We start from the raw sequence: 92,824 nt of genomic DNA on the forward strand, positions 1-92,824 counted from the left end.
CCAGATGGCCTCCATCCTGCTGGCCGGGTTCATGCCCGCCCTGGCCGGAGCCATCGTGCTGTGGACCGGCGGCACGGACGTGGTGGTGGCCATCATCATCGCCACCACCGCCATCGCGATGCTCTCGGTCTCCTTCGCCCCGGAGACCAAGGACCTCGACCTCGCCACCATCGGGCAGACCTCCTCGCGCTAGCCGACGAGGGCCCGCTCACGGTTTCCGGGGGCGGAGCAGCAGGGGTGCGGACGGGCACCGGCCAGAAGGCCCGTCCGCCGCCCCGGCGCTCCGCCCCCGGGCCCGTTCCGACCACGCCGCCTCACCGATAGGTTTCCTCCCATGACCCGAGAAGCATCGTCCACGTCGTCCGTCCCGGCCCGGTCCCGCGAGCGCCCGGGGGCGCGGCGATGACGGCCGGCTGCCGCCTCGACGGCCACCGGGCGCTGGTGACCGGCGCGGGCCGCGGCCTCGGCCGGGCCGTCGCCGACGCCCTCGCCGAGCTGGGGGCCGTGGTCCACGGGACCAGCCGGGACCCGGGCACCGCGCGGCAGATCGCCGAGCGCTACGGCACCGCACCGCTGCCGCTGGACCTCGGCGACATCGGCTCCTTCCCCGGGTTCGTCGACGCGCTCCAGGACACGGGCGGGATCGACCTGCTGGTCAACAACGCGGGGATCAACATCCCGCGGCGGGCGGTCGACGTCACGGTCGAGGACTGGGACGCCGTCATGGACGCCAACCTCAAGGGCAGCTTCTTCCTCACCACCGCCGTGGCCCGCCGGTGGCTGGCCGACGGGCGCGGCGGATCGGTCGTCAACGTCGCCTCGCAGGCCGGGATCGTGGCCATCGAGGAGCGCGCCGCCTACGGGACCAGCAAGGCCGGGCTGATCCACCTCACGAAGCTCCTGGCCCTGGAGTGGGCCCGGGACGGCATCCGCGTCAACGCCGTGGCCCCCACGTTCGTGCGGACCGAGCTGACCGAGTCCACCCTGAGCCGCCCGGACTGGGCGGCGGAACTGCTCGGCCGCATCCCGGCGGGGCGCTTCGGCGAGCCCGAGGACGTCGCCGGAGCCGTCGCCTTCCTGCTCAGCGACGCCGCCTCCCTCATCACGGGCCACACCCTCGTCGTCGACGGCGGCTACACCATCCGGTAGGCCGCGCGGGAGGAGGCCGCCCCCGGGTCGGCGCACGGCGCAGCCGCCGCGTAGGCTCGGAGGATGACCAGCGCACAGGACATCGCCGAGTGGATGCTCGAGCGCATCCGCACCGAGGGACGGCTCTCCCAGGACCAGGCCGTGGAGCAGATCCCGGAGACCTTCGGCCCCGAGTGGGTCCGCACCCTGGAGAACGGCCACACCGGGATCAGCAAGGACGTCCTCGCGGCCTTCCGCAAGGCCCACGGCGGCACGGTCCAGTGGGACCGCGACCGCCGCTTCTGGTCCGCCAGGGGCTGAGCCCCCTCAGCCGTCCGCCGAGGCCCGGATCCCGAAGCTCAGCGCGTGGCTCTGCCCCGGCCGCAGCACCAGGAGGTCGGTGCCGGAGTTGAACGCGTCGGGCGGGCACGTCATGGGCTCGACGGCCAGGCCCCGGCGCCCCACCTTGTCACCGCTGTAGACCTGGAGCCAGGGCGCGGCCGCCGTCAGCCGGGTGGACAGCCCGGTGCCGGGATGGTGGAGCACCACCTCCCACGCCTCGTCCGGCAGAGCGCCGAAGGCGTGGTCGATCTGCTGGGGGCCCACCGTCCGGGCCTGCCGGAAGTCGAGGCCGGCCTCCTCCACCGGGACCGTCCCCGTGGGCAGCAGCCGCTCGTCCACGGTCACGACCCGCCCGGCCGGCACCTGCAGGGCGCACTCGTCGACCGGGGCGAGCCCGCAGGTCAGGTAGGGGTGGGAGGACGCGCCGTACGGGGCCGGGGCGTCCCCGACGTTGGTGGAGGTGATCTCCACGGCCAGTCCGCGGTCGGCGGCGAGGCGGTAGCGGACCTCGCTCACGAGGTGGAACGGGTAGCCGTACCGGGGCAGCAGGCTCGTGCGGAACCGGGCCTCGCCGGGGCTCAGCTCCACCGCCTCCCAGTCCACCCAGCAGGCGAGGCCGTGCAGGGCGCTGTGCGTCGCGTGCTCGTTGACGGGCAGCTCGTGGGTCTCGCCGCCGAAGCCGTAGCGGCCGTCGGCGATCCGGTTCGGCCAGGGCACGAGGGTCTTGCCCTCGTAGGCGGCGGGGATCCCCGAGGCGGGCACGGGCAGCACCAGGTCGGTGCCGCGCCAGGTCAGGGCCCCCAGGGCGGCCCCCGAGGAGAAGACCGTCGCCCGGTACTCGCCGGCGGCCAGGGTGTGCGCCGCGCCGTTCGCCGAGCGGTCGGGGACCGCGCGGTGGTGCCCCTCCTCGTGCCCCGGACCGCGCCCGGGGCGGGGCACGACGGTGTTCACAGCCCCTGGGCCAGCCTGTAGTAGGCGTGGTTGAGCCGCAGGTCGCGGGCGAACTGCCGGGTCGTCGTCCCCTCGTCGATGACGGCGAGCTCGACGCCGGCCATGTCGGCGAGGTCCTCGAAGACCTCCAGGCCCACGGCCGTGGTGAGCACGGTGTGGTGCGCGGCGCCGGCCGTGAGCCAGCACTCGGCCGAGGTGGCCAGGCCGGGCCGGGGGCTCCACACGGCCCGGGCGACGGGCAGGTTGGGCAGCTCGGCGTCCGGCGGGACGACGTCGACGACGTTGGCGGTCAGCCGGAAGCGCTCGCGCAGGTCGGACATCGCCACGACGACGCCCTGACCGGGGTCCGTGTCGAAGACCAGCCGGACCGGGTCCTCGCGCCCGCCGATGCCCAGCGGGTGGATCTCCAGCCGCGGCCGCTCCGTGGTGAGGGACGGGCAGACCTCGAGCATGTGGGCGCCGAGGATCTTCTCCCTGCCCGGGGTCAGCTCGTAGGTGTAGTCCTCCATGAGCGAGGCGCCGCCGGGCAGCCCGTGGCCCATGACCTTGGCGGCCCGGACGAGGATCGCGGTCTTCCAGTCGCCCTCGGCGCCGAAGCCGTACCCGTCGGCCATGAGCCGCTGCACGGCCAGGCCCGGGAGCTGGCGCAGCCCGCCGAGGTCCTCGAAGTTGGTGGTGAACGCCCCGAACCCGCCCTCTTCGAGGAACGCGCGCAGGCCGAGCTCGATCCGGGCGCCGTAGCGCAGGGACCCGTGGCGCTCCCCGCCGGGGCACAGCTCCTCGGCGATGTCGTAGAGCTGCTCGTAGTCGGCGACCAGGGCGTCCACGTCGGCATCGGCGGCCGCGTCCACGGCCTCGACGAGGTCGTTGACGCCCCAGGTGTTCACGGAGACCCCGAGGCGGATCTCGGCCTCGGTCTTGTCGCCCTCGGTGACGGCGACGTTGCGCATGTTGTCGCCGAAGCGGGCCAGGCGCAGCTCCTGCATGGCGGCCCAGCCCGCCGCCGCGCGCGCCCACGTGCCGATCTTCGCCTGGACGAGCGCGTGGCCGGCGTGGCCCACCACGGTCTTGCGGGCGATCCCGAGGCGGGTGGCGATGTAGCCGAACTCGCGGTCGCCGTGGGCGGCCTGGTTGAGGTTCATGAAGTCCATGTCGAGGTCCGCCCAGGGCAGCTCGACGTTGGCCTGGGTGTGCAGGTGCAGCATCGGCTTGGTCAGGGCGTCGAGGCCCAGGATCCACATCTTCGCCGGGGAGAAGGTGTGCATCCAGGTGACGACCCCCAGGCACGCGTCGTCGGCGTTGGCCTCCAGGGCCGTGCGCCGGATGGCCTCGCGGTCCTTGAGCACCGGCTTCCACACCACGCGCACGGGCACGTCGGCGGCGTCGTCGAGCGTGGCGGCGATCGTCCGGGACTGCTCGGCCACCTGGCGCAGGGTGTCCTCGCCGTAGAGGTCCTGGGAGCCGGTGAGGAACCAGATCTGCTTGCCGTCGAAGGGGTTCTTCATGCGTGCTGCTCCTCCTGCTGGGTGGCGGGCTGGCCGTAGACGTTCTGGTAGCGGTCGTGCAGGCGGTCGATGTCCGTCTGCGGGATGGGGGTGGGCTCGCCGAGCTGCCGGCAGATGTGGACGGTCCGCGCGACCTCCTCGCACAGCACGGCCGCCTTCACGGCCGACCGGGCGTCCCTGCCGACGGTGAAGGGGCCGTGGTTGGCCATGAGCACCGCCGGGGACCGCGACCCCCGGAGGGTCTCCACGATGCCCCGGCCGATGGAGTCGTCCCCGATCAGGGCGAAGGGCCCCACGGGGATGTCCCCGCCGAACTCGTCGGCCATCATCGTCAGCACGCACGGGACCGGCTCGCCCCGGGCGGCCCAGGCGGTGGCGTAGGTGGAGTGGGTGTGCACCACTCCCCCGACCTCGTCCATGTGCCGGTAGACGTAGGCGTGGGCGGCGGTGTCCGAGGAGGGCTGCAGGCGGGCCGGGGTGCCGTCGTCGATCTTCGTCCCGTCGAGGGTGCAGACGACCATCGTCTCGGCGCTGAGGTCGTCGTAGGAGACGCCGGAGGGCTTGATCACGAACAGCTCCGCGCCCGCCACCCGCTCCGAGACGTTGCCGGCCGTCCACACGACCAGCTCGTTGCGCGGCAGCTCGGCGTGCAGGGCCGCGACCCGGGCCCGTGCCTGCGCGACGGCGGCCTGGACCTCGGCGGGCAGGTCGGCCAGTCGCGGGCTCACGAGACGACCTCCGCGGTGCGCGCCGCGCGCTCGGCCCCGTCGGTCCCCACGGGCACCGGCTCGCCCGGGGCGGGCCGCCCCGGCGCCGCGAGGGCCTCGCGGCGGATCCTCCTGAGCCGGTGCATGACGTCGCTGCCTCCCCGGCCGAAGTGGTCGTGGAGCTGCCGGTACTCGACGTAGAGCGCGTCGTAGCGGCGGGCCGCGTCCTCGTCCGGGGTGTAGGCGGCCGCGATCCGCCGCCCCATGGCCGCGGCACCGGCCCGCACGTCGGGGTGGGCCCCGGCCGCGACGGCGGCGTGGATGGCCGAGCCGAGGGCCGGGCCCTGCTCGGAGGCGATGACCGACAGCGGCAGGCCGGTGACGTCGGCGTAGAGCTGCATCAGGAAGCGGTTCTTCAGCAGCCCGCCGGCCACGACCAGCTCGGTGACCGGCACCCCGGCCCCGGCGAAGGCCTCCACGATGGTGCGGGTGCCGAAGGCGGTCGCCTCCAGCAGGGCCCGGTAGACGTCCTCCGGGCGCGTGGTGAGGGTCAGGCCCAGGACCAGCCCGGACAGCTCGTGGTCCACCAGCACCGAGCGGTTGCCCGAGTGCCAGTCCAGGGCGATCAGGCCGTGCTCGCCGATCTGCTGGGCGGCGGCCTTCTCCGTGAGCAGCTCGTGCACGGACACGCCCCGCCGGCGGGCCTCGTCCGCGTACTCGGCGGGCACCTGGTGGGCCGCGTACCAGCCGAAGATGTCGCCCACCCCGGACTGGCCGGCCTCGTAGCCCCAGGCGCCCTCGACGATCCCGCCGTGCACGACGCCGCACATGCCCGGCACCTCGGCCAGGGTCTCCCCGTTCATGACGTGGCAGGTGGAGGTGCCCATGATCGCCACCATCTGCCCGGGCTCCAGGGCGTCGGCGGCCGGGGCGGTGACGTGGGCGTCGACGTTGCCGACGGCGACCGCGATGCCCTCGGGCAGTCCCGTCCAGGCGGCGGCCCGGGCGCTGAGCGTACCCGCCCGGTGGCCGAGCTGGCCGATCTCGTGCTCCACCTTCTCCCGCACGAACCCGGCGAAGCCGGGGTTCAGGGCGGCGAGGAAGTCCTCGGTGGGGTAGGCCCCGTCCTGGTAGATGCCCTTGTACCCGGCCGTGCACGCGTTGCGCACGTAGCGGCCGGTCAGCTGCCACACGATCCAGTCGGCCGCCTCGACCCAGTGCTCCATCGCGGCGTAGACCTCGGGGTCCTCCTCCAGCACCTGCAGGCCCTTCGCGAACTCCCACTCCGAGGAGATGAACCCGCCGTACCGGGCGATCCACTCCTCGCCGCGGGCGTGGGCCAGGGCGTTGATCCGGTCGGCCTGGCCCTGGGCCGCGTGGTGCTTCCACAGCTTGACGTAGGCGTGCGGGCGCGCGGCGAACTGATCGAGCTCGCACAGCGGCGTCCCGTCGGACGTGGTGGGCACCATGGTGCAGGCCGTGAAGTCGGTGCCGATCCCGATCACGTCGGCCGGGTCCACCCCGGCCGCCGCCACGGCCGCCGGCACGGCCTGCCGGAGCACCTCGACGTAGTCGGCCGGCACCTGCAGCGCCCAGTCCGGGGGCAGCGCCTCCCCGGCGTGGGCGCTCAGCGCACGGTCCATCACCGCGTGACGGTACTCGTGCACCGCGCTGCCGAGCTCCGCGCCGTCCGCGACCCGGACCACCACGGCCCGACCGGAGAGGGTGCCGTAGTCCACCCCGACGACCACGGCTCGTTGAGAACTTGACTGGTCCACTTCGACCCACTTCCTGTGTCCGGCTCGTCTGGCACGAGCAGCGCGTCCGCCACCCGGTCCCGATGTGGTCGACACCACAGATGTTATCGCTAACATGAGGAAGTGCAAGTGCTCTCGTCCGCCTCCCCGCTCCCGGTGGCGCGGCAGACACCACCGGAAGAGGAGGACGCCTGTGCGCGTGGCCCGCCTGCACGGCATCGAGGACGTGCGCCTGTCCGAGGAGGACGTCCCGGTGCCCGGTCCCGGGGAGTCGCTCGTGCGCGTGGAGGCCGTCGGCCTCTGCGGCTCGGACCTGCACTGGTTCGGCCAGGGCGGCATCGGCGACGCCGTCGTCGAGCGCCCCGTCGTGCCCGGCCACGAGCTGGCGGGCACCGCGGTCACCGGTCCCCACGAGGGGCGCCTCGTGGCGGTCGACCCGGCGATCCCGTGCGGCCGCTGTGCCCTGTGCCGGGAGGGCCACCGCAACCTGTGCCCCACGGTGCAGTTCTCGGGGCACGGGACGCTCGACGGGGGGCTGCGGCAGTTCATGGCCTGGCCCACCGACCTCCTGACGCCCCTGCCGGAGGGCATGACCGCGGCGGACGGCGCCGTGCTGGAGCCGCTCGGGGTCGCCCTGCACGCCTGGGACCTCTCGCACGCCCGGGCGGGCGCCACGGTCGCCGTGGTCGGGTGCGGGCCCCTCGGGCTCCTGCTGGTCCAGCTCGCCCTGGCCTGCGGGGCGGCGCGCGTGATCGCGGTGGAGGCACTGGAGCACCGTCGCGCCGCCGCACGGCGCTGCGGGGCCGGGACCGTGCTCGCGCCGGACGAGGCGCGGGACCCGGCGGTCTGGCAGCGGATCGCCGGCGACGGGTGCGACGTGTCGTTCGAGGTGTGCGGCAGCGACGAGACCGTGCGCACGGCCCTGCTCGCCGCCCGGCCCGGGGCGCGCGTGCTGCTGGTCGGCATCCCCGACGACGACCGCAGCTCCTTCCCCGCAGGCCTGGCCCGCCGCAAGGGGCTCACCCTCGTGCTCGTGCGCCGCATGAAGGAGATGCACGCCCGGACGGTGGGGCTCGTGGCGTCCGGGCGCATCGACGTGCGCTCCGTCGTGTCGGCCACCCATTCCCTGGACGACGCTCCCCGGGCCTTCGCGGCGGCCGTCGCCCGGCAGGGCCTGAAGATCGTGATCGACCCCCAGCGGCCGTGAGCCGCGTTCCCGGGCCCGGCCGCGCTCTGGAAGAGCCCGCCGTCACGGGCCGCGAGCGGTGCCGCCGGCCTCAGCGAGGAGCGGCGGTGCTGGCCCTGATGGCGAGCGAGGGCTGGATCCGCACGGTCTCCAGGTCCGGGGACCCGGCGTCCGTGGCGTCGATCATGTCCAGCAGCCGCCGCAGGCAGGCGCGCCCGAGGTCGTCGAAGGGCTGCCGGACGGTCGTCAGGGGCGGCGTGAAGTAGCCCGCGCCGGCGACGTCGTCGAAGCCGGCGACCGAGACCTCGCCGGGAACCTCCACGCCGCGCTCCCAGAAGGCGCGCAGCATGCCCAGGGCCATCTCGTCGTTCGCGGCGAACACGGCGGTCGGCCCGTGGCCGGCCCGGAGCTGGTCGGCCGTCTCCAGGCCGATGGCGTACCCGCTCGACGCCCGCCAGTCGCCGCTCGTCAGACGGGTGCTGTCGAGACCTCGCTCCTGCATCTCGTCGCGCCACCCCTGGACGCGGATCCGGGCGTCGAACCAGTCCTGCGGCCCGGCGACGTGGAGGACGTCCCGGTGCCCGAGGTCCAGCAGGTGGGCCGTGACCGCCCGGGCGCCGCGGTACTGGTCGACGTGGACGCGGGAGAGCGAGGCCGAGCTGGGCCGTCCCCGCCCCTCCTCCCGGGAGGTGATCATCACGATGGGCACAGGAGCCCGGAAGTGGTCGATGACGTGGGCGACGGTGTCGTGCGGGACGATGACGACGATCCCGTCGACGCCGTGGGCCAGGAAGTGCTCCAGCACCCGGTTCATCGACTCGACCCCGTAGTCCCGCAGCGTCGCGACGCTGACGAAGTACTCGTGCTCCCGGGCGGCCTCCTCGATGCTGACCAGCGTGCTCAGGGGGCCGTGCAGGGACGACCCCGTGGCCACCACGCCGATCGTGTCCGTGCGCTTGCGCACCAGCGCGCGGGCCACGGCGTTGCGCCGGTACCCCAGCGCGTCGATCGCCGCGTGGACGCGCTGGCGGGTCGCCGGGCGCACGCTCGGGTGGCCGTTGAGCACTCGGGAGACGGTCTGGTGGGAGACGCCGGCCACCTTCGCCACGTCCATCATGGAGGGGGCGCGCTCGCCGGCGCCGAGGAGGGGCGTGGCGCCGGCCTGGTCGATCTGGGACATGCCCCCATCATCCCCCTCATCGGAGCGCGGCGGGGCGTGCCCGGGACGAACGCCCTGCTCCGCGGCCGGCGCCGGTCCGCTGCGCCCCGGGCGGGGCTGGAGCCGGGAGCGCAGGGGCAGGACACTGGCATCAGGCCCGGGGACCGCCCGGGACACGACCGGAGAGGACCCGTCATGACCGACCTCGACGTCGCGGCCGCCGTCATCGACCAGATCGACCGGCACTGGACCCAGCAGCTGCGGCCCCGCCTCGCGGGACTGAGCGACGAGGAGTACTTCTTCGACCCCACGGGCGGGTCCGCGTGGACCGTCCACCCCCGGACGCAGCGGCGCACGCCCCAGCAGGCGGGCGCCGGGGAGCTCGTGGTGGACTTCGCCCTGCCGGAGCCGGTGCCCGCGCCGTTCACGACCGTCGCGTGGCGGACGGCGCACGTCGTCGTCGGGATCCTCGCGGTGCGCAGCCACGGGCACTTCGGGGGCCCGGAGGCCTCCTACCGGAGCTGGCCGTACGCCGGGACCGCCGACGAGGCGCTGGCCCAGCTCGATCGTGAGTACGCGCGCTGGATGTCGGGGGTGCGCTCCCTGTCGGACGCGGACCTGGCGCGCCCGTGCGGACCGTCGGAGGGCGCGTACGCGGAGCTGCCGATGCTGGCCCTGGTGCTGCACGTCAACCGTGAGCTGATCCACCACGGTGCGGAGATCGCCCTGCTGCGCGACCTCTACGCCCACACCCGCTGAGCCGCCCCGCCCGAAGCGCCGTCCGGGGGCTCAGCGCCCCGGCCGACGAGGGGCAGGCGGTGCGGGAGGACCGGCCGTCAGCAGCTCCGCCGGGACCAGGTGGGCGTCCCGCACGCCGTCGAGCAGGCGGGGGTCGAGGGGCACGCCGCGCTTGAGCACGCTGAGGGTCCCCGAGGCCTCGAGCACCACGCACGCCACCTCGTCGGGACGGCGCACCCCGGCGCCCCGCAGCGCCCCGAACAGCTCGGCCTCCACCACGTGCGCCCGGCGCAGGTTGGCCTCCAGCACCCGCCCGCCCGCCATCAGCAGCAGGGCCCGGTTGTTCATCAGCGCCGCCCCGCGCACCCCGGCGCGCAGCTGCCCGAGGAGCGCCTCCAGGAGGAACAGCGTGGCCAGCCCCAGCACGCCCGCCGCCAGCGTGGGCGTGCTCCCGAGGATCACGCGCCCGGCCACCGCGCCGAGCATCACGGCCACCACCACGTCGAACGTCGACAGCCGGGAGAGCACCCGCTGCCCGAAGACCCGCACGAGCACCAGGAACGCGAGGTAGATCCCGACGGCGGAGGCCACCACGGCGAGCGCACCGGGGGCGTCCACGCCGAGGCGGCCGAGGACGTCGGGGAGCACGGCTCAGGCCTCCTGGTCCGCGAACTGCGTCTCGTAGAGCTCCGCGTAGCGCCCGCCGGCCGCGAGCAGCTCGGGGTGGGAGCCCTGCTCGACGATGCGGCCGCCCTCGACCACGAGGATCCGGTCGGCGGAGCGGACCGTGGACAGCCGGTGGGCGATGACGAGGGCGGTGCGCCCCTCCATCGCCTCGCCGAGGGCCGCCTGCACGTGGGCCTCGTTGGTGGAGTCCAGGGCGGAGGTGGCCTCGTCGAGGATCACCACGCGCGGGGCCGCGAGCAGCAGCCGGGCGATGGTCAGCCGCTGCCGCTCCCCGCCGGAGAGCCGGTAGCCCCGCTCCCCCACCACGGTGTCCAGACCGTCCGGCAGAGCCCGGATCACGTGCTCCATCCGGGCGCGGGTCAGCGCGTCCCACAGCTGCTCGTCGGTGGCGTCGGGCCGCACCAGGGTGAGGTTCTCCCGGATCGACTCGTGGAAGAGGTGGCCGTCCTGGGTGACCATGCCGATGGTCCCGCGCAGCGAGGCGAAGGTCGTCTCCCGCACATCGGTGCCGCCGATCCGCACGGCGCCGGAGGTGACGTCGTAGAGGCGGGCCACGAGCTGGGCGATCGTGGACTTGCCGGCGCCCGAGGAGCCCACGAGGGCCACCGTCTGCCCGGGCAGGACGGTGAAGCTGATCCCGTGCAGCACCTCCTCGCCGCCGCGGGAGTCCAGCACCGCGACGTCCTCGAGGGAGGCGAGGGAGACCTCCTCGGCGGAGGGGTAGGCGAAGTGCACGTCGTCGAACTCCACCGACGCGGAGCCCGGCGGGAGGGGGCGGGCCCCGGGCCGCTCCTGGATCAGCGGCACGAGGTCGAGGATCTCGAAGACCCGCTCGAAGCTGACCACCGCGCTCATGATGTCCATCCGGGCGTTGGCCAGCATGGTCAGCGGCGTGTAGAGGCGGGTGAGGAGCAGGGCGAGGGTCACGACGTCGCCCGCGTTTAGGGTGCCGAGGATCGCCAGCGCCCCGCCGAGGCCGTAGACCAGGGCGAGGGCCAGCGCGGAGACGAGGGTGAGGGCGGTGACGAACGTGGTCTGCAGCATCGCGACCCGCACGCCGATGTCCCGCACGCGGCCGGCGCGGCGGGCGAACTCCGAGGACTCGGCCTCCGGGCGGCCGAAGAGCTTCACCAGGGTCGCGCCGCCGGCGGAGAAGCGCTCGGTCATCTGGGTGGACATCGACGCGTTGTGCTGGGCCGCCTCCCGCTGGAGGGCCGCCAGCCGCCCGCCCATGGCGCGGGCCGGGACCAGGAAGATCGGCAGCAGCAGCAGCGACAGGACGGTGACCTGCCAGGAGATCGTGACCATGACGACGACGGTGAGGAGCAGCGACACCACGTTGCTGACCACGCCGGAAAGCGTGTTGGAGAAGGCCCGCTGCGCGCCGATGACGTCGGTGTTCAGGCGGGAGACCAGCGCACCGGTGCGGGTGCGGGTGAAGAAGGCGATCGGCATCCGCTGGACGTGGTCGTAGACGGCGGTGCGCAGGTCGAGGATGAGGCCCTCGCCGATCCGCGAGGACAGCAGCCGGTTGAGCACCCCCAGCCCGGCGTCCAGGACGGCGACCACGGCGATGGCGGCCGCCAGCCACACCACCGTGGAGACGCTGTCCCCGGCGGTGATGGCGTTGACCACGTCCCCGGCCAGGAGCGGGGTGACCACGCCGAGGACCGCCAGGAGCACGGAGACGACCAGGAAGACGACGAGCCGGGCGCGGTGCGGCGTGGCGAAGGCGGCGATCCGCCGGACGGTGTCCCGGGAGAGCCGGCGGTCCTTGACCCCCTGGCCCTCGACGGTGCGCCACATGACCATGTGCGGCGAGTTCTGCATGCTCATCCGGCCACCCCGATCTGCGGGGATCACCCGCGCTGGAACCGCGGCGGCGCCGTCGTGGTGGGTGCCGCGCCCGGTCGATCTTACGCGCCCCGCCCGACACGCCGGACCCGGACGGGGCGCCCCCGGCAGGACTCAGGCGCGGCGGCGGGCGATCAGCCGGTCCAGCGACCAGCGGCCGGCACCGGCCAGGGCGAAGAGCGCGGAGGCGGCGGCCAGGAGCAGGACGAGCTCGATCCCGCCGTCGGCGGCGAAGAAGCCGCCGGGCAGGTGCACGAGCACCAGCGCGCCGAGCATGTCGAGCGCCAGGAGGGCGGCGACCACGCGGGTGCCCAGGCCCAGGACCAGGAGCAGGCCGCCCAGGAGCTCCAGGACGGCGACGGCCGGGGCCGCGACCTCGGCCAGCGGCACGCCCATCTGGGCGAAGGAGGCCTGGGTGCCGGCGATGGTCCACTCGGTGACCTTCTGCCAGCCGTGCAGGAGGAAGGTGACGCCGAGGACGACGCGCAGCAGGGTCAGGCCCGCGGTCGCGGCGGCGGGCTCGGAGGGAACGGTAGGGGAGGAGGTGCGCTCGGGCACTGGTGTCATGGACATGTCACCATCGTAGGAACAAAAACTTTCTGCCGCAAGCTTTTGTGGGAGCGCGCTCCGCGTCACCCGCAGCCGGACTCGACCCCCAGGGCGGAGGGGCCCGCCGCCTCGTCCACGACCCGCCCGATCAGCGCCAGCTGCCGGACCTGCTCGGAGGTGAGCCGGTCCATCACCGTGCGCCGGACGTGCTCCACGTGCCCGGGGGCGACCTCCTCGACCTTCTCGAGGCCCCGGGGGGTGATCTCGGCGAGCACCACGCGCTTGTCCTTCGCGTCGCCCGCGCGCACCACCAGGTCGTCGCGCTCGAGCCGGGCCACGATGCGGGAGAGCCGCGACTGCGAGGTGTTGGTGACGGCGGCGAGCTCCGACATCCGCCGGCGCCGGTCGGGCGCCTCGGAGAGCATCGCGAGGACGAGGTACTCGGCGAGGCTCAGGTCCGCCTCGGCCTGCAGCTGGGACTCGATGCTGCCGGGAAGGGTGAACATGATGGAGACGAGGGCCAGCCAGGCCTCGCGCTCCTCGGGGGACAGCCATCGGGTCTCGGTCATGGGGAGAATTCTACGAGCCGTTCCTTGACGCCTCAAACAACCGCCGTGCGGAGTGCCCCCGGAGCCCTGGTGGTGGGCCCCACCTGCGGGTCCGCCCATAATGGGGCCATGGACTCCCTCGGCACCTGGCCCCTGCCCCTCACCGCGGACGACCGCGGCTTCGACGCCCAGGTGATGAAACGGCTCCGGACGGGCCCGGCACCCCGGCGCGACGACGACGCCGACCGCCCCGCCCCGGTCGAGCGGCTCGACGCGGCGCTGGTGCTCGCGATCCCGCTCGCGGCGGCGCTCGCCGTGGTGCTGCTGTGGCAGCAGTGGTCCCGCTCGGGCTCGGCGCTGCTGCTGGTGCTCCTCGCCGGGATCCTCGTCGGCGCCGCCCTGTGGTGGGTGTCCCGACTCAGGCGCGCCTTCGCGGGTGCGCAGCGGCGGCTCGGCTCCCGCCTGGCGGACGTGGTCGTGCACGGCGTGGGCGTCGTGCGGGAGCTCTCGCTCGCGCCCGTCCCCGGGGAGGGCGCCGCCGAGGGGGCGGATGCGCAGCACGACGGACGCGTCCGGGCCCGGCTCGAGCTGTCCGTGAGCCCGGTGAGCGGGCCCGGGTTCAGCACCGCGGTGGAGGCGGTCTACGACGCCGGCGCGGCCCGCCGTCTCCAGGCCGGCTCGCACGGGCCCGTGCGCTTCCTGCGCGACGACCCCGCGGGCACCACCGTGATCGAGACCCGGCTGTCCGCGGCGCAGGTCGAGCAGGTCTACCGCGCCGCGGCGCTGAACTGAGCGGCGCTCACGGCCGGAGGGGCGTCCGCCGCTCCTGCGCGGCCCGCTCCGCCTTCGCCCGCAGCTGCTCGCGCAGGTCCTCACCGGCGGCCAGCAGCTCCGGCAGCCGCTCCCGCTGCGTGGTCTGCGCGCGGAAGGCGTCCACGACCCCCACCCCGTGGGCGGCACGGTGCACGAGCTCCACCGGCATCCCCGCGCGCACGGTGCCCGGCTCCAGGACCTTCAGGTAGGCCCCCGAGCGGCCCCGCTCGGTGAACCTGCGCAGCCACCCCCGCACCTGCATGGCCGCGCGGAACGTTCCGCAGGGGATGCGCGCGTCGGTCACCTGCAGCAGCACGTCCCCGATCCGCCAGCGGTCGCCCAGCCGGGCGTCGTCGACGTCGGCGCCCAGAAGGGTGAGGTTCTCCCCGAAGGAGCCGCTGGGGACCTCGCGGCCGAGCTCCCGCGCCCAGTGGTCGAGCTCCTCGCGCGCGAACGCGTACACCGCCTGGTCCGTGCCGCCGTGGTGCCGGCTGTTGCCGATGAAGTCGCCGACCACGCCCGAGCCGAGGCCGCCCCGACGGGGGCCGGGCTCGCGGAGCTCCACGGCCCCGGGGACGGGGCGCTTGCGGATCCCCGTGGGCAGGGCCGACCGTGCGGGGTTCTCCTCGGCGCGGCCCACGTTGACGCTCTCCACCACGCCGATCCGCCGCTTCTCGCTCATGCCGGGAGACTACCGGGGGACCCGGTCCCGGACGAGGCCGGGGGGATCAGCGCCGGGGCTTGAGCGCGCTCGATCCGGCGGACGGCACGACCGGGGTGGCGGCCGTCTCGGCCTCCGGCTCCACGACCTCGCGCCGCTCGGGCCGGCCGGCACCTGATCCCTCGTCCACCGCGGTCCCCGGGCGGGGCGTGCGCACCGGCAGGGAAGGACGGCGGCGCCCGGACGTGCGGGGGGCGTCGTTGATCGCGGTCACGGACACGGCCATCGCGTTGAGCGCGAGACCGAGGAGCACGAACAGCCACGCCGCGACGGGGTACCACGCCAGGCCGAGGACCACTCCGAGCACGACGAGGGCGACGGAGGTCAGGTAGGCGGGCGTCAGGACGCGCTGGACGTTGAACTTCATGACCTCTATTCCATCACGCGGGCGCGTCGATCGACCAACGCGCCCGGCCGTTTCCCGGAGGGCTCCCGGCGGACTCCCCGGAAGCCCTCCCCGCGTATACCGTGGACGGCATGGACGACGTGGTCAGCCTGGATCCCGACCTGCTCGAGCTCGCCCGCACCGCCCGCACGGTGGCCGTCCTCACCGGCGCCGGCATGTCGGCGGAGAGCGGGGTGCCCACCTTCCGCGAGCCCGGGAAGGGGCTGTGGGACCGGTGGTCGCCCGCGCAGCTGGCCACCCCGGAGGCGTGGGAGGCGGACCCGGAGCTCGTGTGGTCCTGGTACCTGTGGCGCGCCCGGCAGGTCCGGCTGCTGCGGCCCAACGACGGCCACCGGGCCCTCGCCCGCTGGGCCCGCACGGCGCGGGTGCGGGTCGTCACCCAGAACGTCGACGACCTGCACGAGCGGGCGGGCTCCGAGGTGCTGGCGCACCTGCACGGCAGCCTCTTCGCGTTCCGCTGCTCGGCGTGCGGCACCCCGTACCCCGGCGACCTCGTGGACGGCCTCGGCCTGGACCGCGCGGAGGGCCTGGACGAACCCGTCCGCGAGCGCCCGCCGGCCTGTCCCGCCTGCGGCGGCCCGGTGCGCCCGGGCGTGGTCTGGTTCGGGGAGCTGCTGCCGGAGGGCGCCATGGAGCGGGCGGCGGAGGCCGTGGCGCAGGCCGATCTCGTGGTCGTCGTGGGGACGTCGGGCCTCGTGCAGCCGGCGGCCTCCCTGCCGCTGATCGCCGCCGGCCGCGGCATCCCCGTCGTCGAGGTCAACCCGGAGGACACCGCGCTCACCCCGCACGCGACGTGGTCCGTGCGGGCGGGCTCCGCGCGGGCCCTGCCCCGGCTCGCGCCCGGCGGCGGCGGGGAGCCCGCGTCCCGCTGAGAGCTGAACCGTTCCCCGGTGCCTTGTCACGGTCCGGGCCGCGGGACGAGACTGGGCGGCGGACACCGGTCCCCCGGAGGCGCTCCCCGGGACCACGCTCACCTCCCACGAAAGGCACGGTCCATGACCCAGTCCCCCACCCTGACCCTCCACGACGGCAACACCATTCCCCAGTTCGGCTACGGCGTGTGGCAGGTCGACTCCGAGATCGCCGAGGACGTGGTCGGCAAGGCCCTCGAGGTCGGCTACCGCCACATCGACACCGCCAAGATCTACGGCAACGAGGAGGGCGTCGGCCGGGCCATCGCCAACAGCGGCATCCCGCGCGACGAGATCTTCGTGACCACCAAGCTGTGGAACGACGACCACGGCTACGACTCCGCGCTGCAGGCCATCGACGCCTCCCTGGAGCGGCTGGGCCTCGACTACGTCGACCTGTACCTCATCCACTGGCCCACGCCGCAGCGCGGCAAGTACCTGGAGACCTGGAAGGCCTTCCAGGAGATCCGCGACAGCGGCAAGGCCCGCTCCATCGGCGTCTCCAACTTCCCGGAGGAGGAGCTGCAGGAGATCATCGACGCGACGGGCGTGGTGCCCGTGGTCAACCAGGTCGAGCTGCACCCCTACTTCAACCAGTCCGCGCTGCGCGAGGTCAACGCCTCCCACGGCGTACTCACGGAGGCGTGGTCCCCGCTGGGCCAGGGCGGCGACCTGCTGCAGGACCCGGTGATCCGCGAGATCGCCGCCAAGCACGGCGCCACGCCCGGGCAGGCCATCATCGCCTGGCACCTGGCCATCGGCAACGTGGTCTTCCCCAAGACCGTCACCCCCGAGCGGATCCAGGAGAACTTCGACGCGCTGGAGGTCCGGCTCGACCCCGAGGACGTCGAGGCGATCAACGGCCTGGACAACGGCGGGCGCATCGGCACGGACCCGAAGGACTTCAACTGATCCCCGGCCGCCGCTGAGCGGACCGACCGCCCGGGAGCGCCCGGGACCGCGGCCTCCCCGCCGATTGGTGCGGAACGGGGCGGCGGGTGGAGCATGGACGCCATGACTTCCGAGACCCCTCGCGCGACGGACGGCGCCACGAGCGCCCTGCGACCGCGCGATCCCTCCGACGACACCCCCGGGACCGACCCCCGCAACCCCTCCGGCAGGACCTTCTTCGGCCAGCCGCGCATGCTGGCGAACCTGTTCAGCGTGGAGACGTGGGAGCGGTTCTCCTTCTACGGCATGCAGGGCATCGTTCTGCTCTACATGTACTTCGCCACGGCCGACGGCGGGCTGGGCATCGACCGGGCCACGGCCGCCGGCATCGTGGGCGCCTACGGCGGCACCGTCTACCTCTTCGCCATCGTGGGCGGGTGGGTCGCCGACCGGATCCTGGGCTCCGAGCGGACCATGTTCCTCAGCGGCGTGCTCATCATGCTCGGGCACGTCTGCCTCGCCCTGATCCCCGCGGTCCCGGGCCTGGCCACCGGCCTGATCCTCATCGCGATCGGCTCCGGCGGGCTCAAGACCACGATCACCAGCCTCGTGGGCTCCCTCTACGACCGCCACGACCCCCGCCGCGACGCCGGCTTCTCGATCTTCTACATGGGCGTCAACATCGGGGGCCTGCTCGGCCCGCTGCTCACCGGCTGGGCCCAGCAGACCTGGGGCTTCCATCTCGGCTTCGGCCTCGCCGCGATCGGCATGGCCCTGGGCCTGACGCAGTACGCGCTCAACCGCAGGAACCTCCCCGGCGAGGTCCACCACGTGCCCAACCCCCTGCCCCGCGACCAGTACGGGAAGTGGGCCGGGATCGCCGCAGCCGCGGTCGCCGTCGTCGTCGTGGCCGTCCTCACGGGCCTGCTCACCGCGGACAACCTCGCGAACGTCGTCGTGGTCGTCACCGTCGTGGCGGCCGTGGCCCTGTTCACCGTCCTGCTCACCAGCAGGAAGGTCGACGACGACGAGCGCTCCCGCGTGCGGTCCTTCATCCCGATGTTCATCGGCTCGGCCGCGTTCTTCGCCCTGTTCCAGCAGCAGTTCACCGTGGTGACGATCTACTCGGACACCCGCCTGGACCGGGCGCTCGGCGACTGGACCATGCCCATCTCGTGGGTGCAGTCCTTCAACCCGTTCTTCATCATCGTCTTCGCCCCCGTGTTCGCGGCCCTGTGGACCCGCCTGGGCGCGCGGCAGCCCTCGACCCCCACCAAGTTCGGTCTCGGCATCATGCTCATGGGCTCGGCGTTCCTCGTCTTTTTGCCCATGGTGGGCGTGGGCGCGGTGCCCGTGCTGTGGATCGCGCTGATCCTCCTCGTCGCCACGCTCGGCGAGCTGCTGGTCTCCCCGGTGGGCCTGTCCCTGTCCACCAAGCTCGCCCCGCGGGCGTACCCCGTGCTGATGGTGGCGCTGAACTACCTGTCGGTGGCCCTGGGCACGGCGCTGTCCGGATCGCTCGCCGTGTTCTACAGCGAGCGGACCGAGGGCGCCTACTTCGGGGTGCTCGGCGCGGTGACCATCGCGATCGGCGCGGTCCTGCTGCTGCTGGCCCGGCCCGTGACCCGCTGGATGCGCGGCGTCCGCTGATCCCCCCCGGCCCCCTCCGCCCCGGCACGCCGCGGAGGGGGCCGGCCTCGTCCCGGGCCGTGCCGGGAACCATCTCCCGCACCACCGCGGCCGCGGGGACCTCCCGCTCGGCCGCGGAGGACGGACCGGCCCACAGGCCGATCGCCTCCGGGTCCAGACCTCCCGCCGCAGTCGCCCGGACGGGCTCCGACCGCTGATCCACCTGGACACATGCCGTGGGCGACATGTTCGTGCAGCGCGCGAGGACCCCCTCGCGCGGGCCCCGCACGAGCCGCCCCGAGAACGTCCGGGTGAGCGCCGTCCCCGGGTGGCGCCCGGAGGCCTGCGCCGGCGGCCACGAACGCCACGGCGAGGGAGGACAGGGCGCAACGGCGCGCCGACGAGGTCACGTCTCCCGGCCGGGGAGGCCGTGGCCGCCCGTCCCCCTGGGTCGGGCCCGAACCTTGGCATAGGCTGAGAGCACCGTCACTGTCCGACCCGGCGCACGTCCACCCGACCTGACCGATGCGAGGTATCCCATGGCCCAGTCCGCGCAACCGACCACCCGGGCGGGTCATCAGCCCGAGCTCAAGCGGGTCATGGGCCCCGGCCTGCTCCTGCTGTTCATCGTGGGCGACATCCTCGGCACCGGCGTGTACGCCCTCACCGGCAACATCGCGGGCGAGATCGGCGGCGCGGCCTGGGCGCCGATCCTCGTGGCGTTCGTGGTCGCGACCATCACCGCGTTCTCCTACCTGGAGCTCGTGACGAAGTACCCCGGGGCGTCCGGGGCCGCCCTGTACACGCACAAGGCCTTCGGGGTCCACTTCGTCACGTTCCTCGTGACTTTCGCCGTGCTCAGCTCAGGCCTGACGTCGGCCTCGACGGCCGCCTCGGCCGTGGCCTCCAACTTCGCCCGCGGCTTCGGGCTCGACGTCGGCACCACGGGCATCACGGTGATCGCGGTGCTCTTCATCGCCGTGCTGGCCGCGATCAACGTCCGGGGCGTGACCGAGGGCCTGGCGTTCAACGTGGTGCTCACCTGCGTGGAGCTGACCGGTCTGCTCATCGTGATCCTCGTGGGCTTCTGGGCGGCGTTCCAGGGCAAGGCCGACTTCAGCCAGACGATGGTCTTCGAGACCTCCGAGGACAAGGGCCTCTTCCTCGCGCTGACGGCGGTCACCTCGCTGGCCTTCTTCTCCTTCGTGGGCTTCGAGGACTCGGTCAACATGGTCGAGGAGACCAAGAACCCCAGCCGGGACTTCCCCCGCGTGATGCTCTTCGGCCTGGGGCTCACGGGCGCCGTCTACATGCTGGTCTCGATCTTCACCGTGGCGGTGGTGCCCATCGGCGTGCTCGGCGAGTCCACCACCCCGCTGCTGGACATGGTCAAGACCGGGGCGCCGAACATCCCGATCGACACCATCTATCCCTTCCTGACGATCTTCGCCGTGGCCAACACCGCGCTGATCAACATGCTCATGGCCTCGCGCCTGCTCTACGGCATGGCCCGGCAGGGCGTGCTCCCCGACTTCCTGGGCTACGTGCTGCCCGTCCGCCGGACCCCGTGGTCGGCGATCATCTTCACCACCGTCCTGGCGATGGGCCTGATCATCGCGATCAACAACATCCTCGGCAAGGGCACCGCGAGCGCCCTCGGCGGCACCACCGCCCTCCTGCTCCTCGGGGTGTTCACCATCGTCAACATCGCGGCGATCATCCTGCGCCGGGACACCACGCCCACCCACGACTACTTCCACGCGCCCCGGGTCCTGCCCTACCTCGGCGCGCTCACGTGCGCCTTCCTGGTGGGCCCCTGGGCCCAGGACGTCATCGAGTACCAGATCGCGGCGGTGCTGCTGGCCATCGGCCTGGGCCTGTGGATCCTCAACTTCATCTACGACCGCCTGTTCCTGGGCCGCAAGGTGCGCTTCGAGAACCCCGAGGACCTCGCCCGCCTGGAGGACGAGCCCGAGGGCCGCGACCCGCACCTCGGCAACCGCTGACCCCCGCCCCCGCCGCACCCGAGGAGATCCCGTGACCGTCGTCGTCGGATACATGCCCACCGCCCCCGGACACGCGGCCCTGGACGCCGCGATCCTCGAGGCCGAGCGCCGCAGCACGGACCTCGTGGTGGTCCAGCCGCGGCCGCGGCGCCACCAGTCGCAGGAGGTCGTCGCGGACATCGACGTCGAGCAGGACAAGCTCGCCCGTTCGGGGGTGCGCTACGTGCTGCGGGAGCCCGACCACGACAGCGACCCGGCGGACGTCATCCTCGACACCGCCCGCGAGCACGACGCCGAGCTCATCGTCCTGGGCATCCGCCGGCGCTCCCCGGTCGGGAAGATCATCACGGCGAGCACGGCCCAGCGCGTGCTGCTGGAGAGTCCCTGCCCCGTGCTGTGCGTCAAGGCGATCTACGACTGAGCCGGGTCCTGTTAGTTCTGTTTTCGAACTATTAGACTGGGGCCGGATCCCGGCAGCCTCGGGACGCGTCGGCCGCTGCGCCGCTCCACCGCCCGGAAAGGCCCCGCCATGCCCTCCACCGCACCCGCCGGCTCCCGGCCCGCCCCGTGGGCGGACGCCCCGGAACCTCCGCGGCCGTCCCGCGGCCGCCGGTGGCTGCGGGTGCTGCTCCCGGCACTGCTGATCGTGGGCTGGCTGGCCGTGGCCGGGATCGGCGGGCCGTACTTCGGGAAGATCTCCGAGGTCTCCACGAACGACCAGTCGAGCTTCCTGCCCGAGTCCACGGAGTCCACCCGCGTCGCGGAGCTGCAGGGCGCGTTCCGGGACTCGGACGCCATCCCCGCCATCGTCCTCCTGGTCCGGGAGGGCGGGCTCACCGCCGAGGACCGGGCCTGGGCCCAGGAGCTCACCGCGGCGGTCCAGGAGGCGGGCCTGGCGGAGGGCGAGACCTCCCCGCCCCTGCCCTCCGAGGACGGCCAGGCCCTCTCGGTCGTCGTGCCCCTGCCGGACGGCGAGGTCGTCGACGACGTCGAGGCCCTGTCCGCCCAGCTCGAGGAGGGCATCCCGGAGGGGCTGGAGAGCTACGTCACCGGACCCGCCGGCTTCACGGCCGACCTCGTCGCCGGCTTCGCCGGCATCGACGGTCTGCTGCTGGGGGTCGCCCTGGCCGTGGTGTTCGTGATCCTGCTCGTCGTCTACCGCTCCCCCGTGCTGCCGGTGCTCGTGCTGCTGACCTCGGTCTTCGCGCTGAGCGCCGCGATCCTGCTGGTGTACTGGCTCGCCGCCAACGACGTCGTGCGGATCAGCGGACAGGTCCAGGGCATCCTCTTCATCCTCGTGGTCGGCGCGGCCACCGACTACTCCCTGCTCTACACCGCCCGCTACCGGGACGCCCTGTTCCGCCACCGGCACCGCGGGGACGCGACGCGGGCGGCGCTGAAGGGCTCGGCGGAGCCGATCATCGCCTCCGGCGCCACGGTGATCGCGGGCCTGCTGTGCCTGCTGCTGTCCGACCTCGCCTCCAACAAGGCGCTGGGCCCCGTGGCCTCGGTCGGCATCGTCATGTCGATCCTCGCGGCGCTGACCTTCCTGCCCGCCGTGCTCCACGCGACCGGGCGCGGCGCCTTCTGGCCCTTCCGCCCCCGGTACGACCCGGGGAAGGCCGAGCGCGTGCGCGTCGTCGACCACGGGGCGGACGGCCGTCCGACGGTCGAGGGCCGGGGCCTGTGGGCCTCCGTGGCCCGGTTCGTGGCGCGGGCCCCGCGCGCCATCTGGGTCGTGACCACGCTGGTGCTGCTGATCCTCGCCGGGTTCAGCACCCAGTTCCAGGCCTCCGGCGTGGAGCAGAGCGAGCTCGTGCTCGGCGAGTCCGAGGCCCGCGACGGCCAGCAGGCCCTCGCGGAGCACTTCCCCGGCGGCTCGGGCAGTCCCGCCGTCGTGATGGTGCCCACCGAGGAGCTGGACGCGGCCGTGGAGGCGGTCGAGGCCACCGGCGGGGTGGCCGACGTCTCCGCCGTCGCCGGCGGTTCCCCGTCCGGCACCGTGCCGCTCGGCGACGCCGCGGTGGGCCCGTTCGCGGGCGTCGAGCCGACCGAGGCGCAGGGCCGGTACCAGCTGCGGGCCACCCTCGAGGACGCCGCGGACTCCCCCGAGGCCGAGGCCACCGTGCGGCAGCTGCGCGAGAACCTGTCCGCGCTGGACCGGGAGATCCTCGTGGGCGGCACGACCGCCACGACCATCGACACCAACGAGACCTCGATCCAGGACCGCACCCTGATCATCCCGGTGATCCTCGTGGTGATCACCCTGATCCTGATGCTGCTGCTGCGCTCGGTGCTGGCCCCGGTCCTGCTGGTCCTCACCACCGTGGTCTCGTTCTTCACGGCGCTCGGGGTCTCGGCGCTCGTCTTCGAGCACCTGCTGGACCTGCCGGGAGCCGACCCGTCGGTGCCGCTGTTCGGGTTCGTGTTCCTCGTGGCGCTGGGGATCGACTACAACATCTTCCTCATGTCGCGCGTGCGCGAGGAGTCGCTCTCCCACGGCACCTGCGCCGGGATCCTGCGGGGCCTGGCCCTCACGGGCGGGGTGATCACCTCGGCGGGGATCGTGCTGGCGGCGACCTTCGCGGCGCTGGCCGTCATCCCCATCATGTTCCTGGTGCAGCTGGCGTTCATCGTGGCGTTCGGCGTGCTGCTCGACGCGCTGATCGTGCGCTCCCTGCTGGTGCCCGCCCTGACCTACGACGTCGGGCGGGCCGTCTGGTGGCCCTTCCACCGGCGGATCGAGCCCTGAGCCGGACCCCGGGAGGACCCGGGGCCGGGCTCAGGCGGCGTGGTGACCGGAGTGCCGGGCGACGACCGGCACGTGCGCCGTGACGGGATGCGCCTCCTCGGCGGGCGCACCGTCCTGCGCGTCGTCGCCGGCGTCGGGCGCCACGAACCCGGCGCCCTCCTGGCGCCAGCCGAAGCCGTAGGCGAGCGCGGGCACGACGGTGTTGGCGAGCCCGCAGCCCACCGCGAGCCCGGCCCACGCGACGGGGAACGAGGCGAGGACATCGAGCGGATAGTGCACGCCCAGGTAGACCCGGGACAGCCCCACGAGCACCGCGGTCACCAGGCCGGCGACGAGCACGACGGGAGCGGCGAGGGATCCCCGCACGGCCAGGCAGAAGGCCGCCCCGATCGCCACCGCCGCCCCCGTGTGCCCCGACGGGAAGGACGTGAGGCCGTCCACCAGGACCAGGGGATCGGCGAACGCGGACGCGTCCGGGCGGGGACGGCCCACGGCGACCTTGACCATCGCAACGGCGGCCCACCCGCTGAGCGCGGTCACGGCGAAGCCGGCGGCGTCCCACGGACGGCGGCGTGCCCGGGCGAGCCACGCGGTGAGCGCCGCGATGATCGCGAGCGCCCCCGGGGTCGAGAACGCGTGGTGGAGGACGAGGGCGAGGGCGTCCAGGACGCCGACGTGCGCCGCCTGGAGCCGTTGCAGGACCTCGGTCTCCTGGGCCGCCGTCCCGGGGGAGTACACGAGCAGGCGGCCCACGGTCGCCGTGACGAGCACGACGATGAACGGGACGACCAGCCACTGGTGCAACTGGGGCAGGGACCAGGTGGAACGGGCCGGCCGGGGGGAAGAGTACTGCGCCGGTAGTGCCATGTGCTCCACCATGACACACGCCACGTTGCCGGAGCGGTCCGGAGGGGCGTTGCCAAGGGGGTTGGGGGAATTTTCGCCGAATCGATACAAAGAATGACAAATCATGAAGCATGTGGGCGGAAGCGGGGACAGCTCGGACCCCTGTGTGACGGGACCCGGCCGAATACGTCGGCGGCGGCCTCGATCAACGGCAAAAGGCTGATTGCTCGCGTCGCTGAGGAGTTTCACGTGGAACAGGTGGCGAAGCCAGCGGCAGATCAACCTCATGATGGGGATTTGACCTCCTTCCGGGCCTCACGCCGGTGCTGGAACCGGCTCCCGGAGCCGGCTCCCCTGTCCCGGGGCCGGGGGACGGGACCTTGCGGGGGAGGGCGCTAGACTGTGCGGCCACCGCACCCGGCCGCACCCCCGGTCGGTGGATCCCGCAAGCAGTGGAGGAGAACCCGTGTTCAAGAAGGACCCGTCCCGCAGGACCCGGCCGTCCGCGTCCCACGCCGATGCCGTGCGGCACGTGGAGCAGGGAGGCGTGGCGATCTACTGGCGCCCCGGCTGCCCGTTCTGCAGCATGCTCGAGCACGGACTGGGCGAGGACGCCGACAGCGCCACCTGGACCAACATCTGGGAGGACCAAGACGCCCTCGCGTTCGTGGAGTCGCTCAACGACGGCAACGCCACCGTGCCCACCGTGGTCGCCGGCACGGAGCACTTCGTCGCAGCCTCCCCGGAGGCGGTCGCCGCGACCAGGGGTCTGATCGACCACGCCCGAAAGGCCCGCTGAGCGCGGGCCCGGCAGGCCGAGGAGCCGGCGGGCCGCGTCAGCCCAGGTCCAGCAACGCCGCCAGCTCCGCGAAGACCGCCGGGACCAGGCTGTAGTGCGCCCACCTGCCCCGCTGCTCACGGGTGACCAGACCGGCGTCCACGAGCTTCTTCATGTGGTGGCTCACCGTGGGCTGGCTGATGCCGAGGTCGTCCACCAGGTGGCACACGCACACGGCCTCGCACCCCTGCGCCGCCACGTGGGAGAGCAGGCGCAGGCGCGTGGGATCGGCAAGCGCCTTGAGCACTCCGGCGAGCCGCCCGGCCTCGTCGGCGGTCAGGGGGCGCTCGGTCAGTGCGCAGCACGGGGAGGACATGCATTCCACCATACATTGACGGTGATCTATGTGACACCTAGGATGACCCAGGATCGACGTCCGTCGATGCACCCGGGACACGGGGTGGCGCACCGCGCGGCGCCGGCGCTCCCGCTCCGCCCCGGACCCCGCAGAGGAACACCCGCATGACGCAGTCCCCCACGGCCTCCCCCGCCCGCACGGCCGCGCCCTCCGGCGCGGTCCGGGACCTGTCCTTCCTCGACCGCTGGCTGCCGGCGTGGATCCTGCTCGCCATGGCCGCAGGCCTCCTGCTCGGCCGCCTCGTGCCCGGACTGGACACCGCCCTGGAGGCCGTGACGGTCGGGGAGGTCTCTCTGCCCATCGCCGTCGGGCTGCTGGTGATGATGTACCCGGTGCTGGCGAAGGTGCGCTACGACGAGACCCACCGGGTGGCCGGGGACAGGCGCCTGATGGGCGCCTCCCTGGCGCTGAACTGGATCGTCGGGCCCGCACTCATGTTCGCCCTGGCCTGGCTCCTCCTGCCCGATCTGCCCGAGTACCGCACCGGGCTGATCATCGTGGGCCTGGCCCGCTGCATCGCCATGGTGCTGATCTGGAACGACCTCGCCTGCGGGGACCGCGAGGCCGCGGCCGTGCTCGTGGCGGTCAACTCCGTCTTCCAGGTGCTCGCCTTCGGCGCGCTGGGCTGGTTCTACCTCCAGGTCCTGCCCGGGTGGCTGGGCCTGCCGGCGACGTCGGCGGAGTTCTCCGCGTGGTCCATCGTCGTCTCCGTGCTCGTCTTCCTGGGCATCCCCCTGGTGGCCGGGTTCCTCACCCGCACGCTCGGGGAGAGGACCAAGGGCCGCACCTGGTACGAGCAGAGGTTCCTCCCCGGACTGGGGCCCTGGGCCCTGTACGGGCTGCTCTTCACGATCGTGCTGCTCTTCGCCCTCCAGGGCGAGGCGATCACCTCCAGCCCCTGGGACGTGGTGCGCATCGCCTGGCCGCTGCTGGCCTACTTCCTCCTCATGTTCGGCATCGGCCTGCTCGCCTCCCGCGCCCTGGGCCTGAACTACGCGAGGTCCACCACCGTGGCCTTCACCGCCGCCGGCAACAACTTCGAGCTCGCCATCGCCGTGGCCATCGGCACCTTCGGGGTCACCTCCGGGCAGGCCCTGGCCGGGGTGGTCGGCCCGCTCATCGAGGTGCCTGTGCTGGTGGCCCTGGTCTATGTGTCCCTGGAGGCCGGGCGCAAGCTGTTCCCCGGTGATGCCACCGTTCCCACCCGCTGACCGGACCCGGTCCCGCACCTCCCCTGTTCCCGCGAACCTCCAGGAGTCCCCGTTGAGCGACACCCAGCCCTCTGTCCTGTTCGTCTGCGCCAAGAACGGCGGCAAGTCCCAGATGGCCGCCGCCCTCATGGACCACTACGCCCACGGGTCCGTGGAGGTCCACTCCGCCGGCACCACGCCGGGCGGCACGATCAATGCGCTGTCCGCCGAGGTGATCGCCGAGGTCGGCGCCGACATGTCCCACGGGCACCCCAAGCCGGTCGACCCCGACCTGCTGCGCCGGGTCGACCGGGTGGTCGTGCTGGGCGACGAGGCGAAGGTCGAGCCCGCCGAGGGGATGGCGGGCACCGTCGAGACCTGGCACACCGACGAGCCCTCCACCCGCGGCATCGGGGGCATCGAGCGGATGCGCCTGGTCCGCGACGACATCGACGCCCGCGTCCGGGCCCTGCTCACCGAGCTCACCACCCGCCCCGCCGACCCGGCCCCGTGAACCCGGCCCGTGAACCCGGCCCCGCGGACGCGATCAGCCCGGCGGTCCGGGAGTGATGCCGCCCACAGCGGACGGGGAGCGGGAAGGGTTCCGCGCCGGACACCGTTATTGAGACGTCAACTTTTTCCGACCGGAGGGAACCCCGCCATGACCACCGTCCTCGCGTTCCTCGGCTCGCCGCGCCAGGCGTCCACCAACAAGATGCTCCTCGAGGCCGTCCGGGCCGTCGCCCCGGAGGACGTCGACGTCGTCGTCTACGAGGGCCTCGCCGACCTGCCCTTCTACAACGAGGACGTGGACGTGGACGGCACCCGCCCGGCTCCGTTCGAGGCGCTGCGGGACGCCGCCGCCGCCGCGGACGCCCTGCTCGTGGTGACCCCGGAGTACAACGGCACCATGCCCGCCACGATCAAGAACATGGTCGACGTCCTTTCCCGCCCGTTCGGCGACAGCGCGATCAAGGGCAAGCCCGCGGCCGTGATCGGCAGCGCCTTCGGCCAGTACGGCGGGGTGTGGGCCCAGGAGGAGGTCCGCAAGGCACTGGGCATCGCCGGCGCCCGGGTGCTCGAGGAGCCCCGGCTCGCCGTGGGCGGGGCCGCCGCCCGCTTCGAGGCCACGCCCCCCGCCGAGGACCCCGAGATCGTCGCCGCCATCCACGCCGTGCTGGCCGCGCTGAGCACCGCCGAGGAGCTCCAGCCGGTCTCCTGAGCGACCCCTCCCTGCTGCTCGCCCCCGCCCCCGCCGCGCCCGCGGCGGGGGCGACGTCGTGGTCCTCTCTCTTGTCTTCGACCTCCGAACGCCACCTACAATTGGTGCAACAACCACGTTCACCGGTGAAAGAGGACGGCGATGTCCGTGCCCCCGGGGCCCCGGCTGAAGCCGGGCTCCCAGACGTCCCTGCGCAACGCGAACCAGCGCCGGGTGCTCGAGACCGTCCGCCGCCACGGCCGGCTGACCCAGGCCCAGATCTCCCGGCGCACCGCCCTGGCCCCGTCCACGGTCTCCAACATCGTCCACGAGCTGATCGGCGCCGGCCTGCTGGCGATGGAGGCGGACAACGCGGGCCGCCGGGGCCAGCTCATCAGCTTCCGGGGCTCGGCCGGGCACGTGGTGGGCATCGACGTGGGCCACCGCCACCTCACGGTCGCCGTGGCCGACCTCAACCAGCGGATCCTCGCCCAGCGCCGCCACGACCTCCCGGCGGGGCACCGCTTCGCCGAGGGCCTCGAGCTGGTGGGCGCCGTCCTGGACGACCTCCTCGAGGACGCCGGCCTCCCCCGCTCCGGGCTCCTGGCCGCCGGACTCACCCTCCCGGCCCCCGTGGACCTCGAGGGGCGGCTGATCAGCGCCGCCGCGATCCTGCCCGCCTGGGGCGGGATCGACGTGCGCGAGGAGTCCGGACGGCTCCTGGGCCTGCCCGTCGTCGTCGAGAACGACGCGAACGCCGGGGCCCTCGGCGAGCTCGCGTGGGGCGCGGGCCGCGGGACCCGCAACATGGTGTACGTCAAGGTCGGCCACGGCGTGGGGTCCGGGCTGATCCTCAACGGCTCCCTCTTCCGCGGCGCCACCGGGTCCGCGGGCGAGATCGGGCACTCGACCCTCGACGAGCGCGGCAGGGTGTGCCGCTGCGGCAACCGCGGCTGCCTCGAGACGTTCGTCTCCTCCGGCGAGGTCGCCCGCCTGCTGGCCGGCACCCACGGGCCGGACCTCACCGTGGAGGGCCTCGTCGACGCCGCCCTGGCGGGCGACGTGGCCTGCGGGCGCGTCGTCGGCGACACCGGCCGGACGCTGGGCCCCACCGTGGCCACGCTGTGCAACACCCTCAATCCCGAGCTCGTGGTGATCGGCGGCGAGATCGCCCGCGCCGGGGAGCTGCTCCTCGGCCCGCTGCGCGAGACCGTCTCCCGCCACGGGGTGCACGGCAACGTCCGCGAGCTTCGGATCGAGGCCGCCCGGCTCGGCCTCCAGGCCCATGTGGCCGGCGCCGTGATCGTGGCGCTGCAGCGCGCCGAGCTGCCGGTGGGGGCCGGACCGGAGAACTTACCGACGGGTCAGTAGCAATGTTCGACTAATGGACATTCCCTCCTCGAAGTTTTACTGTTGAGCGCATCACAAGAACCCCTCGGCGACGGCGGGCCCTCCCGTCCCCCGGGGCGGCGGGCTCCTGGCACGTCCGGTCCCGCGCCGACCTCTCCACCAGCAAGGGAGCTGTGCGATGAGCAACAAGGCCTCGAGCTCGCGGCTCGCCGGTGACGCGAACACCGCGGCAGTCATCCGGATCAGCATCGTCGCCGCCTTCGGCGGCTTTCTCTTCGGCTACGACTCCGCCGTGATCAACGGCGCCGTCGCGTCCCTCCGGACCGAGTTCGGCATCGGTCCCGCCGTGCTCGGCACCACCGTGGCCTCGGCCCTCCTCGGCGCGGCCGTCGGCGCGTTCTTCGGCGGGCGGATCGCCGACCGCCTGGGCCGCGTTCCCGTCATGAAGATCGCCGCGGTGATGTTCCTGCTCAGCGCGCTCGGCTGCGGCCTGGCGTACCACCTGAGCTGGTTCATCGTCTGGCGCGTCGTCGGCGGCATCGCCGTGGGCGTCGCCTCCGTGATCGCCCCGGCGTACATCGCCGAGGTCGCCCCCGCAGCGGTGCGCGGACGGCTCGGCTCGCTGCAGCAGCTGGGCATCGTGCTCGGCATCTTCGTCTCGCTCACGGTCGACGCGCTGCTGGCGGCCTGGGCCGGCGGCGCGGACGAGACGCTCTGGCTCGGGCTGGAGGCCTGGCGCTGGATGTTCCTGGCGATGGCCGTGCCCGCGGTGACCTACGGCATCGGCGCCTTCGCCATCCCGGAGTCCCCCCGGTACCTGGTGCTCGCAGGCCGCCCCGACGACGCCCGCCAGGTGCTGACCGGCCTCCAGGGGATCGTCTCCGCCAACGACCGCGTCCAGGCGATCCAGCAGTCCGTCCACTCCGAGCGCAAGCCGCGGATGTCCGACCTGCGCGGCCGCATGGCAGGTCTGAAGCCCATCGTGTGGGTCGGCATCGGCCTCGCCGCCCTGCAGCAGTTCGTCGGCATCAACGTCATCTTCTACTACTCCAACGTGCTGTGGCAGTCGGTCGGCTTCACCGAGGCGGACTCGTTCACCATCACCGTGATCACCTCGGTGACCAACGTCGTCGTCACCGTCGTGGCGATCGCCCTGGTCGACCGCGTCGGCCGGCGCCCGCTGCTGCTCGTGGGCTCGGCGGGCATGACCCTCTCCCTGGCCACCCTGGCCGTGCTCTTCGCCACGGCGAACGTCGTCGACGGCGCACCGCAGCTCGGCCCCACCGCCGGCCCGATCGCCCTCGTGGCCGCCAACCTCTTCGTGGTGTTCTTCGGCGTCTCCTGGGGCCCCATGATGTGGGTCCTGCTCGGCGAGATGTTCCCGAACCAGATCCGCGGTGCCGCCCTGGCCGTGGCCGGGTTCGTGCAGTGGATCGCCAACTTCGTGGTCACCGTGTCCTTCCCGCCCCTGGCCGCCGCCTCCCTGGGTCTCGCCTACGGGCTGTACGCGTTCTTCGCCCTCATCTCGCTGCTCTTCACGATCAAGATGGTCCGCGAGACCACCGGCGTGGAACTCGAGGACATGACGGACTGAACGGTCCGCGCACGCTCCCCAGACGGCGGGCCCCTCCCCATCCGGGAGGGGCCCGCCGTCGTCCGTGCTCCCGTCCCGGCCCGCCGGCGCCGGTGTCGGCTCACCGCGCTCTCGGGGCCGGGTGAGGGGATGATTACCCGTTCGTGACCGTCACGACACAGAACGCGCGGCGCATCGGGTATTTTCGGAGGACCGCGAACGACCCGGTACCTGAGCCCGGGTTCCGCGCACCCACGTTCCGCGTTCATTTTCAACGGCGAAAAGGACCCCAGGTTGACCCAGATCACAGCGGACCCCGCTTCCCCCGCACAGGCCGCCGACCGCAAGTCGGCGGGCCACGTCATCGTGGACACGCTCGTGGCCCACGGCGTGCAGCGCACCTACGTGGTGCCCGGTGAGTCCTACCTGGACGTCCTCGACGGGCTGCACAACTCCCCGATCGAGACCGTGGTGTGCCGCCACGAGGGCGGGGCGGCCTACATGGCCGAGGCCGACGGGAAGATGAACCCCGTTCCGGGGGTGGCCATGGTCACCCGCGGGCCCGGGGCGGCCAACGCCCACGTCGGGTTGCACACCTCCTGGCAGGACTCCACCCCGATGGTGCTGTTCGTCGGGCTGATCCCCTTCGAGCACCGCGACCGCGAGGCGTTCCAGGAGTTCGACCCGCACGCCTGGTTCGACTCCGGGGCCAAGCGCGTGATGGTCCTCGACCACCCCGAACGCGCCTCCGAGATCGTGGCCGAGGCCTTCTTCGCGGCCACCTCGGGCCGTCCCGGACCCGTGGTGGTGGGCCTGCCCGAGGACATCATCAAGGTTCAGATCGACGCGAAGCTGCACCCGCCGATCCCGGTGGCCACCGGCGGGATGACCGTCAACGACTGGAAGGCCCTGCGCGATGCCCTGGAGGCGGCCGACAAGCCGTTGTTCGTCACCGGCGGCAACGACTGGACGACCGAGGGCGCCGCAGGGCTCACCGCCTGGCTGGAGGAGCACCACCTGCCGGCCGCGGCCGAGTGGCGCACCGAGGGCACCGTGCCCTTCGACTCGGACTCCTACGTGGGACCGATCGGCTACGGCCGCCCCGCCTTCACCCACCAGCTGCTGGAGGAGACCGACCTGCTGGTCTTCGTGGGCACCGTCCCGGGCGACGTCATCACCAACGGCTTCCTGGTCCGCCAGGACTGGCAGAAGAAGAACTTCCTCGTCACCATCGACCCGTCCCTGCGCGGGCGCTCGGGGGCGGTGTCCTACCAGATCGTGGCCAAGCCCGACGTGTTCGTGCGCGACCTCGTGCGCATCGACCTGCCCGCCAAAGACACCTGGAAGGAGTGGACGAACCGGCTGCGGGCGGCCCAGGTGGCCTTCTCCACCCCCGCCCCGCTGGTCACCGCCGACACCCCGGCCGAGGCCCCGGCGCGGATGGACACCCTGATGGCCCACCTCGTGGCCGGGCTGCCCCACGACGCCATGGTGACCTTCGGCGCTGGGGAGCACACCAACTGGGCCCACCGCTACTTCCCCACCCAGGGGTATGCGGCGATGATCTCCGCGCGCAACGGCTCGATGGGCTACTCGGTGCCCTCGGCCGTCGCGGCGTCCCTGCGCTTCCCGGGCCGTCGGGTGGTGACCATCGCCGGTGACGGGGAGTTTTTGATGAACGGCCAGGAGCTGGCCACCGCCGCCCAGTACGGGGCGACGCCTTTGGTGATCGTGATGGACAACCAGGAGTACGGCACGATCCGCACCCATCAGGAGCGCGACTACCCGCACCGGGTCTCGGGCACCCAGCTGATCAACCCGGACTTCGCGCTCATGGCCGCCGCCTTCGGCGGGTTCGGGGTGCGCGTGGAGCACGACGCCGAGATCCCCGCCGCCCTCGAACAGGCCTTGACGGCCATCGACGAGAAGGGCCGCTTCGCGCTGATCCACCTCGTCGTGGAACAGCGCGTCAAGGCCTACTGACCCGGACCGCCCCTCGCCGCGTTCCGGGCGCCGCTCAGCCCGCCAGGGGGTGCGCCAGCTCGTCTTCGCGCATCCGTCCCGCCCACAGGGCGGCGAGGCCCAGCAGCGGGGTCAGGAGGGCCACCGTCCAGAAGATCACCGGCAGGGGGACCACCTGGGCGACCGGCCCGGCGAGCGCCATCGAGACCGGCATCAGGGCGATCGACACGAAGAAGTCGAGGCTCGAGACCCGCCCGAGCATGTGCCGCGGGACGCGGCGCTGCAGCAGGGTGCCCCACAGCACCATGCCGGCCCCGTCCCCGGCGCCCACGGCGGCGAGGCACAGCGCCATGACCCCGAAGGAGTCGGTCGTGGCCACGAGCCCGAAGGGCAGCGTGCCGAGCCCCCACAGCCCGATCATCCAGCTGAGGTAGCGCCTCGGCAGCGGCAGGGACGCGACGGCGAGCGACGCGAGCGCGCTCGCCCCGCCGTAGCAGGCCAGGAGGTAGCCGAAGGTGGAGGCGTCCCCGCCCAGCCGCTCCTGCACGATGAAGGGCACCAGGACCTCCAGCGGGCCGAGCAGCAGGAAGACCGCGAGCACCGCCCACAGGAGCGTCCACAGCAGCCACGGGGTGCGCAGGGTGTAGCGCACGCCCTCCATGAGGTCCTCTCCCACGGACGAGGCCCTCCCCCCGGTCGTCTCCTCCCCTGCTGTCCTCCCGGCCACGGCCTCCGCAGGCCCGTCCCGCGCGGGCTCGTCCGGCATGCGCAGCCGCAGCAGCAGCAGGAACGCCACCGCGTGGCACAGCGCGATGAGCGCCACGGCGCCGGCGGGCGCCGAGATCCCGATGAGCACCCCGGCCACCGCGGGGCCGGCGGCCTGCTGCAGCAGCGGGCGCGCGGTGCCCTCCGTGCCGTTCGCGGCCAGCAGCTGGTGCGCGGGCAGGATCCGGGGCAGGGAGGCCGAGTAGGCGGGGTAGAAGAAGCCCAGGGTCGCGGAGAACACGAACGCCGCCGCGGCCAGGTGCCACAGCCGCAGCACCCCGGTGAGGGACAGCACGGTCACGGCCAGGGCGGTCACCGCGTTGGCGGCCTCGACCACCCGCAGCACGGCCGCGAGCGGGAGCCGGTCCGCGGCGATCCCGCCCACCAGCACGAAGGCCACGATGCCGAGGGCCCCGACGGCCGTCACCCCGGAAAGGTCCACCGCGCTCCCGCCGAGGCGGACGACCTGCTGGACGAGGGCGACCGCCCACATCCCCGTGCCGAAGACGCTCACGAACATGGCGGACGCGAGCACACGGTACTGGCCCAGCCGGAAGGGGGCCAGCGCGCGGGGCAGGGGCATGGCACCAGTCTAGGGAGCAGGCTCCCGCGGCTCCGCGGCCGCGCGGTGGTCGGCGCGGCCCGATCCGTAGCAGACTGGGGAGGTGCAGACCTTCCTCCCGTACCCCGACTTCGCCCGCTCCGCGCGCGTGCTCGACCGCCGACGGCTCGGCAAGCAGCGGGTGGAGACCCTCCAGGTGCTGCGCGCCGCGACCGTGCCCGGCTACGGGTGGTTCCGCCACCCCGCCACCGCGATGTGGTCCCAGCACGTCCCCGCCCTCGTGGCCTACGGACGGGCGATGGTGGACGAGTGGACCGCCCGCGGCGGCGCCGACAGCACCGGGTGGCAGATCCGCGAGTTCGCCCCGCAGGAGTGGGACCGCAGTCCGGACGACGGCGTCTCCGAGCCGCCCCCGTGGCTCGGGGACGAGGCCCTGCACCGCTCGCACCGGTCCAACCTGCTCCGTAAGGACGAGGACTTCTACCGCCCGCTGTTCCCGGAGGACCCTGCCGGGCTCGACTACGTCTGGCCCGTGCCGGCGGAGGGCCGCGCTCACCTCACGGAACCGGGGCACGGCCACCGCGCCTGGGTCCTGGGCCCCGGAGCGCACGAGGAGGCCGGGGCCGCCGTCGTCGTGCCCTTCCGGGTGCCCGAGGGCATCCGGGAGAGCCACTGGGTCCACGCCCTGGAACGGATCGAGCACGACCTGCGGGAGGGCGAGCCGGTGCTGCTGCTCCACGGGGCCCCCGGCCCCGAGCAGGTCGTGGAGCGGGCCGTGCTCGCCGAGAACGTCCACCATGCCGTCGCCGGGTTCTCCCTCGAACTCGAGCGGGTGGACCGGGTGCTGCGCCGCGAGCTCCCGGAACCGGCACGGCTGCAGTCCCCGCGTCCCCTCTTCGCGGTTCCCGCCGGGTCCGTCGGCACCACCGGCGCTCCTGCGACCGCCGGGGAGGACCGGGAGGCGTGAGCGCCGCGAGCGTCCGGAGGTCCGGCGGCCTCGGCGCCTGAGGCTCCGTTGTTACCGAAGGGTTAATTCTCCGTCATGGGGGATCCCTGGCCGTATCCCATGGGTAGCATGTCACCCACCCGGCGCGCTCTCCGCGCCGGCCCCGAGGAGGTGCACATGCGAGGGTTCCACGTCCCCGCGACCGGGACCGTCATGGTCACCGACCGCCCCGGACCGGGTGCCGGCCGGCCGGCCGGCTGCCCCGCCGAGCGGGCTGTCGGCCCATGACCGCCCCCTGGGCCCCCGGCGCAGCCCTGTCCACGGGGCTCCGCACCGGGCAGCACGCCGACACCGGGGCCGCTGCACCGATCCTGCCGTCCGTGACCGCGACGACGGGCAGCTCTCTCGCCGCGCAGGTCATGACGGCCGTGCGCCGGGCCATCACGGCCGGGGAGATGGAGCCGGGCCGGCTCTACTCGGTCCAGCAGCTGGCCTCCGTCATGAACGTCTCCCGCAGCCCGGTCCGCGAGGGCCTCCTGCGCCTGGGGGAGGCCGGGCTGATCCGCTTCCACCGCAACCGCGGGTTCGAGATCGTCGACGTCAGCCCCGACGACGTCGCGCAGATCTTCGCGGTGCGCATCGCGCTCGAGGTCCCCGCCGCGCGCCGCACCGCCCGGTTCGCCCCGGCCGAGGAGCTGGGCCGGCTCCGAGCCCAGTGGGAGACCCTGCACGCGACCGCCCGCACCGGCGACGCGGAGGCCTCCACCGAGGCCGACGAGGGTCTGCACCGGCTCCTGCTGCACCTGGCCGGCAACCGGCAGGCGGCCGAGCTCGTGGCGCGGCTGCGCACCACCACCTCCTTCCTGACGGTCGTTGCGGATGCGACCCTGCGCCCGCCGACCGTCGTGGCCGGGGAGCACGACGCCCTGGTCCACGCCGTCCTGGAGCGCGACGAGGAGGGCGCCGGAGCGGCGATGCGCGAACACCTCCTCCACACGGCCGCCCTGCTGATCGCCCAGGCGCTGCGCGTGCGGGGCACGCCCGAGCAGCAGGTCGCTGCCCTGGCCGAGCAGGTGCGCGACGACGCCGTGGCCGACTACTGACCACCGCGCGACCATCCCGCCCTCCTCAGTCCTCCGGGGACAGGGGGAGGCGCACGACGAAGCGGCAGTGTCCGCCGGGGTCCTCGGCCGCGGCGACCGTGCCCCCGTGGGCGGCGACGATCTCCCGGCTGATCGCCAGGCCCAGCCCGGACCCGCCCGTGTCCCGCGCCCGTGAGCCGTCGAGGCGCACGAACCGCTCGAAGACCCGCTCGCGGTCCGCGGGGGCGATGGTGTCACCGTCGTTGTCCACGGTGACGACGGCGTGCTCCGCCTCCGCGGACAGCGACACCGCGATCCACGACGCCGCGTGCCGCTCCGCGTTGGAGAGCAGGTTGCGCAGGACCTGCTGCAACCGCGCGGCGTCCCCCCGGATGCGCACCGGCTCCACGTGCACGCGCAGCTCGTGCCGCGCCGCCGGCCGCATCCGGGCGACCTCCTCGGCGACGACCTCGTCGAGGTCGGTGTCGGCGACGCGCAGGCTCAGCCCCGCGTCGTCGACCTTCGCGAGGGTCAGCAGGTCCTCCACGAGCCGGCCCATCCGCCGGGCCTGCGACCTCAGGACCGGCGAGAACTCCGTCCACGCGGCGCCCGAGGGGTCCGTCGCGGCGACGTCGATCGTGGTCGTCAGGGTGGCCAGCGGGCTGCGCAGCTCGTGCGAGGCGTCCGCCACGAAGCGCCGCTGCGCGCGGTCGGAGGACTCCAGCCGGTCGAGCATGCCGTTCATCGTGGTCGCGAGCACCGCGATCTCGTCCCGGGTCGGCGGCACGTCGACGCGCTCGTCGAGCCGCGCGGTGCCGATGCCCCGCACCTGATCGGTGATCCGCCGCACCGGGGCCAGGGAGCGGCCCACCAGGAACCACATCAGCCCGGCGCCGAGGAGGACGAGCAGGGGCCCTCCCAGCAGCAGGAAGAGGCCCACGGCGCGCAGCACGTCCTGCTGCAGGGACATGGGCACCGCCACGACCATGACGTACGGCACGTCGTTGACGTACATGCCATATGCGACATACACGAACTCGTCCGTGCCCTCGAGCCCCCCGGAGTCGTCCCGCGCTGAGTCGTAGGACTCGCCGGGCGCCATGCCGGGCACCGGGAGCTCCAGGGCACGCGCGGCGGGAGGGGAGGCCGCGACCACCTCTCCGTCCTCGTCCTGCAGCTGCACGACCACGCCGGGCCTGCCGAGGACCTGGGCCAGCTCGCCGAGGTCGGCCCTCGTGTACACGGCGGGGACGCCCGTGTCGCGGCTGCCGTCGCGCGGCAGGTCGAACTCCCGCAGGATCTCGCCCTGCCGCGAGAGGGCCTGCTCGTGGGCGGCGGTGACGGCGGACCGGCCCAGCACCTCGAGCAGGACTCCTCCGGTCACCGCCAGCACGAGCAGGATGAGCAGGGCGGCGGCCGCCGTGGTCCGCGCCCGCACGCCCCACCGTGCGATGCGGAGCGGCCGGCGGCCGGTCACGGCGCAGGGTCCGGGAGGTCGTCGGGCACCAGGCGGTAGCCCATCCCCCGGACCGTCTGCAGCGTGGAGAGCCCGAACGGGGCGTCGATCTTCTTGCGCAGGTAGCCCACGTAGACCTCCACGATGTTCTCGGAGCCCTCGAAGTTGGCGTCCCACGCGTTGTCCATGATCTCGAGCTTGGAGACGACCTTCTCCTTGTTCTGGATCAGGAACTGGAGGATCACGTACTCCTTGGCGGTCAGCTCGAGCGCCTGGCCCCGCCGGGTCACCGTGCGGCGCACGGGGTCCAGCTGGAGCGACCCGGCGGTGAGGACCACCGGCCGCTCCGGCGCGCCGCGGCGGATCAGCGCCCGCAGCCGTGCCACGAGCACGAGGAAGCTGAAGGGCTTGGTGAGGTAGTCGTCGGCCCCGAGGTCGAACGCGTCGGTCTGGTCGTACTCGCCGTCCTTGGCCGTGAGCATGAGCACGGGCGTCCAGTTCTGGGCGGCGCGCATCTCCTCCAGGATCGTGTACCCGTTCCTGCCCGGGAGCATGAGGTCCAGGACGACGACGTCGTAGGGGTTCTCCCGCGCGAGCCACGCCCCGGTGATCCCGTCGTGCGCGACGTCGACCACGAACCCCTCGTTGCGCAGGCCGCGGCGCAGCGACTCCGCGAGGTCCACCTCGTCCTCGACCAGCAGCACCCGCACCCGTGCCCTCCGTCCTCGTGTCCGTCCCGTGCCGCCCCGCCCGGCCGGCGGAGCTCCCTCCAGTGTCCCGCACGGCCGCTGAGAAGTTCTTGAGAACGCCGCCCCGCCGGGACAGGACGGCCCGGGGATCTTCTCCCCACCCGGTGCATTAAGTTGTCCACAGCTGTGGAGAACGATGTGCACGCACGGCTCTCCACAGCATTATTAACAGGTGTGGACCGCTCGGGAACAGCGTCCACACACCTGTGCACAGGTGTGGAAACACACGCGTGTAAGTTGTCGACAGCTGTGGACGACCGCTGTGGACAGTGTCCGCAGCACAGGGGCGGGGTCCGGGCTCAGCGCCCGCGCGCGCGGCCCCGGCGCAGCGTGAGCGTGTACCCGAAGGCCACGAGAGCCCCCGTCACGAGACCGCCCAGGTGCGCCTGCCAGGCGATGCCCGGGAAGAGGAAGCCGAAGGCGAGGTTCACGCCGATGAGGACCACGATCGGGGTGATCGACTGGCCCAGGTGCCGCTGCAGCACGAAGAGGGCGCCGAAGAGGCCGAAGATCCCGCCCGAGGCGCCGACCACCAGGGTGTACGGGGACGCGAGCAGCAGCACGCCGAGGGAGCCGCCCAGGACGGAGAGCCCGAACAGCAGCAGGAACCGGGCCCGGCCCAGGGCCGGCTCCAGCATCTGCCCGAACAGGTACAGGGTGTACATGTTCAGGAGCAGGTGCAGCGGGTTGGTCGTCGAGTGCAGGAACCCGCTCGTCAGCATCCGCCACGGCTCGGACGTGGTGGTCACGGGCGCGTAGGCGAACAACTGCAGCAGGCCCACGCCGAGGACCAGGGCCAGCCACTGCAGCGCGTACACCACCACGTTGGCCCCGATCAGCCACCACGTGACGAGCATGGCCGAGCCGCGGGCCGCGCGCCCGCCGAGGCTCGTGCGGTAGGCGGGCCGTGACCGCGCGGCCTCCTGCACGCAGTCGACGCAGTGCACCCCCACGGCCGCCGAGCGCTGGCACTCAGGGCACACGGGGCGCCCGCAGCGCTGGCACGAGACGTAGCTGGGCCGGTCCGGATGACGGGGGCACACGGGGACCTGCCCCCCGGTGGACGTGCCGTACTGCGGTCGCTCGCCGCTCACTGGAACTCCTCACGGATCGGCCCCGGGGGCCGGGTCGTCGGACGCCACCGGGGATCGCGGCGACGTCGATGGGGGGTCGTTGGAACGGGACGGCGCAGGCCCGCCCGGATCGTTCCGGGCGGGCCTGCGCCGCGCGTCCCCGGCTCCGCACGGGGCGGGGGACGCAGGTCCTGGTCGGACCCGGTGCTCGGGACTACAGCTGCTCGACGTCGATCGAGGTGATCACGCAGTCCTCGACGGGGCGGTCCATGGCGCCCGTGCGGACGCCGTTGAGCTCGTCGACGACCTTGCGGGACGCGTCGTCGGCGACCTCGCCGAAGATCGTGTGCTTGCCCTGCAGCCAGGTGGTGGGGGCCGTGGTGATGAAGAACTGGGAGCCGTTGGTGCCCCGGCCGTTGCGCTTGCCGGCGTTGGCCATGGCGAGGACGTACGGCTGGTTGAAGTCGAGCTCGGGGTGGATCTCGTCGTCGAACTCGTAGCCCGGCCCGCCGATGCCCTGGCCCAGCGGGTCGCCGCCCTGGATCATGAAGTCGCGGATGATGCGGTGGAAGACCACGTCCTTGTAGAGGGGACCGGACTGCTTCTCACCGGTGCGGGGGTCGCTCCACTCCTGGGTGCCGTCCGAGAGACCGATGAAGTTCTTGACGGTCTTCGGGGCGTGGTTGCCGAAGAGGTTCACGACGATGTCACCGTGGTTGGTGTGGATCGTCGCCTTGGCGGTGGGGATGGCAGAAGTCATGGGGCCATTCTTGCACGGGGCGCCGAGGCCCTCCCAAGGGCCCCGGTCCCGTTCAGCGCACAGTGAAAAGCCGCGGGATCGCGCGGCGGGGCCTCCACGCGCCGAACCCCTGCCCGTATGCTGACACTGGATTGTTACGACCCGAGAAGGGATGGATTCATGAGCTTCAAGATGTCCAAGAGCGAGAAGACGACCGCGGCGGCCCAGGCGGCTGCGGAGAGCAAGGTCCTGGATGCCGGCGCGTGGGCGTCCAAGGAGATCGGCGAGCTGGCGCCGAAGCTGCAGCACGGCATCGAGGCCGGTGCCGCGGCGCTGGCCGGCGGCGTGGCCGCCGCGGGCCCCCGGGTGCAGGACAGCCTGGGCCGCGCCCACGAGATGTCCGACTCCGCGAAGCTGAAGGCCGCGGCCGCAGCGGCCCCGATCGCCGCGAAGGCCGTCGACCGGGCCACCGAGAGCCGCGCGGCGATGCAGGCGAAGTACGCCGGGGCCGCGGCCCTGCTGGCCGGCAAGTTCGCGGACGCGGACACTCCGGAGCAGCTCGAGGCCATCGTCACCCGGCTGACCGGGGACAAGAAAGCGGTCGCCAACGCGAAGAAGGCCGCCGCGCGCGTCGCCAAGGACTACGCGAAGCAGCAGAAGAAGGCCGAGAGCTCGCACAAGGGCCTGCTCGTGCTGGGCCTGCTCGTGGCCGGCGGCGCGGCCGGCGTGGCCGCGTGGAAGGCCTCGCGCCCCGTCGAGGACCCCTGGAAGACCCCGGCCGCCACGTCCCCGCGCGTGACCGCGTCCCCGGTGACCCAGCAGAGCACCGTGGCCGCCGGCACCGGCGTGCAGGTCGACGACGTCGAGGACGCCACCACCCCGGCCGGCCAGCCCGGCGGCGTGTCGGGGGCGGCCTCCGAGGTCAAGGACAATGCCAAGAGCATCGGCGAGGACGCCAAGACCACGATCCACGAGGTCAAGGAGCAGATCCAGGGCAAGAAGGACGAGGCCTGATCCGGCGCTGAGCCCGGAGGACCTCGAAGGCCCCGCCCCCCTTGTGGGGGCGGGGCCTTCCGCATGGGTCCGGTCGGGTGCTCAGCCCTGGGGCGCGGTGAGCACGTCCTGGAGGCTGTCCCCTCCTGGTAGATGCCCCGCGCGGTGAACAGCACCACGCACACGGCGAGCGCCACGTTGGTGAACACGCCGTTGCGCCGGCGCTCGGGGGTGCGCCGGGTGTTGAGCAGCCACAGCAGGGTGAAGGCGAGGAAGGGCATGAACAGCGCCCCGAGCACTCCGTAGAGGAGGATGAGGAACACCGGCTTGCCGAGGGCCAGCAGCGCCATGGGCGGGAAGGTGAGCCAGACCAGGTAGAACTTGAAGTACCTGCCGCCGGTGAGGGTGTCGGGGTGGCCGCTGGGCTTGCTGCGGATGTTGCCCCAGAAGTCGGCGAACAGCAGGGAGACCCCGGACCACACGCCCACCACGGACGAGAACGACGCCGCCCAGAAGCCGACGAGGAAGACGGGGCCGACGACGTCGCCGTAGCGCTCCTGGAGGACGTCGGCCAGGTCGAGCAGGCCCTCGTCGCCGGCGCTGATGGCGTAGCCGGCCGAGTAGAGGACCTCGACGCCGATGATGAGCATGGCGATCACGAAGATGCCGGTCACCGCGTAGACGGTCGTCCACCTCCCGAGCGAGCGCCAGCCCTCGAAGATGGTGCGCCCGGTGGACAGGGAGTACCGGCCGGCGCCCTCCACGAGGACGATCTTGAGGACGGTCCCGAGCACCACGGCCCACAGCGGGCCGTGGCCGAAGCGGGAGCCGGCGATCAGGGTGGCCACGAGGTCCGCGGCGCCCACGCCCGTGGCCGCGACGACCAGTCCGGGGCCCACGATCTTCCAGCCGCTGACCTTCTCGAGGGGTTCGTCCGGGTCGATGCCCGGCGCGGGGGCGAGCGCCTTCATGGCGTGGTCGTCCTGCTGCATGCCTCTCCAGGCCGTCCCGGCCCCCGGCCCGGGACGGCCTGGAGGCGCTGCGACCAGTGTGCCACGGGTCACATTTCCCCGGCGCGCGGCGGGGCGGGGCGCACCGGACGCGCCCGGGCAGGAAAAATCCCGACCGAGCGGGTGCTCGATCGGGATCGGATGTGGTGGAGACGAGGGGACTCGAACCCCTAACCCTCTGCTTGCAAAGCAGATGCGCTACCAATTGCGCCACGTCCCCGCAGTTCCGGGCTACTCCACCTCGTCGGTGGCGTCGGCCCAGGCCGTGCGGTCGGCATCGGCCTCGCGCAGCTTCGTGAGCACCGCGACGGACGCGCCGATCAGAGCCACTGTCGCAGCCAATTTCCTGTTCACGACCGCCTCCTGGCCTGGCAGTGTTGGGAACCGTGGGCGTACCAGGAATTGAACCTGGGACCTCTTCGTTATCAGCGAAGCGCTCTAACCGTCTGAGCTATACGCCCTTCCAGCCCTTGCGGACCGAGAAGAAACGATACCCGAGTTGCCGACCCGTGCCAAATCGCCCGGGCACGGGCCGGCGCCCCGGGATCCGCGGGGTCAGTCGTCCGTGAGGGTGACCCCGACGCCGCCCACGAGGGCCGCCGCGATGTTGTAGAGCAGCGCGGCCAGCACGGACAGCGCGGTCAGCAGAATGACGTTGACGACCGAGACGATCGTCGCGAAGATCGCCACCTGCCCCAGGGACAGGAAGTCCTTGATGTCCAGGGCCCCGCCCGTGCCGCCCAGCATGCCGAGCAGCTCGTTGATGCCGTCGAACAGGCCCGTGAGGTCCAGGACGATCCACAGCACCACCGAGGCGACCACGGTGATGATCCCGAGCGCCACCGACAGCAGGAACGCGAGCTTGAGCACCGACCAGGTGTCCACCTTGGAGACGACCAGCCGGGCCCGGCGCACCCGCGGGCGCGGGGCGGGCCGGACCAGGCCCTTGGTGGAGGCCCCGGGCTTCGGGCCCGCCGCCGGCCGGGCGGCGGGAGCCTTCTGCGGGGCGGTTCCCGACGCCGGGCGCACCGGGGCGGGACTCGTCCGGGGCGCGGACGCGAGGGGGGCGCGTCCGGACTTGCCGGCGGCGTTGGAGCCGGAACTCGAGCTCATGCGTTACCTCCGTTGTTCTTCGCGTCCAACGCTACTTCATCGTCGCCCGCGTCCCCGCTTCCGGGGACGGGCTCGAGCACCTCGGCCTCCTGGAGGCCGGCCTCCTCGGCGTCCAGGACGTCGGCCGTCTCCATGGTCTCGTCGAACTGCACGTCGACCTCGGCCACCGCCTCGGCGTCGACCTCCTCCGCGATCTCGCGTTCGGCGTTGCGGGCCACGCCCACGATCGAGTCGCCCTGGGCGGGCTTCGCGAAGATCACACCCATGGTGTCGCGACCCTTGGCGGGGACCTCCGAGGCGCTGGTGCGCACGACCTTGCCGGCCTCCATGATCACGAGGACCTCGTCCTCCTCGCCGACGATGAGCCCGCCGACCAGGCGGCCGCGCTGCTCGGCGAGCTTGGCGACCTTGATGCCGAGGCCGCCGCGGCCCTGCACCCGGTACTCGTCGACCTTGGTCCGCTTGGCGTAGCCGCCCTCGGTCACCACGAACACGTAGGACTCGTCGGTGACCACGTTGGCGGACAGCAACTCGTCGCCGTCGCGGAACTTCATGCCGGTGACGCCCGAGGTGGCCCGGCCCATCGGGCGCAGCACGTCGTCGCCGGCGGTGAAGCGCAGGGACATGCCGTTGCGGGAGATCAGCAGCAGGTCGTCCTCGGCGGAGGCCAGCTGGGCGGAGACGAGCTCGTCGCCGTCGCGCAGGTTGATCGCGATGACCCCCGCGGAGCGGTTCGTGTCGTAGTCCTCCAGGCGGGTCTTCTTGACCAGGCCGCTGCGGGTGGCCAGGACGAGGTACGGTGCGTCGTCGTAGGAGCGCAGCTCCATGACCTGCGCGATCCGCTCCCCCGGCTGGAAGGCCATCAGGTTCGCGACGTGCTGGCCCTTCGCGTCCCGGCCCGCCTCGAGCAGCTCGTAGGCCTTGGTGCGGTAGACCCGTCCCAGGTTCGTGAAGAACAGGATCCAGTTGTGGGTGGTGGTGACGAAGAAGTGCTCGACGACGTCGTCGCCGCGCAGCTGCGCGCCCTTGACGCCCTTGCCGCCGCGGCGCTGGGACCGGTACTGGTCGGAGCGCGTGCGCTTGACGTATCCGCCGCGGGTGATGGTCACGACCATCTCCTCCTCGGGGATGAGGTCCTCCATCGACATGTCGCCGCCGTAGCCGAGCATGATCTCCGAGCGGCGGTCGTCGCCGAAGCGGGCCACGATCTCGTCGAGCTCCTGCGCGATGATCCCGCGCTGGCGCTCCTCCGAGGCGATGATCTCGGTGTACTCCGCGATGAGCCGCTCGAGCTCGGCGTGGCGGTCCACGATCTTCTGCCGCTCCAGGGCCGCGAGCCGGCGCAGCTGCATGTTGAGGATGGCCTGCGCCTGGTCCTCGTCGATCTGCAGCAGCCCCATGAGCCCGGAGCGGGCGTCGTCGGCCGTCGGGGAGCGGCGGATCAGGGCGATCACCTCGTCGAGGGCGTCGAGCGCCTTGAGCAGGCCCCGCAGGATGTGGGCCTCGGCCTCGGCCTGGCGCAGGCGGTACCGGGTCCGGCGGACGATGACGTCCATCTGGTGGGTGACCCAGTGCCGGATGAACGCGTCGAGGCTCAGCGTGCGCGGCACGCCGTCCACGAGCGCGAGCATGTTCGCGGAGAAGTTGTCCTGCAGCTGCGTGTGCTTGTAGAGGTTGTTCAGCACGACCTTCGGGACGGCGTCGCGCTTGAGCACGATGACGAGGCGCTGACCGGTGCGCCCCGAGGTCTCGTCGCGGATGTCGGCGATCCCGGTGATCCGCCCGTCCTTGACGAGGTCGGCGATCTTCATGGCCAGGTTGTCCGGGTTCGCCTGGTACGGCAGCTCGGTGACCACCAGGCAGGTGCGCCCGTGGATCTCCTCCACGTTGACCACCGCGCGCATCGGGATGGACCCGCGGCCGGTGCGGTAGGCATCCTCGATCCCCTTGCGGCCGAGGATCTGCGCGCCGGTCGGGAAATCGGGGCCCTTGATCCGCGCGATGAGCTCCTCGAGGAGCACCTCGCTGGAGGCGTCCGGGTTCTTCAGGTACCACTGCACGCCGTCCGCGACCTCGCGCAGGTTGTGCGGCGGGATGTTGGTGGCCATGCCCACGGCGATGCCCGAGGAGCCGTTGACGAGCAGGTTGGGGAACCGGGACGGGAGGACCGCCGGCTCCTGGTTCTTGCCGTCGTAGTTGTCCTGGAAGTCGACGGTCTCCTCGTGGATGTCCCGGACCATCTCCATGGCGATGGGCGCCATCTTGGTCTCGGTGTAGCGCGGGGCCGCGGCGCCGTCGTTGCCGGGAGAGCCGAAGTTCCCCTGGCCGAGGGCGAGCGGGTAGCGCATGACCCAGTCCTGGATCAGGCGCACGAGGGCGTCGTAGATCGCGGAGTCGCCGTGCGGGTGGTACTGGCCCATGACCTCGCCGACCACGCGGGCGCACTTGTTGAAGGAGCGCTCCGGCCGGTAGCCGCCGTCGTACATCGCGTAGATCACCCGGCGGTGCACCGGCTTGAGCCCGTCGCGGACGTCCGGCAGGGCCCGGCCCACGATGACCGCCATCGCGTAGTCGAGGTAGGACCGCTGCATCTCCGTCTGCAGGTCCACCTGCTCCACGCGGTCGGTCAGCACGGGGGTGTTCTCGAGGTCGCCGGAGGCCGCCGCGTCGTCCGGCGTCCGCCCGTCCTGGGTCTCGTCACTCATGAGGTCTTTCCGTTCTGTCTGCTGGTTCCCGGTGCTCCGCGTCCGCCGGCGAGCCGTGGTGCATGCTCAGCCAGGCATATTTCGCGGGTCAGATGTCGAGGAACCGGATGTCCTTGGCGTTCTGCTGGATGAACTCGCGGCGGGACTCCACGTCCTCGCCCATGAGCACGGAGAACGTCTGGTCCGCCGCGGCGGCGTCCTCCATGGTGACCTGCAGCAGGGTGCGCCGGTCGGGGTCCATCGTGGTGTCCCACAGCTCGGTGTAATCCATCTCGCCGAGGCCCTTGTAGCGCTGGATGCCGTTGTCCTTGGGCAGGCGCTGGTTGTTGGCCAGCCCGCGCGCCACGACCTCGTCCCGCTCGGCGTCCGAGTAGACGTAGTCGTGCGGGGCGTTGGACCACTTGATGCGGTACAGCGGCGGCTGGGCGAGATAGACGAAGCCGTGCTCGATGAGCGGGCGCATGAAGCGGAACAGCAGCGTCAGCAGCAGCGTGGTGATGTGCTGGCCGTCCACGTCCGCGTCCGCCATGAGCACGATCTTGTGGTAGCGCGCCTTCTCGATGTTGAAGTCGTCGCCGATGCCCGCCCCGAAGGCCGTGATCATCGACTGCACCTCGGCGTTGGACAGCGCCCGGTCCAGGCGGGCGCGCTCCACGTTGAGGATCTTGCCGCGCAGCGGGAGGATCGCCTGGTGCGCGGGGTCACGGCCCTGGACCGCGGAGCCGCCCGCGGAGTCGCCCTCCACGAGGTAGATCTCGGAGACCGCGGGGTCCTTGGAGGAGCAGTCCTTGAGCTTGCCGGGCATGCCGCCGGACTCCAGCAGGCCCTTGCGCCGGGTGGTCTCGCGGGCCTTGCGGGCCGCCAGCCGCGCCTGCGACGCGTTGATCGCCTTGCGGATGATCTCCCGGGCGGCGGCGGGGTTGCGCTCGAGCCAGTCCCCGAACCGGTCGTTGACCTCGCGCTGGACGAAGGCCTTCGCCTCGGAGTTGCCGAGCTTGGTCTTGGTCTGCCCCTCGAACTGCGGCTCCGCGAGCTTGATCGAGATGACCGCGGTCAGGCCCTCGCGGACGTCGTCGCCCGTGAGGTTCTCGTCCTTGTCCCGGAGCAGCTTGTTCTCCCGGGCGTACCGGTTCACGAGCGAGGTCAGGGCCGCGCGGAAGCCCTCCTCGTGGGTGCCGCCCTCGTGGGTGTTGATCGTGTTGGCGTAGGTGTGCACCGACTCGCTGTACGCCGTGGTCCACTGCATCGCCAGCTCGAGCGACATCCTGCGCTCGGCGTCCTCGGACTCGATCGCGATGACGTCCTCGTGCACGAGGTCGGACTTCTTGGTGGTGTTGAGGAAGGTCACGTAGTCCAGCAGGCCGTGATCGTACTTGTAGACGACCCGGCGGTGGCCGGCGGCGTCGTGGCCCGGGTGGTTGAGCTGGGGCGCGTCCGTGCCGCCGTCACGGCCCTCGACGGGCTCGGCGGCGGGGTTGGGCGCGGAGCCCGCGATCTCCTCGCCGGACTCGTCCTGGTGCCGCTCGTCGGTCAGGGTGATCTTCAGGCCCTTGTTGAGGAACGCCATCTGCTGGAAGCGCGCCCGCAGGGTCTCGAAGTCGAAGGCGACGGTCTCGAAGATCGCCGGGTCCGGGTAGAAGACCTGGGTGGTGCCGGTCTCGCCGGTCTCCTCCCCCGGCACGAGCGGGCCCTGGGGCACGCCGCCGTCGGCGAACGCCATCCGCCACACGCGCCCCTGGCGCCGGACCTCGGTCTCGACGCGCCGGGAGAGGGCGTTGACCACGGAGATGCCCACGCCGTGCAGGCCGCCGGAGACGGCGTACCCGCCGCCGCCGAACTTGCCGCCCGCGTGCAGGATCGTCATGACGACCTCGACGGTGGGCTTGCCCTCGGTCGGGTGGATGTCCACGGGGATGCCGCGGCCGTTGTCCACGACCTTGACCCCGCCGTCGGCCTGCAGGACGACCTCGATGTGGTCGCAGTAGCCGGCCAGGGCCTCGTCGACGGAGTTGTCGACGACCTCGTAGACGAGGTGGTGCAGCCCGCGCGGGCCGGTCGAGCCGATGTACATGCCGGGCCGCTTCCGGACGGCCTCGAGCCCCTCCAGGACGGTGATGTCACCGGCGCCGTACTCGCGCTTCTGCGGTTCCTCTGTTGCCACGGGTTGCTGGCTCCTCCTGTTGGGCGTCGCGGCCGCTCCGGACAGCACAGGACGACGCCGATGAGACGTGCGGCGGCTCATCGGTTCTGCGGTGTCGGAGCGGTTCGACGTGGCCGGGTGCCCGCGCCGCGGGCGGGGGTGCCGCGATCGGCCGCGGGGGCCCGGTCCGTCGATTCCTGTCTGAGAACGATTCTACCGGAAAACGGGAGGCTCGGCGCGCCCGCAGATGCCCTTCAGCGGCCGGAGAACGGCCTCAGGACGTATTTTCGGGGGCTCCACCACCACGGGGACGCTCCCCGGGGGGCGCGAAGCGCCACAGGCCCGTCCAGCAGTCCCGGACCGCGCCGGGCGGGGTGCGCTCACCCGTAGGTGTCCCGCGGCCCCCGTCCGCGCACCGACCGCCGGCCGCGCTTCCAGCTCGGCGCCGCCGGCCCCAGGATCTCGATCCTCGTGATGATCCCCTCCCCCAGCTGCTCGTCGAAGGTGCGCAGCAGCTGGGGGACCATGAGCCGCAGGTTCGCGGCGTAGGCCGTGGAGTCGCACCGGACCCGCACCACCGTCTCGTCGAAGCTCTCCGGGCGGCAGTGCCCGGAGATCCCCGGGCCCACGAGGTCGTCCCACCGGGAGAGCACGGAGCCGACCGCGACGGGGGCCTTCCACCCCCGCCCCGCCACCAGGGAGTCCAGGACCGAGCCCACGCCGCGGGGGTCCCGCGCGGAGCGGCCCGCCCCGGAGTAGCCCCCGAGGGCGCGGGGGTCCACGTCGTTGCCCCGCCGGCGGCGCTCGGCCGGCGAGGCGGTCGCGGACTCCATGGCCGCGCCGAAGCCCTTGAGGTTGCGCCGCGCCGCCGTTCCGTGCAGCCGCCCGTCGCCCCGGGCCTCCGCGGCCCGGCGCATCCGCTCCAGCAGGGCCGCCGGCGCGTCGATCTCGTCCTCGATCCGGACGACGTGCTCCTCGGCCGCCGCCTCGGTGCCCTCGGCCGCGCCCTGCGCGGCGGGGTCCTCGCGCCCGTCCCCGCTCACGCCGGCGGCCCCTCCCCCGCCCGCTCGGCGGTCGGATCGGCGGTCTGTCCACCGGCCGGATCGTCCGCCCGCTCGGCGGTCCCCGGCCCCACCCGCACCACGCCGTGGGGGCCGGCGACGAGCTCGGCGGGCAGGTCCTCCTCGACCGCGGCCGTCACGAGCACCTGCTCGGCGGAGGCCACGATCGCGGCGAGCCGGCTCCGGCGCCGGGCGTCGAGCTCCGCGAAGACGTCGTCGAGGACGAGGATCGGCGCCGCGCCCTCCGACGGGTCGTCGGCCAGGTGCACGTACCAGGAGCCCAGGCGCAGCGCCAGGGCGTAGGACCACGTCTCCCCGTGCGAGGCGTAGCCGCGGGCCGGGGCCTCGCCGAGCAGCAGCTCGAGCTCGTCCCGGTGGGGGCCCAGCAGGGTGATCCCCCGCTCGACCTCCCGCTGCTCCGAGCTCTCGCACGCCTCCAGGACCAGCTGGTGCAGGTCTGCCGGGGAGAAGCCGCGCAGCCGGGCGACGTCGCCGCCGGCGCTCTCCGGCAGCACCGAGGACACGTAGCGCAGCGTGGTCTGCTTGCTGCCGTCGGTGAGCTGGCCGTGGGCGGTGGCGACCTGCGGGGCGAGGGCGTCGAGCAGCTGCAGGCGCGCGTGCAGGATGGTGGCCCCCGCGCGGGCGAACTGGTCGTTCCACGCTGCGAGCGTGGAACGGTGCGTGGCGGTGAAGCGTCCGCTCGAGCGGGCCGAGCGCAGCAGGGCGTTGCGCTGCCGGAGGACCTTCTCGTAGTCGGCCAGGGTGCCGGCCAGGACGGGGCGCATCGACTTGGCCAGGTCGTCGAGGAAGCGGCGGCGGTGCGAGGGGTCGCCCTTCACGAGCGCGAGGTCCTCGGGCGAGAACAGGACCGTGCGCACGATCCCGAGCGCGTCCCGCGCCCGGACGGGGGCCGCCCGGTTGATCCGCACGCGATTGGCCCGGCCGTCGTTGAGCTCGAACTCCAGCACGGTCTGCTGCCCGCCGCGCCGCACCCGGACCCGGACGATGGCGCGCTCGGCGCCGAAGCGGATCAGCGGACCGTCGGAGGAGACGCGGTGGGAGGCGAGGTCGGCGGTCCAGTCCAGGGCCTCGACGATGTTCGTCTTGCCCACGCCGTTCGGCCCGAGGAACACGGTGATCCCGGGCTCCAGACGCATGTCGAGATGGGCATACGTCCGGAAGTCGAGCAGGGAGAGGTGGTCGACGAACACGCCGGGGTCAGCAGCTTCCGAGTCCGGGCCGGGAGGTCACTGGCTGGGCAGCCGGACCGGCATCAGCAGGTACTTGTAGTCGTCCTTGTCCTCGCCGTCGGGGGTCTCCTGCGCGGAGAGCACCGCCGGCTTGGGCGGGGCGGTGAACGAGAACCGCACGTACTCGGAGGCGAAGGCGTGCAGGCCCTCGGAGAGGTACGTGGGGTTGAACGCGACCGTGATGTCGTCGCCGGTGAGGTGCGCGGAGAGGACCTCGGAGGCCTGGGCGTCCTCCCCGGTGCCGGCGTCGAGGGCCACCTGGCCCTGGGTGAAGGCGAGCCGGACGGGCGTGTTGCGCTCGGCCACGAGCGATACGCGCCGGACGGCCTCGACGAGGTCGCCGGTGCGCACCGCCGCGGTGATCGGGGTGTGCTCGGGGAACAGCGAGCGGATCTTCGGGTACTCCCCGTCGATGAGCAGGCTCGTGGTGCGGCGGCCGCCGGACTCGAAGCCGACGAGCTCGGCGGAGTCGGACAGCGCGATGTTGATGTCCCCGGCGGGCCCCAGGGTTTTGGCGATGTCGTTGAGGGTCCGGGCCTTGATCAGCGCGGCCGTCGAGAGGTCGTTCGCGGTCGGCCGCCAGGTGAGCTCGCGCATGGCCAGGCGGTAGCGGTCGGTCGCGAGCAGCGTCATCTTCTCGCCCTCGATCTCCACGCGCACGCCGGTGAGGATCGGCAGGGTGTCGTCCTTGCTCGCGGCGATGTTGACCTGGGCCACCGCGTGGGCGAACTCGTCCCCGGCCACCACGCCGGAGACGTCGGGCAGCGCCGGCAGCTCGGGGTAGTCGCCCACCGGCATGGCCGCGAGGTTGAAGCGGGACGAGCGGCAGGTCAGGACGACCTTGCCCTCGTCGGCGTGGACCTCGACGGGGGCGGAGGGCAGGGATCGGCAGATGTCGGCGAGCAGGCGTCCGGAGACGAGGGTGGTGCCCTCCTCCTGGACGTCCGCGCTGATGGACAGCCGTGCCGAGATCTCGTAGTCGAAGCTCGCGATGGACAGCGACCCGCCCTCGGCACGGATCAATAGACCGGACAGCACGGGCACCGGGGGCCGAGGAGACAGGGACCGGGCGGTCCAGGTCACGGCCTCGGCGAGAACATCGCGTTCGACGGAGAACTTCACGAGAGGTTGCTGCCTTTCAGTCTGATCAGGGGCGGCGGGGCCCCCGTCCGGGTCCCGCTTCCCGCAGGAAGAGGGCTCCGGGCGCCGCAGGGCGCCGCGGAGCAGGACGTGGCTCGCCGTGTGCATCGTATCCATGCGCTCCGAGCGCTGGCTATTCCGCCACGGAGGGCGCAGCCCGGGGGAGTAGCCGGTCGGGGACGGGTCTCGTCGCGGGGCGGAACCACAGGATTCTTGTTCTTTGGCCGGGATCTCTTTAAGGATGGGAGTGTTAATAACCGCTGTGGAATCTGTGGATAAGTGCCTCTCGGCCAGGTTCCGTCCGGGCCGGTCCTGTTGACTTCTTGTGATTCGCGGTCCACCGAAACCGGTCCGGCCGGTGGACGGGACCCGCGCCGTTCTGCGGGTTCCACAGGCGAGGGCCCGGTTGTACCGAGCTTGTCCACCGATGGAGCCCCGATCTCCACAATCTTGTCCACAGGTGTGGGTTGCGGTCTGTGCACAGCCGCTCCACAGGCGAGGAATTCCTGTGCACGGACGGGTCGTGCGGCCCGTGACGGCGCGGATCCGGCCTGTGGACGAACGACAGGAAAGGGGTCCGCCGGAGCACCGGCGGACCCCTGGGGGCAGGAAGGAGGGCCGGTCAGCCCTCGCGCTGCTGCTGCTTGATCCGGTTCGTCAGCTCGGTCACCTGGTTGAAGATCTGCCGGCGCTCGGCCATGAGGGTGCGGATCTTGCGGTCCGCGTGCATGACCGTGGTGTGGTCCCGCCCGCCCAGCTCCTGGCCGATCTTCGGCAGGGACATGTCGGTCAGCTCCCGCAGCAGGTACATGGCGATCTGCCGCGCGGTGACCAGGGTCCGGGTGCGCGACTTGCTCTTGAGCTCCTCGAGGGTGATGTCGAAGTAGACCGCCGTCTGGGCCAGGATCGAGGCGGCCGTGATCTCCTGCGCGCCGTCGTCGGTGATGAGGTCCTTGAGCACCAGCTCGGCCAGGGGCAGGTCCACGGCCTGCTTGTTGAGGGACGCGAAGGCGGTGACGCGGATCAGCGCCCCCTCGAGCTCGCGGATGTTGGTGGAGATGTGGGAGGCGATGTACTCGAGGACGTCGTCGGGGGCGTCCATGCCGTCGCTGACCGCCTTCTTGCGCAGGATCGCGATGCGGGTCTCGAGCTCGGGCGGCTGCACGTCCGTGATCAGGCCCCACTCGAAGCGCGAGCGCATCCGCTCCGCGAAGCCGGTCAGCTGCTTGGGCGGCATGTCCGAGGTGATCACGATCTGCTTCTCGTGGTTGTGCAGCGCGTTGAAGGTGTGGAAGAACTCCTCCTGCGTGTGCTCCTTGCCGGCGAGGAACTGGATGTCGTCGATCAGCAGCATGTCCACGTTGCGGTAGATCTCCTTGAAGGAGGACCCCTCGTCGTCGCGGATGGAGTTGATGAAGTCGTTCGTGAACTCCTCCGAGTTCACGTAGCGCACCCGCACCTGGGGGTAGAGGCGCTTGGCGTAGTGGCCGATCGCGTGCAGCAGGTGCGTCTTGCCCAGCCCGGACTCCCCGTAGATGAACAGCGGGTTGTACGCCTTGGCGGGCGTCTCTGCGACGGCGAACGCCGCCGCGTGCGCGAAGCGGTTGGACTGCCCGATCACGAAGGAGTCGAACACGTACTTCGGGTTCAGCCGCGCGGAGCTGTCCCACTCCCCCACCACGGCGGGTGCGGTGCCGGTGTCCCGGGCGGGGCGCCGGGGCGGGGCGGCCTGCGGGTCGCGCGGCGGCGGCAGCGTCCGGGTGCCCACGCCGGCCTCCCGCGCCGGAACCGGCTGGGCGGGGAACGACATCGCCGGCTGGTCCGACCACGAGGGGTCGGAGGACCGGGCGGGGTCGGCGGAGGTCGGCTCGTCAGTGCGGCCGCGCTCGGCCTCGAGCTCGTCGATCGGCGGCAGCGAGGGCGCGGGGGTCTGCTCCGGCGCCGGGGCGGCCTCGAGGTCGGCGTCGACGACGAACGCCACCAGGGTCTCGGGGCTGAAGGCCCGTCCCACGGCGGAGCGCAGCACGGAGGCCATCTGGTTCTGGAAGAACTCGCGGGTCAGCTCGTTGGGCACGGCCACGAGCAGGGTGGTCCCGATCAGCCCCTGGGGCTGGGCCAGGGAGATGAACCCCCGGTAGCGGCCGGTGGTCATCGGATCCTCGTACATGTACTGCACGCACTCGGCCCACTGCGCGCTGAGCGCCTGATTGTCCTGCGTGCCCACGCGTACTCCTGCTGTCATGTCGTCGAGTTGTCGTCGAGGTTCCGAGGCGGTGGACGGGTCGTCCGGGCCCGGGATGGGAAGGCTTGTCCACAGCGTTGTTCACAACGGTGGAAAAGCTGTCGGGGGCCAGCCGCGAGAGCCAGCCTAGAACATGCGTCCGGCCTGTTCATAGCGGCTCCGTTGGCGCCCCGGGAACTACATCCTTGTAGTTCGGGCCCGGATCCGCGCCGTTCCGCGGGTCTCGGCGGGCAGGTTTTCCACAGGATGTGACCAAGATCCGTGCACACCTGTGGGTAGGATGTGGACTGCACACGTTCCCCGCCCGCTCCGGCCGGTCGTCGTTCCGGTCCCGGTGCTCCGCCGCCCGCCCGGGGCCACCGTCCCGCGGGCGTCCCGTCCTCCGTCCGGAGCAGGCTCCGGCCCGCCCCGGATTTGACCGTCCCCTGCCCGTTGTCTAGGGTGGGGTAGTCTTTTGTGTCTGCGGTCATGCCTGTTCGCATGCCCGGACGCATCCACCAGCACTGCCGCGCCCGCCCGCTCGTCCTGCCGCTCCGGCGCCGAGGACGAGGGTGGGCGCGCACCCCGACGTCTTTGGAGTAACCAGTGAGCAAGCGGACTTTTCAGCCGAATAACCGCCGTCGCGCCAAGAAGCACGGCTTCCGCGCTCGGATGCGGACCCGTGCCGGCCGCGCCATTCTCGCGGCCCGCCGCAGCAAGGGCCGCACCGAGCTCTCCGCCTGAGTCTTCCGTGTCGGATCCGGCGGCGCGCTCGACCAGCCCCCTCCCGGGGGCGGTCCGCCGAGCGGTGCCACCGGCCCCCCAGGAGCCCCGCCGTGCTGCCTGAGCAGCACCGGATGCGGACCTCGGTCCAGTTCAAGGCCACCACGCGTTCCGGCGCCCGCAACGGGCGCCGGAACGTCGTCGTATATGTGCACCCCACGGACGGGGCGCAGCCCGCGCGCTTCGGCTTCGTGGTCTCCAAGGCCGTGGGCAACGCGGTGCGGCGCAACAAGGTGAAGCGCCGCCTGCGGGAGCTCGCCCAGTCGACCCTCAGGCAGGCGCCGTACGGTTACGACGTCGTGGTCCGTGCCCTGCCCCCGGCCGCCGCCGCCGGATGGCCGGATCTGGCGGCCGACTACGGCAGGGCGTGGCGCGCGGCGTCGGCCCGTGCCGGCGTGCCCGCCTCCGCGGACCGGGTCCCCGCACCCGAGCAGAGATCCACCCGACAGGAGGAGCCCGAGAGATGAGCGAGCACGCGCCCGAGCACCTCCTCGTCGCCGCTCCCCACGAGTTCGTCCGGCCCGCGACGGCCGGGCAGGCGCTCTGGTTCCTGCCGCAGAACGTGCTCATCGCGCTCCTCAAGCTCTACCGGTCCATCGTCTCCCCGCTCTACGGCGACGTCTGCCGGTACTTCCCCAGCTGCTCCGCCTATGCGCTCGAGTCCGTCACCGTGCACGGCGCCGTGCGCGGCCTGGGCCTCAGCGTGCGGCGCCTCCTGCGCTGCCACCCCTGGGCGGCCGGCGGGATCGACAGGGTCCCGGACGGGGGCCGGGTCTTCCCCGACTTCGCGTCCCTGCCCAAGATCGTCCTGCTGAACCACCCGACCCTGGCCGAGCGCCACCAGCACCGTCCCGCCGAGGACACCGGTCCCGCGGCCCAAGGAGAGCCTTCCCCATGAACCTGTTCGAAATGATCCTCTTCCCCTTCAGGTGGGTCGTCTCCGCCGTGCTGTGGGTGTTCCACGAGCTGCTCACGGCCGTCGGGATGGACCCGGCCGCGGGCATCACCTGGGTGCTCTCGATCGTGGGCCTGACCCTGGTCATGCGCACGCTGACCATCCCGCTGTTCCTCAAGCAGATCAAGTCCATGCGCGGCATGCAGGAGCTGCAGCCGGAGATGGCGAAGCTGCAGGCCAAGTACAAGGGCAAGAAGGACCAGCTCTCCCGCCAGGCCATGGCGCAGGAGCAGATGGAGCTGTACAAGAAGCACGGCTCCAACCCGTTCTCCGCGTGCCTGCCGATCCTCGTGCAGATGCCGATCTTCTTCGGCCTGTTCCAGGTGCTCAACGGCGTCCCCCAGGCCGCCGCCGCCGGCGAGACGATCCACGTGCTGGACGCCTCCCGCGTGCAGTCCTTCAACGAGGCCACCTTCTTCGGCGCGCCCCTGTTCTCCACCCTGCTCAACCCCGGCAACGGCAACCACGTGGCCACGATCGTCCTGGCCCTCGTGATGATCGTCGCGATGTCCGCCACGCAGTTCATCACCCAGAAGCAGCTGACGTCCAAGAACATGAGCGAGACTGCCAAGGCCTCCCCCATGTACCGCCAGCAGCAGATGATGCTCTACCTGTTCCCGCTCGTCTTCGCGATCGGCGGCATCAACTTCCCCATCGGCGTCCTCATCTACTGGACCGTCTCCAACGTGTGGTCCATGGGCCAGCAGTGGTGGGTCATCCGCAACAACCCCACCCCCGGCTCCCAGGCCGAGCAGGAGCTCAACGACCGCCGCGCGGCCAAGGGGCTTCCCCCGCTGGGCAAGACCAAGGAGGAGCACGAGGCCGAGCTGGAGGAGCAGCGCGCCCGCGCGGCCGCCGGCCAGCGGCAGCAGCCCGTCGGCAAGAAGCGCCAGAAGCAGCAGGCGAAGAAGAAGCAGACGCGGTGATCCCCGCCGGGTCCCCCGGTTCGACCCCCTCCCCCGCCCGTGGCCGGTCCCACCCTGCCACGGGCCCGCACCGCCCCCAGGAGACGACATGACCGACATCCGGCAGACCACGCAGGACGCCGACGAGGCCCAGCCGCTCGAGCCCCGGGCGACGGACACGCAGGGCCCGGCCGACGACGGCACGACGGCCGCCGTGGCCGCCCCGGCCCTCGACGCCCTCGAGGAAGAGGGCGAGGTCGCCGCCGACTACCTCGAGGAGCTGCTGGACACGGCGGACCTCGACGGGGACATCGACATCGAGGTGCGGGACGGCCGGACCTACCTCTCCGTCGTGGCCGAGGGCGACGACAGCGAGGGACTCTCCGTGCTGGTCGGGGAGGACGGCGAGGTCCTGGAGGCGCTCCAGGAGCTCGTGCGCCTGTCCGTGCTTGCGGCCACGGGCCGCCGCTCCCGGCTGGTGCTGGACGTCGGGGGCTACCGCGAGCGGCGCTCCTCCGCCCTGCGCGAGATGGCCCTCGCGGCCGTGCGCGAGGCCCGGGAGACCGGCGGGCGCGTGCACCTCGACCCGCTCTCCGCCTACGAGCGCAAGATCGTCCACGACGTCGTCGCGGACGAGGGCCTCCTCAGCGAGTCCGAGGGCGACGGCGCGGCACGGCACATCGTCGTGTCCGTCCAGGAGGGCTGATGAGCGCGCCCGAGCGACCCGCTCCCGCCCCGCAGGAGGCCCCTCTCCCCGACGCCCGGGAACGGGCGGCCGCCGAGCAGCTCTTCGGCGAGCGGCTCGGGCTGGCCGAGCGCTACGTGGCGCACCTGGCCTCGTCGGGCATCGTGCGGGGACTCATCGGGCCCCGTGAGGTCCCCCGGCTGTGGAGCCGTCACGTGCTCAACTGCGCCGTCGTGGAGGAGCTCGTTCCCCAGGACGCGCGCGTGGCCGACGTCGGCTCCGGCGCCGGCCTGCCCGGCCTGTGCCTGGCCCTGGCGCGCCCGGACCTGCACCTGACGCTCATCGAGCCCCTGGAGCGCCGGGTGCAGTGGCTCGAGGAGGTCGTGGCCGACCTCGGCCTGACCAACGTGCGCGTGCTCCGTGCCCGCGCCGAGCAGGCCGGGACCGAGGTCGACGACGTCGACGTCGTCACGGCCCGCGCGGTGTCGGCGCTCGTGGGACTGCTGGACATCACCCTGCCCCTGCTCCGCGGCCGCGGCGAGCTGCTGGCCCTCAAGGGGCGCTCCGCGGCCGAGGAGGTCGAGAAGGCGGGCAAGAAGCTCCACCGCTACGGCGCCCGGTCGACCGAGGTCCTCACCGCGGGCGCGGACCTGCTCGCGGAACCGACCACGGTGGTCCGCGTCCGGCTGTGAGGACCGCCCCGGCAGGTGTCACCCCGGTCAGGGGCGGCGGTAGGCTGGGACGAGTGTGCCACGGACATCCTCCGGCCCCGTACCGGGGCGCGGGCGGGGAGCCGGCACGGCCCCGGCACCTCTCCCCCGCGGAGGGCGTGCCCCCGACGGAGCGAGTTCGAGAAGAACCGGGAAGGTGCGCAGTCAGATGCCGAGCGACGACGGCGCGGAGGCCCGCCAGGGCTTCGACATGGGGTTTCCTCCGGATCCCGTGGCTCAACCGATGAAGGTTGTGCCGGATCGGGGAACTCGTGTTTCACGTGAAACGGACGCACCGCCGTCCGGGAGGACGACAACGATGGTGGAGGACACGCCACTGGGGAGGAAGCTCGTGGAAGAGACCAGGCGACGCGCCAGGCTGAAGAAGGTCCAGCTGGAGAAGCCCGCGGCGACGCGGGTCTTCACCATCAGCAACCAGAAGGGCGGCGTCGGAAAGACCAGCACCTCGGTGAACCTCGCCGTGGCGCTGGCCCGCCAGGGGCAGAACGTCCTGGTGATCGACAACGACCCGCAGGGCAACGCCTCCACCGCCCTCGGCATCGAGCACAGCTCGGACGTGGACAGCACCTATGACGTGCTCATCGACGAGATGCCGATCGCGGACGCCGTGAAGCAGTCCTCGGAGGCGGAGAACCTGTGGGTCGTGCCCGCCACGATCGACCTGGCCGGCGCGGAGATCGAGCTCGTCTCCATGGTGGCCCGGGAGCACCGGCTGCGGCGGGCGCTCGAGGCCTACGCACGCCGGCGTGAGGAGGACGGGCTCGAGCGCCTCGACTACGTCTTCATCGACTGCCCGCCCAGCCTGGGGCTGCTGACCCTCAACGCCTTCGTGGCCGCGACCGAGGTGCTCATCCCCATCCAGTGCGAGTACTACGCGCTCGAGGGCCTGAGCCAGCTGCTGAAGAACATCGAGATGATCCAAAAGCACCTGAACCCCGAGCTGAAGGTCTCCACGATCCTGCTCACGATGTACGACGGGCGCACCAACCTCGCGTCCCAGGTGGCCGAGGAGGTGCGGACCCACTTCCCCCACGAGGTGCTGGAGACGGTGATCCCCCGCTCGGTGCGCATCTCGGAGGCACCCAGCTACCAGCAGAGTGTCATCAGCTACGACCCGAGCTCGACGGGAGCCCTCTCCTACCTGGAGGCCGCCGCGGAGATCGCCCAGCGCGCCGGGCGCTGACTCTCCCCTCCCGCCGTCCCTGGACGCCCGCCTCCCCCGGAGGCGGGCGTCCGTCGTCCCGCTCCCCCGTGGTGCGCCGACCTGCCGGGACGGTCCCGGGGCGCGGTCTCCGGCGTGCAGGTGCTCCGTTAGAATTGGTCGGATTGCCGCAGCACGGAAAGGAACATCGTGAGCGAACGACGACGTGGACTCGGCCGAGGTCTCGGCGCCCTGATCCCCAGCACTCCCCCGGCCGCGCAGGAGACCACCACTGCACCGGATCGGTCCGGGACGCCTGCGGCGCCCGCTGCCGGACCGGACGGCGCCGACCGCCGGGGCGCGACGGCCGGTCCCGTTCCACGTGAAACATCGCCCGTGGCCGCACCGCAAAAGGATTCCGCCGCCCCCGCCCCGGTGGGCGCGGAGCACGGTGCGGCGGCACGCTCCTCGGACGCCGGGCCCAGGCGACCCGCCGGTCCGGCCGCGCGCCCGAAGGCAATCAAGTCGCGGATGGACATGGGTGAGGCGCTGCGCAACACCACCCTGGTCAGCCGCCCGTCAGACATGTTCTTCCTCCCGTCCGTACCGGACCCGGACACCGGCCAACAGGACTCCACCGGCCCCGATGTTCCACGGGAAACGGAGGCTCCGACCTCTCCGGAGCCGGCCGGGACTCCGACGGCACCGACGGGGCCCGCCGCCGCAGCCCGCCCGGACCGTGCCGCCCCCGCTCCATCGACGACCGACTCGCCAACGGCCGAATCGGCGACGCCCGCCGTCGCTCCACCGGCCGATCCTCCGGCCCCCGCCGCGGCGGAACCCTCCGCCGAAGCGGTTTCACGTGAAACGACGACGGGCACCAGGAGCCTGGCCACGGTGCCCGGGGCGACGTTCGCCGAGCTGCCGGTCGCCTCCATCCACCCCAACCGGAAGCAGCCCCGTCAGGTCTTCGACGAGGAGGAGCTGGCCGAGCTGGCGTACTCGATCGGCGAGCTCGGCGTGCTCCAGCCGATCGTCGTGCGCTCCAGCCGGGAGGGCGGGGACAAGCAGTACGAGCTGGTCATGGGGGAGCGGCGGTGGCGGGCCACCCAGCGGGCCGGTCTGGCCACGATCCCCGCCATCGTCCGGGAGACGTCCGACGACGACCTGCTGCGCGACGCCCTGCTCGAGAACCTGCACCGCAGCCAGCTGAACCCTCTCGAGGAGGCCGCGGCCTACCAGCAGCTGCTGGAGGAGTTCGGCGCCACGCAGGAGGAGCTGGCGCGGCGGATCGGGCGCTCCCGTCCGCAGATCAGCAACACCATCCGCCTGCTGAAGCTCCCCCCGCTGGTCCAGCGCCGCGTGGCGGCCGGTGTTCTCTCGGCGGGCCACGCCCGTGCGCTGCTCGCCCTGGCGGATCCCGCGGAGATGGAACGGCTCGCGCAGCGGATCGTCGCGGAGGGGCTGTCGGTGCGGGCGACGGAGGAGGCGGTGGCGCTGTTCGACCGGTCGAAGAAGGCCCCCGAGCGCGTGCCGGCGGCCGCGCCGCGGCACCAGGAGCGGCTGGACTACATCGCCGAGGCCTTCGCCGACCGGCTGGACACGAGCGTGAAGATCGCGCTGGGGGCGCGGAAGGGACGGATGACCATCGAGTTCGCCTCCGTCGAGGACCTGAACCGCATCATCGAGGTGCTCGACCCCGGGATGGACCGGTCCTAGCCGACGACGGCCCCACGGAGAAGCCCCGGTGTTCCACGTGGAACACCGGGGCTTCTCCGTGAGGCCGTCGCGGCGGCGGCGGGGACGGGCGAGGCCTCAGAGGCCGTTGTACTCCGCGAGGTCGCCGAGGCGCATCGTGCCCGTGGGGACGTCCTGGTCGGCCAGTAGGAACATCCGCTGGAGCCCGAAGACGAGGGCCTCCGCCAGGTGGTTGCGGTGCTCGGCGTCGGCCAGTGCCGCGCGGTCCACCGGGCTGGAGAGATAGCCCAAATCCAGCCACACCGTGGGGGCGCCCAGGGACCGGAGCAGCTCCCACTGCCGCGGGTGCGCCCCGAGGTCGAGCGCCCCCGTCCGCGCGACCATCTCCTTGAGGACGAGGACGGCCGCACGCTCGCCGATGGGGGAGTAGACCTCCGAGCCGTCCTGCTCGCCCCAGTAGTAGGCGGCGACGCCGGAGGCCGCGGGCGAGCGGTTCCAGTCGCAGTGCAGCGACAGCACGACCGCCTCGGGGTGCTCGTCCGTGACCACCCGGGCCGAGGCCACAGCGCGCACCGGGTGGCCCCGGCGGTCGCGGAACTCGCGGCCGGAGGACACGACGGCCGGGTCGGCGCCGATCTCGTGGAGCAGCTCCCAGGCCCGCACCGCCACGTCGCACGTGATCTCGTCGGCGCGGTCCACGAAGTCCCCGGGGGCCGAGGCCGCAGGCTGCTGGCCGGAGGAGCGCGAGGGCACCAGCACCACGGGGCGCCCGCGCAGCGCGGAGCTCGCGCGCTCGAGCCGGTGGTAGTCCCGCAGGGAGAAGGCCTTGGAGGAGGTGATGTTCTTGTTGATCCGGGCCAGCGCCGCGATCGTCTCGCGGTCCACGACCCCGGTGGCCGGCAGACCGAGGCTCTGCTGCAGCTCCGTGACGGCGTAGTGGGTGCTCTTGGCGAACGCGCCGTTGAGGTGACCGTAGTAGAAGCCCAACCGGGAGAGGTTGTGCTGCAGCATGGTGACGTCGTCACCGCGGAGGGGCTGGTCCCCGTCCAGGAAGAGGGGGCGGTCCCCCAGGGCGTACTGCGCCTCGTTGAGCGCGCGCTCCGTCTCGGGGCCCACGAGCCCGTCGACGATCAGCCCCCGCTCCTGCTGGAAGGCGCGCACGGCCGCGTCGACGTGGTCGTCGAAGTAGGAGGGGTTGTTGACGTCCTGTGGTGCCAGGTACGCCACGGTGACCCCCGCGCGGAGCAGGCGCTCCCGCAGGCTGGTCACGCGCCGGCTCGTCATGGTCCGGCGCAGCATCGGTTCGGTGTCGTCGAGGTTCACGGAAGTCCCACGGGTCGTCGGGTCGTCGGGGGTGGTGCGCGAACGGCTCATCCGTCCCCTCCCGGCGGGGGAGGGGACGGATGAGCCGGACGTGGAGGGGATGTCGGGGACCCGATCAGTTCCCGGGGGTGAGGTAGTCGGCGAACTCGCGCTCCAGGGCGCTCTTGGGCTTGGCGCCGATGGCCTTGCGGACCACCTCGCCGTCGGCGAAGAGGTAGATCGCGGGGATGGAGGTGATGCCGTACTGGGAGGCGACGGCCGGGTTCTCGTCCACGTTGAGCTTCACGACCTCGACGGCGTCCGCGTGCTCCGCGGCGATGGCGTCCAGCACCGGGCCGACCATCCGGCAGGGGCCGCACCACTCGGCCCAGAAGTCCACGATGACGGGCTTGCTGGACTCGAGGACCTCGGTCCGGAAGTCGGCGTCGGTGACGTTCTTGGCAGCACTCATGATGTCTCCTTGTCCGGGCGTCCGGCACGCACAGCGCGTGCCCGACGCCCACGGGTGGCTCGCCGAGCGACTCGGACGAGCGGGCGGATCGTGTTCGATTATGACCCATGCGGTGGCGGGACAGGGCCCGCGCCCGCACCGGCCGGGCTCAGCTGTGCAGCACCGAGCGGCTGTGGAGGGCCGCCAGGTAGTGCTCAACGTCGACGGCCGCGACGCAGCCCGAGCCGGCGGCGGTGATCGCCTGCCGGTAGGTGGCGTCCACGACGTCGCCGGCCGCGAAGACCCCGGCCAGGCTGGTGGTGGAGCTGCGGCCGTCCACGGCGATCGTGCCGTCCACGGTGAGCTCCAGCTGGTCCTTGACCAGGTCCGTGCGGGGATCCGAGCCGATCGCCACGAACAGGCCCGTCACCGGCAGCTCGGAGGTCTCCTTGGTCTGGGTGTCGCGCAGGGCGAGGGACTCGACCTTGTCCGCCCCGTTGATGCCCACGACCTCGGTGTTCCACAGCACGTTGATCTTCGGGTCGTCGAAGGCACGCTGCTGCATGATCTCCGAGGCGCGGAAGCTGTCGCGGCGGTGGATGATCGTGACCTTGGCGGCGAACTTGGTGAGGAAGGTGGCCTCCTCCAGGGCGGAGTCGCCGCCGCCGACCACGGCGATGTGCTGCTCCTTGAAGAAGAAGCCGTCGCACGTGGCGCACCAGCTGACCCCGTGGCCGGAGAGCCGCTTCTCGTCCGGCAGCCCGAGCTCGCGGTAGGCGGAGCCGGTCGCGATGATCACGGCGTGGGCGCGGTGGACGGAGCCGTCCTCGAGGGTCACGGTCTTGATCTCGCCCTCGAGCTCGACGGCGACGACGTCCTCGTAGCGGATGTCGGCCCCGAAGCGCTCGGCCTGCTGCTGCATGCTGGACATGAGCTCCGGGCCCATGATGCCGTCGACGAACCCGGGGTAGTTCTCGACCTCGGTCGTGTTCATGAGCTCGCCACCGGCCGTCACGGACCCGGCGAAGACGATCGGCCGCAGGTTGGCGCGCGCGGTGTAGATCGCGGCGGTGTACCCGGCGGGGCCGGAGCCGACGACGATGACCTCGTGGACGGTCCCGTCCTCCGCGGTGACCGTCGGCTCGTCGTTCTTGGGAGCGAGGTCCAGGGCGTTGATGACGGGACCGAAGTCGGGGCTCACTGTTCTGCTGACCTTCCGTGAAGGGAGCGGCCGGACGCGCCGGCCGCGGGGACCACTGGCACAACGGGGCGCGCCCGGCGGATATTCCGGGGACGGGCGCGCCCCGCGGCGCAGGGGAGCGGGGTGCTCAGCCGAGCTGGATCTCGCCGACCCGCAGCCCGTAGGGGTAGCCCGCGATGGGGTTGGTCAACTGCGGCAGCTGGGTCCAGTTCACGATGACGTACTGGTGCTCGCCGTCCTGGGCCGCCGCGGCGAGGGGGACCGTGATCTCCGGGCCCGTGAAGGCGCCGGAGCCCACCTGCTGGGCGCCCTCGAGGCCCGGGGTGTCGTTGACGTAGACGTCGAACAGCCCGCCCGAGCCCGCGGACTGGCTGATCCGCACCTCCCGCACCGGGGCGGGCTCCCGGAGCTGGACCGCGAGGCCCACGCTGGGCGTCCGGTTGCCGAAGCTCGCGTCGGAGAACCCGTAGCTGATCCAGTAGGTGGCGGGGTTGCCGTCGACGACCTGGCCCAGCTGCGCGTCCTGGTCCGCCATGAAGCCCGGGTCCGTCGGCACCAGGCGCAGCGCGCCCGCGGCGTCGGGCTCGGCCGGTGCCTGCTCCGTGGGGCTCGGCGCCGCGCTCGGCTGCCGGTCCTGCTGCTCCGCGGCGGGGGCGCTCGCGACGGGCTCCGGGTCCTCCGGGCCGCCGAAGAGCCCGCCCAGCCGGTCGAAGCCGAGGACCACGGCCCCGACGAGCACGGCGAGCAGCAGGGCCAGCAGCCACACCAGGCCGCGGCCGCCCTTCTTCCCGACCGGCTGCGGGTCCTGCTCGCGCGGCGGCGCCCCGGCCGTGCCGGGCTCGTCGAAGGGCGTCTCCTGGTGCTCGTCGTACCAGCTGTCGTAGCGGTTGTCGCCGTCGTAGCCGGGATCGATGTCCGTGCCGGCGACACGCCCGGCCGCGGCCGCGGTCCCGCTGGCCGCGGCCCGGTCGAAGAGGGTCGACCGGGTGGAGGTGGCGCTGACGCGCACGGGCCGGCCGAGGCGGGTGCGCACGGAGGGGGCGGGGGCGGCGGCGTCGTAGGAGTCGTCGTGCTCCCAGCGGGTCACCCTGGCCCCGGGGGCGGCGCCGGCGAGGCCGTCGGACGGTGCGGCCGCGACCACGGGCTGCGGGCTGGTGGGCTCCGGCTCGTCGTAGACGTAGGAGCTGCCGCCGCCGGTGCGGGGGGCGCCGAAGATGTCGTCGCCGAGGGACTCGTCCTCGATCTCGTCCGGCTCCACGAGCAGGGAGTCGAGCATGTCCGCGGCGGGGGTGTGGGAGGTCACGAGGTAGGTGTGCGCGTCCGCCTGGCCGAGGTCCAGGATCTGGAAGGGCGCGCCGAGGCTGCCGTTGGCCATGGAGCGCGCGTTCTCCACCAGCAGGGGCGTGTGCTGCTCGGCGGGCAGCAGGATCGAGACGCGGCGGCCGAGGATCTGGTCCTGGCCCTCGAGCACGTGGTCGCCCTCGGCGGTGGCCAGCACGTCCGAGACGACCTTGTAGCGGCCGCCGAGGACGGAACCGAGCTTCATCGGTGCAGGCACGTTGGCTCCCTGGGGGTCGGGAATTCGCGGGGGGCCGGAATTCGGGGTGGGGTCGGCCGGAGGGCGGGCGGGGCGGGTGCCCTTCCCCCGGTCACCGACCAGTCAGCACTTTACCGGTCCCCGGCGCGGGTCCGTGAGATCCGCCTCACGTGCTCAGCGGCCGAGTCGGGCGAGGACCGGGCGCAGCAGCCCGTCGAGCTCCCGCACGCGGCACAGTCTGAGGGCGCCGAGATAGGCCACGCCCATCGCGGTGCCGCCGACGGCGAGGGTCACGACCGCGGTGAGCTGGTTGGCCCAGGGGAACCCGCCCGGGTCGTAGCCGCCGAGCAGGTGCAGGACCACGGCGCCCACGGCCCCGGCGAGCAGGGACGCGGCGAGGATCCGCACGTGGGAGTTCAGGACGTGGGCGACGTCGTAGTCGCCGATCCGGCGGACGAGCACCCGGTGGTAGAGGAGCGTGCTGAGCACGTTCTGCGCCGCGTAGCAGCCGGCGACCGCGAAGACGATGTGCTCGGGGGGCACGAACGCCCAAATCGCCGCGGCGCAGGCCACGGTGAACACGGCCACCCCAATCTGGACCAGGAACGGCGTGCGGGCGTCCTCCTGGGCGTAGAACGCCCGGCCGAGCATGAAGGAGGTCGACATGAACGGCGCGCCGATCGCGATGACGGTGACGACCTGGCCCACGACCGCGCCCGCGGAGGCCACGCCGCCGCTGAAGAGCATGCCGATCGGGCCCGCGTAGACGATCAGCGCGACGGTTGCGAAGACCGTGGCCACCCCGGTGATGCGCAGGCTCGAGGACAGGGAGGCGACCATGCCGGCCCGGTCCCCGTCGGTCGAGGCGGCGGCCATCCGGTTGAACAGCACCGTGGCGATGGACAGCCCGATCACCCCGTGGGGCAGCGAGTAGAGCATCGAGGCGTGGTTGAGGGCGGTCACGCCGGCGATCTGCTGGGGCGGGTCCATCGCGAGGTACTGCGCCCGGGCGCCCGTGGGGATCGCCGCGACCTTGGTCAGGGCCAGGAACGCGAGGTTGGCGATGAGCCCGGTGGCCAGCGTCCAGCCGCCCAGCCGCGCGGCGGTGGAGAGGCCGATCCCGCGCCAGCCGAAGCGCGGGCGCAGCCCCAGTCCGAGGCGCCTCAGCGGCAGGAACAGGACGAGGGCCTGCAGGGCCACGCCCAGGGTCGCGGTGGCGGCCAGCCACCAGGTCTTGGCGGGCGTCCAGTCCTCGAGGGTGTGCGGGTCCTGCGCGTACGCCCCGAACTGCTGGATGAACACCAGCAGGGCGGCGATCGCCACGACGTTGTTGAGCACCGGCGCCCACATGTAGGCGCCGAACGCCCCCTTGGCGTTGAGCACCTGGCCGACCACGGTGTAGAGGCCGTAGAAGAAGATCTGCGGGAACGTGAACAGGGCGAACGTGGTCCCCAGGGCGATCTGGCCGTCGGTCCAGCCGGAGCCCATGGTCCGGATGATGGGCTCGGCCAGCACCACCACCACGGCGGCCACGCCCAGCAGGGCGAGCACGGCGAGGGTCAGCAGCCGGGAGATGTAGTCGGCCCCGGCGTCGTCGTTCCGGGAGGCCTTGATGATCTGGGGGACGAGCACCGCGTTGAAGATGCCGCCGGCCACGAGGACGTAGATGAGATTGGGCAGCTGGTTGGCGAGCTCGAAGACGTCCGCGATCGTGGTGATGGAGCCGACGGCCACGGTGAGCAGGATGGTCCTGACGAAGCCCAGGGCGCGGGAGACCAGCGTGCCGGAGGCCATGATGGCGCTGGAGGCCGCCCCCGAGCGTCGTGCCGGGGCGGCCGCGGCGCCCCCGGCGGTCTCAGAGCTGGTGGATGATGTATTCACGTGCGATGTCCGCGATGCGCCGTTCGTTGGGGAAGGACAGCTTCCGGCCCAGGTCGTCGATGTTCACCCAGGCGACGTCCACGGCCTCGTGGTCGGGGTCGTTGTCCGTGGTCAGGTGCCCGCCCGTGGCCCGCAGCAGGAAGTGGTGGACCGTCTTGTGCACGCGGTGGCCGGAGACCGTGAACCAGTAGTCGATGCTGCCCAGCGGGCTCAGGACCTCCCCGGCGATCCCGGTCTCCTCCTCGATCTCGCGGATCGCGGCTTCCTCGTTGGTCTCCTCGTTCTCCGGGTGGCCCTTGGGCAGGCACCACTCGAGGCGTCCGCCCCGGTTGATCCGGGCGATGATGGCCACCGGGTGGGAGGGTGTGCCGAGGTCGACGACGATCCCGCCGGCGGAGACTTCCTCGACCGTGGGCAGCGCGGCGGCCGGTGCGGTCGGCCGCTTCTTCGGTGCGCTGGGTACGGGGAAAGCCATGTCTCCTACCTTAGCCACAATCTTCCGGGCTCCCGTGGGGGCGCCTGGACGCTCCCCGGACGCGCTCCCGCGGCGGCCGGCGCCCCGGGCCCGGCGCCCCGGTCTGGAAGAATGGGCGCCACCATGACCCAGCTGCTCGATCCCTCCGCGATCCACCCTGCCGCCCTCGACCTGGGGCGGCAGTTCGCCGCCGCCGGCCACGACCTCTCCCTCGTGGGGGGGCCCGTGCGCGACCTCTTCCTCGACCGCCCCGCCCTGGACCTCGACTTCACGACCGACGCGACCCCGGACCAGACCCTCGCCGCCGTGAAGGGGTGGGCGGACGCGGTGTGGGAGATCGGCCGGGACTTCGGCACCATCGGGATGCGCAAGGGCGACGTCCAGCTCGAGGTGACCACCTACCGGGCGGAGGCCTACGACGCCGACTCCCGCAAGCCGGTCGTGGCGTTCGGCGACTCCCTCGAGGACGACCTGTTCCGCCGGGACTTCACGATCAACGCGATGGCCCTGCGGCTGCCCTCCCTGGAGCTGGTGGACCCCCACGGGGGGATCAGGGACCTGCACGCGCGGGTGCTGCGCACCCCCGGGACGCCGGAGGACTCCTTCTCCGACGACCCCCTGCGGATGATGCGGGCCGCGCGCTTCGCCGCCCAGCTCGACGTCGAGGTGGCGCCCGAGGTGCAGGCCGCCATGACGGACATGGCCGGCCGGATCGGGATCGTCTCCGCCGAGCGGGTGCGCGACGAGCTCGTGAAGCTGGTCTGCGGGCGCCGCCCCCGGCGGGGCGTGGACCTGCTCGTGGCCACCGGGCTGGCCGGGATCGTGCTGCCGGAGGTCCCGGCGCTGCAGCTCGAGGTCGACGAGCACCACCGGCACAAGGACGTCTACCAGCACTCCCTGACCGTCCTGGAGCAGGCGGCCGCCCTCGAGACGGGCGCCGACGGGCCCGTACCGGGCCCGGACTTCGCCCTGCGCTTCGCCGCGCTGATGCACGACGTCGGCAAGCCGGCGACCCGGCGCTTCGAGGACTCGGGGGCCGTGAGCTTCCGCCACCACGAGGCCGTGGGCGCCAAGCTCACGGCCCGGCGGATGCGGGCCCTGCGCTTCGACAACGACACGATCAAGACGGTCAGCCGGCTCGTGGAGCTGCACATGCGCTTCTACGGCTACGGGGACGCCGGCTGGACCGACTCCGCCGTGCGCCGCTACGTGCGGGACGCCGGGCCCGTCCTGGAGCGCCTCCACCGGCTGACCCGGGCGGACGTCACGTCCCGCAACAAGCGCAAGGTGGCCCGGCTGGCCGCCGCCTACGACGACCTCGAGCAGCGGATCGCGGAGCTGTCCGAGCAGGAGGAGCTCGCCGCCGTGCGCCCCGAGCTGGACGGCCAGCAGATCATGGCCGTCCTCGGCGTCCCGCCGGGGCCCGTCGTCGGCCAGGCGTACAAGTTCCTCCTGGACCTGCGCCTGGACGAGGGGGAGCTGGGCCCGGAGGAGGCCGAACGACGGCTGCGGGCGTGGGCCGCGGAGACGCTGTGAGCGTCCGCCTCGGCACGGCACCGGCGGAGCCGGCCCCGGCGGGGGAGCACCCCGGCCGGAGGCCCGGGTCCGCCCCCGTGCGGGGGCTCGGCCCGTGGGTGCTCGCCGGGTTCGCCCTCCACACGGCGCTGCTGGCGTACGTCGTCAAGCTCCCGTGCCGCCTGACGTCCTGGGATCCCCCGGGCACGTTCCAGACCCTGTGCTACTCCGACCTCCCCACCCTGTATGCCTCCACGGGCATGGCCGAGGGACGGTTCCCCTACCTGGATCCCGGGGCGCTGCTGGAGTACCCGGTGCTGCAGACGGTCGTGGCCTCCGCCACGGGCGTCGTGGCGCACGCCCTGTCCGGCACGGCCAGTGAAAATGCTTCGCAGGGAATATATTTTGACGTCAATGCGCTGCTCCTCGCCGGCGTGTGGGTGGCCGTCGTGCTCGTCCTCGGCCGGATGCTGGGGCGCCCGGGGCCGGCCGTCCTCGCCGCCCTCGCCCCCGCCGTCGTGGTGACCGGGTTCGTCAACTGGGACCTATGGCCCGTCCTGTGCACCGTCCTCGCCCTGCTCGCCCTCCGCCGCTCCCGGTGGCTGGTGGGCGGGGCGCTGCTGGGCGTCGGCACGGCCTTCAAGCTCTTCCCCTTCCTGGTCCTGGGCGCGCTGATCGTCCTGGCGATCCGGCGCCGCGAGGCCGGTCCGGCGCTGCTCGCCGCCGCCGGCGCGGCCGGGGCGTGGGCGGCCGTCAACGTCCCGGCCGCCCTGGCCGACCCGGTGCAGTGGGGCTACTTCTGGCGCTTCAGCCAGGACCGCGGAGCCGGCTTCTCGTCCGTGTGGCACTGGTGGAACGGGATGGCCGTGCCGCGGCTCGGCGCGCAGCCGCTGTCCGCGGAGCAGGTCAACGTCCTCGCCCTCGGCGCCTTCGCCCTGGCGTGCGCGCTGGTCCTCGTGCTGGGTCTGGTCGCGCGGGAGGAGCCACGGCTGGAGCAGCTGGCGTTCCTGGTGCTCGCCGCGTTCGTGCTGACCAACAAGGTGTACTCGCCGCAGTTCGTGCTCTGGCTCGTGCCCCTGGTCCTGCTGGCCCGCCCCCGCACCGTGGAGTTCGTCGTGTGGCAGGTGGTCGAGGTGTTCCACTGGGCCGCCGTGTTCAGCTGGCTCGGCCGGGCCTCGGCCGGGCTGCCGGGGACGGAGACGGCCGAGGACGTCTACTTCCTGGCGGTGGCCCTGCACACGCTCGCGGTGGGGTATCTGGTGGTGCGGGTCGCGGCGGACGTCCTGCACGGACGACGGGAGACACGATGACCCTCCAGGCGATCCGGACGCGGGGCGGCAGCGCGCTGCTGCTCGGAGGACTGGTCCTGTACGCGGTGGCGATGGCGTGGCTGCTGCGGCTGCCCTGCCGGGTGGCGGACGGGACCGCGCGCTTCCCCGGGCTGTGCGCCGCCCCGCCCGCCCCCGCCGCCGGGGGAGGGCTCCTCACCGGGGGTCCCGCGGGGGAGGCGCCGGCGCTCGTCGGGATGGTCACCACGGTCGTCGGCTGGTTCACCACCAACCTCTCCGCGCTGCTCGGCCTGGACGCGGAGCAGGGCGTGCTCGCGCAGCTGCCCGTGCTGCTGCTGGTCCTCGTGTGGGCCGCCACGGTCGGGGCCGTGCTGCGCTCCACCGGACGGCGGACGGAGGCGCTGGTCATGGCGGTGGCCCCCGCCGTGCTGCTCGCCGGCTTCGGCACCTGGGACCTGTGGGCCGTGCTGTTCATGACGCTGGCGCTGCTCGGCCACGACCGCGGCCACGGTGCGGCGGCGGGCGTGCTCCTGGGCCTCGGCGCCTCCGTGGCCCTGTTCCCCGTGGCCGTGCTCCTCGCCGTCCTGCTCCTGGCGGCCCGCCACCGGCAGTTCCGGGACTTCCTGCGGGTGCTCCTGGGCGCCGTGCTCACCTGGGCGCTGGTCAACGGCCCCTCCGTCCTCACGGCGTGGGAGCGCTGGACGGCCGGCCTCGCCGCGATGGCGCAGCGGCCCGTCGAGGAGTCCTCGCTCTGGGGGACGTGGTCCCGGACCGCCTCGGCGGTGACCGGGGCGCCCCCCGCCCCGGCGGGGGAGCACGTGCTGCCCGCCCTCGCCCTGGGTCTCGTGGCGGTGCTCGTGCTCACGCTCGTGGCCCGCCAGGAGCCGGACGCGGCGCAGGTGGCCTTCCTCGTCCTGGCCGTGTTCGTGCTCCTGGGCCCCCGGTACTCGCTGGTCCAGGTGCTGTGGCTGACGCCCCTCGTGGTCCTCTCGCGGCAGCGCTGGCCGGAGTTCGCGGCCTGGCAGCTCGTCGAGCTGCTGCACTGGGTGCTCCGCGCCCCGCCCGAGCAGACGTGGCCGGCGCTCGGGGGGGCCGTCCCGGGTGCGCAGGACCTTCTCGGCGTGCTGCGCGTGCTGTTCCTGGCCTGTCTCGTGGTGGTGGTGGCGGTCGACGTCCTGCGCGGGCGCGGGATCGGCGCCGGCCGGTGACGGGCCGCCACGGCTCGCGGACCCGGCGGCGCCGGGCGGTCCCGCCCCTCCCGTAGGGTCGGAGACGGCCGGATACGACGAGTGCTCGGGAGGAGCGCCGGTGATCGAGATCGAGAACCTGACCAAGACCTACGGTGACAGGACGGCGGTGGACGACGTCAGCTTCACCGTGCGGCCCGGCCGGGTCACGGGGTTCCTCGGGCCCAACGGGGCGGGGAAGTCGACCACGATGCGCCTCGTCGTCGGCCTGGAGTCCGCCACCCGCGGGCACACCCGCGTCAACGGCCGGCCGTACGCCGAGCACCGCGCGCCGCTGGCGGAGGTCGGCGTCCTGCTCGACGCGAAGGCCGTCCACCCCAAGCGCACCGCGCGCGCGCACCTCGGCGCGCTCGCCGCGACCCACGGCATCCCGCGGTCCCGCGTGCAGGAGGTCGTCGACCTCACCGGCCTCGGGGCCGCCGCCGACAAGCGGGTCGGCGGCTACTCCCTCGGCATGGGCCAGCGGCTCGGGATCGCGGCGGCCCTGCTCGGCGACCCGCAGACCGTCATCCTCGACGAGCCCGTCAACGGGCTCGACCCCGAGGGGGTCGTGTGGGTCCGCCACCTCGCCCGCCACCTCGCCGGGGAGGGCCGCACGGTCTTCCTCTCCTCCCACCTCATGTCCGAGATGGCCCAGACCGCCGACCACCTCGTCGTCATCGGCCGGGGCCGGATCCTCGCGGACGCCCCCATCGACCGGGTCCTCGCCGGGGGCCGCACCCGCACCCGTGTGCGCACGACCGACCGCGACGGCCTGCGCCTCGCCCTGCGCGGCGCGGGGGCGGAGATCGCGCCGTTCGACGCCGACGGCGCCGTCGTCACCGGGCCCGAGCCGCGGCGCATCGCCGAGGCCGCCCTGGCCGCCGGGGTGCTGCTCTACGAGCTCACCCCCCTGACGGAGACCCTCGAGGACGTGTACATGGCCATGACGCAGAACGAGGTGGAGTACCGCTCCGGGGCCGGCGCCGGGCCCGCCCCGGCCGACCCCGCGCCCTGGGCGCGCACCGCCGCACCGAACGGAGACCGAGCATGAGCACCAGCACGCCGACCGCCCACCGCCCGGGGCCCGTCCCCGGCCCCACCGGGCCGGGCCGGGCCCCGGCGCGGCCCCGGCTGAGCTTCGGGGGCGTCCTGGGCTCCGAGTGGATCAAGTTCCGCTCGCTGCGCTCGCACTGGATCCTGCTGGGCGTGTCCCTGGTCCTCACCCTGGGCTTCGCCGCCCTCGGGGCGTGGAGCACCCTGACGGTCATCGACATGAACGAGCAGGCGGCCCGGGACGCGGTCGAGCAGAGCCTCGACGGCCGCTCCCCGGAGGAGCTGGGGCTCACCGAGGAGCAGGTCCAGCAGCGCCAGGACGAGCTGGTCGCCCAGTCCGAGCGGGACATGGCCGAGGCCTCCGAGCTGAGCCTGCCCGACGGCATGGGCTTCGGCGAGTACCTGGCGATGGCCAGCGCCAACGGCGGGCTGGAACTGGTCGTGCTCCTCGTGGGCGCGCTCGCCGTGCTGACGATCGGCTCGGAGTACTCCACCGGGTCGATCCGGACCACCATGACCGCGGTGCCGCGGCGCACGCCCGTGCTGGTCGCCAAGGCCCTGGTGCTCTCCGGGGTGACCTTCCTCTTCGGCGTGCTCGGCGCCTTCCTGTGCCACCTGCTCGTGCAGCCGATCCTCGCCGCCGAGGACCTCGGCTACGACGTGTGGCGCGAGGCCGTGCTGCTCAACGTCCTGGCGGTGGGCCTCTTCTACATGATCACGGCGTGGCTGGGCTTCGGCCTCGGGGCTCTGCTGAAGTCCACGGTGGCCGGGGTCGTGGTGCTGGTGGTGGTCCTGTTCGTGCTGCGCATCGTGCTGTTCGCCCTCAACTTCGAGTGGCTGGACGACGTCAAGCCCTACGCGCCGGCGGAGGCCGGCCTCGGCCTGACCACGATGTACCAGGCGTCGGACGCCGTGCTCGACCACGTCCAGTCCGGGCTGGTCTACGGCGCGTGGGGCCTCCTGCTCGTGCTCGCCGGCGTGCTCGTCACCCGGAGGCGCGCCCTCTAGCGGTCCTCCCGGCGGTGGACCGGCCCCGGCCCTACGATGGGCTGGCGGACCGGCGCGCGGTGCCGCCGGGCCCGCGCGGGCCCGCCGACGGGACGGACCGGGGGGAGCTGCTGTGCCGGTGCCACCGGGGCGGGCCATCACGGGGGACCTCACCCCCGAGGAGTCCCGCAGACTGCGCCGGAGCCTGCAGCGCTGGCTCGTGGTGGTCGTCGTGCTGGTCGCCGCGCTCACCTCGGTCGTCAACTGGATCTTCGTGGACCGCGAGCCCCAGGACCCGGTGGAGACCTGGCTGGAGGGCCTCCAGGCCGGGCGTTCGCGGCAGCTGCTGTCCCGGGCGGAGGCCGTCGTGGCGGACCCGGCCCTGGGCGTCTTCCCCAACCGCGTCTACCGCGGCGCCGCCGGGCGGCTCGGCGGCCACGAGGTCCTGGCGGTGGATCAGCAGGGCGCCCGGGCCGAGGTCTCGGCGCGCGTGTGGTGGGACGACCCCGGCGGCGGGCGCCGCGAGGAGGTCCACCGCTACCGGGTGCACCAGGTGCGCCTGACGGGGCCCTTCAACGACCAGTGGGAGCTCGACTCGCTGGACGCCGCGCCCCTGGCCGTGCACCTGCCGGCCCCCCTGGACGAGCTGTCCGTCAACGGGGAGAGCGTCGACCTCGACGCCGGGGACCGCGAGCCCGACCCCCGGGGACCCGGGGGAACGTGGCGCTTCGAGGCGCTCCCGGGGGAGTACGCGATCGGCCTGCCGGGGGACTCGTACTACGAGGTGGCCGATCCCCTGGCGCCCGTGACCATGGCGTTCCGCGACCCGCGGCCGGCCGCTGTGGAGCTGCGCCCGGCCCCGTCGCCGCGGATGTGGCAGGAGACCGAGGACCGGATCCGCGCCTGGCTCGAGGAGTGCATGGCGGCGGAGGAGCTGGCCCCCGAGCGGTGCCCCTCCTCCCGGCGCTCCACCGGCACGGAGCCCACCGACGTCGAGTGGCGGCTGCTCTCGCGGCCGGCCCTGGTGCTCACCGCGGATCCCGGGGACCCCCTGCGCTGGAACGCCGGCCGGCACCGACCGGCCGTGGCCCGGCTCAGCTACCGGGAGAACGGCGAGCGCGTCGTGGAGCGGGTCGAGTTCCCCGTCCGCGCCACCGTGCGCTCCACGGGAGGCAGCGCCGAGATCAGCGTGGGACCGCCGGCGGCCGAAGGCTGAGCCCACCGCCTCCGGATCACCGGGCGGCGGCGCCGAGCGGCTGCGCCCGCTCGCCGTCCGCCCCCGGCCGGGCCCCCGCCCGGCGGGCCCACCGGCGCCCGGCGACGCCCAGCAGGCGCTGGGACAGGGCCCAGTAGGCCACGCCCGCGGCGAGCGAGGCGGCCACGGCCAGGGCGGGGCTGACGGGGACGAGGCCGGGATAGACCAGCCAGTGGGTGAGGTAGATGCACAGGGACGCGCCGGCCAGCCGGCCCGTCAGCCGCCGCAGGCCGGCGGGCACGGGGAGGGCCGGCACCCACAGGAGCAGCAGGACGCCGGCGGCCACGGTGGCCTCCCGCGCCGTGCTGTCGAAGTAGCCGGGGACGCTGAGCAGGGTCACGGCCGACACGGCGCACCGCTGCAGCACCGTCCGCGAGCGCGCGGCCGCCCAGCCGAGGGCGAAGAGCCAGAACACCGGCGCGGGCTTGGGCAGGCCCGGGTCCACGAGGTCGTAGCGGCTGAGCAGCCCCACGAGGGTCAGCGCCAGCGGGAAGGCCCACGGGAGACGCCGCTCGGCGCGGTCCGCCCAGGGCACGGCCATGAGCGCCGTCACGGCGACGAGGACGTAGACGAGCATCTCGACGAACCAGAAGTGCCACTGGGACGTCAGCTCCTGCGGGCCCACCATGCCGTTGAGCAGCACGACGTTGGCGAGGGTGTAGTCGTCGGTGAGCAGGTGCGCGAGGCCGATGAACGCCACGGAGGGCACCACGACCCGCCCGAGGCTGCGCAGCTGGCGGCGCAGCCTCGGGCGCCGCGGCCCGGAGAGCTGGAAGCGGGCGAAGTTGTACCCGGCCACCGCGAAGAGCACGTGCGCGGTGTGCCAGGTGAAGAGCCCGGCGTGGGTGCTCACGATGCACACGATCGCCACGGCCCGCAGCACGATGCTGGTCTCGAGGAACGCGGCGAGGCGCCGCGGGCGGCGGGCGGGCCGGGGCGCCAGGTCGCGGACGGGGGTGAGGTGCCAGTCCGCGGGCAGGTGCCCGAGGGCCTGCTCCAGCCGCACGGACGCCGCCACGTAGGACAGCGAGTCCCCGTCGAGCGAGACGAACGTGGAGTCGTCGTCGACGTCGGGCCGGTCGAGCACCTCGGCGAAGATCCGCCTGACGTCCTCGGGGCCCTCGGCCGGGCCCTGCCGGGGTGCCGGGGCGGCGGGGGGCGCCGGGGCGAGCGCGAGCACGCCCGGGTAGTCGATCTTGCCGGTGGCCAGGCGCGGCAGGGCGCCGACGGCGTGCACCTGCAGCGCCGCCCGCGGCAGGCCGATGCTCTCGGCCACCGTCTTGAGCAGCAGGCCGGCCTCGTGCTCGCCCTCGACGGCCACGACCAGGCGGTCGTCCGAGCCGGCGGCGGCCGCGGTCACGCCGAGGTCGGCGAGGAGCCGCTCGACCTGCCCGAGGTCGATGCGCAGGCCCACGATCTTGACGAACCGGCTGCGCCGCCCGACGACCTCGTAGAGACCGCTGGGGTGCTGCCGGGCGAGGTCGCCGGTGCGCAGCTCCTCGATCTCCCGCCCGGCGGCGAGGTCGGCGGGGCTCCGGGCGTAGCCGAGCATGACGTTGGGGCCGCAGTAGACCAGCTCGCCGTCCGCCGATCCCTCCACCGGGTCGATGCGGAAGGCGCCGCCGGGCACCGGCACGCCGATGGTCCCGGGGTGGGCCGCGGCCAGGTCCGGGGGCAGGTAGGCCATCCGGGCGGTGGCCTCGGTCGCCCCGTACATCACGAACAGCTCCCAGCCGCGCCGTCCGCCGAGCTCGGCCCAGCGGCGCACCTTCTCGGGGCCCAGCCGGCCGCCGGCCTGGGTGACGTAGCGCAGGTGCGGGAGGTCCATGTCCGCGAACCCCACGCGCTCGAGCAGCTCGAAGGTGTAGGGCACGGCCGCGAAGGACGTCGCGCGGTGCTCCCGGAACAGCTCCCAGAAGCAGGGGTCGACGACGGAGAGGTCCGTCAGGACCAGCCCCGCCCCGCGCAGCAGGTGGCTGTTGACCACCGACAACCCGTAGCAGTAGTGCATCGGCAGCGTGGTGGCGGCGCGGTCCTCGAGGCCGATGCCCAGGTACCGGGCGATGGCCTCCGCGTTGGACTGCAGGTTCTCGGGGGAGAGCCGCACGAGCTTGGGCGAGCCGGTGGAGCCGGACGTGCTCAGCAGCAGGGCGAGGTCGGGGTGCAGGTCGTGGCGGGTGCCGGGCCGACGCTCCTCCAGTACGGGGGCCCCGGCCCCGGAGCGCACGACGACGTCCGGGTCGTAGGCCGCCACGAGCGAGTCCAGGGCGGCCGGCTTGTCCGCGGGGACCAGCAGCAGCGGGTGCCCGGCGGCCAGGGCCGCGAGGTAGGCGACGAGGGAGTCGAGGTCGTTGGCCGCGGCCAGCACCACCAGGCGGCGCTCCGTGCCGAGGCGCTCGGCGACGTCGTCCACGCGCCGGGCCAGTTCCCGGTAGCTCAGGACCAGGTCGTCGGTCAGGACGGCGGGCCGGTCCCCGTGGCGGGCGAGCTCCGCGGCGAAGGAGACGCGCGCGAGGTCGGGTTGCGTGGTCACTGCGCCACCATAGAGGAATCCATTAGCTCAGGAAAGTCTTCCCTAATTCGTGCGACATGGGAGAAGATCAGCCGGACGCGCCCGTGGCGGCCGCCGGCGGGGAGGTGACCGCCGTGTCGCCGATGAGCAGCGTCGGGGTGGTGCCCGCCGCCACCGTCACCGTCACCGCGGTGCCGACGGGAAGGCGCACGTTGTGGGGCTGCCAGGAGCGCAGCGTGCGGCCGGAGGCCAGCCGCACGTGGTGGAGCACGAACGCGCCGTGGTACTCCACCGCGGACACCCGGGCCGTGGCGCCGGGGTCGGGGTCCAGGGCCACCTCGTGGGGCCGGAGGACCACGTCGACGTCCACGTCGCTGCCGCCCCAGCCCGGGACCGTGGAGACGACCCCGATCTCGCAGGTCAGCAGGGCGCGGTGGACGTGCGCCGGGAGGAAGTCCGCGTCGCCCATGAAGGAGGCGACGAACCGCGTGGCCGGCTGCTCGAAGACCTTCTCCGGCACGTCGGCCTGCTCGATGACGCCGTCGCGCATGACGACGACGCGGTGGCCCACGGACAGCGCCTCGGTCTGGTCGTGGGTGACCAGCACCCCGGTGGTCCCCGTCTCCCGCAGGGTCGCGACGGTGTCCCGGCGCACCTGCGCCCGGAGCGACTCGTCCAGGCTGGAGAACGGCTCGTCCAGGAGCACGACGGCCGGGCGGGGGGCGAGCGCGCGGGCCAGGGCCACGCGCTGCTGCTCGCCCCCGGAGAGCTCGTGGGGATAGCGGCCGGCGAGGTGGCCCAGCCGCACGAGGTCCAGGACCTCGCCCACCCGGGCCCGGCGGGCGGCGCGGGAGAGCCCGTCGAGGCCGAACGCCACGTTCTTCGCCACCGTCAGGTGCGGGAAGAGGGCGTGATCCTGGAACACCAGCCCCACCCGGCGCCGCTCCGGTTCCTGGAAGCGGCGCCCGTCCGCCACCACCTCCCCGGCGATGCGGATGGTCCCCTCGTCGGGGCGCTCGAGGCCGGCGATGAGCCGCAGCGTCGTCGACTTGCCGCAACCGGAGGGACCGATCAGCGTCACCAGCTCCCCGGGCCCGGCCGTCAGCTCCAGCGCGCTCGCCCCGACCACGGCGCCGTAGCGCTTGGTGACCCCGTCCAGGACCAGCGCGGGCGGGGTGCCGTCCGCTCGGAGGGCGCGCCGCGCGCTCGCCGCCTGCACGCTCATCGGCCCGCCTTCCCGGGCAGATCGGCCGCACGGGCCTGGCGGACGAGGAAGAACACAGGCACCACCGCGGCGGCGACGATCACGAGCGCGGGCAGGGCGGCCTTCTCCCAGAAGTTCTCGCGGGCGAGCTCGTAGACCCACACGGAGACCGTGGTGAACCCGAAGGGGCGCAGCAGCAGCACGATGGGCAGCTCCTTCACCGCGTCGATCAGCACGAGCACCAGGGCCACCGCCGCTCCCGGCCGGACCAGCGGGAGGTGCACCCGGGCCAGGATCCGGAGGGGTCCGGCGCCGAGGCTCAGCGCCGACCAGGTCAGGGTGGGGGAGATCTTGGCGAAGCTCGCGTCCACCGCCTGGTAGGCCGGCGCGAGGAAGCGCACCACGTAGGCGTAGAGGATGCCGAGCACCGACCCGGTCACGAGCAGGCCCGTCCCCCCGGGGACGCCGGCCCGTTCGAGCAGGGCGTCGAGGCCGGCGAAGGCGATGAGCACGCCGATCCCCACCACGGCCCCCGGGACGGCGTAGCCGAAGGTCGTCAGCTGCGCGGCGGACGTCACGAGGCGGCCACCGCCCATCCGCACCCCGTGCCCGATCGCGAGGGAGAGCGCCGCGCACGCCGCGGCGGCGACCGCGGCGACCACCGCGCTGTTGACGAGGTACTGGACGAACCGGGGGTCCGCGAGGGAGGCGGGGTCGCCGACCGCCTCGCCGACGGCCCACACGAGCAGCTGGAGGACGGGGACCAGGAAGCCGGCGGCCAGGGCCGCGGCGCCGAGCAGGGTCGCCCCCCACCCCCGCCACCCCGTGAGCCGCTCCGGCTGCAGCCCCTGGCCGCGCCCGCCCCTCTGGTGGAACCGCGCCCGGCCCCGGAACGCGCGCTCGCCGGCCAGCACGGCGACGGCAAAGAGCAGCACGAGCACGGCCAGCTGGGTGGCGGAGTGGAAGTCGAAGGTGCCCTTCCAGACCAGGTAGACGCCCACGGAGACCGTGTTCACGTTGAAGTACTGCACCGTGGCGAAGTCGGTGAGCGTCTCCATCATCACCAGGGACAGCCCTGCCGCCAGCGAGGGCCGGGCCAGCGGCAGCAGCACGCGCCACAGCGCGCGGGTCCGGCCGGCGCCCAGCGTGCGCGCCGCGTCGTAGGTGCCCGCCGCCTGCTCGACCAGCGCGGCCCGCGCCAGGAGGTAGACGTAGGGGTACAGCGTCAGGGACAGGACCAGGATCGCCCCGGGCAGGGACCGCACCTCGGGGACCCACACGTCGGCGCCGAGCGCGGCGCGCAGGCCCGACTGCACCGGTCCGGCGACGTCGAAGACGGACAGGAACACGAAGCCGAGGATGTACCCGGGCATGGCCAGGGGCAGGACCAGCAGCCACACCAGCGCGTCCCGCAGGGGGAAGCGGTAGGCCGTGACCAGCCACGCCAGCCCCCCGCCCACCACGAGCGTGCCGGCGCCGACGCCGAGCATCAGCACCAGCGTGGTGAGCACCATCTGCCCGATCCCGCGCGGCAGCCCGCCCTCGCCCAGGCTGCCGAGGCCGTCGACGACCACCGCAAGCACGGGCGTCGTGACGAGCACGGCCGCGAGGACGACGAGGGCCGACCACGCCGGGCGGCCGGTGCCGGGGGCCCGGCGCGACCGGCGTGGTCGGGGCCGCGGATCGGCGAGGACCGCGGCCTCGCTCACCGGTATCCGGCCTCGGCCAGCAGGTCGATGGCCTCGGCGTTGAGGTCGCCGTACGCCTGCGCGTTCAGCGGCATCCGCTGGAACTCGCCGAACTGCGCGATCGTGGGTTCGGGGGTCACCGAGGGGTTCACCGGGAACTCGTGGTTGGCGTCGACGAAGGCGTTCTGGCCGTCGGTGGCCAGCCACTCGACGAGCCGCTGGGCGTCCTCGGCGTTGTCGGAGCCGGCAACCACGCCGGCCCCGGAGATGTTGACGTGCGTGCCGGCGCCGTCCTGGCTGGCCCAGAAGAGGTCGACGTTCAGCTCGGGGTCCTCCGCGAGCTTGCGGGCGAGGTAGTAGTGGTTGTTGATCCCCACGTCGCAGGTGCCCGCGTCGATCGCCTCGAGCAGCAGCATGTCGTTGCTCATGATCTGCACGTCGTTGGCGACCCAGCCCTCGACGATCTCGAGGGCCCGCTCCCGCCCGTGCAGGTCGATCAGGCTCGCCACGAGGGACTGGGTGTAGGAGGAGGTGGCGTCGCGCATGCACAGCCGGCCCTTCCACTGCGGATCGGCCAGACCGGCGTAGGTGTCCTGGGTGTCGAACGCGGCGGTGTCGACGTTGTCCGGGTTGTAGGTCACCGTGCGGGCGCGCATCGCCAGGCCGTACCACCGTCCCTCGGCGTCGCGCAGGTCCTCCGGCACGGCCTCCTCGAGAGCCGCCGAGGTCACCGGCGCCAGCTCGTCCTGCCGGGCGGCGTTCCAGAGATTGCCCGCGTCGACGGTCATGAACACGTCCGCCGGGGTGTCGTCGCCCTCGGCCTTGAGCCGCTCGAGGAGCTCGGCGTCGTCACCGCTGATGAACTCCACGGTCACCCCGGTCTCCTCGGTGAACTGCCCGAAGGCGCCCTCGAGGTCGTAGTGCCGGGCGGAGTAGATCTGCAGGTCCGCGGGCTCCTGGCCCGCGCCGAGCACCCCGCAGCCGGAGACCGTGGCTGCCAGGGCCGTGAGGGCTCCGGTGGTGGCGAACAGGTGACGACGGCGCATTCGGGCCTCTCCTCACGCACGGCGATCGGGGACCGCACGGTGATCATTTGACAAGAAAAGCGTAGCCTAATTGCCGGGGGCGACGAGTCGTGCCCGGGCCGTGCTCCGTCGCCGCGCCGGGGGTCGTGCCCGCGCCCCCCGGGAGGCCCGCGCCGTCCGGCGCCGCGGCCGGAAGCCCTACCAGGAGCAGCCATGCCGGAAGAGTCCCCGATCACCGCCCGCAACGCCCCCGACCGCCGACGCTACGAGCTCGTGGACGCCGGCGCGGTCGTCGCCCAGTGCGACTACCTGCCGTTCGGCACCGCCGCCGGGCCGCAGCGGAACCTCCACCACACCACCGTGGACGAGTCCTATGGAGGGCAGGGCCTGGGCGGGCGGCTGGCCCGCTTCGCCGTGGAGGGCACCATCGACGCCGGACTGCAGATCGTGCCCGTGTGCCCGTTCATCAAGGCGTGGCTGGGCCGGCACCCCGAGTACGACGCCCACGTGGCGCCGGTGCGCCCCGAACACCTCGCGGCGGTGCCCCCGGGGTCCGGGCGCCCGGAATAGCGCCGCGGCGGGCGTCGTTGGAACCGGTGCGGGCGTTCCCCCGGGACCGTCCCCTTCCGATCTCCCTCCGTTCCCCGTCCGTCCCGAAAGGACCTGCGTGGCCCCCGAGCCCGAGTACTACCGTCCCGTCCCCCTCCAGGGCGACCCCGCCCGCGCCGGGCACTCCGGCGCGCCCTACGGGTTCCCGCCCGGGCGCGGCGGGTACGGCCCGCCGGTGCCCCCGCGGCCCGTGGTGAACCTGGTGGGCGGGAAGTCGGTGCTGCTGGCCTACGTCCTGTGGTTCCTCCTGGGCTGGCTGGGGGCGCACAAGTTCTACCTGCGCCAGCCGATCTGGGGCCTGGTCTACCTGGTCCTGGGGGGCCTCGGGTGGTCCCTGGCCGGGATCGGCGTGGGCTTCCTCTTCCTCGTCCCCTGGTCCCTGCTGATGCTCGTGGACGTCATCACCATGCCGTTCCGCACGGCGCTCGTGAACGCGTCCATCGCCCGCAGCGCCTACCGGTACTGAGCGCCCCGACCGGTCCGTTGGGCCGGGCACCCCAGATGTAGTAGTGTTGGAAAGTCTGTGTGCCCGCCGCCCGACGTGCGGTGCCGGCGCGCGGACGACGCACAGAACCTCCTGCTGCGGAAGGACCGCAGCCGCTCAGCCCGAAGGAGGTGGGTTCGAACATGCGTGAATACGAACTGATGGTGATCATCAACCCCGAGGTCGAGGACCGCGCCGTGGAGCCGACTCTCAAGAAGTTCCTCGAGGTCGTCACCAAGGACAACGGCACCGTCGACACCGTCGACATCTGGGGCCGCCGTCGCCTCGCCTACGAGATCCAGAAGAAGTCCGAGGGCATCTACGCGGTGGTCCGCTTCACCGCGACCCCGCAGACCGCCCAGGAGCTCGACCGCGTCCTGAACCTCAACGAGGCCATCATGCGCACCAAGATCATCCGCCCGGAAGAGCAGAAGATCTCCGCCGAGTAAGGACTTCACAGCGCACGCCGCGGGTACCCGTCCGGGTGCGCCGGTGAGATGCTGAGAATCCCCAGCACGTCCTGTACGACCGCGAACTTTTCTGACCCGGGAGGTCCACATGGCTGGTGACACCGTCATCACCGTAATCGGCAACCTGACCGCTGACCCCGAGCTGCGCTTCACCCCGTCGGGTGCGGCCGTGGCCAACTTCACCGTTGCGTCCACGCCCCGCACCTTCGACCGCCAGTCCAACGAGTGGAAGGACGGGGAGACCCTGTTCCTGCGCTGCTCCGTGTGGCGCGAGGCGGCCGAGAACGTGGCGGAGTCCCTGCAGAAGGGCATGCGCGTCATCGTCCAGGGTCGGCTCAAGTCGCGCTCGTACGAGACCAAGGAAGGCGAGCGGCGCACCGTCACGGAGCTCGACGTCGACGAGGTCGGTCCCTCCCTGCGCTACGCGTCCGCCAAGGTCAACCGCAACGCCCGCTCCGGCGGGCAGGGCGGCGGCTTCGGCGGCGGCGGGCAGGGCGGCGGCTTCGGCGGCGGTGCCCCGCAGGGCGGCGGCGGATTCGGGGGCGACTCCGGCTTCGGCGGCGGCCAACAGGGCGGCGGCTTCGGCCAGGGCGGTCGCGGCGGTGCCCGCCCGGCCGCGGCGCCGCAGGCAGCACCCCAGAGCGACCCCTGGAGCCAGTCCTCCGGCGGGAACTACGACTGGGGCGGCGGCCAGGACGACGAACCGCCGTTCTAGGCCTTCCCTCTTCCACCACAACATCCCATCCCGCGGTGACAAGCCGCGGGCTCCACTTGAAGAACAAGGAGCACCACGATGGCCAAGGCTGAGCTTCGCAAGCCCAAACCAAAGCAGAACCCGCTCAAGGCGGCCAAAGTCACCGAGATCGACTACAAGGACGTTGCGCTGCTGCGCAAGTTCATCTCTGACCGCGGCAAGATCCGTGCCCGCCGTGTCACCGGTGTGACCGTGCAGGAGCAGCGCAAGATCGCCCTGGCGATCAAGAACGCCCGCGAGGTCGCGCTGCTGCCCTACTCCGGCGCCGGCCGCTGATCAGAGAGGACAGATACTCATGGCAAAGATCATCCTGACGACCGAGGTCACCGGCCTCGGCGCAGCCGGTGACGTGGTCGAGGTCAAGAACGGGTACGCCCGCAACTACCTCTTCCCGCGCGGCTTCGCCACCCCGTGGACCCGCGGCGGCGAGAAGCAGATCGAGAGCATCAAGGCCGCCCGTGCGGCCCGCGAGGTCGCCTCGCTCGAGGACGCCCAGGCCCTGGCCCAGAAGCTGACCTCCGCGACGGTGACCATCCCGGTCAAGGCCGGCGCCGAGGGCCGTCTCTTCGGCACCGTCAAGGCCGAGGACGTCGCCCACGCCGTCGAGGCCGCCGGCCTCGGCTCGGTGGACAAGCGCAAGGTCGAGCTGACCCAGCACATCAAGACCACCGGTGTGTACCAGGCCTCCGTGCGCCTGCACGAGGACGTCAACGCGAACGTCGAGTTCGAGGTCGTCCCCGCCTGATCGGCCCTGCCGAGACGACGAGGCCCCCGCGGTGCGCCGCGGGGGCCTCTTCCGTGTCCGGGAACGGGCCGGCGGGGGCGGGTCAGCGGGGGCGGAGGGCCTCCACGACGACGTCGAGCACGGTCTCGCCGGTGCGGACTTCCTCGGCGCGCTGCAGGTCCAGGTCCTTGCCCTCCAGCACGGCCACCGTCTGCGCGAGCGTGGGACGGGGCACGGTGGGGGGGCGGGCCCTGGGCGCTGCCGGGGGCGTGGGTGATCCACAGCAACCGGCCGCCGGGCACGAGCCACTCGGCGGCCCGGCGCAGCAGCGAGAGGTCGTGCTGGAAGTACGCGGCCACGACCAGGTCGAAGCGCTCGGGAACGACGGCCGGGCCTGCCGCCTGCTCCTGCGCCGGGCTCCAGGTGCGCAGGTCGGCCACCAGGGCCCGGCCCGGCAGTCCGCGCTCGGCCAGGGCCTCGGTGACGATCCGCACGGCGGTGGGGGAGAAGTCCACGGCCGTGGGGTCGTGGCCGGCGAGCGCGAGCGCCAGGGTGTGGCGGCCGGCGCCCGCGCCCAGGTCCAGGGCCGTCGGGGTCCGTCCGGCGCGCTCACCGGTGAGGCGGTCCAGGAGGGCGGCGACCTCCGGGTGCGGCCGGGTGCCGTCCGGGGAGCTCGCCCCGGAGGCGTAGCGGTCCTCCCACATCGCCTGCGTCTCGTCCACGGGTCCTCCTGGGCCGGTCGTTCAGGACCCCGTCAGGAAGCGCCGGGGCGTCGTCGAGAGCCCCGGGGGACAATGGGCTCATGCCGTCCCCGCTCGCCCGTGTCACCCCGTCCGCCCTGCTCCTCGCAGGCCTGGCCTGCCTGCTCTTCACGGTACTGGCTTTCGTCGTCGCCTTCGTGGGCGGCAACGCGGGCGGCGCGCAGACGGCCATGACCGTCTTCGTCGTGGGCCTGGTCGCGTCCGCGGTGGCCGCGTCCGTGACGGCGCTGGTGGCGATCGCCGGGATGATCGCCTTCCCCTCCCACCGGGGGCGCAACGTGGTGCTGCTCGTCCTGGCGGTCCTGTGCAACCCGCTGCTGTGGCTGGCGCTGCTCGCGTCGGTGGCCTGAGCCCGCCGCCCGACCGCCCTGTCCCGCTCGCGGCAGGCTCTGCGCCCACGCCTGTGCTGTGGATGACACAAGAGGGCCACGGCGGGCTCCTGCACAGGGTGTGCATCCACATCGCCCCTTGTCAAAGCCGAGATCATGAGGGCTTGTGGAGAACTTTCCACAGAGTTTCCCCCAGCCTGTGCACAGTCGTCCACGGCGTTTTCCACCGGTTGTCCACAGGCGTGGACCGACGGTGTGGACGGGGTGCTCTGCAAGACCACCGGGCACCAGGACGGGACCCCGGGCGTCACGCGCGCCGGGCCCCGGAGCGTCGCGCTACGCTCGGAGCACCCGGTGGATGCGCGGCCCCCGTGCGGCGCCGCACTCCCGGGTGACGGCGCCCGGAAGGAGCGGCGAATGGCTCGACCGACGCGCGTGGCGCTGGCCCTGGGCAGCGGCGGCGCCCGCGGCTACGCGCACATCGGCGTGCTCCAGGTGCTGCAGGAGCGGGGCTACGAGATCGGCACGGTCGCGGGCAGCTCGATGGGCGCCCTCGTGGGGGGCGTGTACGCCGCCGGGCGCCTCGAGGACTACACCGCGTGGGCGCTGTCCCTGACGCAGCGGGACGTGTTCCGGCTGCTGGACCCCTCGCCCTCGGCGCCCGGGGTGATCCGTGCGGAGAAGATCATGGCCAAGGTCCGCGAGCTGCTCGACGGCGTCCTCATCGAGGACCTGCCCGTTCCCTTCACCGCGGTCGCCACCGACCTGCTCGCGCGCAAGGAGGTGTGGTTCCAGGAGGGCCCGGTGGACGCCGCCATCCGGGCGTCGATCGCCCTGCCGAGCATCATCACCCCGGTGATGATCAACGGCCGGCTGCTCGCCGACGGCGGGATCATGAACCCCGTGCCCATCGCCGCGACCGTCGCCACCCACACGGACGTGACCGTCGCCGTCTCGCTCTCCGGCGAGCAGCCCCTGACCGAGGGTCGGGTGCCCACCCAGGAGACGGCGGCGCCGCGGCCCGCGGAGGAGTGGGCGGAACGGTTCCGGCGCAGCGCCAACGTGGTCCTGGACCGGGAGCTGGCCCGCAGCTTCCTCGACCGGGTGGCCGAGACCCGCGGCCGCGGCGGGACCCGGGGATCCCGGCCGGCGGCGGACGCCCCGCTCCCGCAGCTCCCGGCCCAGCAGCCCCCCGAGGAGCTGCTCGAGGAGGCCTTCGGCACGCTGCCGCCGGGGCTGCGCACCCTCGACGTCATGCAGCTGTCCCTCGAGGTGCTGCAGAGCATGGTCCTGCGCTACCGGCTGGCCGGCTACCCGCCGGACCTGCTCATCACGATCCCCAAGCGCTCGGGACGGCTCCTGGACTTCCACCGGGCCGCGGAACTCGTCGAACTCGGCCGCCGGCGGGCCGAGGAGGCGCTGGAGCGCGCCGACGAGTTCCCGCCCCCGCAGCCGGGGACGGCTCCCGGGACCTGACCCGCCCCGTCCGGCCCGCTCACCGCTCCCGCAGCACCGCCTCCACCGTGCGCGCAAGGTCCAGCAGCACGGCGTCGGAGCGCGGCACCCCGGCGAGCTCCAAACCCACGGGCAGGCCCTCGGCGGTGCGGCCCGCCGGGATGCTGATGCCCGGGGTGCCGAGCACCCCGGCCAAGTCGGCGTGGCCGGTGACGGTCGCGGACGTGGGCGCGCGGCGGCCGGCGAGCTCCCCGCTCCCGTCGTCGCCCACGGGCCGGGCCGTCAGGGGGGACGCAGGATGCACCAGCGCCGTGACCCCCGCTGCCTCCAGCGCCCCGGTGTACAGGCGCAGGGCGGAGCGGCGGTCCTCCAGGGCGGTCCGGTAGTCGTCGACGGCGGCGCGGAAGACCTCGGCCAGTCCCCACAGGCGCCGCACGGCCGGGCTGGTGAGGCCGTCCCGGACCGCGGCGAGGGTGTGGCCGGTGCCGGCGTCGTGCAGGTACGACTCCAGGTCCGGCAGGAACTCGTGCAGGGCGATGGCCATGCCGGCCGGCGCCGCGAGCTCGTGGGCTCCCCGGAGGTCCACGTCCACGAGCTCCGCCCCCGCCGCCTCGAGCGCTCGCAGGGCCGCGCCGAGGATCGTGTCGACGCCCGGCTCGAGGTCCCGCGTGAACAGCCCGGGGACCCCCAGCCGCACGCCGCGCAGCGCGCCACCGCCCTCGTCGTCGAGCTCGATCCGCCGCGCGGGGGGAGACCCGCGGGGATGCTCCCCGGCGAGCAGGGCGTCGAGGAGGACGACGTCGTCCACGGTCCGCGCCATGGGCCCGGCCGTGTCCCGGGAGTGGGCGAGCGGCAGCAGCCCCGACGCCGGGTAGCGGCCCAGCGTGGGCCGGAACCCCACGATCCCGCAGAGCGCGGCGGGCACGCGCGCGCCGCCCCCGGTGTCGGCGGCGACCGCAGCCGGGGCCAGGCCCACCGCCACGGCCACGGCCGACCCGCTGCCGGCGCCCAGGGCGGGGTCCGCCGGGTGGCGGGCCGGGCCGGAGGAGCCGTTCCGGGCGGTGCTGCCGAGGGACAGCTCGTGCAGGGTGGTCTTCACGGGCAACAGGGCCCCGGCCTCCCGCAGACGGTCCACCACGGGGGCGTCGCGGTCCACGACGTTGTGCTCGAGCGCCCGGGTGCCGCCCGTGGTGGGGAAGCCGGCGACGTCCACGACGTCCGTGACCGCCAGCGGGATCCCGGTGAGCGGGCCCTCGGTCTCGTGCCGGTCCAGGGCGTGGGCGCAGGCCCGGGCGAGCTCGGGATCGGCGCTGAGCACCGCGCCCAGCCGCTCGGCCACCGGCAGCCGCTCCAGCAGGGCCTCGAGGTGCTCCACATGGCTGATCCGCCCCGCCACGAGCTCCCGCCGCGTGGTCCGGATGTCCCACGAGCAGGGTCCGCTGAGGCCTGTGTCGAGAGTCATGGCTCATCGTGCCCACGGAGGACGGGGAGCGGCAAGCGGTGTCCGCGACCGGTGCGAGAATGGAGGGGCTGCCCGGTCGGTGGGGCGGCGTCGTCGTAGTTGTGCGTGCCCGTGCCCCCGCACGGTGCGCGGGGGAGAGGTGTACACGTGTCGGAGCACTCGTCCGGGAACGACCGGGAGTTCGGGCGGACCCCGCCGCAGGACAACGTGGCGGAGCAGTCCGTGCTCGGCGGGATGATGCTGTCCAAGGACGCGATCGCGGACGTGGTCGAGGTGCTGCGCGGCGTGGACTTCTACAAGCCGGCGCACGAGTCCATCTACGAGGCGATCATCTCCCTCTACGGCCGGGGCGAGCCGGCCGACGCCATCACGGTGTCCGACGAGCTGACCAAGCGCGGCGAGATCGAGCGGGTCGGCGGGCCGGCCTACCTGCACACCCTCATCTCCTCGGTGCCCACCGCGGCCAACGCCGGGTTCTACGCGGAGATCGTGCGCGAGCGCGGCGTGCTGCGCCGTCTCGTGGAGGCCGGGACCAAGATCGTGCAGCTGGGCTACAGCGCCGACGGCGAGGTCGACGACATCGTCAACGAGGCGCAGGCCGAGATCTACCAGGTGGCCGAGCGGCGCTCCTCCGAGGACTACACGGTGCTCAAGGAGGTCGTCGAGGCCACGGTCGACGAGATCGAGGCCGCCGGCACCCAGGGCGAGGGCATGCGCGGCGTGCCCACCGGGTTCATCGAGCTCGACGAACTGACCCAGGGCTTCCAGGGCGGTCAGATGATCGTCATCGCGGCGCGCCCGGCGATGGGCAAGGCGCTCGCGCTCGACACCGCTGTCCCCACGCCCACGGGATGGACCACCATGGGTGAGATCCAGGTGGGCGACGAGGTCATCGCCGCGGACGGCACCCCGTCCCGTGTGGTGGCGGCGACCGAGGTCATGACCGAGCGGCCGTGCTATCGCGTGACCTTCGATGACGGCTCCGAGATCGTCGCGGACGAGCAGCACCAATGGCTCACCGCCACCGCCGACTCATCCGCCGTGCGCACGACCGAGGAGATCCTGGTATCCATGCTGGGGGGCGAGGAGCACGTCGTCGCCAATGCCCCCGCCATTGAGCACCCTGACGCCGATTACGAGCCAGCAGGGCGGCGCAGGGTTACCGCGATCGACCCGATCGAGTCGGTGCCCGTGCGATGCATCGAGGTCGACCACCCGTCACACCTGTACCTGGCAGGTCCGACGTTCATCCCGACGCACAACTCGACCCTGGCCCTCGACGTGGCGCGGTCCGCGGCGATCAAGCACAACATGACCACGGTCATCTTCTCCCTGGAAATGAGCCGCAACGAGATCGCCATGCGCCTGCTCTCCGCGGAGGCCACCCTCAACATGCAGGATCTGCGCAAGGGGCGCCTGCAGGACGAGCAGTGGGCCAAGATCGCGACCACGATGGGCAAGATGGACTCCGCGCCGCTGTTCATCGACGACTCCCCGAACATGTCCCTCATGGAGATCCGGGCGAAGTGCCGCCGGCTCAAGCAGAAGCACGACCTCAAGCTCGTGGTCCTCGACTACCTGCAGCTGATGAGCTCCGGCAAGAAGGTCGAGTCCCGCCAGCAGGAGGTCTCGGAGTTCTCCCGTGCCCTGAAGCTGCTGGCCAAGGAGCTCGAGGTCCCCGTCATCGCCCTGTCGCAGCTGAACCGTGGCTCGGAGCAGCGCCAGGACAAGAAGCCGATGGTGTCGGACCTGCGCGAGTCGGGCTGTCTCACCGCGGACACACGGATCCTCCGCTCGGACACCGGCGCCGAGGTCACCATGGGCGAGCTGTTCGAGTCCGGAGCGAAGGACGTCCCGGTGTGGTCACTGGGCGACGACATGCGCTATGCCGAGCGTACGCTGACCCACGTCTTTTCCACCGGGGTCAAGCCGGTCTACCGCCTCACCCTGGCGTCCGGGAAGACGATCCGAGCGACGGCGAACCACCCGTTCTTCACCTACCGCGGCTGGAAGCCGCTGGGCGAGCTGTCGGTGGGAGACCGGCTCGGCGTTCCGCGGCACACCGACGGTCCGACGCGACGGACGGAGTGGGACGATGCGCAGGTCATCATGCTGGCGCACCTCCTGGGGGACGGATCCTTCGTGAAGGGTCAGCCATTGCGCTATGCATCCGTGGACGAGGACAACCTCAAGACCGTCACCAAGGCCGCAAAGTTCTTCGGTATCACGGCCGAGCGGGATGAGTACGCGGTGGCGCGGTGCACTTCCTTGCGCCTGCCTGCGCCGTTCCACCTCACGCACGGCAAGCGGAACCCCATCGCCGAGTGGTTGGACGACCAGGGTCTCTTCGGCTGCCGAAGCCACGAGAAGTTCGTACCGCAGTCGGTGTTCGCTCTGTCGAAAAGGCAGATCGCCCTTTTCCTCCACCACATCTGGGCTACTGACGGATCGGTCACGACCAACAAGGACCAGAACGGTGGACGCATCTATTTCGCCTCGACGTCTCGCCGTATGCTCGACGACCTCAGCCGGCTGTTGCTTCGTTTCGGCATTTCTGCGCGCATCCGCCCGACGACGCCCAAGGCGCAGTACCGCCCTGGCTACACGCTCGACATCTCCGGTGCGGAGGACCAGCTGCGATTCCTTCGAGAGATCGGAGTGCACGGCGACCGGGCGATCAACTGTGCCAAGTTGCTGGGCATTCTGGAGACGAAGACCGGGAATCCCAACGTCGACACGGTTCCTACCGACGTCTGGACAGACGTGAAGGGCATCCTGAAGGACAAGGGCATCACGCATCGCGACTTCCAGGCGTCCATGGGAAGTGAGTACTGCGGAAGTGCGTACTACAAGGCGGCGCCCTCGCGCCAACGTCTGGCGCGTATCGCGGCCACCCTTGAATCGGCAGAACTCGAACTCATGGCGGTCAACGACCTCCTGTGGGACAGCGTGGCGTCCATCGAGCACGAGAGCGAAGAGGAAGTGTTCGACGCCACGGTGCTCGGCAGTCACAACTTCATCGCCAACGGCATCACCGTCCACAACTCGATCGAGCAGGACGCCGACATGGTCATCCTGCTGCACCGCGACGACGTCTACGACAAGGAGTCGCCGCGCGCGGGCGAGGCCGACGTGATCGTGGCGAAGCACCGCAACGGTCCCACCAAGACGATCGTGGTGGCGTTCCAAGGCCACTACTCCCGCTTCGCGAACATGGCGCACGAAGGGCTCTAAGCTGCAACCACAGCGCCAAAGGGTCCGCAGGCCGTGCACCGGAAGCGAACGCCGCCACGCAACCGGCCGACTGCTGTCAGCCGTTGCCCGGCGGGACCTACCTGATGATGCGTCAGGCCTTCCGCGGACGCCGGCGGGCCCAGGGGCGTTCGATGGCCCAGTGGATTCCCACGGTGTGAAAGGTCCGAGCCCACCGGCGCCTGATCTGGGCCAGGCCGTACAGACACCGAGGGGACACGCCGACCCGCAGACGCCCGTCGTAGCGGATGCTCCACTGCGGACCGAGCCAAAAGCTCAACTCGAGATCGTCGTGCACTTCGGGGTCGGAGCGCTCCACCACAGTGCGGACCTCCTGCCAGGCCGAGCGGCGGAGCGCCATGTTCGATCCCCACAGCGGTGGGTGTCCCAGCACGAGGCGCATGCCCCACAGGTAGGAGTGCCGCCAGACGGGGCTGAGGACGGCACTCCACAGACGGGGAAGGTCGTAGAAATACCCGGTGCCCACCAGAGCACCCAGGGACGGATCCGTGGCGAAGGCCTGCTGGATGCGCTCAAGCCAGTCGGGCGGTGGAGCCGAATCGGCGTCGCACCGGGCGATGACCGTCCCCACCGCGGCGTCGTAGCCGGCCGCGGCAGCCGCCGGGATGCCGGGCACCTGTACGGCAAGGACCGTGGCGCCGTATCGGGCGGCGACCTGCGCGCTGCCGTCCCGGGAGTCGTTGTCCACCACCACGATCTCCGCCGGTGGCAGGGTCTGCTGCCGTATCAGCTGCAGGCACCGCGCCAGCACCACCGCGTCGTCCTTGACTGGAACGACAACCGACAGCGACAGTTCAGCAGCCATGCCGGCGCACCCGGGGACAACCGGGGGGCCTCTCCGGCCGCGGGCCCGAGCCCGCGCCGATCGACACGCTCCGCGATGAACCACTTCTCCTCGCCAACACCGACGACCCACCCCCTGCGGTCACCCGACCGGCCCCGTCCCACGCGACGGCCTGGGCCGACCATGCGGTGCGATTGTCCCGCTTTGGCAGGGGAACAGGGAATGGGCTAAGCTAGCGAAGTTGCCTCGGGGGTCGAGAGATCGCCCGGGACAGCAGCCAGATCCGGCACATCCCCTCCTGACGTTCCGTCAAACTGACGACCGCTGCGCGGTTGGCACGCTTTGGCAGAAATTAGGAAATGGGATAAGCTCAAGAAGTTGCCCAGGGGGTCGAGAGACCACCCGGGACAGCAGCCGAATCCGGCAGATCCCCTCCCGACGTTCCGTCGAGCCGACCACCGCTGCGCGGTGACGGGCTCTTGCAAGGAACTGGTGGAAGAGGTAATGTAGATGAGCCGGTTCAGCCGGGCCGCGAGGAATCGTGGTGCTGGGCGGTTTCTTTTCTTCGAGTTCTGGGCCTTGGGGGTCTGGTTCTTGGTCTGTTGTTTGAGAACTCAATAGTGTGCCATGTTTGTTGATGCCAAATGTTTTGTT

General features: G+C 72.7%; 84 protein-coding genes, 2 tRNA genes and 2 pseudogenes. 45 read left to right on the forward strand and 43 right to left on the reverse strand.

All coding sequences use genetic code 11. The annotated features are described in order from the left end of the window. The 3 genes from M3185_RS10575 to M3185_RS10585 form a co-directional block, all read left to right on the forward strand. On the forward strand, positions 1-193 hold a 193-nt coding region (locus M3185_RS10575), incomplete at its 5' end, for a hypothetical protein (protein WP_251333641.1). 209 nt (positions 194-402) lie between these two features. Next, complete coding sequence (locus tag M3185_RS10580) at positions 403-1,149, forward strand: SDR family NAD(P)-dependent oxidoreductase (RefSeq protein WP_251333642.1); 747 nt, start codon at positions 403-405, stop codon at positions 1,147-1,149. Between the two features lie 63 nt (positions 1,150-1,212). Then, on the forward strand, positions 1,213-1,449 hold the full coding sequence (locus tag M3185_RS10585) for a DUF6953 family protein (protein WP_251333643.1): 237 nt from the start codon (positions 1,213-1,215) through the stop codon (positions 1,447-1,449). Between the two features lie 6 nt (positions 1,450-1,455). Here the strand turns inward: M3185_RS10585 and M3185_RS10590 are convergent, their stop codons facing one another. Genes M3185_RS10590 through araB form a run of 4 tightly spaced genes read right to left on the reverse strand, consistent with a single transcriptional unit; the run spans position 1,456 to position 6,411 of the window. Then, positions 1,456-2,421, reverse strand: a complete 966-nt coding sequence (locus tag M3185_RS10590) for an aldose-1-epimerase (RefSeq protein ID WP_251333644.1) — start codon at positions 2,419-2,421, stop codon at positions 1,456-1,458. Further along, on the reverse strand, positions 2,418-3,926 hold the full coding sequence (gene araA / locus M3185_RS10595) for an L-arabinose isomerase (RefSeq protein ID WP_251333645.1): 1,509 nt from the start codon (positions 3,924-3,926) through the stop codon (positions 2,418-2,420). Before araA ends, M3185_RS10590 begins: the two co-directional genes overlap by 4 nt. Then, positions 3,923-4,654, reverse strand: coding sequence for an L-ribulose-5-phosphate 4-epimerase (locus M3185_RS10600; protein WP_251333646.1), 732 nt, complete (start codon positions 4,652-4,654; stop codon positions 3,923-3,925). The genes araA and M3185_RS10600 overlap by 4 nt, the downstream gene beginning before the upstream one ends. Next, positions 4,651-6,411, reverse strand: coding sequence for a ribulokinase (gene araB, locus M3185_RS10605; RefSeq protein WP_251333647.1), 1,761 nt, complete (start codon positions 6,409-6,411; stop codon positions 4,651-4,653). Before araB ends, M3185_RS10600 begins: the two co-directional genes overlap by 4 nt. Before the next feature lie 172 nt (positions 6,412-6,583). On the opposite strand from araB, the gene M3185_RS10610 reads away from it, so the two are divergent. Beyond that, positions 6,584-7,597, forward strand: a complete 1,014-nt coding sequence (locus tag M3185_RS10610; RefSeq protein ID WP_251333648.1) for a zinc-dependent alcohol dehydrogenase — start codon at positions 6,584-6,586, stop codon at positions 7,595-7,597. A 70-nt stretch (positions 7,598-7,667) separates the two neighbouring features. Here M3185_RS10610 and M3185_RS10615 read toward each other — a convergent pair whose 3' ends face one another. Next, positions 7,668-8,756 (reverse strand): LacI family DNA-binding transcriptional regulator, encoded by a 1,089-nt coding sequence (locus tag M3185_RS10615; RefSeq protein WP_251333649.1) that lies wholly within the window; start codon positions 8,754-8,756, stop codon positions 7,668-7,670. Between the two features lie 174 nt (positions 8,757-8,930). Between M3185_RS10615 and M3185_RS10620 the strand changes: the two genes are divergently transcribed. Then, positions 8,931-9,494 (forward strand): DinB family protein, encoded by a 564-nt coding sequence (locus M3185_RS10620; RefSeq protein ID WP_251333650.1) that lies wholly within the window; start codon positions 8,931-8,933, stop codon positions 9,492-9,494. Between the two features lie 30 nt (positions 9,495-9,524). Here the strand turns inward: M3185_RS10620 and M3185_RS10625 are convergent, their stop codons facing one another. The 4 genes from M3185_RS10625 to M3185_RS10640 all read right to left on the reverse strand — a co-directional run bounded on the left by M3185_RS10625 (position 9,525) and on the right by M3185_RS10640 (position 13,132). Then, positions 9,525-10,121: a DUF421 domain-containing protein gene (locus tag M3185_RS10625; RefSeq protein WP_251333651.1), complete on the reverse strand. Its 597-nt coding sequence runs from the start codon at positions 10,119-10,121 to the stop codon at positions 9,525-9,527. 3 nt (positions 10,122-10,124) lie between these two features. Next, positions 10,125-11,996 carry an ABC transporter ATP-binding protein gene (locus tag M3185_RS10630; protein WP_374238497.1) on the reverse strand — a complete coding sequence of 624 codons (1,872 nt, stop codon included), beginning with the start codon at positions 11,994-11,996 and terminating at the stop codon, positions 10,125-10,127. A 132-nt stretch (positions 11,997-12,128) separates the two neighbouring features. Further along, positions 12,129-12,581, reverse strand: a complete 453-nt coding sequence (locus M3185_RS10635; RefSeq protein WP_374238500.1) for a DoxX family protein — start codon at positions 12,579-12,581, stop codon at positions 12,129-12,131. A gap of 65 nt (positions 12,582-12,646) precedes the next feature. After that, complete coding sequence (locus M3185_RS10640; RefSeq protein WP_251333653.1) at positions 12,647-13,132, reverse strand: MarR family winged helix-turn-helix transcriptional regulator; 486 nt, start codon at positions 13,130-13,132, stop codon at positions 12,647-12,649. Between the two features lie 108 nt (positions 13,133-13,240). Here M3185_RS10640 and M3185_RS10645 point away from each other — a divergent pair, with 108 nt between their 5' ends. Beyond that, positions 13,241-13,903: a hypothetical protein gene (locus M3185_RS10645; RefSeq protein ID WP_251333654.1), complete on the forward strand. Its 663-nt coding sequence runs from the start codon at positions 13,241-13,243 to the stop codon at positions 13,901-13,903. Positions 13,904-13,910: 7 nt separating this feature from the next. Here M3185_RS10645 and M3185_RS10650 read toward each other — a convergent pair whose 3' ends face one another. Continuing rightward, positions 13,911-14,606: an MOSC domain-containing protein gene (locus M3185_RS10650; RefSeq protein ID WP_251333655.1), complete on the reverse strand. Its 696-nt coding sequence runs from the start codon at positions 14,604-14,606 to the stop codon at positions 13,911-13,913. A 46-nt stretch (positions 14,607-14,652) separates the two neighbouring features. Continuing rightward, a complete protein-coding gene (locus M3185_RS10655) occupies positions 14,653-15,012 on the reverse strand; it encodes a hypothetical protein (RefSeq protein WP_251333656.1) in 360 nt (119 codons plus the stop codon). Positions 15,013-15,122: 110 nt separating this feature from the next. Here M3185_RS10655 and M3185_RS10660 point away from each other — a divergent pair, with 110 nt between their 5' ends. From M3185_RS10660 to M3185_RS10685, 6 genes are all read left to right on the forward strand, one after another. Further along, positions 15,123-15,923, forward strand: coding sequence for an SIR2 family NAD-dependent protein deacylase (locus M3185_RS10660; RefSeq protein ID WP_251333657.1), 801 nt, complete (start codon positions 15,123-15,125; stop codon positions 15,921-15,923). 123 nt (positions 15,924-16,046) lie between these two features. Next, a complete protein-coding gene (locus M3185_RS10665; RefSeq protein WP_251333658.1) occupies positions 16,047-16,874 on the forward strand; it encodes an aldo/keto reductase in 828 nt (275 codons plus the stop codon). A 102-nt stretch (positions 16,875-16,976) separates the two neighbouring features. Beyond that, positions 16,977-18,503: a peptide MFS transporter gene (locus tag M3185_RS10670; RefSeq protein WP_251333659.1), complete on the forward strand. Its 1,527-nt coding sequence runs from the start codon at positions 16,977-16,979 to the stop codon at positions 18,501-18,503. Between the two features lie 518 nt (positions 18,504-19,021). Continuing rightward, positions 19,022-20,488 carry an APC family permease gene (locus tag M3185_RS10675; RefSeq protein ID WP_251333660.1) on the forward strand — a complete coding sequence of 489 codons (1,467 nt, stop codon included), beginning with the start codon at positions 19,022-19,024 and terminating at the stop codon, positions 20,486-20,488. 31 nt (positions 20,489-20,519) lie between these two features. Continuing rightward, complete coding sequence (locus M3185_RS10680) at positions 20,520-20,909, forward strand: universal stress protein (protein ID WP_251333661.1); 390 nt, start codon at positions 20,520-20,522, stop codon at positions 20,907-20,909. 108 nt (positions 20,910-21,017) lie between these two features. Further along, positions 21,018-23,240, forward strand: coding sequence for an MMPL family transporter (locus tag M3185_RS10685; protein WP_251333662.1), 2,223 nt, complete (start codon positions 21,018-21,020; stop codon positions 23,238-23,240). 30 nt (positions 23,241-23,270) lie between these two features. Here M3185_RS10685 and M3185_RS10690 read toward each other — a convergent pair whose 3' ends face one another. Further along, positions 23,271-24,107 carry a phosphatase PAP2 family protein gene (locus tag M3185_RS10690; protein WP_251333663.1) on the reverse strand — a complete coding sequence of 279 codons (837 nt, stop codon included), beginning with the start codon at positions 24,105-24,107 and terminating at the stop codon, positions 23,271-23,273. Positions 24,108-24,552: 445 nt separating this feature from the next. Here M3185_RS10690 and M3185_RS10695 point away from each other — a divergent pair, with 445 nt between their 5' ends. Further along, positions 24,553-24,885 (forward strand): glutaredoxin domain-containing protein, encoded by a 333-nt coding sequence (locus M3185_RS10695; protein WP_251333664.1) that lies wholly within the window; start codon positions 24,553-24,555, stop codon positions 24,883-24,885. A gap of 37 nt (positions 24,886-24,922) precedes the next feature. Here the strand turns inward: M3185_RS10695 and M3185_RS10700 are convergent, their stop codons facing one another. Further along, positions 24,923-25,240, reverse strand: a complete 318-nt coding sequence (locus tag M3185_RS10700; protein WP_251333665.1) for an ArsR/SmtB family transcription factor — start codon at positions 25,238-25,240, stop codon at positions 24,923-24,925. Positions 25,241-25,386: 146 nt separating this feature from the next. Here M3185_RS10700 and arsB point away from each other — a divergent pair, with 146 nt between their 5' ends. The 6 genes from arsB to M3185_RS10730 all read left to right on the forward strand — a co-directional run bounded on the left by arsB (position 25,387) and on the right by M3185_RS10730 (position 32,579). Beyond that, positions 25,387-26,493, forward strand: a complete 1,107-nt coding sequence (gene arsB / locus M3185_RS10705) for an ACR3 family arsenite efflux transporter (RefSeq protein WP_251333666.1) — start codon at positions 25,387-25,389, stop codon at positions 26,491-26,493. A gap of 52 nt (positions 26,494-26,545) precedes the next feature. Then, a complete protein-coding gene (locus M3185_RS10710; protein ID WP_251333667.1) occupies positions 26,546-26,986 on the forward strand; it encodes an arsenate-mycothiol transferase ArsC in 441 nt (146 codons plus the stop codon). Positions 26,987-27,133: 147 nt separating this feature from the next. After that, the gene (locus tag M3185_RS10715; RefSeq protein WP_251333668.1) at positions 27,134-27,694 is read left to right on the forward strand and encodes an NAD(P)H-dependent oxidoreductase; all 561 of its coding nucleotides are present in this window, start codon (positions 27,134-27,136) and stop codon (positions 27,692-27,694) included. 141 nt (positions 27,695-27,835) lie between these two features. Continuing rightward, positions 27,836-29,044, forward strand: a complete 1,209-nt coding sequence (locus M3185_RS10720) for an ROK family transcriptional regulator (protein WP_251333669.1) — start codon at positions 27,836-27,838, stop codon at positions 29,042-29,044. Between the two features lie 157 nt (positions 29,045-29,201). Continuing rightward, positions 29,202-30,617 (forward strand): sugar porter family MFS transporter, encoded by a 1,416-nt coding sequence (locus M3185_RS10725; protein ID WP_251333670.1) that lies wholly within the window; start codon positions 29,202-29,204, stop codon positions 30,615-30,617. 273 nt (positions 30,618-30,890) lie between these two features. After that, positions 30,891-32,579 carry a thiamine pyrophosphate-dependent enzyme gene (locus M3185_RS10730; protein WP_251333671.1) on the forward strand — a complete coding sequence of 563 codons (1,689 nt, stop codon included), beginning with the start codon at positions 30,891-30,893 and terminating at the stop codon, positions 32,577-32,579. 34 nt (positions 32,580-32,613) lie between these two features. Here the strand turns inward: M3185_RS10730 and M3185_RS10735 are convergent, their stop codons facing one another. Next, a complete protein-coding gene (locus M3185_RS10735; protein ID WP_251333672.1) occupies positions 32,614-33,906 on the reverse strand; it encodes an MFS transporter in 1,293 nt (430 codons plus the stop codon). Between the two features lie 82 nt (positions 33,907-33,988). Here M3185_RS10735 and M3185_RS10740 point away from each other — a divergent pair, with 82 nt between their 5' ends. Both M3185_RS10740 and M3185_RS10745 read left to right on the forward strand, forming a co-directional pair. Beyond that, entirely contained in the window at positions 33,989-34,852 is an 864-nt protein-coding gene (locus tag M3185_RS10740; RefSeq protein ID WP_251333673.1) for an MSMEG_6728 family protein, read from the forward strand. 263 nt (positions 34,853-35,115) lie between these two features. Beyond that, positions 35,116-35,934: a GntR family transcriptional regulator gene (locus M3185_RS10745; protein WP_251333674.1), complete on the forward strand. Its 819-nt coding sequence runs from the start codon at positions 35,116-35,118 to the stop codon at positions 35,932-35,934. A gap of 25 nt (positions 35,935-35,959) precedes the next feature. Here M3185_RS10745 and M3185_RS17395 read toward each other — a convergent pair whose 3' ends face one another. The 4 genes from M3185_RS17395 to M3185_RS10765 all read right to left on the reverse strand — a co-directional run bounded on the left by M3185_RS17395 (position 35,960) and on the right by M3185_RS10765 (position 39,951). After that, a complete protein-coding gene (locus M3185_RS17395) occupies positions 35,960-37,351 on the reverse strand; it encodes a sensor histidine kinase (RefSeq protein ID WP_251333675.1) in 1,392 nt (463 codons plus the stop codon). Between the two features lie 35 nt (positions 37,352-37,386). Further along, positions 37,387-38,079 carry a response regulator transcription factor gene (locus M3185_RS10755; protein ID WP_251333676.1) on the reverse strand — a complete coding sequence of 231 codons (693 nt, stop codon included), beginning with the start codon at positions 38,077-38,079 and terminating at the stop codon, positions 37,387-37,389. A gap of 338 nt (positions 38,080-38,417) precedes the next feature. Further along, positions 38,418-39,212 (reverse strand): rhomboid family intramembrane serine protease, encoded by a 795-nt coding sequence (locus M3185_RS10760; RefSeq protein ID WP_251333677.1) that lies wholly within the window; start codon positions 39,210-39,212, stop codon positions 38,418-38,420. A gap of 193 nt (positions 39,213-39,405) precedes the next feature. Continuing rightward, positions 39,406-39,951 (reverse strand): peptidylprolyl isomerase, encoded by a 546-nt coding sequence (locus tag M3185_RS10765; RefSeq protein ID WP_251333678.1) that lies wholly within the window; start codon positions 39,949-39,951, stop codon positions 39,406-39,408. 159 nt (positions 39,952-40,110) lie between these two features. Here M3185_RS10765 and M3185_RS10770 point away from each other — a divergent pair, with 159 nt between their 5' ends. After that, positions 40,111-40,944 (forward strand): hypothetical protein, encoded by an 834-nt coding sequence (locus M3185_RS10770; RefSeq protein ID WP_251333679.1) that lies wholly within the window; start codon positions 40,111-40,113, stop codon positions 40,942-40,944. Between the two features lie 125 nt (positions 40,945-41,069). Here the strand turns inward: M3185_RS10770 and M3185_RS10775 are convergent. From M3185_RS10775 to dnaA, 11 genes and pseudogenes are all read right to left on the reverse strand, one after another. Next, positions 41,070-41,894 (reverse strand): annotated as a pseudogene (locus M3185_RS10775) (Nramp family divalent metal transporter); the annotation flags it as partial. Between the two features lie 183 nt (positions 41,895-42,077). Further along, a tRNA-Ala gene (locus M3185_RS10780) sits at positions 42,078-42,153 on the reverse strand. Between the two features lie 11 nt (positions 42,154-42,164). Next, entirely contained in the window at positions 42,165-42,287 is a 123-nt protein-coding gene (locus tag M3185_RS17175) for a hypothetical protein (RefSeq protein WP_285859756.1), read from the reverse strand. Between the two features lie 33 nt (positions 42,288-42,320). After that, positions 42,321-42,394 (reverse strand) — tRNA-Ile (locus tag M3185_RS10785). 94 nt (positions 42,395-42,488) lie between these two features. Next, the gene (locus M3185_RS10790) at positions 42,489-43,046 is read right to left on the reverse strand and encodes a DUF3566 domain-containing protein (protein ID WP_251333680.1); all 558 of its coding nucleotides are present in this window, start codon (positions 43,044-43,046) and stop codon (positions 42,489-42,491) included. Beyond that, positions 43,043-45,751, reverse strand: a complete 2,709-nt coding sequence (gyrA, locus tag M3185_RS10795; RefSeq protein ID WP_285859757.1) for a DNA gyrase subunit A — start codon at positions 45,749-45,751, stop codon at positions 43,043-43,045. Before gyrA ends, M3185_RS10790 begins: the two co-directional genes overlap by 4 nt. 88 nt (positions 45,752-45,839) lie before the next feature. Continuing rightward, on the reverse strand, positions 45,840-47,912 hold the full coding sequence (gyrB, locus tag M3185_RS10800) for a DNA topoisomerase (ATP-hydrolyzing) subunit B (protein ID WP_251333681.1): 2,073 nt from the start codon (positions 47,910-47,912) through the stop codon (positions 45,840-45,842). Between the two features lie 359 nt (positions 47,913-48,271). Then, the gene (locus M3185_RS10805) at positions 48,272-48,934 is read right to left on the reverse strand and encodes a DUF721 domain-containing protein (RefSeq protein ID WP_308222193.1); all 663 of its coding nucleotides are present in this window, start codon (positions 48,932-48,934) and stop codon (positions 48,272-48,274) included. Then, positions 48,931-50,163 carry a DNA replication/repair protein RecF gene (recF, locus tag M3185_RS10810; RefSeq protein ID WP_251333682.1) on the reverse strand — a complete coding sequence of 411 codons (1,233 nt, stop codon included), beginning with the start codon at positions 50,161-50,163 and terminating at the stop codon, positions 48,931-48,933. The genes M3185_RS10805 and recF overlap by 4 nt, the downstream gene beginning before the upstream one ends. 36 nt (positions 50,164-50,199) lie before the next feature. Next, positions 50,200-51,324: a DNA polymerase III subunit beta gene (gene dnaN, locus M3185_RS10815; protein WP_251333683.1), complete on the reverse strand. Its 1,125-nt coding sequence runs from the start codon at positions 51,322-51,324 to the stop codon at positions 50,200-50,202. 640 nt (positions 51,325-51,964) lie between these two features. Then, positions 51,965-53,509: a chromosomal replication initiator protein DnaA gene (gene dnaA / locus M3185_RS10820; protein WP_251333717.1), complete on the reverse strand. Its 1,545-nt coding sequence runs from the start codon at positions 53,507-53,509 to the stop codon at positions 51,965-51,967. Positions 53,510-54,169: 660 nt separating this feature from the next. Here dnaA and rpmH point away from each other — a divergent pair. The 8 genes from rpmH (at position 54,170) to M3185_RS10860 (ending at position 60,482) form a co-directional block, all read left to right on the forward strand. Then, positions 54,170-54,307, forward strand: a complete 138-nt coding sequence (rpmH, locus tag M3185_RS10825) for a 50S ribosomal protein L34 (protein WP_019181680.1) — start codon at positions 54,170-54,172, stop codon at positions 54,305-54,307. Positions 54,308-54,399: 92 nt separating this feature from the next. Next, on the forward strand, positions 54,400-54,813 hold the full coding sequence (gene rnpA / locus M3185_RS10830) for a ribonuclease P protein component (protein ID WP_251333684.1): 414 nt from the start codon (positions 54,400-54,402) through the stop codon (positions 54,811-54,813). Next, positions 54,810-55,244 carry a membrane protein insertion efficiency factor YidD gene (gene yidD, locus M3185_RS10835; RefSeq protein WP_251333685.1) on the forward strand — a complete coding sequence of 145 codons (435 nt, stop codon included), beginning with the start codon at positions 54,810-54,812 and terminating at the stop codon, positions 55,242-55,244. Before rnpA ends, yidD begins: the two co-directional genes overlap by 4 nt. Then, positions 55,241-56,227, forward strand: coding sequence for a membrane protein insertase YidC (yidC, locus tag M3185_RS10840; protein WP_251333686.1), 987 nt, complete (start codon positions 55,241-55,243; stop codon positions 56,225-56,227). The genes yidD and yidC overlap by 4 nt, the downstream gene beginning before the upstream one ends. Positions 56,228-56,315: 88 nt before the next feature. Next, positions 56,316-56,912 carry a Jag family protein gene (locus M3185_RS10845; protein ID WP_251333687.1) on the forward strand — a complete coding sequence of 199 codons (597 nt, stop codon included), beginning with the start codon at positions 56,316-56,318 and terminating at the stop codon, positions 56,910-56,912. Continuing rightward, on the forward strand, positions 56,912-57,583 hold the full coding sequence (gene rsmG, locus M3185_RS10850; protein WP_251333688.1) for a 16S rRNA (guanine(527)-N(7))-methyltransferase RsmG: 672 nt from the start codon (positions 56,912-56,914) through the stop codon (positions 57,581-57,583). Before M3185_RS10845 ends, rsmG begins: the two co-directional genes overlap by 1 nt. A gap of 370 nt (positions 57,584-57,953) precedes the next feature. Next, positions 57,954-58,805, forward strand: a complete 852-nt coding sequence (locus M3185_RS10855) for a ParA family protein (protein ID WP_374238498.1) — start codon at positions 57,954-57,956, stop codon at positions 58,803-58,805. Between the two features lie 495 nt (positions 58,806-59,300). Next, positions 59,301-60,482: a ParB/RepB/Spo0J family partition protein gene (locus tag M3185_RS10860; protein ID WP_251333718.1), complete on the forward strand. Its 1,182-nt coding sequence runs from the start codon at positions 59,301-59,303 to the stop codon at positions 60,480-60,482. 96 nt (positions 60,483-60,578) lie between these two features. Here the strand turns inward: M3185_RS10860 and M3185_RS10865 are convergent, their stop codons facing one another. The 6 genes from M3185_RS10865 to M3185_RS10890 form a co-directional block, all read right to left on the reverse strand. Then, positions 60,579-61,835, reverse strand: coding sequence for a peptidoglycan-binding protein (locus tag M3185_RS10865; protein ID WP_251333690.1), 1,257 nt, complete (start codon positions 61,833-61,835; stop codon positions 60,579-60,581). A gap of 64 nt (positions 61,836-61,899) precedes the next feature. Beyond that, positions 61,900-62,235 carry a thioredoxin gene (trxA, locus tag M3185_RS10870; protein ID WP_251333691.1) on the reverse strand — a complete coding sequence of 112 codons (336 nt, stop codon included), beginning with the start codon at positions 62,233-62,235 and terminating at the stop codon, positions 61,900-61,902. 148 nt (positions 62,236-62,383) lie between these two features. Beyond that, positions 62,384-63,415 carry a thioredoxin-disulfide reductase gene (trxB, locus tag M3185_RS10875; RefSeq protein ID WP_374238499.1) on the reverse strand — a complete coding sequence of 344 codons (1,032 nt, stop codon included), beginning with the start codon at positions 63,413-63,415 and terminating at the stop codon, positions 62,384-62,386. Positions 63,416-63,542: 127 nt separating this feature from the next. Beyond that, positions 63,543-64,973, reverse strand: coding sequence for a hypothetical protein (locus M3185_RS10880; RefSeq protein ID WP_251333692.1), 1,431 nt, complete (start codon positions 64,971-64,973; stop codon positions 63,543-63,545). A 153-nt stretch (positions 64,974-65,126) separates the two neighbouring features. After that, positions 65,127-66,746, reverse strand: coding sequence for a murein biosynthesis integral membrane protein MurJ (murJ, locus tag M3185_RS10885; RefSeq protein ID WP_251333720.1), 1,620 nt, complete (start codon positions 66,744-66,746; stop codon positions 65,127-65,129). A gap of 61 nt (positions 66,747-66,807) precedes the next feature. After that, on the reverse strand, positions 66,808-67,308 hold the full coding sequence (locus M3185_RS10890) for an NUDIX domain-containing protein (protein ID WP_251333693.1): 501 nt from the start codon (positions 67,306-67,308) through the stop codon (positions 66,808-66,810). 123 nt (positions 67,309-67,431) lie between these two features. Between M3185_RS10890 and M3185_RS10895 the strand changes: the two genes are divergently transcribed. From M3185_RS10895 to M3185_RS10920, 6 genes are all read left to right on the forward strand, one after another. Continuing rightward, entirely contained in the window at positions 67,432-68,844 is a 1,413-nt protein-coding gene (locus M3185_RS10895; protein ID WP_251333694.1) for a CCA tRNA nucleotidyltransferase, read from the forward strand. Next, positions 68,841-70,133: a glycosyltransferase family 87 protein gene (locus M3185_RS10900; RefSeq protein WP_251333695.1), complete on the forward strand. Its 1,293-nt coding sequence runs from the start codon at positions 68,841-68,843 to the stop codon at positions 70,131-70,133. The genes M3185_RS10895 and M3185_RS10900 overlap by 4 nt, the downstream gene beginning before the upstream one ends. Next, a complete protein-coding gene (locus M3185_RS10905) occupies positions 70,130-71,320 on the forward strand; it encodes a glycosyltransferase 87 family protein (RefSeq protein ID WP_251333696.1) in 1,191 nt (396 codons plus the stop codon). The genes M3185_RS10900 and M3185_RS10905 overlap by 4 nt, the downstream gene beginning before the upstream one ends. A 100-nt stretch (positions 71,321-71,420) precedes the next feature. Beyond that, positions 71,421-72,392, forward strand: a complete 972-nt coding sequence (locus M3185_RS10910) for an ATP-binding cassette domain-containing protein (RefSeq protein ID WP_251333697.1) — start codon at positions 71,421-71,423, stop codon at positions 72,390-72,392. After that, positions 72,389-73,402 carry an ABC transporter permease subunit gene (locus M3185_RS10915; protein WP_251333698.1) on the forward strand — a complete coding sequence of 338 codons (1,014 nt, stop codon included), beginning with the start codon at positions 72,389-72,391 and terminating at the stop codon, positions 73,400-73,402. The genes M3185_RS10910 and M3185_RS10915 overlap by 4 nt, the downstream gene beginning before the upstream one ends. Positions 73,403-73,514: 112 nt before the next feature. Beyond that, positions 73,515-74,597 carry a hypothetical protein gene (locus M3185_RS10920; RefSeq protein ID WP_251333699.1) on the forward strand — a complete coding sequence of 361 codons (1,083 nt, stop codon included), beginning with the start codon at positions 73,515-73,517 and terminating at the stop codon, positions 74,595-74,597. Between the two features lie 16 nt (positions 74,598-74,613). Here M3185_RS10920 and M3185_RS10925 read toward each other — a convergent pair whose 3' ends face one another. The 4 genes from M3185_RS10925 to M3185_RS10940 form a co-directional block, all read right to left on the reverse strand. Continuing rightward, positions 74,614-77,169 (reverse strand): AMP-binding protein, encoded by a 2,556-nt coding sequence (locus M3185_RS10925; protein WP_251333700.1) that lies wholly within the window; start codon positions 77,167-77,169, stop codon positions 74,614-74,616. Positions 77,170-77,236: 67 nt separating this feature from the next. After that, on the reverse strand, positions 77,237-78,373 hold the full coding sequence (locus M3185_RS10930; protein ID WP_251333701.1) for an ABC transporter ATP-binding protein: 1,137 nt from the start codon (positions 78,371-78,373) through the stop codon (positions 77,237-77,239). Further along, complete coding sequence (locus M3185_RS10935) at positions 78,370-80,061, reverse strand: ABC transporter permease (RefSeq protein ID WP_251333702.1); 1,692 nt, start codon at positions 80,059-80,061, stop codon at positions 78,370-78,372. The genes M3185_RS10930 and M3185_RS10935 overlap by 4 nt, the downstream gene beginning before the upstream one ends. Beyond that, complete coding sequence (locus M3185_RS10940) at positions 80,058-81,086, reverse strand: extracellular solute-binding protein (protein ID WP_251333703.1); 1,029 nt, start codon at positions 81,084-81,086, stop codon at positions 80,058-80,060. Before M3185_RS10940 ends, M3185_RS10935 begins: the two co-directional genes overlap by 4 nt. Positions 81,087-81,278: 192 nt before the next feature. Between M3185_RS10940 and M3185_RS10945 the strand changes: the two genes are divergently transcribed. From M3185_RS10945 to rplI, 6 genes are all read left to right on the forward strand, one after another. Next, complete coding sequence (locus M3185_RS10945) at positions 81,279-81,635, forward strand: GNAT family N-acetyltransferase (RefSeq protein ID WP_251333704.1); 357 nt, start codon at positions 81,279-81,281, stop codon at positions 81,633-81,635. Positions 81,636-81,732: 97 nt separating this feature from the next. After that, a complete protein-coding gene (locus tag M3185_RS17400) occupies positions 81,733-82,140 on the forward strand; it encodes a TM2 domain-containing protein (protein WP_251333705.1) in 408 nt (135 codons plus the stop codon). A 161-nt stretch (positions 82,141-82,301) separates the two neighbouring features. Further along, complete coding sequence (gene rpsF, locus M3185_RS10955; protein WP_251333706.1) at positions 82,302-82,607, forward strand: 30S ribosomal protein S6; 306 nt, start codon at positions 82,302-82,304, stop codon at positions 82,605-82,607. Positions 82,608-82,716: 109 nt separating this feature from the next. Next, positions 82,717-83,343, forward strand: coding sequence for a single-stranded DNA-binding protein (locus M3185_RS10960; protein ID WP_251333707.1), 627 nt, complete (start codon positions 82,717-82,719; stop codon positions 83,341-83,343). A gap of 78 nt (positions 83,344-83,421) precedes the next feature. Continuing rightward, positions 83,422-83,658, forward strand: a complete 237-nt coding sequence (gene rpsR / locus M3185_RS10965; protein ID WP_017835048.1) for a 30S ribosomal protein S18 — start codon at positions 83,422-83,424, stop codon at positions 83,656-83,658. A gap of 19 nt (positions 83,659-83,677) precedes the next feature. After that, positions 83,678-84,127: a 50S ribosomal protein L9 gene (rplI, locus tag M3185_RS10970; protein ID WP_251333708.1), complete on the forward strand. Its 450-nt coding sequence runs from the start codon at positions 83,678-83,680 to the stop codon at positions 84,125-84,127. An 82-nt stretch (positions 84,128-84,209) separates the two neighbouring features. Here the strand turns inward: rplI and M3185_RS17185 are convergent, their stop codons facing one another. Then, complete coding sequence (locus tag M3185_RS17185) at positions 84,210-84,341, reverse strand: hypothetical protein (protein WP_285859759.1); 132 nt, start codon at positions 84,339-84,341, stop codon at positions 84,210-84,212. A gap of 58 nt (positions 84,342-84,399) precedes the next feature. Beyond that, a pseudogene (locus M3185_RS17545) lies at positions 84,400-84,810 on the reverse strand (class I SAM-dependent methyltransferase); the annotation flags it as partial. A gap of 98 nt (positions 84,811-84,908) precedes the next feature. Between M3185_RS17545 and M3185_RS10975 the strand changes: the two are divergent. Beyond that, positions 84,909-85,217: a hypothetical protein gene (locus tag M3185_RS10975; protein ID WP_251333709.1), complete on the forward strand. Its 309-nt coding sequence runs from the start codon at positions 84,909-84,911 to the stop codon at positions 85,215-85,217. Positions 85,218-85,613: 396 nt separating this feature from the next. Then, positions 85,614-86,672, forward strand: coding sequence for a patatin-like phospholipase family protein (locus tag M3185_RS10980; RefSeq protein WP_251333710.1), 1,059 nt, complete (start codon positions 85,614-85,616; stop codon positions 86,670-86,672). 19 nt (positions 86,673-86,691) lie between these two features. Here the strand turns inward: M3185_RS10980 and M3185_RS10985 are convergent, their stop codons facing one another. Then, positions 86,692-88,113, reverse strand: coding sequence for an amidase family protein (locus M3185_RS10985; protein WP_251333711.1), 1,422 nt, complete (start codon positions 88,111-88,113; stop codon positions 86,692-86,694). Between the two features lie 147 nt (positions 88,114-88,260). Here M3185_RS10985 and M3185_RS10990 point away from each other — a divergent pair, with 147 nt between their 5' ends. Beyond that, positions 88,261-91,347: a replicative DNA helicase gene (locus M3185_RS10990; protein ID WP_251333712.1), complete on the forward strand. Its 3,087-nt coding sequence runs from the start codon at positions 88,261-88,263 to the stop codon at positions 91,345-91,347. A 112-nt stretch (positions 91,348-91,459) separates the two neighbouring features. On the opposite strand, the gene M3185_RS10995 is transcribed toward M3185_RS10990, so the two are convergent. After that, complete coding sequence (locus tag M3185_RS10995) at positions 91,460-92,191, reverse strand: glycosyltransferase (RefSeq protein WP_251333713.1); 732 nt, start codon at positions 92,189-92,191, stop codon at positions 91,460-91,462. Positions 92,192-92,824 lie beyond the last annotated feature (633 nt).

Origin of the sequence: Kocuria rosea, assembly GCF_023715525.1 — a bacterium.
GTDB lineage: Bacteria > Actinomycetota > Actinomycetes > Actinomycetales > Micrococcaceae > Kocuria > Kocuria rosea_A.

Excerpts from the sequence above, each read along its gene's own strand:
- M3185_RS10580 (WP_251333642.1), top strand. The coding sequence starts at position 403 with ATGACGGCCGGCTGCCGCCTCGACGGCCACCGGGCGCTGGTGACCGGC.
- M3185_RS10585 (WP_251333643.1), top strand. The coding sequence starts at position 1,213 with ATGACCAGCGCACAGGACATCGCCGAGTGGATGCTCGAGCGCATCCGC.
- araA (WP_251333645.1), bottom strand. The coding sequence starts at position 3,926 with ATGAAGAACCCCTTCGACGGCAAGCAGATCTGGTTCCTCACCGGCTCC.
- M3185_RS10615 (WP_251333649.1), bottom strand. The coding sequence starts at position 8,756 with ATGTCCCAGATCGACCAGGCCGGCGCCACGCCCCTCCTCGGCGCCGGC.
- M3185_RS10620 (WP_251333650.1), top strand. The coding sequence starts at position 8,931 with ATGACCGACCTCGACGTCGCGGCCGCCGTCATCGACCAGATCGACCGG.
- M3185_RS10630 (WP_374238497.1), bottom strand. The coding sequence starts at position 11,996 with ATGAGCATGCAGAACTCGCCGCACATGGTCATGTGGCGCACCGTCGAG.
- M3185_RS10635 (WP_374238500.1), bottom strand. The coding sequence starts at position 12,581 with ATGACACCAGTGCCCGAGCGCACCTCCTCCCCTACCGTTCCCTCCGAG.
- M3185_RS10640 (WP_251333653.1), bottom strand. The coding sequence starts at position 13,132 with ATGACCGAGACCCGATGGCTGTCCCCCGAGGAGCGCGAGGCCTGGCTG.
- M3185_RS10645 (WP_251333654.1), top strand. The coding sequence starts at position 13,241 with ATGGACTCCCTCGGCACCTGGCCCCTGCCCCTCACCGCGGACGACCGC.
- M3185_RS10650 (WP_251333655.1), bottom strand. The coding sequence starts at position 14,606 with ATGAGCGAGAAGCGGCGGATCGGCGTGGTGGAGAGCGTCAACGTGGGC.
- M3185_RS10655 (WP_251333656.1), bottom strand. The coding sequence starts at position 15,012 with ATGAAGTTCAACGTCCAGCGCGTCCTGACGCCCGCCTACCTGACCTCC.
- M3185_RS10660 (WP_251333657.1), top strand. The coding sequence starts at position 15,123 with ATGGACGACGTGGTCAGCCTGGATCCCGACCTGCTCGAGCTCGCCCGC.
- M3185_RS10665 (WP_251333658.1), top strand. The coding sequence starts at position 16,047 with ATGACCCAGTCCCCCACCCTGACCCTCCACGACGGCAACACCATTCCC.
- M3185_RS10670 (WP_251333659.1), top strand. The coding sequence starts at position 16,977 with ATGACTTCCGAGACCCCTCGCGCGACGGACGGCGCCACGAGCGCCCTG.
- M3185_RS10675 (WP_251333660.1), top strand. The coding sequence starts at position 19,022 with ATGGCCCAGTCCGCGCAACCGACCACCCGGGCGGGTCATCAGCCCGAG.
- M3185_RS10685 (WP_251333662.1), top strand. The coding sequence starts at position 21,018 with ATGCCCTCCACCGCACCCGCCGGCTCCCGGCCCGCCCCGTGGGCGGAC.
- M3185_RS10690 (WP_251333663.1), bottom strand. The coding sequence starts at position 24,107 with ATGGCACTACCGGCGCAGTACTCTTCCCCCCGGCCGGCCCGTTCCACC.
- M3185_RS10700 (WP_251333665.1), bottom strand. The coding sequence starts at position 25,240 with ATGTCCTCCCCGTGCTGCGCACTGACCGAGCGCCCCCTGACCGCCGAC.
- arsB (WP_251333666.1), top strand. The coding sequence starts at position 25,387 with ATGACGCAGTCCCCCACGGCCTCCCCCGCCCGCACGGCCGCGCCCTCC.
- M3185_RS10715 (WP_251333668.1), top strand. The coding sequence starts at position 27,134 with ATGACCACCGTCCTCGCGTTCCTCGGCTCGCCGCGCCAGGCGTCCACC.
- M3185_RS10720 (WP_251333669.1), top strand. The coding sequence starts at position 27,836 with ATGTCCGTGCCCCCGGGGCCCCGGCTGAAGCCGGGCTCCCAGACGTCC.
- M3185_RS10725 (WP_251333670.1), top strand. The coding sequence starts at position 29,202 with ATGAGCAACAAGGCCTCGAGCTCGCGGCTCGCCGGTGACGCGAACACC.
- M3185_RS10735 (WP_251333672.1), bottom strand. The coding sequence starts at position 33,906 with ATGCCCCTGCCCCGCGCGCTGGCCCCCTTCCGGCTGGGCCAGTACCGT.
- M3185_RS10745 (WP_251333674.1), top strand. The coding sequence starts at position 35,116 with ATGACCGCCCCCTGGGCCCCCGGCGCAGCCCTGTCCACGGGGCTCCGC.
- M3185_RS10765 (WP_251333678.1), bottom strand. The coding sequence starts at position 39,951 with ATGACTTCTGCCATCCCCACCGCCAAGGCGACGATCCACACCAACCAC.
- M3185_RS10770 (WP_251333679.1), top strand. The coding sequence starts at position 40,111 with ATGAGCTTCAAGATGTCCAAGAGCGAGAAGACGACCGCGGCGGCCCAG.
- M3185_RS10790 (WP_251333680.1), bottom strand. The coding sequence starts at position 43,046 with ATGAGCTCGAGTTCCGGCTCCAACGCCGCCGGCAAGTCCGGACGCGCC.
- gyrA (WP_285859757.1), bottom strand. The coding sequence starts at position 45,751 with ATGAGTGACGAGACCCAGGACGGGCGGACGCCGGACGACGCGGCGGCC.
- dnaA (WP_251333717.1), bottom strand. The coding sequence starts at position 53,509 with ATGTACGAGGATCCGATGACCACCGGCCGCTACCGGGGGTTCATCTCC.
- yidD (WP_251333685.1), top strand. The coding sequence starts at position 54,810 with ATGAGCGAGCACGCGCCCGAGCACCTCCTCGTCGCCGCTCCCCACGAG.
- yidC (WP_251333686.1), top strand. The coding sequence starts at position 55,241 with ATGAACCTGTTCGAAATGATCCTCTTCCCCTTCAGGTGGGTCGTCTCC.
- M3185_RS10845 (WP_251333687.1), top strand. The coding sequence starts at position 56,316 with ATGACCGACATCCGGCAGACCACGCAGGACGCCGACGAGGCCCAGCCG.
- rsmG (WP_251333688.1), top strand. The coding sequence starts at position 56,912 with ATGAGCGCGCCCGAGCGACCCGCTCCCGCCCCGCAGGAGGCCCCTCTC.
- M3185_RS10860 (WP_251333718.1), top strand. The coding sequence starts at position 59,301 with ATGGGTGAGGCGCTGCGCAACACCACCCTGGTCAGCCGCCCGTCAGAC.
- M3185_RS10865 (WP_251333690.1), bottom strand. The coding sequence starts at position 61,835 with ATGAGCCGTTCGCGCACCACCCCCGACGACCCGACGACCCGTGGGACT.
- trxA (WP_251333691.1), bottom strand. The coding sequence starts at position 62,235 with ATGAGTGCTGCCAAGAACGTCACCGACGCCGACTTCCGGACCGAGGTC.
- murJ (WP_251333720.1), bottom strand. The coding sequence starts at position 66,746 with ATGGCCTCCGGCACGCTGGTCTCCCGCGCCCTGGGCTTCGTCAGGACC.
- M3185_RS10890 (WP_251333693.1), bottom strand. The coding sequence starts at position 67,308 with ATGGCTTTCCCCGTACCCAGCGCACCGAAGAAGCGGCCGACCGCACCG.
- M3185_RS10895 (WP_251333694.1), top strand. The coding sequence starts at position 67,432 with ATGACCCAGCTGCTCGATCCCTCCGCGATCCACCCTGCCGCCCTCGAC.
- M3185_RS10905 (WP_251333696.1), top strand. The coding sequence starts at position 70,130 with ATGACCCTCCAGGCGATCCGGACGCGGGGCGGCAGCGCGCTGCTGCTC.
- M3185_RS10915 (WP_251333698.1), top strand. The coding sequence starts at position 72,389 with ATGAGCACCAGCACGCCGACCGCCCACCGCCCGGGGCCCGTCCCCGGC.
- M3185_RS10930 (WP_251333701.1), bottom strand. The coding sequence starts at position 78,373 with ATGAGCGTGCAGGCGGCGAGCGCGCGGCGCGCCCTCCGAGCGGACGGC.
- M3185_RS10940 (WP_251333703.1), bottom strand. The coding sequence starts at position 81,086 with ATGCGCCGTCGTCACCTGTTCGCCACCACCGGAGCCCTCACGGCCCTG.
- M3185_RS10945 (WP_251333704.1), top strand. The coding sequence starts at position 81,279 with ATGCCGGAAGAGTCCCCGATCACCGCCCGCAACGCCCCCGACCGCCGA.
- rpsF (WP_251333706.1), top strand. The coding sequence starts at position 82,302 with ATGCGTGAATACGAACTGATGGTGATCATCAACCCCGAGGTCGAGGAC.
- M3185_RS10960 (WP_251333707.1), top strand. The coding sequence starts at position 82,717 with ATGGCTGGTGACACCGTCATCACCGTAATCGGCAACCTGACCGCTGAC.
- rpsR (WP_017835048.1), top strand. The coding sequence starts at position 83,422 with ATGGCCAAGGCTGAGCTTCGCAAGCCCAAACCAAAGCAGAACCCGCTC.
- rplI (WP_251333708.1), top strand. The coding sequence starts at position 83,678 with ATGGCAAAGATCATCCTGACGACCGAGGTCACCGGCCTCGGCGCAGCC.
- M3185_RS10975 (WP_251333709.1), top strand. The coding sequence starts at position 84,909 with ATGCCGTCCCCGCTCGCCCGTGTCACCCCGTCCGCCCTGCTCCTCGCA.
- M3185_RS10980 (WP_251333710.1), top strand. The coding sequence starts at position 85,614 with ATGGCTCGACCGACGCGCGTGGCGCTGGCCCTGGGCAGCGGCGGCGCC.
- M3185_RS10985 (WP_251333711.1), bottom strand. The coding sequence starts at position 88,113 with ATGACTCTCGACACAGGCCTCAGCGGACCCTGCTCGTGGGACATCCGG.
- M3185_RS10995 (WP_251333713.1), bottom strand. The coding sequence starts at position 92,191 with ATGGCTGCTGAACTGTCGCTGTCGGTTGTCGTTCCAGTCAAGGACGAC.